Below are 112,030 nucleotides of genomic sequence, written 5' to 3' on the forward strand. Positions count from 1 at the left end.
GGCGCCGAGTGGCGCGACTACGCGTCGCGGCTGGCGGAGAACTTCCGCAGCCGGTTTTGGTGCGCCGACGACGCCGGCCCGTACCCAGCGATGGCACTCGACGAACGGAAGCAGCGGGTGGACGGGGTCGGGTCCGGCATGGGACACCTGCTGGGCACGGGACTGCTGAACCCCGAGGAGACCCGGACGGTGGCCGCGCGGCTGATGGACCGGACCTTGTTCTCCGGCTACGGCGTCCGGACCCTGTCGACGGCGAACCCCGGGTTTTGGCCCACCCGCCGCCGCGCAGGGGCGGTCTGGACGCAGGAGACCGCGTGGACTGTGATGGGGCTGCTGCGCACCGGCTTCCAGGAACAGGCCGCACAGCTGGCGGCAGGACTGCTCGACGCGGCCGAGGGATTCGGCTACCGGTTGCCTGAGCTCTTCAGCGGGCAGGCCGCGGTGGAGGTCCGGCCGGCGCTGCCGTATCCGTCCGCCTGCCGGCCGTACGCCGGGGCAGCCGCCGCCTCGGTGCCCGTGGCGCTGGCACTGGGCGGATTCAGCGCCTCGGCCGTCTAGCCATTCGGCCGCCGATGAGGCGTTAGCCGCCCGGCACGTCGGGGCCGGTGGGCCAGCGCAGCAGCGCCGCTATGCTTTTGCCTCCCGGCAGGGCTCCCTCGGGGACCATGGTCACCCGCGCGTCGGTCAGCGCCGCGGCGCGGACCAGCGCCGCCGGGGCAGGTACCTTGGCCAGCAGGTCGCCGTTGACGGCCTGCTCGCCGGCCGTAGCGATCCACGGTTCGGCCGTCAGGGCATGCACGTGGTGATCGGCGAGGGCGTCGTCGTTCAAGAGCAGCGTGCCGACCTGCGCCTGCTGCAGGGCCCGGACGCACTCGCCCAGGCCCGCCGTCCACTCCGGATGGGCCTGCCCGGTCTGGTTGGCCAGGCGGTCCAGGATGGCTTTGCGCTGTTCCGTCCACACATGGGCCACCCGGGCGGCTATTTCGGCCCGGAGCGCGTCCTTGTCCGCGCCGCCTGTGCGTGTGTGCGACTCGATGGTGACTTCGATCGCCCGGCTGGCCTCGGAGAGCTGGTCGACCACCAGTTCCCGGGCCCGGATATCGCCGGCCACAATCAGCAGCCGCGCCCTGCTGGCCTGCACCACGCGGTCGATCTCGGCGGCGATCTCATCGGCGTTCTTGCGCCAGATTTCCTCGGTGCGGTGCTGATAGCGGCCCTGGGACCAGCCGCCGCCGGGAACCTTCGTGAGGTTCTCCCGCTCGCCCTCGACCGTCCTCGTTTCCACCACGCCGTTGCGGCGGGCGTACTGCAGGTGGACCTCGCCGCCGTCCCGGCCCACTTCGGCCACCACGTACGGGAAGTCGTCGCCGCGGGCCTTCAACAGGGGCACCAGGTCCGGAATCGGGCCGGTGTGAACCACCTCCGTACCGGACATTTCGCCCGGGAGCACCTCGTTGATTTCGGCCTCACCGCCGCGCACCAGCACAAAGCGGGAGACCGGAGACGGAACGCCGGTGGCCGGGGAAACGGCCTCGATCACGGCCGCTATGTCCGCCTTCGCGGCGCCCTGCTTCTCGAGCGATTCCCGCAGCCTGTCCGGCAGCACATCCCCTGCCCGCAGGGAATCCACGGTGCCCGTGCTGGCGTCCACGTAGACCGTGATCCAAGGCCCCGGCTTCTTGTACAGTTCGGCGTACCTCTTGTTCGCCGCGTGGGTCGTATTGACCTGCTCGGTCATCGTGATCACCTTCCCTGCTATTGGAACTGCGGGTTTTCTTGATCAGTAGAACCTCACGGTAGCACCGGACGTTTTGCCCTTGAAGGGGGCCCGATCCCGTCCCGACCGGCCCCGGCGAATCCGTCCGCCGGGCCGGTTTTCCGACGTTGTCCGCCGGAGGCGCTTGGGCGCTGGAACGGCGCTCCGGGCCCGCCGGCGGCCCGGGCGGGACGTCCTTTGGGGGTCCCGGATTCCCGGGGGCCGGCCGGCCCGAAGCGGCCTAGCTCCGCTGGTATTCCGCGTGCTGGCGGTGGGCCTCGGCCACCTGTTCGCGGATGATGTCCACGTCCTTGGCCTTGTTGCGGTACTTCGGTTCCATTTGCACGATCTGGCGCTCTTCTTCCACCAGCAGCCGGTAAATGCGTTCACGTTCTGCCGGGTCAGCGGTGTAGGAGAGATCCATGTAATTGATTGCGTGCCGGCGTGCGTTGTTGATGGCGTTCTGTGCCTTGCCGGCCTTGCTCAGCAGCGAGGCGACGACGGTGATTATCAGGATGCCGATGATGACGGTGAGCGAGAGTCCGGTGCTGATCTCGACCACGGGGACCGGGTTGCCGTCGTTGACGAAGGGCAGGTTGTTCTCGTGCAGTGCGTGCAGGATCAGCTTCACGCCGATGAAGGCCAGGATCGCTGCCAGGCCGTAGGACAGGTAGATTAACCGGTCCAGCAGGCCGTCGATCAGGAAGTACAGCTGGCGCAGGCCCATCAGCGAGAAGGCGGTGGCCGTGAAGACGATGTAGACGTTCTGCGTCAGGCCGAAGATCGCGGGAATCGAGTCGAGGGCGAACAGGATGTCCGTGCCGCCGATGGCCACCATGACGAGCAGCATCGGCGTCATCGCCTTCTTGCCGTCCTTGACGGTGAACAGTTTGTCGCCGTCGTAGTAATCCGTGGTGTGGAAGAAGCGCTTGGCCAGCCGGATGATGAAGTTGTCCGCCTCGCCGCCGTCGTGTCCGGGCTTGAGCAGGTTGCCCGCCGTGATGATCAGGATCAGGCCGAAGGCGTAGAACACCCAGGCGAAGGTGTTGATCAGCGCCGCGCCCAGGAAGATGAACCCGGTGCGCGCGATCAGCGAGAACACGATGCCGAACAGCAGCACTTTCTGCTGGTCTTCGCGCGGCACCTTGAAACTGGCGATGATGATGAGGAAGACAAACAGGTTGTCCACCGAGAGCGCCTTCTCGGTGATGTAGCCAGCGAAGTACTCGGAGCCCATGTCCACGCCGCCGTAGATCAGCACCAGGATCCCGAAGACGATGGCGATGCCCACGTACAAGGCCGACCAGATGGAGGCTTCCTTCAGCGAGGGCACGTGCGCCTTGCGGATGTGGAAGAAATAGTCGAAGGCCAGCAAGGCGAGGATCACGGCGATGGTGATGCCCCAGATCAGGGGAGAAACGCTCATGTGTTTCCTTTCGTAAGCGGGTAGCGGTGAGCCCGCAAGTCTCTCCTCCGGCGCGGCCGGCCACTGCAACCGGCCGGGCGTCGGCGCCCTACGTGTTGACGGCTGCAGCGCATCTGGATACTCCCTTACGCACCTGCCAGTCTAACGACGACGACGGTGCACGGCTAACTCGCCGCAAACCAATCGGGGCGGCCGGGGCGGGATTGCCCCGCCGGATGGGCCCGGACGCTTGCAACCTATGCACCGGATTTCGGCTGTGACAGGCTGGGCCTGGGCCGCCGCCCGGGACGGACCCACCGGCGGCCGACCAGCCCGAAAGGAGCACCGCCATGTCCTATTACCTGGAGTACACCATCCCGGCAGCGCCGGACGGGGAAAGCTTCGAGTTCCCGGTCAGCGACGAGCACCGCGGCTATACGGTTCCGCTGAGCGAAACCGATGCGGAGATGGTCCGCACCGACCAGTTGCCTGCCCGCAGCGAGGTGTTCGGGGCGTCACTGGCGGAGGCCAAGGAGGCGGCGGAGTCCATCCTGTCCAACAGCAAGGGGGACGCGGCGCAGCTCTACGACGATCCCGACGACTCGATGCAGCCCGGTGCGGGCACGCTGGTCGCCAGCTACACGGTCGGCGGCGGGTGGCAGGACGCGGGGTAGGTTGCCGCCCGGGGACTAGTCCCGCAGCACCACGTCCGCGGCTTCCGTGGAGCGATCGGTGACCGTGGTGGGCGATTCCAGGTGGACGGCGCCGGATGGCAGGATGCCGGCACCGCCGTAGCGTTCCATGACCCTCAGCTGCGCCACCACGTCCTCCCCGGCGTGGGCCGGCGGCAGTTCCTGCCAGAACCCGAACCCGCCGCACTCCAGCAGCGCACGCCTCCGGTACAGCACGCAGCCGCCGGCCCACGCAATCTTGTACAGCCGCCAGCCGCCGTCCGGGATGCCCAGCTCGGCGGCGATGTGCGTCAGGTTTGCCGCGTTATGCAGCTGCCAGCGGCCGAACCGGTGGTCCTCGCGGCGGATGCGCTCGGGCCGGACCGGGCCGTCCCACAGCTCGAAGGGTTCCTGCTCCCCCGGCCGCACGTCGTCCAGGTAGGACATGCCCTGCACAGCGGCACCGATAAATCCGCAGCCCGCCTCCCGGATGGCCGCCGTCATCCGGACCAGCATGCCCGGTTCCAGCCACACGTCGTTGTCCAGGAACAGCACCAGTTCAGCGGTGGCAAGCCGGAGCAGGAAGTCGCGCTGCTCGGCCAGCCCGCGCCGGGGCAGATTCCGCTCCAGCCGGACCGGGCGCCCCTGGGCTTCCAGCACCCGGATCATCGCCCCGACGGCCGGGTGCTCCCAGGCGGGGGCGCCGTCGGTCTGGTCGCTGACGATGACGGAGAACGCCGGGCCGTCCTGCGCCGCCAACCCGGCGAGCGTCACCGCCAGCTCCGCTTCCCGGCCATAGCTGGGCACCAACACCTCCAGCTCCGGCCCTGTTTCCGGTGCCGCCAGGGCCCAGCTGGCTGAACTCCTGCGGCTCACGCCGAATCGACTCCCGCGGGCGGGGTCGGATTCGCTCCCGAGGCCGGGGCCGGACCCGTCTCCGCCGGGGGCGCCGAGCCGCGGATCCTGCGGACCACCGCCGTGGTGGAGTGGTCGGACACATAGTCCAGGATGCACACCTCGCCGCCGCAGGCTTCCACCACCGCCGTCTCCTCGAGCATCTCCGGGGAGTAGTCCCCGCCCTTGGCGTAGATGTCGGGCCGGATCGCTTCGATCAGCGGGATGGGCGTGTCCGTGTCGAACACGGTCACGTAGTCCACGCAGCTGAGCGCGGCGATGATGCCGGCCCGGTCGGCGGCCGGGTTGATCGGCCGGTCCGGTCCCTTCAGCCGCCGGGCAGATGCGTCGCTGTTCAGCGCCACGACCAACACGTCGCCCAGTTGCTTGGCTTGGTTCAGGTAGCGGGTGTGGCCGCGGTGCAACACGTCGAAACACCCGTTCGTGAGCACAATGCGCTTGCCCGAAGCCCGCTCCGCGGCGACCGCCTGCCCGAGCGCCTCCGCATCCAGGGCGGCATCGGAGAAGGTGCCCAGGTGCGAGGCGAGGTCGGTGGTGCTGCAGACCGACGTGCCGCGCCGGCGCACCACGACGTCCGCGGCGGCCTGGGCCAGGTCCAGGCTGGTGCTCAGCTGCAGTCCCGCGGCCCGCGCCAGGGTCAGGCAGGCCACGTAGGTGTCGCCGGCGCCGGAAGCCTGCTTCTCGGTGACCGGGGTGGCCCAGGTGCGGTGGGTCCCGCCGTCGGGCGTGAGCAGGAAGGAGCCGTCCTTGTCCAGGGTGACGACGGCGGCGCCCGCCCCGGTCGCGTCCAGCAGTTCCCCGGCGTGGCCTGCCAGGGAGGCGGCCCGGTCCGTGTCGGGATCCAGCGTCACGCCCAGGAGCGCGGCTGCTTCGGCGGCATTGGGCGTGACCAGGTCGGGCGCAACCTCGGACCAGGGCCGCGGGTCGTGGGCATCGACGACCAGCAGCCTGCCGCCGCGGTGACGGGCCAGCACGCTGCGCACGGGACCGCCCAACGCGCCGGAACCGTAGTCGCAGACCACCACGGCGTCGCTGCCGGCGAGCGCGTCCGGCACTGCTGCGGCCAGCTGCTCCTGCGCCGCTTCCGGCACCCGCTCCGTGCGCTCGTCCAGCCGCAGCATGATCTGGTCGCCGCCGATGATGCGGTACTTGGTGGTGGTCAGGACGTCTTCGTGTTCGACCAGCCCCGAGATGTCCACCCCCGCACCCTGCAGGAGGGCAGCCAGCCGCCGTCCGGCGTCGTCCCCGCCGATCAGGCCGAGAATGCGCACGCGGGCGCCGAGGGCGGCGAGGTTCATGGCCGTGTTGGCGGCGCCGCCCGGGGCGTACTCCCGCCTGGTCATGTCCACAACCGGGGCCGGGGCTTCCCGGCAGAACCGTTCGATCCGGCCGCTGAACCAGCCGTCCAGCATCACGTCACCGACCACGGTGACCCGCGGTGCGGCCTCCGCCAGCCGGGACGGCAGCCAGCCGGCCAGCCCGGAGACGTCCGACAGGGGCGTGCTCATGGCCGCACCCCGCCGGGCAGGCCCACGTGGACCACCTTCACGGCGCTGAACTCGTCCAGCAGTTCGGGGCCGTAGCCGAACCCGTCGCCGCTGTCCCGGCGGGGCTGGGCGGAGCCGCCCGGGGCGCCGCCGAAGACGGCATTGATCTTGACCGTGCCCACCTGGAGCCCGGCAACGGCCCGGTGCGCATGTTCCAGGTCCGCGGTCAGCACCGTGGCCGCCAGGCCGTACCGACCCTCCGCCGCCAGCTGAAGCCCGTCCTCGAAGCTGTCCACCACCCGGACCGGGGCCACCGGGCCGAAGGTCTCCTCCTGCATCACGGTCATGCGGTCCGTGCAGTCCAGCAGCACCGTGGCCGGATAGTGGGCGCCCGGCCCCTCTGGCACCGAGCCGCCCTCAGCGGCCGTCGCCCCGAGCGAGAGCGCCTCGGCCACCTGGGCGTTGACGCTGTCCCGGAGCCTGCGGTCCACCAGCGGCGCCATCGCCCCGCCGTCGTTGCGTTTGCGGGCCTCGGCGGCGAGCGCCTCGCAGAACGGGCCGGCGACGTCGCGGTGCACGTAGATGCGCTCCACCGACGTGCAGATCTGGCCGCTGTTGGCGAACGCCCCGATGGCCGCCTGCTCCGCCGCCCACGCCGGATCCACGCCGGCGTCGACGATCAGCGGATCGTTTCCGCCGTTCTCGCGGATGACATGGGCGCCGGTGAGCGCCGCGGCCCGGGCAATCCTGGCGCCGGTGAGGCTCGATCCGACGTGCGCGATCACATCGACGTCCGGGTGGCCGGCCAGCGCCGCCCCGACCGCGGGGCCGCCGGTCAGCGTCGTCATGACCTGCGGCGGCAGCACCTCCGAGAGAATCCGGCCGAGCAGCTCACCCAGATGCGGGCAGCGTTCGCTTGGCTTGTGCAGGACCGTGTTTCCCGTCGCCAGCGCGGCGCCCAGCAGCCCGGCGGCCACCGCCACCGGATCGTTCCAAGGCGTGAGCACAACGGCCACGCCCCGCGGTTCGTTCACGGTGTAGTCGGCGGCAAGCGAACCGCCGCGCAGGCTGCGGCCGCGGTGCACCGGGCCCAGCTGGGCGTACTGGCGCAGGGTCCCGGCCCCGGCCAGCACGCCTTCCAGCGCTTCGTGTTCCGGCCGACCGGTCTCCCGCGCGTTCATCGCGGCCAGCTCCTGCGAGTGCTCCTGCAAGGCCGCGGCGGCCGCTTCCAGCAGTTCGCCGCGGGCGGCGGCGTCGGTGGCTGCCCAGCCGGGCTGGGCCGCCTTGGCGGCGGCGACGGCGGCCCGCACCTCGTCGGAGCTGGTTTCCTCCAGCACTCCCACCAGGCTGCCGTCCCGCGGGTCGTGCACCTCCAGAATGGCAAGGTCCCGGGCGGTATCGGAATCGGTGGTCATATTGCTACTCCCCTCCAAGGCGGCCTGGGCCTGCCCGTTGGTGTCTGGCCAAAGTCCACGGTCACGCGGCCGCACAGTGCAGTGCCCGCGGGCGCGCAACACCGGCAACAACGCGTGGTACTGGTTCCCTACCCCCCATCGCCCGGTTTCAGACACGCCGCCGGTTTAAGACACACCGCGCGGTGTCAGACACGCCCGGTGCGGGCGGTTCCTGCGGGCCGGTCCCTGCCTCGGGTCCCGATTCCGGCTCTGGCCAGCGGCTCGAATGCCCCTTAGGGTGAAGTTCACGAGGGGGCCCGCGGGGGCGGGTCGCAGGGGGTTGCGGCAGGCACGGCACCCGAGCGCCGGGTGGATGCGCCGCAGCGCGGAACGTTAATCCAGGAGGTGGAGATGGCTGGTTCTCCCACAGGCGGCGCCGCTTTCGGTGACCAGAGGCTCAGTACCGAGGCCCGGCATGGCCGGGGCATCGGGCCGGTGTTGGAGCCCTTCGAGGGGGTGCGGAAGATCGCGGTGCTCCGGGGTGGAGGACTGGGCGACGTCCTTTTTTCGGTTCCGGCACTCGAGTCGCTGGCAGCCGCCTATCCCGAGGCCAGCCTGACCCTGCTGGGCACGGAGGCCCATGCCGCCCTGTTCCGCGGCAGGCCGGGCCCGGTGCACCGGGTGGAACCGCTGCCGTTCGCGCACGGGGTTCGCCCGGGACCGGAGGACCCGCAGGCCATCGGCCGGTTCCACCAGCGGATGCGCGGCGAGCAGTTCGACCTGGCCGTGCAGCTGCACGGCGGCGGCCGGAACTCGAACCCGTTCCTGCTGGAACTGGGCGCACGGCACACGGTGGGCACCCGGACCCCGGACGCGGCCGCGCTCGAGCGGACCATCCCCTACGTGTACTACCAGCACGAGGTGTTGCGCGCGCTGGAGGTGGTGGGCCTGGCCGGCGCGTCTCCGGCCTCGCTGCAGCCGGAACTGCAGCCCCTGGCCGATGAAGAGGCCTTGCTGGCCGGGCTCCTGGAGGAAGGCCGGCCGTCGCTGGTGACCATCCACCCCGGCGCCACGGACCCGCGGCGGCGGTGGCCGGCGTCGGAGTTTGCCCAGGTGGCCGCGTGGGCGGCCGACGACGGATGCCAGGTCCTGGTGGTCGGCGACCAGTCCGACGCGGCGCTGGCCGAGGAGGTAGTGGGGCTGGCCCGCGGGGCCGCCGGTGCCGGCGGCGGGGGCAGCATCGACTCCGTGGCCGGCCGGCTGGAACTGGATGAGCTGTCCGCCGTGCTGCGCGCCAGTGACGTGATGGTCGGCAACGACAGCGGGCCGCGGCACCTGGCGCAGGCGGTGGGAACACCCACGGTGGGTATCTACTGGGCCGGCAACATGATCATGGCCGGGGCGCTGGGCCGGACCCTGCACCGGGTCCACATGTCCTGGATGACGCAGTGCCCGGCCTGCGGCTCCGACCTGACCCAGGTGGGCTGGACCGCCGAACGCTGCAGCCACGAATTCTCCCTGACGGACCAGGTCCGCGCAGAGGATGTCTACGCGGACCTGCGCGGGCTTAGGGCCACGAGTCTTCTACTTCGTGGCAAATGACCATCTCGCGCACCTCGCAGCCCTTCGGCTGTGACAGCGCGAAGATGATGGCATCGGCCACCCGTTCGGGATCGTTGAGCCGGGAATCGTCCTGCGGCTTGTACTGCTCGGTCCGGTCGTCAAAGAACCTGGTCTTCATGCCGGCGGGAATCATGGTGGTCACTCCGACCTGACCGCGGGTTTCGGCCGCCAGCGCCCGGCTGAAGCCGACCACGCCGAACTTGGAGGCGCAGTAGGCGGTGGCGTCGGAGACCGCCTTGATCCCCAGCGACGAGGCGACCGTGATCACGCGCCCGTGGGTGGACATCAAGTGCGGCAGTGCCGCGCGCACCACGGAGACGGTGCCCATCAGGTTGACCCCGATGACCTTCTCCCATTCCTCGGCCGGCACGTCTTCCAGGCGCCCGCAGCGGTCGATCCCGGCAGCCGTCACGACGGCGTCCAGCCCGCCGAGGGTGTCGGCGGCCTGCTGCACGGCCGCCTCGACGGCGGCACGGTCGGCGACGTCCACCTCGATGCTCTTGGCCCGGCCCACCCGGCTGACGTCACGGTCCAGCACGACCGGCGTGCCGCCGGCGGCAAGGACCGCCTCCACGACGGCGGCTCCCAGGCCGGAGCCTCCGCCGGTGACCAGGACGCGTCCGGGGTTCGTTGGGGCAATGCTCATGTTTTCCTCCTCAGGTTCGGGATTCTTCAGTTCGGGGCGCGCCGGATCGGCGGAGCCGTCCGCCGGGTCAGCCGACCTTCGCCAGGGCGGCGGCCAGGCCGGTGGTGGAACGCGCCGGGTAGTAGGGCACGGTGACGGTTTGCCCGCCCCAGGATTGCAGCAGGCGCGCCTCGGGCAGCTGGTCCGCGGTGTAGTCGCCGCCCTTGACCCAGATGTCCGGCCGCAGCCTTTCCAGCGCCGCTTCGGGGGTGGCTTCGTCGAAGACCAGCACCGCATCCACGCATTCCAGCGCCAGCAGCAGCTCGGTGCGGTCCTCCTGGTTCATGATCGGACGCTCTTCGCCTTTGAGGCGGCGGACCGAATCGTCCGAGTTGAGGCAGACGATCAGGCAGTCACCCAGCTTCCGGGCGGCGGCCAGAGTCCTGGCGTGGCCGGCGTGCAGCAAGTCGAAGCAGCCTCCGGTGGCTACCACCGTGCCGCCGGCTTCGCGGGTCTGCGCGGCGACCTGCATGGCGTCCACCCCCGGACCGCGCAGCTGGACCGGGGCCGTTTCCTGCCGAAGCGATGCCACCCCGCCTGCGGCGAGGAAGGCCGCCGCCTGCCCGACGGCCTCTTCCACCGCCTCGGCCAGCGGCCGCCCGGAGGCCAGCGCCACCGCCAGGGAGGCGGCAAGCCGGTCCCCCGCGCCGCAGGTGTCGGCCGGGTCCAGCGTCGGGGCGGGAATGGCCTGCGGCAGGCCGCCGTCGGCCTGGATCAGGGCCCCTTCCGCGCCCAGCGTGACGACGACGGCGCGGCTGTTCCAGCGTTCCCGCAGGTCCGCCGCGGCCAGCGCAGCCTCCCGGGTCCCGCTGTCCCGCAGTCCGGCGATCCGCAGGGCTTCGGGCAGGTTGGGCGTCGCCGCGGCCACGCCCTCGACCGGGGCCGGGCCTGCCGGGTGCGGATCCCACACCACGGGGATCCGGTGCACCAGCGAGGCCAGGGCGTCGCGCAGCCCGGGTGCGGCCGCCAAGCCGCGGCCGTAGTCCGCCACGATGATGGCGTCGGCCGTTTCGAGCGCCTCGAGCATGTCCGGTGTCGGTACCGGCACCGGTGCCGGGGCGCAGCCTTCGTCGACCCTGACCACCGACTGCCCGCCGGCACGGATGCGGGTTTTCACCGGCGTGGGGGCGCCGGATGGTCCGGCGACCACGCGGATGCCGTCCAGGGCGTCGCGCAGCCGGGAGGAAGCGCCGTCGTCGGACAGTGCCGTGACCAGGAGGACGTCCCGGCCGTCGCGGGCGAGCATCCGTGCCACCAGCCCGGCTCCCCCGGCGCGGTAGGTCGTTTCGGCCGCATCAACGACCGGCACCGGTCCGTCCGGGCTCAGCCGGGTTGCCGCACCCTCCACGTCCGCATCCAGCAGAACGTCACCCACCACCACGATCCTCATGACCGGCCTCCCTGCCCGCGCGCGCCCGGCGCGCCTCCCTCGAGCCGCGCCACCTCGGCGTCGAACGCCCGGCAGAGGGCATGCAGCGCCATGAGGTGCCCCTCCTGCACATTGGCCGGCAGCGCCTCCACTGCCACATAGTCGTCGCACAACCTGGTCAGCGGATTCGGCGCCTGGCCGGTCAGCGCCCAGCAGGTCACGCCGATGCTGCGGGCAGCTTCGGCCGCGCGCAGCAAGTTCCCGCTCTTGCCGCTGGTGGTCAGCAGGAGCAGCACGTCGCCGGCACGCCCGTGGCCCAGCACCTGCCGGGCGAACAGCTGGTCGAAGCCGTAGTCATTGGAGATGGCCGTGACCGCCGAGGTTTCCGCGTGCAGCGAGATGGCGGAGAACGCCCGGCGTTCGCCGTCGAAGCGGCCCACCAGTTCGGCGGTGAGGTGCTGGGCTTCCGCGGCGGAGCCGCCGTTGCCGGCCGCCAGCAGGCGCGCGCCGCCCATCAGCCGCCGGGCCAACTCCGTCCCCCAACCGGCCAGCTGGCCGGCCTGGGCGCGCAGCGACTCCACCGCCGGTGCCACGGCCTGCAGGTGCGCCAGGACCGCGTCCACCGCTTCGGTCCCGGCCGGATCCTGGCCGTTCGCCGGCACCGGGACCAGGGCGGGCCCCGGTGCGGGCGGCCGCAGGTAAGCCTCCGTGTCGGCCGGGCCGGCGGGGGCGGCCGGGGCGGCCGGGGCCGCGGCGGTGGCCAGTGCCGTGGTCCGTGCTGCTGTCTTGGCCATGGCGGCTGGGCGCTTCACAGTGCCTCCCCTTCCAGCTGCCGGACGCCGGCGGCGACGGCGCCCGCGCTCCGGCTGACCGCCAGGTGATAGGCCTTTTCGGTGTCGGCGGCCACCCGGTCCCAGGAGTAGCGGTTCCGCACGCGCTGCTGGCCGGCGCGGCCGAGGTCGCGGCGCAGCTGGGGATTCGCCAGCAGCTCGGCCACGGCTTCGGCCACTGCCTCCGGGTCGCGCGGCGGCACGTGCAGGCCGGTCTTGCGGTCCACCACGGTATCGATCAGCCCGCCGACCGAGGCCGCGACCACCGGAACGCCGCACGCCATCGCTTCCAGCGGGACGATTCCGAACGGTTCGTACCACGGCGCGCAGACGACGACGTCGGCGCTGCGCAGCACCGCCGGGATTTCTTCCCGGGGCAACTGGCCGCGCAGCACCAGCTGGTCTTCCACGCCGAGCTCACGGGCGAGGCCGCGCAGCCGCTGGGCCTCGGGGTCGGCCGCCAGTCCGGTGGCACCGGAGGCTCCGCCGACCACGATCAGTTCGACGTCGTCCAGTCCCTGGTCCTTGAGCAACCGCAGGGCCTGGACGGCCAGGTCGATGCCCTTGCGCGGAACCAGGCGGCCCAGCGTGACGATGCGGTGGGTGCGGCCGCGCGGTTCGACCTCCCCGTCGGCCTTGAAAAGTCCCAGGTCCACGCCGCAGGGGGCAATGGAAATGTTGCCGCGCGGGATGTCCATGGCGGCCAGTTCGAACACTTCGTCCGAGCACGTCGCGATGATCCGGTCCACGCTGCGGCCGACGGATGGTTCCAGCCAGTCCCGTTCGGCCGGGCTGGTGTCCTGCGCGCCCTGGTGCCGCCGTTTCACGGTGCCGAGCGCGTGGAAGGTCTGCAGCACCGGCACCGGGCGGCTTCCCGGGCGGCGGGCTGCGTCGAGGGCCGCCACACCCGACATCCAAAAGTGCGCGTGCACGAGATCCGGCGGGCTGTCCGCCCAGTCGGCGCTGATCCCGTCGGCCAGCTGGCCCATGTAGGGCAGCAGCTCATCCTTGGCGACCGGCTCGGGTGGTCCGGCGTTGACGTGGACCACTTCCACTCCCGGCCGCATCGTGACGCGGGCGGGCAGCATCGGATCGTCGCGGCGGGTGTAGACGCTCACGCTGTGCCCCCGCCGGGCGAGGGCGGCGGAGAGGGCCGCCACATGCACGTTCTGGCCGCCGGCATCCACACCACCCAGCGCCGCCAGCGGGCTGGCATGTTCGGAAACCATCGATATCCTCACGGCTCTCTCCTCTCGTTGGCGGCAATGATCCGTCCGGCACGCGTGGTGGTCTCTGCCAGCAGGCTGTCCCACTTGTCCAGAAAGGCCTGCAGCCCGTAGTTCCGCAGGGCTGCCTCGCGCGCGACTGCTCCGCGCGCAGCGGCCTCGTCCGGGTCCTTCAGCAGCCGGGCCGCTTCGCGGCGCAGCTGGTCCACATCGGCTGAGATAACGCCGGCCTCCGGCGGCACGGCCCGGGCGGCCTCCGTGCTGTCCAGCACCACCACCGGCATGCCCAGATGCATGGCATCCAGCAGCGCCAGGCCGAGCGAGGTCCAGCGCAGCGGGTGCAGGTAGAGGCGGCAGCGGGCCAGTTCGGCGTGCAGCTGCGGGCCGGGCAGGTCGCCTCGCACGTGCAGCTTGTCCGCGCCCAGCCCGGTGGCCGCGCCCAGCTGGTCGGTGCCCATGCCGAACACTTCCAGCGGTCCTGCCTCGGCGAAGGCCGGCAGCAGATCCGTTCCGGTCACGCGCCAGCGGCGGACCGGCTCGTTGACCACCACGCCCTGGCGTTCTTTCTCCCCGGTGTAGAGCCGGCCGGGATCGACAATGCCGTGCTCGATCACCGTGGTCCGCGCGGTTCCGCAGTCCCAGAACAGGCGGTTGAAGTGGGTGACATGCACGACGGTCATGTCCTGCTGGTCGGCCAGCGGGTGCAGCGAGTTGGGCACGTCCCCCTTGGGGGTGTTGTGCTCCAGGAACACCGCCGGGATGTCCCGTCCCGGCCGGCGGCCCAGCAGCCGCTCGCATTCCTCGATTTCCTCGGGCCGCTGCAGCACCACGACGTCGGGGTCCTCGTCACGCAGCCGGTCCGGGTGCACGTCCCGGACCGACGACGGCCAGTCGCGGCCGGCGCGGCCCAGGCCCCACGGACCGCCCTCGGCGGTGGCGGGCAGCAGGTATTCGTGGCGGCCGCGCACAAAAGCGTCGGTCCAGCCGCCGTGGACATGCCAGAGCAGAATCTTCATGCGTTCCTCGTCTTTCTCCGGGCGGACAAGTACGTCACGCCGCGGGTCAGCCGCTGTACAGCCTCGAGCACTTCCTCGGGCGCCACCTGGGACAGGCAGGGATGCCCGGGAACCGGGCAATTGCGTGCCCGGCTGAGCCGGCAGGGCGCCTGCTGGTCCCCGAGCAGCTCCAGCGGAACCTTGTACGGTGCCCAACGGACCGCCGGAACCACCGGCGCGAACAGGGACACCACCGGGGTGCCCACGGCCGCGGCCAGGTGGGCCGGCCCGGTGTTTCCGGTGACGACGGCGGACGCGCCGGCCAGGACCCCGGCCAGGCTCCGCAGGTCGGTCTTCCCGCCCAGGTCCAGTGCGCCGGGGACGGCGACCGTGGCCGTCAGTTCCTGCTCCTGCGGCCCGCCGGTGACCACCACGCGGTAGCCGGCGCCGATCAGCAGTTCGACGGCGGCGGCGTGGTGCAGGGGCGGCCAGGCCCGCGCCGGAACCGAGGCGCCGGGGTGCACGGCGATGTACGGCCCGCCGCCGGTCAGGTCAGTGGTGTCCGGGATGCCTTGCACCTGCAGCCGGCCGTCGTCGTCGGGCGGAAGCCGGTACCCGGCGGCCGCGGCGATCTGCAGCGCCCGTTCGGCCTCCGGCTGATCCTCCGGGAAGTCCTCGCCGGGCCGGAGCCGCTGATCCAGCAGCGACCCGGCGTAATCGACGGAAGCGCCGGTGATGCGCCCGACGCCGGCCAGCCGCAGCAGCAGCGCCAAGGGCAGCGGCGACTGGTGGAAGGACGTGAGGATGACGGCCTCGGAGATCTCCGAGGCCCGGACCCAGTCCGCCAACGCGCCCACGTGTTCCCGGGTTGCCGGCGGGGCGGGGTCGACGATCCACGGGCTGGCCCAGCTGAACACGCCCGCGACGCCGGGCAAGAGTTCCGCGGCAGCTTTGCCCTGCGGCCCGCACAGCATCATGACCTCGCGGGTATCGCCGCCGCGGCCTGCCGCGATGGCCCGCACCGCCGGGCCGGCCAGCAGTACGTCTCCGACGCTGTCCAGCCGCGCCACCAGTACGCGGCTCACGGGCGGCCCTCCAGCAGCAGCGACACGGCGGCGGTGAGGTCTTCGGCGACCAGCGGCGCCGCCGCGACCTCTTCGCGCCGGGTCACCGGGGTCGGTACGAGGACGCCGGTCGCGCCGGCTGCGGCAGCGGCCTCGACGTCGGCCCCGATGTCGCCGACGTAGGCGACCTCCGCGGGATCGAGTCCGAGCCGGCGGCAGGCCGCCAGGATCATGCCGGGCTGCGGCTTCCGGCAGGGGCATCCGTCGTCCGGGTTGTGCGGGCAGATCTCCCACACGTCGAAGGGTCCCAGCAGTTCCTCCACCCGCAGGTTGACGGCGTCGACCTGTTCCCGGCTCAGCAGGCCGCGGCCGATGCCTGATTGGTTGGTGAGCACCCCGCACGGCAATCCGGCGGCCCGGACCGCGTCGACCGCCGCGCGGGCGCCGGCTACCGGCCGGACCTTCGCGGGATCGGGGTTGTAGGGCACGTCCGTGACCAGCGTGCCGTCCCGGTCGAACAGAATGGCCCGCGGGGGGTATGCGGCGATTGTGCTCATACCAGCACTGTTCCCAGCACGGCTGCGACCTAAACACTTCTCCTGTTACTACTTTTGTGTCGCCCGCTCCCGCCGCGGCAGCGGCTGCCGCCGGAAGCGCCGCGTGCGGGCATCTGGAAGGATGGGCACAGCCGGAAGGAAGGACGGGTGCAGTGGCAGAACCTGAAGGACTCGAACGGGACGGACGCCCGGAACTGTTGGTGCTCCGGGCGCTTAAGCTGGGCGATCTTTTGGTCGCGGTTCCGGCGTTGCGGGCTCTGCGCGCGGCGTACCCCGAACACCGGATCATCTACGCCGCGCAGGCCTGGCTGCGGCCTATCCTGGAACTGACCGGCGCGGTGGACGACCTGCTGGCCACGCATGGACTCGATGTCCCGCTGGCACTGGCGCCCGGCCGGGTGGAGATCGCCGTAAACCTGCACGGCAACGGGCCGGAGAGCCGAGGCCGGCTGGAAGCCCTACGGCCCGCCAGGCGCGTCGGCCACCGGGCGCCCGGCTGGGACGGCCCCGAATGGCCGGACGGCGTGCACGAACGCGAGCGCTGGGCCCGGCTGCTGCAGTGGCACGGGATCGATGCTGACCCGCTCGACTACCGGCTGGGCAAACCCGCCGTCCCGAGCCCCTGCCCGGGCGCGGCGGTACTCCATGTGGGTGCCGCCTACGGCAGCCGGCTGTGGCCGGCCGAGCGCTTTGCCGCGGTCGCCCGTGAACTGGCAGCCCAGGGACACTGCGTCCTGTTCACCGGCAGCACGGCGGAACGGCCGCGGGCACAGGCCGTGGCCGAATTGGCCGGGCTCGGCCAGGACACCGTCGTCGCCGGGACCCTGCCACTGGCGGAGTTTGCCGCGACGATCGCCGAGGCCGCGGTCGTCATTTCCGCCGATACCGGCGCCGCCCACCTGGCGTCGGCCTATGCCCGGCCGTCGGTGGTCATTTTCGGGCCGGCACCGGTCAGCGACTGGGGCCCGCCGCCCGGCCCCCATATAGTCCTGACCGACGAGAGCCTGCGGCTGGGCGACACGTTTTCCGCGGACCCCGACCCTGCCCTGCTGGCCGTCAGCCCGGAGGACGTCCTGGCCGCGGTCGCGCAACTGCCGGTCGCTACGCCGTCCGCATCCGCTGCCGGGCCGGGGCCTGCGGTTCCCCCAACACGCGGTGCTGGAGTTTGACCAGGATCCTGGCCAGCGCGCGGGACACCTGCATCTGGGTCATGCCGATGCGTTCGCCGATGCGGCGCTGGGATTCCTCCTCGAAGTACCGGTAGAAGAGCAGTTGCCGCTCCTGCGGCTCCAGTTCGCGGATGGCGCCCCGAAGCATCAACAGTTCGTCGGTCCGGTCGGTCCCGCCGTCGGAGACAGCCAGCGTCTCGGCCAACCCCTGCCCCTCGGGGGTCCCGTCCAGTGATTCCGGACGCAGGCTGCCGTGGCAGTTGAGGGCTTCGGCGACCAGTTCCGGGCTTTCGGCGAGCGCGTCGGCCAGCTCCTGAAGCCCAGGTTCGCGGCCCAGCCGCTGGGCGAGTTCGGACGTCATTTTGATCGCCGCCGTCCGCAGGTCCTGGAGGTGGCGCGGCGGGCGGATCATCCACGAACTGTCGCGAAGGTAGCGCTTCAGTTCGCCGTGGACCGTGGGGGCGGCGTAGGCGCGGAAGTCCGCGCCGTGCTCGGGGTCAAAACCGCGGACCGCCTTGAGCAGCCCCAGCCGCGCCACCTGGTTCAGGTCATCGAGCTCCCTGCCCGGGCCCGAATAGTTGCGGGCGATCCCCTCGGCAATGCCCAGGTGCCCCAGCACCAGCTCCTCTTCCAAGGCGGCGCGGAGGGACCCCCTGGCGCGTCTCGCCTTGCGGAACAGAACCTGAATGTCTTTCTCGTTGTGTTGCATCAGAAGCCCACCATCTTCTCGGGAAGTGCGCGACCCAAACCGCTTCTCCCCCAAGAGAACATAAGCATGCTGATTATGCAACAGCCCGCCGCCGGAAAAATGCGCAAAAGTCTTTTCTTTTCCCGGGAGAAGAAGGTATAAGCAGCAGAAGTTCCGACCGCAGCCCGGGCCACCGGGAGGGCGGAGGAGAGCGGCAGCAGCCAAAATTATCCAGAGCGGCCGAGCCGTGCGGGAACGGCCGTCCCTGACGTGCCCGCGTCGGGTATCAGCCGCTCTCGATGGCAGCGCAGGCCCGGAGCGAAACGGGGACGGAAATCACGACCAGGGCGTGTCCGGCTTTTCCTGCGCCTGGCCGTCGACGACCAGGTCCACCTTCTCGTTGTAGAAGCAGAAGAGATCGCGGATCTTGGGATTTTCCGGGATCGGATCCGGGTAGCTCCACACCACATCGTGAACGACCGCCTGGCCGACGCGGACCGACCAGTAGCGGGCCTGCCCCTTGTACGGGCAGCTGGTCACCGCGTCGCTGGCTTCCAAGAGATCCGTGCGCACGTCGTCGGCGGGCAGGTAGTAGCGGACGGGAAGATGTGTTTCGAAGAGCATCAGCGGTCGGATGCTGTCGGCGATCTTCTCGCCCTCCAGGTAGACCTGGACCCGGCGCGAGCTGCGCAGCGTGTCTACCCGTTTGTATGGATCGCGGGCATGTACCTGCGCGCGTTCGTCTTCCTCGTACCATTCCAGCTGGCGCCACGAGAACGTCACATGCCCGGCCAGGGCGGCGAGTCCGCCCGACGGGTCGGGATGCTCCCAGGCCCCGGCTTCGGCCCTCTTGTTGCCAACGGCCACGTCCCACACCTGCTGCCCCGCCCGCCCGGTGTGCGGATTGGACAGCACTCCGTGCGCTACGTCCTCGCGCGGCACGTAGTAGGTGGGCAGGCTTCCGGTGTCGTACTGGACCAGCAGCTTGGCCCTGGTGCTGTCAGCCACCAGGCTCCCGCCCAGCCGCACGCGGATGCGCCGGGCGGTCGGTTCCGTGAAGGGCCTTTCGAATTCCATGTGGCACACGCTACTCCGATCGTGCCGCCGCGGGCAGTGCTGTCAGAATGGGCATCACAACACCAACCAGGAGGCTTTGAGTGGGCACCGAGGAACGTACGGCCAGGTTTTACATCGACAAGCAGACACCGGCGGCTTACCGCGCCCTGAACGGGGTGGCGCTCAAGGTAGCCGACGCCGCCGAGGAAGCCGGGCTGGACCGGAAACTGGTGGAGTTGCTGAACCTGCGCATCTCGCAGATCAACGGCTGTGCGTACTGCCTGAACATGCACACCCGGCTGGCCCTGGGCGAGGGCGAGACGGCGCAACGCCTCTCCGTGCTTCCGTCCTGGCGGGACACCGAGGTCTTCACGGACAAGGAGCGCGCCGCGCTGGCCCTGGCCGAGGCGCTGACCGAACTGACGGACCACCACAGCCAGGAGCGCGCCTATTCCGCCGCCCGAGAGGAACTCACCGACGACGAGTTCTCCGCGGTCAGTTGGATCACCGTCGCGATGAACGCTTTCAACCGCGTGTCCATCGTCAGCAAGCATCCGGTCCGGCCGCAGTAACCAACCCGGGCCGGGCAGGCCGGCACGGGGCCCGGCCGGGGTACGACGGCGGTGCGCTGCGGTTTCCGTTCAGCGGCTACTCAGGCCGCGGCTACTCGGGCTGCGGCGGGACCTGGGCGAGCGCGTCGATCTCCACCAGCACGCCTGGCCGCGCGGAGCCCACCTGCAGGACGGTGATCGCCGTCGGCACCGGCCCCCACACCTCCGCGGCCGCGGCGTACCCCGCGTTCGCGTCCTGCCCGGCGGCGAGGTAGATGTTCAGCTTGGCCACGTCCTGCTGCGTGGCACCGGCCTCCTCGAGGACGGCCAGCACGTTGCGCATCGCCTGCTTGGTCTGGCCGGCAAGATCGTCACTGACCATCTCGCCGTCCGCGTTGATCCCGTTCTGGCCGCCGACGATCAGCAGCCGGCCGGGTCCGTCCACGAGCACGCCCTGGGAAAAGGCCGGACTGCGGAACATGCCCGCTGGATTTATGTGCGTGAGAGCCATGGCTTTCCTCCATTTTTCCGGTTAGGGGCGCACAGGCACCGGCACCGCGTGCCGGTGCCCCTGCGGGAGCGTAACCACGGTAGGCCGATGCGGCACCGGGCACCAGACCCGCGCAGTGGTGAAGCCCACATGAACGTCCGATGCACTCTGTGAAAAAATAGGGCATGCGTCCCATGCAACATTCCAGCAAACTCCAGAACGTCCGGTACGAACTTCGCGGCCCGATTTTGCACGCGGCCAAGAAGATGGAGGCGGAGGGCCACCGCATCCTGCGGATGAACCTCGGCGACCCGGCGCCGTTCGGGCTGGAGGCGCCGGAGTCGATCGTGGTGGACATGATCCACCACCTGCGCGGCGCCCAGGGCTACAGCGATTCGAAGGGCATCTTCTCCGCCCGCACGGCCATCTCGCAGTACTACCAGACCAAGGGCCTAATGCAGATCGGCGTGGAGGACATCTTCATCGGCAACGGGGTGTCCGAGCTGATCTCCATGACGCTGCTGGCGTTTTTGGAAAACGGCGACGAGGTGCTGATCCCTGCTCCCGACTACCCCCTGTGGACCGCGTCCGTCACGCTCTCCGGCGGCAAGGCCGTGCACTACCTCTGCGATGAGGACAATCACTGGTGGCCGGACATGGCGGACGTCGAAGCCAAGATCACCGACCGGACACGGGCGATCGTGCTGATCAACCCGAACAACCCCACCGGCGCCGTCTACCCGCGGCACGTGCTGGAACAGTTCGCGGCCCTGGCGCGCAAGCACGATCTCGTGCTGTTCTCGGACGAGATCTACGAGAAGATCACCTACGACGGCGCCGTCCACGTCCACACCGCCTCGGTCGCGCCGGACCTGCCGGTACTGACGTTCAGCGGGCTGTCCAAGGCGTACCGGATGCCCGGCTATCGCGCCGGCTGGGTAGCCATCAGCGGGCCGCGCGCGGAGACCGCGGCCTACCGCGAATCACTGGAGCTGCTGGCCTCGCTCCGGCTGTGCTCGAACGTGCCGGCACAGCACGCCATCCAGACGTCGCTGGGCGGCTACCAGTCCATCGGCGACCTGGTGAAGCCCGGGGGCCGGCTGCACGAACAACGCGACCTGGCCTGCCGGCTGCTCAACCAGATCCCGGGCGTCAGCTGCGTCCCCGCGGCCGGGGCGATGTACCTGTTCCCCAAGCTGGATCCTGCCGTGTATCCGTTCGAGGACGACGAGAAGTTTGTCCTGGACCTGCTCGAGGAGGAGAAAATCCTGGTTTCGCACGGCAGCGCCTTCCACTGGCCCACGCCGGACCACTTCCGGTTCGTGATCCTGCCGTCGGTGGAGGATATCGAAGAGGCCGTCCGCAGGATTTCTTCCTTCCTTGCCATCCACCGGAAGAAGACGGCCGACGCCGCTGCTGCCGCCGTCTAAAGGCTGCCGGCCCGCCAGGCTAGGCGGGAACGCCGGCGCCACCCCAGCCGTGCTACCGATCAGTCGGCTAAAGCACACCTTCGCCGAGGGGCAGGGCGTGCCGTGGCCGGGCGGGACAGCGTGCCGTGGGCGGGCGGGACAGCCTGCTAGGCTGCTGAGGATTCCAGCCGCCGGTCGGGCGGCTGTGGTGCCGGGCATCGGGGGAACATGCGGACCAGGCCGACGGCCGCCCTGATGGCGGTGTGCGCGTTGCTGCTCGCGGGCTGCACGGAACCGGAGGCGGAAGCAGGAGCGGCATCCCCGGCCACGGCGAGTGCCACTCCGGCAGCCTCCGGCGGCGGGTCCGCCACCGGTCCTGCCGCCGGCACATCCCATGGCCCCATCCGGCTGGCCTCTCCCCCGCCCGGTCGCCCGACCATGGCGCCCGCGGAGACCGTGGGAGCAGCGGATCCCGAGAGCACGGATGCCTACATCGACGACTTCCTCGCGACGCAATGGTCTTCCGGCGTGGAGCCCTCGGCTCTGGATGAGGCGTCCGTCGGCGACTGTGTGTTCTTCGATTGGGAGTATTCCTCCGGCCCAACGACCTCCGCGTTGTTCCAGGTACCCTGCCAGGAGCCGCATGAAGGCGAGATATTCGGCTCCATCACGCACACCGGCGAGCCGTATCCGGGTCAGTCAGCGCTGCAACGCGATGCCGAACCCCTCTGCGGCGAGGTGATTTCCCAGTTTCTCGAAGCCCGGTTGATTCCGGACGGCACGCACCGGCTCTTGTTCCCTACGCGAGCGGACTGGGATTCGGGTGAACGCACCTCCGTTTGCCTGTACCATCCCGGCTCCCTGTTGGAGCGCGGCTATTTCGGGGAATAGCCGGCAGCGCCGGCCGGCAGGTGCGTGAATTCATTGTGAACATGCGGCCGGATCCCTTGTGGCCGCCCTCGCCCGCCCGGATGGTAGAGGAGAGATGCGACGCCGTAACCCGATCCGAGGAGCACCACCATGCCTGAGACCCCGCTCGAAAACTGGGACCTCGTTCCCGGCACCTTGGTGGAGGTGTACAGGGACGGAACGCTGCTGCGCACCGGAAGAGTCGATGCGGTAACACTTGATGCGGACATCGTCTGGCTGGCCAACAGTGGCTCCCACCCACGCCGTCTGTTCGAAAAGTCCGAGGGGTACCGGCTCCATCTGGTTGCGGACGGGGCCTGACCGCAGTCCCGCGCCGGACCCTACCGCCGGGGGCCCTCCCGGCGCTAGCGTGTCCGGCATGGAGATGAAACTCGAACTGGTGGCCGTGCCGGTCACCGACGTCGACCGGGCCAAACATTTCTACGTTGAGCAGGTCGGCTTCCACGCAGACCACGACCACCGGGTCAACGACGGCCTGCGGTTCGTGCAGCTCACGCCGCCCGGCTCAACGTGTTCCATCGTGATCGGCGAGGGCATCACGGAGATGGCGCCCGGCTCGCAGCAGGGGCTCCAGATGGTCGTTGCCGATGCCGAAGCGGCCCGGGAAGAACTGCTCGGCCGCGGCGTCGCGGCGAGCGACGTGGACGCGCAGCCGTGGGGTAAGTTCGTCTACTTCAGCGACCCGGACGGCAACACCTGGGCGCTGCAGCAGCTGCCGCCCAGGGACTGAACCTACCGCTGGCGCGCTGGCCCTGAGGCTTCCGGGCTGGCCCGGTGGCCGGCGCAGCGCCGCATGGATAGCCCGCATCTGCCATGGCCGAAGCTTGGCTCCGTCTGGGGCCACCGCCGGGAGAAGCCCCAAAAACTTTTCTTGGTCCGGCGGAATAATTCGGCCCTCCGGGGGTGTTCCCTAAACTGAGAATGCCAACGGACAGCTGAGGGACCACCAAGTTTGCAGCAGGGATCAGCGGAGAAGCTCCTTCCCGCGCCCTGCCGCCTCGCAGCCCCTACCGTCAGCGCTCACCGGCACCCGGCAGGAGCCGGCGCTTCACGCCTGACGAGCAGTCCCCGAACGATGCCGCGGCAGGGTCGGCCCCACAGCCGATCCGCCTGGCACAGCACGCCCTTACCGCCACAACACAGGAGGTCACGTATGACACTATCCGCACCCGGTCAGTCCCCGCTGGTCAATTCCACCCCCACCAGGATCCGCAATCTCGGACATTTGCGCCGCGGCGATTCGGTCGAGGCCCGCATGGACAATGCCGTCCAGTACCGGGGCCGAGTCGACCGTACCGCACCCGGCGTCGGCCTGGTGTGGATCCGTGATGAGGCGGACGGCTCGCGCCGCGCCATCAGCACGCAGGACTGCACGGTCTGGCGGTTGCCGCAGAAGGGCTAACATCAGCACGGGGCGGCACAGCCCCTCCCACGGAGCGGACGGCTTCGGCGACCACCACGGCGCCGGCGTCGTCCGTTGCTTCGTTAAACCGGCCCTTCCGGGGTCGGCGCTTGTCCCGGCGGGCCTGGCCGGAGTTGAATGGAGCCAGCGTTGGGGCCGGCGCGGGTCCCCGCCACCGCCTTCGGAGCATGCCATGGCCGTCTCGTTCAACCACACCATCGTCTACGCCGCCGACAAAAAGGCGTCGGCGGAATTCTTTGCGGAGATCTTCGGCCTCGATCCGCCGCAGCCGATGTTCGGACACTTCATGACGGTCCTGCTCGAGGGCGGCGTGGCACTCGACTACGCGGACACCGGCGGGAACGTGCAGCCCCAGCATTACGCCTTCCTGGTCACCGAGGACGACTTCGACGGGATCCTCACCCGCATCCGGTCGGCCGGAATCGACTACTGGGCAGACCCGGGCCGCAGCCGGCCCCAACAAATCAACCGCAACGACGGCGGCCGCGGCGTCTACTTCACGGACCCGAACGGCCACTTTCTGGAGGCCATCACGCGCCCCTACGGCTCCGGCGCTGCCTGAGGCGAGGCGCCGTCGTACGCTGGACCGACGTTCGAACAGGAGCGAAGCATGCAAGAGGAAGCCATCGGGAACGTCCGCCTGAGCGCGACGGTGAGCGGCCGGGTCCAGGGAGTGGGCTTCCGGTACTGGGCACGGGAACGCGCCGAACGACTGGGGCTGGTGGGCTCGGCCGTGAACCAGGAGGACGGCACCGTGGGCGTGGTGGCGGAGGGGCCGCACGATGCAGTGCGGCAGTTCGCGGCCGCGTTCGAGTCCGGCACGGCGCCGGGGCGGGTGGATGCGGTCGAAGCGACGTACGGCCCGCCCACCGGCGGGTTCAAAACCTTCGAAGTGGGCTGAAGAAGGGGGCCGAAGGAGGCCTGATAGGGGCCCAGGCGCCGGGTGGTGTGACGTTTAAATCGAGCCGGCCCCGCGGCGTGTTCACGCGGGACCGGCTCTTTGGGGGATCGCCGGCCCGGCAAAAACGTGGGGGTCCGTAACCGGCTAACGCTGAAATTATGCCACTCGTCGCGCCCAAATTTCAGGACTGTGATTTATGTTACGAAATGACGTAACACTTCTCCGTCGCCGGGTTTGGTTACGGGCAGAGTGCGTTTCCGATTACCGAAGGATCAAGAAAAGCGTGCCCGGGCCGCGTGCCGTAACGGTTGCGGCGTTATCGCAAACGTGCCGGGTCCCGTCGCGGAAAACGCCCCTATCCTGAGTGCATCTGTCACCCCCATGAAAGGCGGTGTGCCATGCGCAAGCTCCCCACATGGCTGTCCGTGATCCTGCTGGTTCTCGGCCTGGGATTGGTGGCGCCCGGCCCCGCCACCGCGGCGCCCTACTGCGGCATCACCTGGGGCTCGACGGCGGAGTCCGCGCCGGGGACCACGACCGCCCCCATCACCAACGTGCGCACCGGCCGGCACGCCTGCTTCGACCGCATGGTCGTAGACCTGCGCGGCGACGTGGCCGGCTACTCGGTGAGGTACGGGACGGTGCGGGCCCAGGGATCCGGCCATGCGATCCCCTTGCGCGGCGGCGCCGACCTGGCCGTGGTCGTGAAGGCTCCTGCGTATGACTCCAACGGGCGCGGCACCTACCGGCCGGCCAACCCGAAGGAGCTGGTGAACGTCACCGGCTACACCACCTTCCGCCAGCTCTCCTGGGGCGGCAGTTTCGAGGGGTACACCACCATCGGCCTCGGCGTGCGCGCCCGCCTGCCGTTCCGGGTCTTCACCCTGGACGGCCCGGGCACCATGTCCCGCCTGGTGATCGACGTGGCCCACCGCTGGTAGGCCTGCAACTCTGCAGGCAGGCCGGGCGCCTGGCGGCCTCTGCCCCGGCCGGCCGCTGACTACGGCGATGCCCGCCTTCGGTGCCTTCACGCACCCGGGGCGGGCACCGCCGTCGTCGTCTAACGCCTAGCCGGCGGCGGCTTCCAGAAACGCCTCGGCCAGCGGGCCGGCGGTTTCGGAGCCCAGCTCGCCGTCCTCCACGAACACCGCGATGGCAAGGTCCCCGTGGCCGGCGATCACCCAGGAGTGGGTCTGCGGCGGGTCCTGCGAGCCGTACTCTGCGGTGCCGGTCTTGCCGATGGCGGGCTTCCCGGGCAGGTCGGTCAGGTTGGCCAGATAGCCGTCCACCACTGCCGACCGCATCATGCTGCGCAACTGTTTGGCTTCCCCGGCGGTCAGTTCGGGCGCGTCCGGGAGCTCGGCCTTGGGGTCGTGCCCGTCCACCAGCGTCGGCACCACCGAACCGCCTTCCACCACGGCCGCCATCAACGTGGCCAGCGCCAGCGGCGACGCCTGCACCCGTGACTGGCCGATCAGCGAGGCCGCGTGCGCGGTCCCCTTGGTGTCCTCGCGCGGCACCTCGCCCATGAAGGCCTCGATGCCGGGGTCCGCGGTCATGCCGATGCCCAGGGCGCCGGCGGCATTAGCCAGCTGGTCCTGGGAGAGTTCCCGGTGCTCGGCGATGAACGCCGTGTTGCAGGAATGGGCGATGGCCTCGGTCAAGGTGATCCGGCCGGTGAATTCGGCGGGATAGCTGTCCGCGTTCTCGAAGCTTCGGCCGTCCACGACCAGTTCCGGGTCGCAGGTGACGGCGGAGTCGGGGGTCGCGCCGTTGCGCAGCATGCCCAGCGCGGTGGCGATCTTGAAGGCGGAACCGGGGGCGTACCGGCCCAGGAACGCGGTGTTGTAGCCTTCGCTGTCCGGACCGTTCGCGGCCGCCAGGACGGCACCGGTCGACGGGCGCAGCGCGACGATCGAACTCGGCGAGTCAATGTCGGCCAGGATGTCCTCGGCCGCCGACTGCAACTTCGGCACGAGCGTGGTTTTCACGTTTTCGCCGTCCACCGGGTCTTGGCGGAACAGCTGGCGGGACGGCGCTTCGCCGCCCTCTTCGGCCGGCTGCCCGACGGCGGAGACGGTGGCTCCCGGCGTGCCGGAGAGCTCGGTGTTGAAGGCTGCCTGCAAGCCGGACGAGCCAACGGTCTCGCCTGCCACCACCGTGCCCTTGGACTTCTCGATGTCCTCGGCCGTGGCCTCCCGGACCGATCCCAACACCGGCGCGGCGAACGTGCGGTTGGGCGCCAACGGAATCTGGTCACCCAGCGCCAGGAAGCCCTCGATGCCCTTCAGCTTCTTCTGGTCCAGCTCGTCGAAGGCGTCCTCGCGCAGCGTGATGGCGTCCACGAAAGCCTTGGGCCCGTAGGCTTCAACCTTGTCCAGGTAAGCGGCGGCGTCGATGTCCACCAACTTGGCCAGCGCGCGCGCGGAGTCCTCGGCGGTCGCTGTGTCCAGGCCTGTCTTGTCGATGCCGACTATCCTGACCGGGCGGTTCTTGACGATCGCCTCTCCCTCGGCGTCAAGGATCCGGCCGCGCCGCGGTTCCTCGGTGGAGAGCACCAGCCGTTCGCCCTCGGCAAGCGAGGGCTCCAGGATCTCGGGCTTCCACCGGACGTGCCAGGCGTTTTCGGCGTAGTGCAGGTCGGCCCTGGTGGTGTAGCTCCAGCCCTGCTCCGCATCGGCCACCGGCCAGTCATAGGAAAGGGTGGCCCGGAAGAGGTTGGATTCGACCTCTTCGACGCCTTCCACTGTGACTTCGGGCTTTAAGGGGTCCATCCCCTCGGTCAGCGCGGCCAGCTGTTCCTGCACCTGGGCGCCGGTGGCATCGGCGAAGGGCACGTCCGACACGTCGTTGGCGGCCAGCGCTTCCGCCAGTGCCCTGGCGGTCGGTTCCGGCGATTCCCGCTCCGGAGCGCAGGCAGCCACCGCTACCGTCACCAGCAGGGCGGTGATGAGTGCAAGTGCGCGCCGAAGCAATTCTTCTCCCGGATCCGATGGTGTCCTGTTAGAACCTATAAGCGGCCAGCAGCGATGTCGAGCCGGACGGCACCGGCGGGATGGTGCTTGAATGGGTTCGTCGGGACGCCGGCCTCGGCCCGGCAAACAGGACAGTAAGGACACCATGACCGAATCCGCTCCCCCAGCTTCCCGCCGTGCCGCGGTGGTCTGGAACCCGTCCAAGAAGTTCAACTTCGACCTGGTGGCGCTGGTCGAGGGCCTGTGCGCCGAGACCGGCTGGCAGCCACCGCTCTGGCTCGAGACCACGCTCGAGGATCCGGGCGCCGGCCAGGCGCACCAGGCGCTGGAAGCGGGCGTCGACCTGGTCATCGCCGCCGGCGGTGACGGAACGGTGCGACGCGTGGCCGGCCGGCTGGCGGCGACCGACATGCCGCTGGGCGTGATCCCGCTTGGCACCGGCAACCTGCTGGCACGCAACCTGGACCTGCCGGTCGATGACCCGGAGACCGCGGCAGGCATCGCGTTGGCCGGCCGCGACCGCCGGATCGACGTGGTCCGGGCCACCGTGGACAGGTCGGGCGGCGACTCCGTGTTCCTGGTCATGGCCGGTCTCGGCTTCGACGCTGCCGTGATCGGCGGCACCGACGACGGCCTCAAGGACCGCATCGGGTGGCTGGCCTACGTGGAAGCCGGCCTGCGAAACCTTCCGGGCAAGCCGGTCCGCGCCACGGTCACCATAGACGGCGGCAAGCCCATGACCGTGCGGATGCGCAGCGTGATGGGCGGCAACTGCGGCAAGATCCAGGGCGGCTTCGAAATGTTTCCCGGCGCGCGGCTCGACGACGGCCTGCTGGACGTCATGACCATCTCCCCCCGCGGCCGGCTGGGCTGGCTCGGCGTGCTGGCCGGGCTCGCCAAACGCGGCCGCAGCGTGGACCCCTCGGTTGACTACTACCAGGGCAAGCACGTGGAGATCCACGCCGGCCGGCCCCAGGAGATGCAACTGGACGGCGACCATATCGGCATGGGTTCCCGCCTGCTGATGCGCGTCGACCCGGGCGCACTCGTGGTGCGGGTGGCACCGGAATAGAACAACAACGACGCCGGTGCGCGCCGTCGGGAGTGCAGCTGCTCACATTGCCGACACAGTTCGGAACATATCTTGAGGTACCCGTTGTTGTACGTGCTAGCTTCAGCGTTTGCCGGTCACCCGCCGGTTGGCTCGTCGTCCCACATCACAAGGGGTTTTCCACCATGATTCGTCGTCGTTTGTCCGTCCTCGGTGCCGCCGCAGCCGCCGCGCTGGTGCTGGCCGGCTGCAGCACGTCCTCGCCGTCGGGGTCGGAGCCGGCGACCTCCGCCGCCGCGACCACGCTGCAGGAGATCCAGGAGGCCGGCGTGATCACCGTGGGGACCGAGGGGACCTACCGCCCGTTCTCCTTCCACGAAAACGGCACCGGTGACCTGACCGGTTACGACGTCGAGATCGTCACCGCGGTGGCGGACAAGCTCGGCGTCGACGTGCGGTTTGAAGAGACCCAGTGGGATGCCATCTTCGCGGGGCTGGAGGCGGGGCGTTTCGACGTGATCGCCAACCAGGTTTCGATCAATGAAGACCGCCTGGCCAAGTACGACTTCTCGGACCCGTACACGGTCAGCACCGGCGTCGTCGTCGTGAAGTCGGACAACAACGACATTTCTTCCCTGGCGGATCTGGAGGGCAAAACCTCCGCCCAGTCGCTGACCAGCAACTTCTACAAACTGGCCAAGGGCGCCGGAGCCAATGTCGAGGCCGTGGAGGGCTGGGCGCAGGCGGTTTCGCTGCTGGAGCAGGGCCGGGTGGACGCCACGGTCAACGACAAGCTGACCTACCTGGACTACCAGTCCACCAACGACAACAAAGACATCAAGGTAGCCGCCGAAACAGACGAGGAGACGCAGAGCGCCTTCGCCTTCCAGAAGGGCAGCGACGACCTGGTGGAGGCCTTCAACACGGCGCTGGAGGAGCTGCGCGCCGACGGCACGCTGGAGGAGATCTCGGAGAAGTACTTCGGCGCGGACGTCAGCAAGTAATCCGGCCGGCTTTCAGGGAGACGCTAACGTAACCGTATGGACATCGACTGGGAGCTCGTCGGCAGTTCGCTGTGGCCTATAGTCCAGGGCGGATTGACCGGCACCATCCCCCTCACGCTGGCCAGTTTCGCCATCGGCCTGCTGCTGGCGCTCGTCGTGGCCCTGATGCGGCTGGGCCGAAACCGGGTCCTGGCCGGCATCGCCCGCGCCTATGTTTCGGTGATCCGCGGCACGCCCCTGCTGGTCCAGCTGTTCGTGATCTTCTACGGCCTGCCGTCGATCGGCGTGGTGCTCGACCCCTGGCCGAGCGCGGTCATCGCGTTCTCCCTGAACGTGGGTGGATATGCGGCCGAGATCATCCGGGCCGCGATCCTCTCCGTCCCCAAGGGCCAGTGGGAAGCCGGCCACACCATCGGCATGGCCGGCACCACCACCCTGCGCCGCATCATCCTGCCCCAGGCCGCGCGCGTGTCGGTGCCGCCGCTGTCCAATACCTTCATCTCGCTGGTCAAGGACACCTCCCTCGCCTCCCTGATCCTGGTCACCGAGGCGTTCCGGGCCGCCCAGGAAATCGCGGCGTTCAGCCAGGAGTTCATGCTGCTCTACATTGAGGCCGCGGCGGTCTACTGGGTGTTCTGCCTGGTGCTCTCCGCCGGGCAGTCCCGACTGGAGAAGAGGCTGGACCGCTATGTCGCCCACTGACGTCCCTTCCGCCGCCGCTTCGCAGCGCGGCTCCGCAGCCGGACCGGTGCTGACCGTGGAGGGCCTGCGAAAGTCCTTCGGCAGCAACCAGGTGCTCAAGTCCATCGATCTGTCCGTCCAGACGGGTGGCGTCCTGGCCCTGATCGGACCCTCCGGGTCGGGCAAAACCACCGTGCTGCGTTGCCTGAACGGCCTGGAAACCCCCGACGGCGGACGGGTCGCCTTTTCGGGCGGGCCGGCCGTGGACTTCGGTTCGCCGGTGAACCGGAAACAGATCGCCGCCCTGCGCGACCGCAGCGCCATGGTGTTCCAGCACTACAACCTGTTTCCGCACATGACTGTGCTGCAGAACATCATCGAGGGCCCGGTCCAGGTGCAGAAGCGGCCCAAGGCCGAAGCGGTGCGCGAGGCCAGGTCGCTGCTGGACCGCGTCGGGCTCTCCGGCAAGGAAGACCAGTATCCGCATCAGCTCTCCGGCGGACAGCAGCAGCGGGTCGGCATTGTCCGGGCCCTGGCGCTCAAACCCTCGCTGCTGCTGTTCGACGAGCCCACGTCCGCACTGGATCCCGAACTGGTGGGCGACGTGCTGCACGTGATCAAGGAACTGGCTGACGAGGGCTGGACCATGGCCCTGGTCACCCACGAGCTGGCCTTCGCCCGTGAAGTGGCCAGCGAAGTGGTGTTCATGGACGGCGGCGTGGTGGTGGAACGCGGACACCCCGAACAGGTGCTGCGCGAACCGCGGGAGGAGCGCACCCGGCAGTTCGTCCATCGGCTGCTGAACCCGTTCTAGGACCGGGTCCGCCCCCGGGTGCCCCCGCCCTCCCCGCTGCAGGCTCCCTGCACCCGCGGCGGTCCCGCCGGCACCGGCGTTCGCCGCACCCCCGCCATGGCAGGAGTGGCGCACGCCACGCCGGTGGAAAATTCATCTGATGTCATCTGGGATGGCAGAATGTAAAGTTCCATGCACCGTTCCGCATGGCAGGCTCGTTCCGGCCGGAAGCTTCCATCCCGCGTTTCTCCTGCGCGGAAACCTCCGGCCACGAAAGGCAGAACCATGGCCACTTCCCTGGCTACCAAGTCGTTGACCGCACAGACGGCTTCCGAAGCGCACGATCTCCTGAATGCTGCGGTCGAAGAGCTGCAAAAGCTCGCCGCCATCGACGGCGATTGCGGCATCCTGGTCACGCGCACCGGCCCCGGGCAGTTTACGGTGGAGCTGAGCGACGACGTGCCCTACGGCATCACCCAGGAATCGCATCTGTACTAAGCGGTTGGCGGGCCGGTCAGGTTATGTGACGCCGGCCGGTTGCCCGGAATGAAGCGCGGGCCCGCCCCGGTGGGATAATTTCGCCCATGGCTGCTGCAATTGCGTACCAAGGTGAACCCGGCTCGAACTCCCACATGGCTTGCCTGGAAGTGCGCCCCGGTTGGGACGCGGTGCCGTGTGCCAGCTTCGAGGATGCGTTCGCTGCCGTCACCGGCGGCGAGGCCGAACTGGCCATGATCCCCATCGACAACTCGATCGCCGGCCGGGTGGCGGACATCCACGCGCTGCTGCCGAAGACCACCCTGCAGATTGTGGAGGAATTCTTCCTGCCCATCCGGTTCAGCCTGCTGGGCGTACGCGGGGCCACCGTGGAGCAGGCCCGGGAGGTGCACAGCCACATCCACGCCTTGGGCCAGTGCCGCAAGCTGATCCGCAGGCTCGGGCTCACTCCGGTCATCGCCGGCGACACCGCGGGTTCGGCCCGGGAGGTGGCCGAATGGAACGACCCGACCAAGGTCTCCCTGGCACCGCCGATGGCCGCCGAACTCTACGGTCTGGAGGTTTTCGCGGAAAAGGTCGAAGACGATCCGACGAACACCACACGGTTCGTGGTGCTGGCCGACCGCCGGCCGGTCCCGTCCCGCGAGGAACTTCCCGGTCCGGCGGTGACCAGCTTCGTGTTCCGCGTGCGGAACGTGCCGTCGGCGCTCTACAAGGCGCTGGGCGGTTTCGCCACCAACGGCATCAACATGACCAGGCTGGAGAGCTACATGGTCGGCGGCGAGTTTGCCGCCACCATGTTCATGGTGGACGTCGAAGGCCACCCGGACGATCCTGCCATGGTCCACGCCTTCGAGGAACTGGACTTCTTCACCACCGAGATCCGCCTCCTGGGCGTTTACCCGGCGCATCCGTTCCGGCGGCAGACCGTGCGCGCCGGCGCCGCCGCACAGTAGCCGTGGCGGCGGCCGCCCGTGGGCCGCAGCCGTAGCGCCGCAACCGTCGCGGCAGCCGTCGCGCGGCTGCCGCCGGTAAAACGCTGCATTTGACGAACTGTTACCGGCGTTTGACCCAGGCCCTTCCCCGCTCTTAGCGTGGAGGCGAATCAAGAGCGCCAACTTCACAGCCCTGGCTGGTTGGCCGGCAACCCTCTACCGTAGCGGGGTGCTCCAGGTGATGATTCGGCCCGCCGGGTATGTCGGCAGGCAAGTACGCGTATCCACCCGCAGCAGCTCGGCCGCAGCGGATGCGCCCAAGCCCCAAGGACGCCATGTCGCTACACCATGACCTGACCCCCAACACGTTGCGCTCAGCCTTCGGCCGCTTCCCCTCGGGCATCGCGGCGCTGTGCGCGATCATCGACGGCGAGCCGCAGGGCATCGTCGCCTCCTCGTTCACCGTGGGCGTCTCCCTCGAGCCGCCGCTGGTGATGTTCGCCGTGCAAAACACCTCACGGACCTGGCCGCTGGTCCGCCGGGCCGACCGGATCGGCGTCTCGGTCCTCGGCACCGGGCACGACGGCGTCTGCCGCCAGATCGCGTCCAAGAACGGGGACCGCTTTGCCGGCCTGAGCCTGCACGGCACGGACGACGGCGCGCTTTTCCTCAACGACGCGGCGCTCTGGCTGGACTGCTCGGTGCACCAGGAAGTCCCGGCCGGGGACCACCACGTCGTGCTGCTGCAGGTGCACGGCCTGTCCACGCACGACGGCACGCACGAGCCGCTCGTCTTCCACGATTCCGCATTCCGCCGGTTGGAACAGCCGGCCTTCGTCTAGGACGCTTGGTCCCGGCCCAGCCGGCAGCGGGCTGGGCGAGCCGCGGGCAGCTACGGCAGCGGCCTGCCGCGGGCCGCCACCCACAGGGAGTACCACTCCTCGCGGGTCATCGATGCTCCAACCGCCTCCGCCTCGGCACAGGCCCGGATCCGGTCCGGGCTGCTGGTGCCGACGACCGGCCGGATGCCTGCCGGATGCCGCAGCAGCCAGCCCAGCACCACGGCTTCGGGCGGGCAGCCCTTGTCCCGGGCAAGTTCCGTGACCAGGGCTGCCGTTGCATGGTCGGCCGGGGGTGTGGCATCCGCGGGCGCGGAAGCATCCGGTGTCGCGGCCTCCGCTGCCGCGCGCCCGCTGTACCGGCCCTGGGCCAGTGCGCCCCAGGCCTGCAGCTCCACTCCGTGGGCGGCGCAGTATTCCAGGGTGCCGTGCGGGAAGCTGATCCCCGTTCCCTCCGGGTGGTTCACCAGCACCCCCGACTCCAGCCAGTCGCGTCGGTACAGGCTCATTTCCAGCTGGTTCACCGCCAGCGGTTCATCCAGCGCCGCCTGCAGCCAGCGCATCTGTTCGCCGGACATGTTCGAGACACCAAGGCGGCGGACCTTCCCGGCCATCCGAAGCTCGTTGAAGGCCGCGGCGATCTCTTCGGCCGGCGCCAGCGGATCCGGCCGGTGGATCAGCAGCGTATCCAGGTGATCGGTGTGCAGCCGGCGCAGGCTCTCGTCGGTGCGGGCCAGGATCGCTTCCCGCGAGGAGTCGTAGTGCCCGACCAGGCCGGGGACCGGCAGCCGGATGCCGCATTTGCCCTGCAGCCGGATCGAGTCGCGCAGCTCGGGACTTTCCGCCAGCACCCGCCCGAATGCGGCCTCGGCCTTGCCGTGGGCGTAGATGTCGGCGTGGTCGAACGTCGTGATCCCGGCCTCCAGCGCCGCCGCCACGGCCGCATGCGCGGCCGACACATCGGCCGCTTCCAGCGGCCCGCTCCCCCAGCCACCGCCCAACCCCATGCAGCCGAAAATGAGGCGCGATCCGGCGTCGTCCATTGGTAGTTCCCCCTTCGCTGGGCAGGTTTCCAGCGTACGACGGCGGCGCCCGGGGAGGCATCGGCGCCGGCCTGAGGTGATGCAGCCACCGAAGAACACACCGCGCAGCGGGGCGCCGGTTCAACTCCGGCCGCATCAGCCGGTGTGGCGGCGGAGGAACGCCACGCTGCGCTCCAGCACCTGCCACGCCGCTTCCAACTCCAGGTTGAACTGGAACTGGTGCCCCAGGCCGGCCTCGGTTTGGGGGAAGGACTCCTCCACGGCCGCGCCCTTGATCCGCAGCGCTTCGACCAGCCCGAGCGAGTGCGGCAGCAACGGGTCGGTGTTGCCCGCGGAAACGAAAGCCGGCGGGTAGTCGGCGCCCACATGCCGGGCCACGGAGGCCAGCGCGACGTACGGACGCTCCAGATAGTCCTTGGCCCCGGTGTAGGACCACAGCACCGTGCGCAGGTAGTTCTGGTTCCCGGCCTGGTCCGCCCCGGCGAGCGAGAGGTCGTACGCCCCGCAGTGCAGCAGCACCGCGCGCAGCCGTTCCGGCTTCATGGGCGAGGCGATGCCCAGCCTTTTGGCATAGTCCGGGTCGGCGATGACCAGCGCCAGTTGCGCAGCAATTTGCGCGCCCGCCGAGTCCCCGGCCAGCACGATCCGCTCGGTATCGATGTGCAGCCGATCGGCATTGTGTTCCAGATAGCGCAGCGCGGCGGCCGTCTGGCGCACCGGCGCCGGGTAGCGGCGCACGTGCGCCAGCGAATAGTCCACGCCCACGGAGGTGAAGCCGTAGGAGGCGAGGATCCGAAGGTAATTGGCGACGTCGTTCTTGGTGCCGGAGATCCAGGCCCCGCCGTGGATCCAGACAATTGTCGGAAGGCGCAGCGAATCCTGGGCCGCCTTGTCCGGGAAGAACACGTCCAGGCGGGTATGGCCGTGGTTGCTGAGGTATTCCTGATCCAATACTTCGCTGATGCCGTCCGGCACGTGCCGGGCCATCGCGCGGGCCGTGCGCCGCCCGTCCCGTTCGGACAGCACCCGCAGCAGCACCGCCAGCGGCCGGGGGCTGAAGCGCAGCCACAGGACCAGGCCGCCGGCAAGGGCCGCCGGGACGGTGACGAGCACGGCAACGGCTGTCAGTGCGCGGCGGATGCGGACCTGCATGGCTTCCTCCCGATCGGCCTGTGGTGAACCAATCGTGAGCCCGCCCCGCCCGCGGGGCAAGCCCCTCCGATGCCGGCCCGTCAACCGCCGGAAAGCCCCGCCCGCGAAGGGCCGTGAGGCTCGCAAACGGCTGGACGGCCCGCCGACGAAAAGTCTTGCGGCTCGCCCGCCAAGGGCCGGGAAACCACGTCAGCCGAGGGCAACCACCAGGCTCAGCGCGGCCAAGACCAGGGCGACCGGCGTCATGGTCCACCGCTCGGGCTTGCTGCGCGAGATGGCGTTCAAAAGGACGCCGACGAACAGGTACGCGGTCAGGACCCAGCTGAGGACGAGCGACGCGGTCTCCGGCAACGCGTCGAGAAGCTGCGCCCGGTCCATGATGACGAACACGAAAAACGCATACAGGAGCACCGAGACCGCGCTCCCGATGCGCAGCTTCGTCGGCAGGATGCGGTGGCTTCCTCCCCAGGCGAACCGTCCCAGCGGCAGGCCCGCGGCCAGCAGTATCTGGAAGACCGCCAACAGCGCGAAGACAAGGCACGCGGCGATGGCCGCAACGGTGATCATGGCGAGCAGTGTAGCGGTGCAGCCTTCAGCCGCGGTCAGGCGTTCAGCGGCTGGCGGTCAGCCGGCCACGCGTGCCAAGCGGTCAGCGGCTCGTGACCTTGCCCGTGAGCGAGGCGATCGGGCGCAGGAAGATCGGACGGGCCAGGAACCAAGCCGCCACGGTCACCGCGACGGAGGCGGCGAAGATCCAGAAGCCGGTCCACCCGCCGTCGTCCGTGGCCGCATACATGTGGTTGAGGTTGCGCAGCGCGCCGGTGGCCAGCACCAGCGTCACGTGCACGATGATGAACAGCACGAAGTACACCATCACCGGGAAGTGTATGGCCCGGGCCGCCTCAATCGGGAAGTATTTGTTGACCGCGGCCCGCTTGGGCCAGGCAGCCGAGGTGCGCAGGCCGGAGACGATGGCCAGCGGGGCGGCGATGAAGACGGTCGCGAAGTAGGTCAGCAGCTGCAGCGCGTTGTAGTTCACCCACCCGTTCTCCAGCGGCCAGTCCAGCGAGGCGTACTGCAGCACCGCGGACAGCGCGTTCGGGAAAATGTCCCAGCTGGTGGGCACAATCCGCATCCAGTGCCCGGTCGCGAAGATCAGCACCATGAACACGATGCCGTTCAGCACCCACAACGCATCCAGGGTCAGGTGGAACCACAGGTTCAGGGTGATCTTGGTGGGCGCGTTCCTGGTCTTCACCAGGCCCTTGTTGTTGCGCGTCCAGTACGCCGGCGAGCGCGTGCCGGCACGCACCTGCAATCCGGTGCGGATGATCAACACGATCAGGAAGAAGTTGAGGAAGTGCTGCCAGCCCAGCCAGGCGGGCAGCCCGACCGGCGCGGACTCGGGAAGTTCGGAGCGGCCCGGGTACGCGGCCAGGAAGTCCTGGACGCCCGGCATCGTGCGAAGCCATTTGGCCAGCAACACCAACAGCAGAAGCACGACGACGGCGCCGGCCACCGCCGCGGTAATCTTCAGCCACGTCTTCCGGGTACTCCCGGACGGTTTCGTCGAAGTGGACATCGCCAGCTTTCCTCGTTCCCTGCGTCCCGACAATCCGGGCTTCGTGATTCAAGGTACCCCGGCCGGGCGGCATCATGCCACACGCGCGGCCGCGGCGGCCAGAGCCCGCCGCGGCACGGGGCGAGCGGGGCGCTATTGGCCTCCCTGCGGCATCCATTTCAGGCAGTAGCGCAGGTTGGCGGTCACGGTCCGCACGGCGGCTTCTTCGTCTCCGGCAGCGATGGCGTCCGCCAGGTCCTCGTGTCCGGCGCGCAGGCATCCATCGAAGCCGTCCCGCAACCGCTGGGCCATCTTGGTCCCGTGGAACACGTCGCCGAAGCTGCCGTACAGCTCGTGCAGCAACTGGTTGCCGGAGGCCTCGGCCACGGCCAGGTGGAAGTCCCAGTCCGCGGCGATCCACCCTTCCAGGTCCTGCTCCGCCCACGCTTGCCGGCGCCGGGCCAGCATCTCCCGCAGCGCCTCCACGGCGCCGCCGGTAGCTGCCGGTTCCGACCCCGCCGACTGCGCCGACTGCGCCGCGAGCCGCGCCGCCTGGGTGTCCAGCGCGAAGCGCACCTGCAGCACGTCCTCGTCGTCGTACTCGCGGTAGGCGCGGCGGGCGGTGCCGCTGATCTCGCTGGTGGCCCGCACGTACGTGCCGTCGCCGCGGCGCACCTCGAGCATCCCGGCGTGGGCCAGCGCCTTGACCGCCTCTCGCAGCGTGCCGCGGGAGACGCCCAGGCGTGCCATCAGTTCCGGCTCCGGAGGGATCCGGGTCCCCAGCTGCCACCGCCCCGCCGCGATGGACTCCCGCAGCCTCGACGTAACTTCCTCCGCCAGCGGCGGCCGCTGCAGCGGGCCGGACCTCATGCCCGCGCCTCCCGCGCCAGGCCGCTGACCGCGTGGGCCAGCAGCAGTTGCAGCGCCGCGCCGGCCACCAGCAGCACCAGCGGCACGGTCCAGTCGGCGAGTGCCTCGTGCAGCAGGCCGAGCCCGAACGGGCCCAGCGCGGCGAAGAGGTAGCCCACCGATTGGGCCAGCGTGGACAGCGCGGTGGTCTCGGCCGCGTCCGAACCGCTGCGGCTGATCACCAGCATCAGCAGCGGGAAGACCCCGAAACCTAGGCCGATCAAGACCGCGGGGAGCACGGCGAGCTCGGCAGGCAGCACGAGCAAGGCGAGATAGCCTGCCAGCGACGCCGCGCAGGTGATCATGAAGGCCGGCCGCAGCAGGCCCGGGCGCGCCGCCATGGACAACAGCAGGACGACGGCGGGGATGGACACCAGCTGGACCAGCGCGAGCAGCTGCCCGGCCGCCGCGGAATCCACCCCGCGCGAGATCAGGATGTAGGGCAGCCAGCCCATCACGGAATAGACGAGCAGCGCCTGGATGGTGAACAGGCCGGTGAGCAGCGCGCCCTTGCGGGTGAGCAGCAGCGGCCACGGCGACGATTGGCCCCGGGTCCGAGGGCCCGGCCCGCGCCTGCCGGCCACGGCCATGGGAAGGAACACCGCGAGCCCGACGACGGCCAGCAGCGCCCAGGCGGCCAGCGCGAGTGACGGCGAGTCCAACTGCGCGGCCAGCGGGACGCTGACGGCCGCGGCCAAGGTGGCGCCGATGGACATGGAGATGGTGTAGGCCCCGGTCATCGTCGAGGGCCGGTGCGCGAAGTATTTGCGGATGAACGCCGGCAGCGCCACGTTGCAGACGGCAAGGCCGGACATGGACACCACCGTGCCGGCCAGCAGCATCCCGACGGATTCGATCCCGCGCAGGCTTAAGCCGGCGATCAGCAGCGTCAGCGCGAGTGCGATGGCGCGTTCCAGTCCCATGCGGCTGCTCAACCAGGCGGTCGCGGCGCCGGCCACGGCGAAGCACAGCACGGGAACGGTGGGCAGCAGTGCGGCGACCAGCGGCCCGTACCCCAGCAGCTGCTGCAGGTCGTGGAAGAGCGCGGCCGCGCTGGCAATACCCGCCCGGAGGTTCAGCCCGATGAGGATCACGGCGGCGACGGCCGCGGCGATGAACCAGCGGCGATGCGCGGCGGCGGGGGCCGGGGCAATCTCCTGCACGTCCAGCTCCGGCACCAGGGCCTCGGCGAACTCCACGGGAGCCTCGTCGCCGGCGGGCGCTTGGCCGCCGCCCGGCGCTTGGTCGCTGCCCGGCGCCTGGTCACCGCCCGGCGCTTGGTCGCTGCTGCTGCCGCCGCTGGGCCGTCGCTCCAAAATCATTCTCTAAACGTTAGACGTTTGATGTCTGACCACCAAAAGGGTTGGTCCGCGGGCCGTTCGGGCGGACGCGGCAGCCGGCGCGAGCACCGCCGTCGCAACTTTGGGGGACGGCGTGCCGCGCCCCCACCGCGGGGCGCGGAGGGAGCTTCGCCCTCGTATGTTTCGGGAACGCGTTGGGGGACGCGATCAACTGCGCCGGCACCTCGGGCGGCGGAAGGCTGCCCGGGGTGCCGGCGTCGGCGGTGCAGAACCTGCCGCTTAGTTGGCGAAGACGTCCTGCAGCGTGCCCTGCGGGGTCCACAGCGCTATGGAGTCGCCGCCGTTGTTCAGCACTGACGCGGTGCCGTTGTTGTAGTAGGCGTCGGCACTGTTGGTGCCCGGACCGGTGTAGACCCGCAGCTCCGCGCCGGGGGCGAGCACATAGCCCGCGCCGACCGTCAGGATATTGTTTGCCGCGTCGCGGATGATGTAGCCGCTGGCGTCGATGCTGTGGTTCGCCGTGTTGCGCAGTACCACGTGCTCGCCGGTTTCCGGCTGGACGTCGCTGCCGGCCGGGTCGTTCACCGCGCCTTCGATTTCCAGGCCGGTGCCCGCGGGGAAGGGCTTCCGCCCGTCCAGGTAGCGCATCGTCTGGATCGGGAAGTCACCGGTGACGGCGTCGACGCCGAGGTCGATGGAGTGCTGGACCGCCTCGGGCGAGTTGGCGGTGTAGACGCCGACGACCAGCCCGGCGGCCTTCGCGTCGGCAACCTTCTGCGCCGTCAGCGTGCGGTAGTTGGTGCCGATCGAGTCGGCAAAGGTCGCCCAGGATTCCAACGTGGCCGGGCCCGGGACGGTGCTTGAGAGCTGCTGCAGCGCGATCTCGGGGGCCAGTTCTGCGAAGGTGCGGTTGGAGGCCTCGTCGAAGCCGAGGACCTGGACCTTGTCGGCGGCAACAAGCTTCTTCCACGCGGCATCGGTGCGGAGCTCGTCGGCGACGAGCTGCTCGATTCCCGGGGAGTTCTTCGGCGACTTGATCTCGATGTACACGCCGGTGTTCACCGTGGCAATCTTCGCGGCGTCGTCCAGGTGCGGGATCCGTTCCCCGTGGTACTGGTCGCCGAAGTAGGATCCGGCGTCGAGCTGCTGCAGTTCGTCCCAGGTGAAGGACGTGATGGGGTCGCCGGCACGCCCGGGGAAGACCTCCTCCACGTTGGTGGTCCGGGCCGGAGTGTCGTCGTGGAACAGGAACGGCACGCCGTCGGCGCTGAGCTGGACATCGATCTCGAAGAAGTCGGCGCCGGAGGCGCGCCCGTCCTTGAAGGCCGCGACCGTGTTTTCGGGGGCGGTGCCGGCGGCCCCGCGGTGGCCGATCAGCAGCGGGGCTTCATCCTGCCCGCCCGGGTTGTTCTGCGCGCCGGCCGCCGGGGCGGCCACGAGGGTAGCGCCGACGGCGACGGCCGCGGCGGAGGTGGTCAATGTTCTGAGCAGGCGAGATGCCATGGGATATGACGCCCTTCGTAGTGGTTGTCCGGGTTTCCCCGCCATCGAGCTTCACAGCGCCAGTGAACCTGCGGGCCAACTGGCTGTGAACTCGCGGTGAAAGGAGACACCGCCCAGGGGCGGGGCCTGGCGACGGCGCGGCCGGACCCCCAGGGGATGCCGCCGCGGCGGCGCTAGACTCGGAGGGGCATGAACACTTCCGCCAATACCCCGAGCTCGGTGCGCGTCGATGCGTGGCTGTGGGCCATCCGCGCCTACAAGACCCGCTCCGCGGCCACCGCCGCCTGCCGTGCCGGACACGTCCGGCTCAACGGCAACCCGGTCAAGGCCTCCCAACCGGTGGTCCCGGGCGACACCCTGCGGGTGCGGCAGCCCGGGTTCGAACGGATCCTGGAAGTGCGCCGGCTGATCGCCAAGCGGGTGGGGGCCGAGGCGGCCTCGCACTGCTTCACGGACCACACGCCGCCGCGCCCGGCGATGCCGTCGCTCGGGATTCCGCAGCGCGACCGGGGTACCGGCAGGCCGACGAAGAAGGACCGGCGGGAGATGGACAGGCTGCGCGGCCCGCGCTAGGAGCGGGAGCCCGGCGGCGCTTCGGCGGCCGCTGGGAACGGGAACCCGGCGGCGCTTCGGCGGCCGCTGGGAACGGGAACCCGGAAGCTATTCGGTGGCCACCCCGGGCGTCCGGTCGGGCCGGTGCCGCACCGCCCCGCCTGCGCCCCCGGTCGACCCAGACCGGGCCGGGCTTCTTAGTTCCATGCCGTGAGCGTAACTCACTTCACATAACCGGCCGGACGGTACAAGATGGGAAGCGGAGACGGCCGCGCCGCCGTCCCGCTGCTATGTCATTATCTGAAGGAGATCAGGGCTGTGACCACCACTTCCCACGCCGCTTCATCCACCCAGCCGGGCTACCGGGTCCAAAACCCGTCCACCGGCGAGGTGGTCGAGGAATTCCCCACCGCCACCGACGCCGAGGTCAAGGACGCCCTCGCCAGGTCCCAGGCCGCCTACACAGCGTGGAAGGCCACGCCGATCACGGACCGCGCCAAGGTGGTGTCCCGCATTGCGGAACTGTTCACCGAGCGGGCCGACGAGCTCGCCGCGATCATCACCGAGGAAATGGGCAAGCCCCTGTCCGAATCCAAGGGCGAGGCCGAGTTCTGCACTGACATCTTCAGCTACTTCGCCACCGAAGGCCCCGACCTGGTGGCTGACCAGGAAATCAAGGCCATCGGCGGCGGCCGCGCCATGATCCAGAAGCTGCCGGTCGGCCCGCTGCTGGGCATCATGCCGTGGAACTACCCCTACTACCAGGTGGCCCGCTTCGCCGCGCCGAACCTGATGCTGGGCAACACCATCATCCTCAAGCACGCCGAGACCTGCCCCCGCTCCGCCCTGGCCATCCAGAAAATCATGGACGACGCCGGCGTGCCCGAGGGCGTCTACATCAACCTCTTCGCCAGCCACGAGCAGATCGCGGACATCATTGCCGATCCGCGCGTGCAGGGTGTCTCGCTGACCGGCTCCGAGCGGGCCGGCGCCATCATCGGCGAGCTCGCCGGCAAGAACCTGAAGAAGGCTGTCCTGGAACTGGGCGGCTCCGACCCCTACGTGCTGCTCGACACCGACGACGTCAAGGCGGCCGCCGAGCAGGCGTGGGCCACCCGCATCGAGAACACGGGGCAGGCCTGCAACTCCAACAAGCGCATGATCGTCATGGAGGACATCTACGACGACTTCGTGGCCGAGCTGACCAACCTGGCGAAGGACCTCAAGCCCGGCGACCCGGCAGAAGAGGCCGAGGGCACCTTCGCTCCGCTCTCCTCCCGGGCGGCGGCCGAAGGTTTGGCGGAGCAGCTCAAGGACGCCGTCAACAAGGGCGCGACCCTGCACGCCGGCGGCACCCTCCACGAGGGCCCCGGCGCGTACCTGGCCCCGGCCGTTCTGACCGGCGTCACTCCGGAAATGCGCGCCTACCGCGAAGAGCTCTTCGGCCCGGTGGCCGTGGTCTACAAGGTCAGCAGCGACGAAGAGGCCCTGGAACTGGCCAACGACACCGACTACGGCCTGGGCGGCGTCGTCTTCTCCACGGACGAGGAGCGCGCCCGCAAGATCGCCCAGCAGCTGGAGGTGGGCATGGCCAACGTCAACGGAGTCGGAGAAGGCGCCGACATCCCGTTCGGCGGCGTGAAGCGCTCCGGCTTCGGACGCGAGCTTGGCCCTCTGGGCATGGACGAGTTCGTCAACAAGCGCCTGTTCTACATCGCCGACTAACCGGTCCGGCATCGACTGATCGGCAGGCCCCCTTTCCGCCCGCGGGAAGGGGGCCTGCTGATCTTTGCTTTCTGGATACAGCCAGGTTTTGGAACGGCGGCGCACCAGCGCCTTCAAGGTGCCGCCTCCGTCCGCCCGCGACAGTCCCTTGCCCCCTCACATCATTCGAATTCGGTCCGGATGATGGCCGGGGCGCCTCCTACCGGTGACAACCTGGCGCAGCGGCGGTAAGTTCACAAGACTGGTGCTGAAGCTTGACGGCCGGCTGCACCGACTGTATTCACCCCGCCGGACGCAAGGCATGTCATGGACTTTCAGCCCGAGCCCCAGATCTATACGGCTCCCAAGCCTAATTCCGCTCGCGAACCGGCTCGCCCGTCCCCGGTACCGAACAGTATCGCGGCCGGATACCTGGCACTCATGGCCCGCATGAAGTCCGCCGGCCTGCTGACCCGCCGCAGGGGCTACTACATCACCCTCTTCTCAGTGCTCACGTTGCTGCTGGCCGCGGCCTGGACGGGATTCTCGTTGCTCGGGAGCAGCTGGTTCCAGCTTCTGATCGCGGCCGGCATGGGAATACTGTTCACGCAGTTCGCCTTTATTGCCCATGAAGCGGCCCATTGGCAGGTCTTCAAGACCAAGCGGGTCAACGAATGGACTGCCCGGCTGGTGGGCACCTGTCTGGTGGGCATTAGCTACGCCATGTGGATGCGCAAACACACCAAGCACCATGGATTTCCCAACACCGTGGACAAGGACCCGGACATCAGGACGGGGTCTATCGCCTTCCATCCGGATGCCGCGGCCGGCCGCCGCGGCGCCATGGTGCGTGTCACGCGGCTCCAGGGCTACCTGTTGTTCCCGCTGCTGCCGTTCCTGGGCTTCAGCCTCTATGCGGATTCCTTCAAGTACCTGATCCGGCAGGGCAAGGTGGAGCACCGCTGGCTGGAACTGGGCATCCTCGTGGCCCGTGCCGCGGTGCTGCTCACGGTTGTCTTCTGGCTGCTCCCCTTGGGGCAGGCCTTCGCGTTCATCGGCGTGCAGATGGCGGTGTTCGGCTTCTACATGGGCGCGTCGTTTGCGCCGAACCACAAGGGCATGCCGATCTATTCCAAATCCAGCCGGCCGGACTTCGTCACCCGCCAAGTGACGGCCTCCCGCAACATCCGCGGCGGCTGGATCATGGATCTGCTGATGGGCGGCCTGAACCGTCAGGTCGAACACCACCTATTCCCCGACATGCCCCGTCCCTGCTTGAGCAAGGCGGCGCCGATGGTTCGCCAATACTGCCGCGAGCACTCCATCCCATACACGGAGACCAGCCTGCTCGCTTCCTATGCGGCCATCGTCCGCTATCTGGGCGCGGTAGGCATAGCCGCTTCCGATCCCTTCCAGTGTCCTGTGGCGGACATCTACCGCCGGGCTTAAGCGCCTCCACAGGTACGTCTCCCGCCGGGTTTGCAGCCGTCAGGACATCCATCGTCGGCCAGCGGCCTGCAGGCGGGTGAAGCAGCCCAAGTTGCGCATGCCGGCGGGGATCCGTTCCCGTTTCCGCGTTCTCCTTGTCCGCGAGGTCATGGACACTGGCTGGGACAGCACCGAGAATGGGCGCATGGACCTGCCCGTAATGCCGCCCGTTCCCCCAATGCTGGCCAAAAGCGTGGCCAAGATCCCCGACGGCGGAATGACGTACGAGCCGAAGTGGGACGGCTTCCGTTCGATCATCTTCCGTGATGGCGACGAAGTTGAGATCGGCAGCCGAAACGAGAAGCCCATGACGCGTTACTTCCCCGAACTGGTGGACGCGTTCCGCGAGCAGTTGCCGGAGCGTTGCGTGGTGGACGGCGAAATCATCCTGGTGGGCGAAGGCGGGGACCGGCTGGACTTCGAGATGCTGCAGCAGCGCATCCATCCGGCGGCCAGCCGGGTCAAGCTCCTCGCGGCGGAGACACCGGCCCGGTTCGTGGCTTTCGACCTGCTGGCCCTCGGCGACGACGATCTGACCTCCCGTCCCTTCGAGGAAAGGCGGGCCGCGCTGGAGAAGGCCCTCTCCGCCGTCGTCAATCCCATCCACCTGACCCGGGCCACCACCGACCCGGCGGTGGCCGAGCGGTGGTTCGGAGAGTTCGAGGGGGCCGGGCTGGACGGCGTGGTGGCCAAGCCCCTGGACGGAAAGTACCAGCCGGACAAGCGGAGCATGTTCAAGATCAAGCACGAGCGCACCGCCGACTGCGTGGTCGCGGGCTACCGCGTCCACAAGAGCGGGCCGGGCCTGGTGGGCTCACTGCTGCTGGGCCTGTACAACGACGGCGGAACCCTGGTGCACGTGGGCGTGGCCGGGGCGTTCAGCATGAAACGCCGCGAGGAGCTGTTCGAGGAGCTGCAGCCGCTGATTGCCGATTCGGACGACCACCCTTGGAACCGGGAGCAGCACGAAGCCGGCAAGCGCACACCCCTGACGACCGAAGGCAGCCGCTGGAGCGGCGGCAAGGACCTGTCCTTCGTGCCCCTCCGGCCGGAGAGGGTGCTGGAGGTCAAGTACGACCACATGGAGGGCGAGCGCTTCCGGCACACCGCGCAGTTTGTCCGCTGGCGGCCGGACCGCGATCCGGAGTCGTGCACCTACGAGCAACTGGACGAGCCGGTCTCCTATGACCTGAACGACGTGCTGCTGTAGCGCGCCGGGCCTGACTCAGCGGCAGCGACGAGCCGACGGCGGCCAGGTGCCCCAGCGACGAGCCGACGGCGGCCTGGTATCTCAGCGCCAGCCGGCGGCCGGCGCCACGTGCTGCACGATGTTGCCCAGCATCTTGACGTTGTACTCCACGCCCAAGTAGTTCGGCACCGTCAGCAGCACCGTATCCGCCGCCTGCACCGCCTGGTCCCGGGCCAGCTCGACGCCGATCTTGTCCGGCTCGCCGATGTAGCTCCTGCCGAACCGCGAGCGCGTACCGTCGAGCATGCCGACCTGGTCGTGCTGGTCGGCCTGGCCGCGCAGCCCGAAGTAGCGCTGGTCTTCGTCGTCGACAATCGGCATCACGCTGCGGCTGACCGACACCCGCGGAGCATGCGCGTGGCCGGCCTTCTGCCACGCCTCGCGGAACAGGTGGATCTGCTCGGCCTGCAGTTGGTCGAAGGGCACGCCGGTGTCCTCGATCAGCAGGGTGGAGCTCATCAGGTTCATGCCCTGCTCCGCGGTCCACACGGCGGTGGCGCGGGAGCCCGCACCCCACCAGATCCGCTCCGGCAGCCCCGGGGACGTGGGCTCCACGGGAAGCATGCCGGCATGCCTGCCCTGGAGGTGGTACGGGTCGGCGGGAACCATGCCCGCACCGGTGATGGCCCTGCGGAACACCGCGGTGTGGCGCCGGGCCATGTCCGCATCGGTCTCGCCCTCGGCCGGCCGGTACCCGAAGGCCGCCGCGCCGTTCAGCGCCGGCTCGGGTGACCCGCGGCTGATCCCCAGCTGCAGCCGGCCGCCGCTGATCAGGTCCGTGGCCGCCGCCTCCTCGGCCATGTAGAGCGGGTTTTCATAGCGCATGTCGATGACGCCGGTGCCGATCTCGATCCGGCTGGTCCTCGCGGCGATGGCCGCCAGCAGCGGAAACGGCGAGGACTGCTGCCGCGCGAAGTGGTGCACGCGGAAATACGCGCCGTCCACGCCAACGTCCTCGGCCGCAACGGCAAGATCGATGCTCTGCAGCAGCCCTTCACTGGCGGTGGGAACCGGCGAGCCGACGGCGGGGCTCCAGTGGCCGAAGGACAGGAAACCGATGCGCTTCATATCCGCCACAACCCCGCCGCCGGTACTTCAATTCCCTAGCTCCCGTGCGGAACCACCACGGCCCGGCCGCTGAGCTCGCCGGCCTGCAGCTTGCGGTAGGCCTCCAGCGCATCGTCCATGCTGTAACGCTCAATCTCCGGAACAATCTGCCCGGCCTTGTACATGTCCACCACTTCGTGCAGGTCCTCGATGGTGCCCCAGTAAGTGTTCGTGGTGACGGACTCGTACGGGTTGGTGAAGAAGCTCCACTCCAGCGTGCCGCCGGCGATCCCCACCACCGTCAGCCTGGACAGCCGGGCCATGGACGCGGCGGCGGTCTTGACGGTCGGGCCCACGCCCACGAAGTCGAACGCGGCATCGACGCCGCGGCCGCCGGTGATTTCACGGATCCGCTCGGCCTGCCCCTCGCCGCCGGGAACGGTCACGGCGCCGGCCCCTTCGGCCTTGCGCATCGCCTCTTCCTTCATGTCGGTGGCGATGACGGTGGCGCCGGTCAACGCCTTGAGGATCTGCACGGCGATCTGGCCCAGGCCGCCCAGCCCGATGACCAACGCGAACTTGCCGCCGCCGGCCAGATGCGGCAACGACTGCTTGATGGCGTGGTACGGGGTCAGCGCCGCGTCGGCCAGCGGCGCCGCGGCCACCGGATCGGCGTCGCCGAGCGGCACCAGGTTCCGCGCCGGGACGGAGACGTACTCGGCCATCCCGCCGTCGCGCCCCAACCCCACGCCGAGGTAGGGCATCTTGGCCGCGTTTTCACAGTACGTGTCCTGGCCGCGGGAACAGGCCTTGCAGTGCCCGCAGCCGATCGGCCCGTAGACCAGATAGGCATCACCGACGTTGAAGCCTTCCACGCCCTCCCCAAGCTCTTCGACCCACCCGGAGTTTTCGTGGCCGAGCGTAAAAGGCGGCGGCACGGCTCCCGGGCCCCCGGCCTCGAAGTCGTTGTAAATGGCGACATCGGAGTGGCAGGCTCCGGCGCCGGCGACCTTCAGCAGCACCTCCCCGGCCCGCGGCTTCGGCCGCTCCACGTCCTTGATGGTGGGAAAAGTCTTGAAGTCCTCGAACACTACAGCGCGCATGATTCACTCCTGCCGGTTGACTCTGCGGTTGCTACACACGCCACCCTACGCACTGCAGAAAATGCTCAGCAAGCTGTTTATCCAGTTGTCACCTTTCACCAGCGTGTGTAGCGTAGGCAACGAGGCCACCTCAAGGGGCGCACCAGCGGCCCTGGCCCAATTCCAAAGGAGGCAACTGATGCAAACCGTGGAAGAAACCATTGATGTAGCCGTTCCGGTCCGCACAGCGTACGACCAGTGGACGCAGTTCGAATCCTTTCCGAACTTCATGTCCGGCGTTGAGTCCGTGACCCAGCTGACAGACACCACCAACCATTGGAAGACCAAGGTCGGCGGCGTGGAGCGCGAGTTCGACACCGAGATCGTGGAGCAGCAGCCGGACGAGCGCATCGCCTGGCGCAGCGTCGACGGCAAGTCCCATGCCGGCGTCGTCACCTTCAGCCGGCTGGGTGCCGACAGCACCAAGGTGTCGGTGCGTTTCGAGTGGGATCCGGAAACCTTCACCGAGAAGGTCGGCGCCACGTTGAACCTGGACGACAAGCAAGTGAAGTCGGACATGCGCAAGTTCAAGGAGTTCATCGAAACCCGCGGCACCGAGACCGGTGCCTGGCGCGGAGAAGTGAACGACAGCGGCGCCACCGGCGCGCAGCTCTAACTCCCCAATCCCAGAACAACGACGGCGGTGGGCCGGCTCCCGGAGCCGGCCCACCGCCGTGCTCAGCGCCCACCTGCCCCGCCTGTCTCCCCGTCCCGTGTAGGGTGCCCGTGAAGCCATATGCCGCGGAACCGAGGAACGGGACACATGAAGAGGATGATCGGCGCACTCGTGCTGGTGCTGGCCGGGCTGCTGGGGGCGGCCCCGGCCGCCCACGCTGAGACCCCCACTGCGGTGGTCGTGGAGGACAACGCCGGTGTCCTTGACCAAAACACGCTGCTGCCCGCCGTGGCGGCCATCGACTTCTATGAGCCCACCAGTGTTGCCATCTACACCTACAACGGCTCTGCCTCCGCCAACCTGAATGAAGAGGTGCTGCGTTTTGCCCGCGCGGAGCGCCCGGATTGGCTCAGCCCCGACGGCCAGAAGTGGGCGGACGGACTCTTCATCTTCGCGCTGGATCCGGTGGGCCGGTGGGTCGGAACCTACATGGGCGAGGACCGCAAGATCCCGCTCGAACAGCGCGAGGACATCCAGGAAGCCACCAAGCAGCTGTTCCGGGATGCCCAGTGGACGGACGGGACAATCGCCGGCATCGAGCGCGCCGCGGAGTTAATCAACCGCCCGTGGTACCGCTCCGGGGCCTTCATCGGCGGCCTCTGGGCGGCGGGCATCGCCCTCGTCGGGTTTTTTGGGGTCCGTTACGGTGTGCGTCGGCAGAATCTACTCAGAGGGCGCCGCGAGATCGAACGCGGGGACCGCAGCTACTCCAGCGTGTCCATGGACCTCGACGCCACGGAGGTCAACGCCAACACCATTCCCACGGGGTCGGAATACGGCTCGCGGGTGCTGGAAAAATACCGCGGCTTCATGACCGGCTACACGGAAGCCAGCAAGCTCAACGACAGGGTGCACGCCCTGAGCGAGAAGGAGTTGAAATCGGGCAAGAACGTCAAGATTGCCGCCGAGTACGCGCGTATCGCATCGGAGTTGGACGCGCTGGATGATGTCATCGCCGATACAAACACGTTCCTGAACCTTGCCTCGGGATGGGAGCGCGCCTGGGACCGGCAAGTGGCGCCCTTGCGCGAGGACGTGGACGGCATCGATTCGCTGCTGCAGGAGGGGCCCGAGACCGCACGGTCTTCCGCGACGGCTGCCGCGCTGCGCTCCTTCCGGGACCGGACGCAGGCTGACCTGGAGGACTGGGGCTCGGGGCTCGCCGACGGGCGGACCACGCCGGACGCCGCGCTGCGTTTGGTACATCAGAGCCGGAGCGAATTCACCGAACTGCTCAAAGCACACGCGGACACGGTGATTGACGCGTATGCCAAGACGTCCTCGGAGAAGGACAAGATGCGCGAGGAGATGGACGAAGAACTCAGCAGCGGCGAGCGGGAGTCCTCCCCCACGATCCTGGACACCGTGTACCCGCCGCACATGTTCTATTCGGCATACTCCTTCAACGCCGGCTACGGCTATGCACAGAGCAGCGTCGATTCTTCCCGCAGCAGCGGCAGCACCACCGGCTATGGCAGCAGCGGCGGGAGCTTCAGCGGCTCGGGCAGTTCGTCGCGATTCTAGGACCGGGCAAACAACCTGGGGGCGGTTGCCGTTCCCCCGCTTCCGGAGGGCGGAGCCGGGCTCGCGGCCTCCGCGAGCGCATGCTTTTGCTCTTGACGCGTCCGCGTACCGGCGTAGAGTTAAGGCATCGCTTACATAAGGAGTTGCTTACATGGCAGGTGCTTCGGACGAACTCAGCCTCGTCTTCGCCGCGCTGGCCGACCCCACCCGCCGGGCCATCCTGTCCCGGCTGCGGCAGGGTTCGGCCACGGTCGGGGAACTGGCAGAGCCGTTCCGGATCAGCCGGCCCGCGATCTCGCAGCATCTGCGGGTGCTGCAGAATGCCGGGCTGATCGAGCGCACAGCCACCGCACAGTGGCGCACCTGCACTCTGCGCACCGAGCCCCTGGACGACGTTTCGGCCTGGATCGACCACCACAGAGGTCTCTGGAACGAGCGCTTTGACCTATTGGACGAGCGGCTCCGCCAACTCAAGGAAGAAGCCGGAAATGACTGAGCAAACCACCACCCGGGACAAGCAGTTCACCATCACCCGCGTCTTCGACGCCCCGCGCGAAACCATCTGGCGGGCGTGGACAGAGCCGGACGAAGCCGCCCGCTGGTGGCATCCGCGCGAGGTGGACAGCCCGCGCGAGTTCGTCAGGATCGACGCCCGCGTCGGCGGCACCTACGAGTACAAGATGATCGCGCCGGACGCCAGCGAGTACCCCACCGCCGGCGAGTACCTGGAGGTTGTCGAACCGGAGCGGCTGGTCTTCACCTGGGCCTCCCCCGGCGACCGGCGCGAAGACTCCCCGGTGATCACGGTGGAGCTGGCCGAGCTGGAGGACGGCCGCACCGAGATGACCTTCCACCTGCGCGGTATCGACGGCTTCGCCGGCGACAACAACGTACACGATGGCTGGAGCGAAGCCTTCGACATCCTCACAGAGCAGCTCGGCTAGCCGGCAGAGCTACTTCCCCATCACGACGGCGGGGCGCGGCTTTCGGGCCGCTCCCCGCCGTCGTCGCTTGTCCGGCGTCGCTCCAGATCGGTCGCACCGCTGACGCAGTCGGCCCTCTTGACACTCCCCGGCAGGACAGCATGATTGGAGACCATCAGCACCCGCGTCCAGCGAAGGAGCCCGCCATGGCCCGTCCCGTGCACTTTGAGATCCAGGCAGAAGACCTGGAACGAGCCAAAAACTTCTACGCCACCGTGTTCGGCTGGACGTTCGAGGACTATTCACAGGTCACCGGCACTCCCTACTACGGAGTCGTGACCGGCCCCGAGGACCAGCCCGGCATCAACGGGGGCCTGATGCAGCGACCCGCCCCCGCCCCGGACACCGGCCAGGGCACCAACGCCTGGGTGGTCACCATGGAGGTGGATGACTACGACGCAACCGAACGGAAAATTTTGGAGGCGGGCGGCCAAACGGCCCTGCCGAAGTACGCGCTGCCGGGAATGGCGTGGCAGGGCTACTACCTGGACACGGAAAACAACACCATCGGCATCCATCAGCCCGATGAACAGGCCGGGCTCTAGCCCTCCATCGAGCAGGCGAATGCGTCAGGCCGTCGTCGCCACCCGCGTACCCACTCATGTGTCGCAGGCCGCAATTCACAACTGGCACAACTGGCCCCAGCCTGACACATGGCCCCCGGGGCTACGACGATCAGACTTGAGAGGCGAAGAATGCCGTGCGCCCGCTAGCGCGAGGGTTCCTACGCGTCGGCGCGTCGGCAAGTCTTACCGCTACGAAGTGCTGCTAATTTAAGTCGAGTGGGGTAGCCGCAGGGCACAATTGCGCGTCGCTACTGGGCGTTCATCGCGCCAACTTTCATGTCTAGCTCACGTCATCCCGGGGGAATACTGATGCGCCGTCTTACTGTCATGCTGGCCGCCTTCGTCGTCACTTTGCTACTCACAGGGTGCTCTGGCGCCAGTACTGTCACCATGCCCGACGTCGTCGGTCAGCCTCTCGATGTTGCTCTCAGCGACGTGGAGCGGGCCGGAATCGACAACGAAGTTGAGATCTTGGGCGGCGGCATGTTCGGCGTGATTGACGAGTCCAACTGGACGGTGTGCAGCCAGGAGCCTAAGAACGGGGCCGAGGTTTCAACTGCCCCTCGGCTCACCGTAGACCGCACGTGCGATAGCGGCAACGCTGCGTCCGAGGACTCGACCCACGCGCAGGAAGAGTCTGAGTCCGATGCAGAAGCATATGACTACCAGGGACCGCAATACGAGATCATCACGGTTGACGAAAATCAAACCCCGGCCGAACTGAACCAATATTGGGTACTGACGAGCAAGTCCGACTACTCGACGGAAGCGTACAAAGATCAGCTCAAAATGATCATCGCGGATATTGCGCACACCGAGGGTACTGACAAGCTCCTAGTTGAAGTAGTCACGGACAAGGAGATAGCCCAAGCGGAGTCCCCTTCTACGTACGAAAGTTTCGTCGATGAGCATGGGATCGACTACGCCCAAAAGGTTATTCCCGAAAAGGAAAAAACAGGTTGGGTGGCATCGTATACGGGTGGTTTTGACCGCAATACCGGAGAACCAAGCGAATCCGCCGACGCCTATGAAGTTACTTGGTTCATCGCTGCGGACGCTGAAATCGAGAAATGGAAGCCTGAAACTGCAAGCTGATCCCACGACCAGGGACTTAACCATCTGGCCCGCTCATCCTCACTTACTGTAGGGCTTTATCCCACTAGGCAGTTGAGTCGGCGTGCCGGCGGCTGAGTAGGGGGCCACGGCCTTCCGGTCCTGGACGATTGGTTCATACACCGTTCCCACTGTTCCCTCATTCCAGCTTGGCCGGGATGGCTACGACCAAGCCGAGCTTTGGAAAGCTGCTCTGTTTGCCGCCACCGGATTGAGAACCCTTTTCAACCGTCTCGACGCTACGGAGCTCCTAGACAAGCTCTATTCGGACGAGGATCTTGACTACTGGGAGAAGGTCCTGCGCTATTGCCAGGACGGCAACCTGCAGGCAGTTTTGGACGAGTACGTCTTCCAGCTCCGGAGCCAGCTGCCCCCGGGCGAAATTGATAACGCGCAACTCTGGTCCGTCGCGGACGATATCCGCAGGGCCCTGTCGCTGAAACCTGCGCAGATGCTCGCTAAGTATCCGGACAGGTCACAGGATGACCTTCGGATGGGTGTCCGTTTTGCTGTCCGTTACAGCAATGCAAAAACTGACGACGGCGACACCAGCCGCATGCCCGATGTACGGAAGGCGTTCAACAGCCCTTTCTGGCCCTTCGTCCTTGCCTCCACTTCTGTGGGTCAGGAAGGCATCGACTTTCATTGGTGGGCACACTCCGTCATCCACTGGAACGTACCCAACAGCCCGGTGGACTTCGAACAGCGTGAAGGTCGAGTCCATCGGTACCTCGGCCACGCGGTCAGGAAGAACGTTGCTGCCCAGCATGGAAACGCTGTTTTTAAACCTGGAGTGACGAATCCATGAGAGTCGCTCTTCGAGGCTGCTGCTGACTACGTCGATGCCCTGCCAGACAGCCGCACCAAGGAATTCTCGCCTCATTGGATTCACCGTGGCCCGCACAAGATCGAGCGACGGCTCTTGGACCATCCATTGAGTCGGGACGTTCCTCGGACCAACCACATGCTCTCCGGGCTCGCCAAATACAGGCTGACGTTGGGACAAGCGCGACAGGATGACTTGCTCGGACTAATCAAAGACGGTGCGACTATTAAGCCGCTGGATCTGAGGCCCTAACCAGAATTCGCTTTGTCTTCGAAAACTTTTAGAATGGGAGATGCCGGAGCCGAGCTCTGAAGGAAACTCGAATTCGTGCTAGGCCTTGTATTGGAAGTCTCGTTGGGGAGCAGGAATTGCTGGACTCGGAACAAGTGCGACTGTTGGAGCAGCTAAGGGACAACTTGTCTGGGTCGCCCAAAAGCGTTCGTCCTCTAGTAACTTCGTCGGCGACCGCCGGTCGCGAATCCCAGCCCAAGCGCAGGCAACAGCCCACATCTAAGACTCCACGGCGTCCGCAAACGAAACTCACTACGACGACCATTGGGCGGCTTGCCAGTCAGCTAGTCGTACCAACCAGCGATGTCATCGAGCAGGTACAAATAAAACGGGGAGGCATCCAAGGCAGCGTATCTTCAGCGACCCGCCTAACGTCAAGTGAGGTTTATCAGCTTTCGCAATTCTTTCCCGCTCGCAGTTTGCAGCGCTCCCAGAGACCCATAAAGTATTGGCCCGATGATAGAGGACAAATTTCGTTCGAGAAGTACGAGCGAATTCCTGTGGCGACCCGGCGAAGTCTCCGGCAAAAGATGCTCTTGCCTTCACGCAGCCAAGTAGCAGAACAGCCGTTCGAGCATTCGTGGCCCGAAATCGGCCGCCATGCAGCCCTACTGAGAAGGACTCGGAAGAAGAGCAAGACTGAGTTTCAGCTTTTTGGAGTACCAAGTGCAGCCAACTCGGGGCAGAGGCAGATCACCAAGGCGACCCTTTTGGGGAAGGCTCTTGTGCCTCCAAAGCCAATTGAGGTTGCGCTTCATACTCACCAGGTTGTGAGCTCATCAGTGAACCGTGAATTGGAAGGCGGTCGATTCACGGGGGCTACTGGGTCTCAGCAGTTGACAGAAGCCGCGTTCACAACCCCCATCGCCGCCGATTCCCGCGAAATTGCCGAACTCAAGAAGACACTAGCCAACTTCAAACCGACGAGTTACGGTAATTTCTTTATTCAGTTTCGAGCAGCGCTGCGTCTAGACCGAGAAATTCAAAAGAGCATGGGGAACGGAGGCCGCTCCGTGCTTCCGCGAACCGACAGGCGCCACGCGAACATTATTGAAGAAGTCTGCAATTACCGCTACGGCGTTTTTGCATACACGAACGTGAGCAACAGATTGGGTGCGCGCTCCCGAAGAAAGGGCACAAACCGTAACGTCGCGCAACTCACAATGGAATTGCGGAAGTTCCGTCCCATGCACAAGGGCCTCTTCACCGACATGAGCCGGGGTCGATTTATTCTTTGGCGCGTTGGCCAGGGTACACCGGACCTGTTGGTCATCCGCTTTCGCGACCTTCATGCCTGGTTGGACGGGATGGACAGTGGGCGCTACGTCCCCTTGCTAACGCAGTTGGTGGAGGTCAGAGGAAACATGAGTCCTCATGATCAATCCCTTGCTAGTTTCATGGCTGAGGCTGCATTGAACCTTCGCTCTGGTGTCAGGGGCGTTCCCGCACGGGGACCGCGGCCGGAACTGTCCGGAAGGAATTACTTGAGTGGCACGCGCACGGCTCAAGCGGAGAAATCACTTGACTACAAGCCGGAAACGGAATGGCTCGTTCCAATTACAGTGAGCGGCAGAAGGGTAGAGACAGGCCTCGCGGAGGATTTCTTCCATGAAATCGGCGGCAAACGGCCACACGAGGTCCGTTCGTTCTATCGTCGTGAACCTGGTGCTCCTCTCAATGCCCCTAAAACGGTCTTTGTCCAAGGTCACTTAAGGGGTGCCGTACGGTTCTTTGAAAACGCGTCGATCCTCCCAGCCGTCACCATCAGCCGGGACTAGGAACGATGTGACTTCTAGTCAGGACAGCACGTCCTTGGTGCTGAAGCGGCCGTAGGCGAGGGCGCAGGATACGGCGATGTAGGCGCCCTGCAGGAGGGCGTTGGCGCCGAAGGCGTCCCAGGAGATGGGCTGGCGCAGCAGATCCGCGAAGCTGAGCCAGTGGTGGGTGAACAGCCACGGGTGCAGCCATTCCAGCTGCGGCAGGGCGCCCACAATCTGGGTGACGACGGCGAGCACCGCCGTCGCCGCCATGGCGCCGACGGGGACCTCGGTGAGCGTGGAGATGAAGAGCCCGATGGCCGCCAGCCCGGCCAGCGACACGGCCACATAGGCCGCCACCAGCAGCAGGCGAGCCAAGGACTCGCCGACGCCGATCGTGTCGCCGGACAGCAGCGTCACCGGTCCGATGCCAAAGAGCAGGCCGCCGATCAACGCGCCGGTGACCGCGATGGCGAGCGCGGCCGCCATGCAGAAGGCCACCGCCGCACCGTACTTCACGGCCAGCAGCCGCAGCCGGCCGGCCGGGGCGGTGAGCAGGTACCGCAGGGTGCCGTGGCCGGCCTCGCCGGCGATCGTGTCCCCGGATACGACGCTGACGGTCAGCGGCAGGAACAACGGGATGGACACCACCAGCCCGGTGAGCGCCACGAACAATCCGTTGTCCGTGATCCGGTTGAGGAACGGTGGACCGCCGCCGGGCCCTCCCTCGTCCGCAGCGAACCGGACCACCACCGCGATGAGCGTCGGGACGGCGGCCAAGGCCAGCAGCATGGCCCACGTCCGGCCGCGTCGGAACAGCACGCTGAGCTCGGAACCGAAGAAGGCCCATCCGGCGGACTTCCTGCCCTCTCGCCCCTGGGCCCCCGGAGGTGCCGCCGAAGCGCCGGGGGTTTCCTCGTCGGCGGCCTCGACTTCCACGATTTCGGGTCCCAGCCGGCGGTCGCCACCCGGGCTCGGCTGCTGCTCACTGGACAACGTCGAATCCCTCCCCCGTCAGCTCCACGTACCGGTCCTCGAGGCTGCTTGCCTCCACGGCGAACCCCCGGATCCGCACGCCGTCCGCCACTAGGGCGGCGGCGATGTGCTCGGGCAGCAGACCGCCTTGGTTCATCGGGGCGTTCACGTGTCCGTCGAGCGCGGCGTCCGGGACCTCGGGTTCCAGGCCTAGCCCGCGCAGCACGCCGCGCGCGGCTTCGATGTCGGGGGTCTGGATGCTCACGTGGGTGAGGCCTGCCCGGCGCACCTCGTCCAGGACCCCCTGGGCAACCAGCCGGCCGGCGCGCATGACGGCCGCGTGCGTGCAGATCTGCTCCACCTCGGAGAGGAGGTGGCTGGAGACGAATACCGTGGTGCCCTCCCCCGCCAGCGAACGGACCAGGCTGCGGACTTCGCGGGTGCCCTGCGGGTCGAGCCCGTTGGTGGGTTCGTCCAGCACCAGGAGCTGGCGCGGCATCATTAGGGCGTTGGCGATGCCCAGCCGCTGCTTCATGCCCAGCGAGTAGGCGCGCACCTTCTTGTCCGCGGCGTGGGTCAGGCCGACGCGCTCCAACGCCCTGCCGATCCTCGCCCGACGGGTCTCGGACGGGGCATGGCGGTCCGCGGTGTCCAGCCTGTGCAGGTTCGCGGCACCGGACAGGAAGGGGTAGAACGCCGGGCCTTCGATGAGGGCTCCGACCCGCGGAAGCACGTCCCGCAAAGAGCCTGGCATGTCCTGCCCGAAGATCCGGACGCTCCCGCTGGTGGCGGCGGCCAGCCCGAGCATCACGCGGATGGTGGTGGTTTTCCCCGAGCCGTTCGGCCCCAGGAAGCCGAAGACGGAGCCGTGCGGGACGGCCAGGTCAAGGGAGTCGACGGCGGTTTGCCGGCCGAAGCGTTTGGTCAGTCCGGAGGTCTCGATGACCAGCGCGGCAGGGTTGCCGCTGCCGTTCACCGGGCCTCCGCGGCTGCCTGCAACGACTCGAATGGGACCGACCCGGCCAGGACGCGGCCGTCGTCGGTCAGGTACACGGTGACCAGGGCGGTGGAGATCAGCCGGCCGCCGTCCACCGCTTCGGTCGCTTGGGCGAGCAAGGGCGAGTCTTCCCAGCCCTCCGGCAGGGCCCCGGCGCGGACTTCCGCCACCGTTTCCCAGCCGGAGCCATGGAGGGTGACGTCATCCCTCGGCGCGGCGGCGCCGTCGTCGTGCCGGCCATGGCGTCCGGACGGTGGCTGCTCTCCGTGCCGCGGCACGGCCTTTTCGGTGACGCTCGCACCGGGCGGCGGGGTGAACTCGAACAGGCTCTGATCCGGGGCCTCGAGGCTCAGCTTGCTGAAGCCCAGCTGGAACGCCGGGTCCTGCTGTCCCCGGGCAGCGACCCGGAGGCTGAGCGGCAGGCCGGTCTCGGCGTCAACGGCGACGGTCACGGATCCCACCAGCGTGGCCGTGCTGTTCGGCTCCACCAGCAGCTGATAGGCGCTGCGCCCGGCGACCTCGGTATCGGCGCCGACGGACACCTTCGTTTCCGGGCCGATCTTGGCCAGCAGGTGATCGGCGAGTTGTTCGGGAGTGTAGGCGCCACCCGGGCCGGATGCGCCGTCGTCGTGATTCTTTCCCCCGTCCGCGCAGGCGGGCAGCGTCAGGTGGACCGCCTCGTTTTCCTTGGAGCTGTAGACCCAGGCCTCGGCCCCGTTGCGGATCACGTCGCGCTCCGCAAAGCGGTCGAAGAGCTGCAGCCGGGCCTGGTCCGGCCCGTCCAGGTAGACGCGCGCGGTGCGGGAACCTGTCAGCAGTTCCAGCGCCTCGGCCACCTGTCCGCCCTCGTCCGCGGGCAGGTCCTCGGGAAGTTCCGGCAGCCCCAGCGCGGAGTCCTGTTCCAGCGTGCCGGAGAGCTCTCGGACGTCGCTGTCCGCCACGAATTCCAGCAGCTGCTGCGGGGTCCTGTCCGGCAAGTCGGTTGCGGCGTTGGCCTGCAGGGAACCGGTGAGCACCCCGCCGGCAATGACTGCGGGCACGACGGCGGCTGGCAACCAGCGCTTCCACGTCCGGTCCATGGCACATCACCTTTTTTCTGCTGCTGCAGGACTCGCTTCCCAGCCTACGCTTCCCGCCTCGCCGGGTCACCAGTCACGGCGAAGCCGGTCCGGATGCCGGTCTGCGCCGGCCCCCGCGCCGGCGCGAGGCTTCAGAGCGGCCGACGCAGGGTGCTGGCATTCCGCGCGAGGCTCCAGAGCGGCCGAAAGTCGACACAACCCCGTCGCTGAAGGCCGCTCTCGCACAGCTCGGCCGCCCTGGGTGATCGCGGCCGTCACCGGTGTCCAGTGGCTGCTCCTGTTGCTCGGCAGCGCGGCTCGACCGGCCGGGACACCGGCCCACACCGGCCGGGACACACGCCAGACATCGGCTCGCACACACGCCGGGGATCATGCTTGTCAGGCCCCTGTTGCCGTGTTGTAGTTGACTCACGCAATGACATGGACGCAGCGCAGCGGCCCGGCAAACCCGGTCTGGCTGCGGCAATCCAGGAGCCGGTCCGCACCCAGGCCGGTAGCCGGAGGGGTGAGTGGCGATGGTTGTGCAACGGTTGTTGCCGACGGAGGAAGCACAGGACCTGATCGAACTGGTCCGCGACATCGCGGACCGCGAGCTGCTGCCGCAGGCGGCCGCGGCCGAGGCCGCCGAGCGGTTCCCGCGCGGGATCTTCCGAATGCTGGGGGAAGCCGGGCTGCTCAGCCTGCCCTACCCCGAGGAGTTCGGCGGAGGCGGCCAGCCGGCCGAGGTCTACCTGCAGGTCCTGGAGGAACTCGGCGCCGCGTGGGGCAGCGTTGCGGTGGGCGTCAGCGTCCATGCCCTCTCGTGCTTCCCGCTGGTGCATTTCGGCAGCGACACGCAGCGCAAGACCTGGCTGCCGGAGATGCTCTCGGGCGACACCCTGGGTGCCTACTGCCTCTCCGAATCGCACGCCGGCTCCAACCCGGCGGCGATGCGCACCCGCGCCGTCCGGAAGGGCGAGGGCTACCTGATCCGCGGCGCGAAGGCCTGGACCACGCACGCCGGCGAGGCCGATTTCTACACGGTCATGGCCAGGACGTCCGACGATCCCCGGCACGGGATCTCCTGCTTCCTGGTTCCGGCCGACGCCGAGGGACTGAGTGCGGCGCCGCCCGAGCACAAGATGGGGCTGACGGCCTCCACCACGGCGACGATGAACTTCGACGACGTGTATGTCCCGGCCAACCGCCTGATCGGCGAGGAAGGCCAGGGCCTGGCGATCGCCTTCGCGGCGCTGGACTCGGGCCGGCTGGGCATTGCGGCGGTGGCCGCCGGGCTGGGCCAGGCTGCGCTGGACCTGGCCGCCTCCTACGCCAACGAGCGCGAGGCCTTCGGCAAACGGCTGATCGAGCACGAGGGGCTGGCCTTCCTGATCGCCGACATGGCGGTGGAGGTGGAAACCGCGCGCGCCATGTACCTGGCGGCGGCCCGGCTGAAGGACGCCGGCCTTCCCTATGGCCGGGAGGCCTCGATCGCCAAGCTGGTGGCCACCGACAACGCGATGAGCGTGACGACCAACGCCGTGCAGGTGCTGGGCGGGGCCGGCTACACCCGGGACCTTCCGGCCGAGCGGTACATGCGCGAGGCCAAGGTCATGCAGATCTTCGAGGGGACCAACCAGATCCAGCGGCTGCTCATCTCCCGACACTTCATCCGCTGAGGGACAGCACGCCCGGCCGGGCGCCGGCCGGTTTGAATCCCGCACGCCGGGCGGGCGGCGCGCGCCCAGACGCCCAGGCCCGGGCGGCAGGCCCGCCCCTTACCTCCGGTGCTTGGTCCGCGCGGTGGCCGGGGCGGTCCACGGGTCCTCCGGCCACGGGTGCTTCGGGTAGCGGCCGCGCATCTCGGCGCGGACCTGCGCGTAGGGACCGGACCAGAAAGACGCCAGGTCGTCGGTGACGGCCAGCGGCCTGCCCGCGGGCGAGAGCAGGTGAAACAGCACGGGGACGCGACCGCCCACCAGCCGGGGCGTATCCGACCAGCCGAAGCACTCCTGCAGTTTGACAGCCACCACCGGCCGCTCATGGCCGTCACGGTCCGGGTAGTCGATCCGCACCCGCGAACCGCTGGGAACCTCCAGCCGCTCCGGCACGAGCTCATCGAACCTGGCCGCTTCCGGCCAGGGCAACAGCCGGCGCAGGGGCTCGGCCAGGTCCACTGCGGCGGCCGGCTTCCCGCCGGCGAGCGCCTCCAGTTCAGGTGCCAGCCAATCGGACAGCCGTCCCAGCAGCGCCTCGTCGGCGACGTCCGGCCAGGGCGTTCCCAGTTCGCGGTGCAGCAGGGCCAGCCGGCGGCGCAGCCCCCTCGCTGCCTCCGACCTGCCAAGGATGCCCAGCCCGCGCTCTTCCAGGGCCCGGGCTACTGCCTCCCGGCCCTCGTCCCGCGACGGCAGGACCGGTGCCGAGGAGAGCACGATGGCGCCAAGCCTGCGTTCGCGGCGGGCCGCGAGTTTGCCCGACTCGAAGCGAGCCTCCACCCGGTCGGTCGTCAGGTGCCGCGCAGCCGCTGCCGCCGTAACCTCCGCCAACGGGGCGGCGGCGCGGATCACCGCCCCGGTGCCTGCCGCGTCGCGGCCCTGCGCCCGGGACACCTCGGCCACAGCCAGCCACTCCTGCCCGGCCAGCGGACTGCCCGACGGCAGCCCCGCACGGGTCCCGGATGCCAGCAGGTAGATCTGCCCGGGACCGGGGACGCGGCGGGCGACCCGTTCGGGGAAGGCCAGCGCCACCACGAAGCCGGCATGCTCCGCCGCGCCCACCTCGCCCATGGGAGGCACGACGGCGGTGGCCTCCTGCCGTGCGATGCCCTCCAGCCGCTGCGCCTCCTCCCGCCAGCGCCGCGCGGCCGGGTCGCCGCGGCCTGCCGAACGCAGCCGGGACAGCAGCACCGTGAGGTCGGCCCCGGGCGCCCGCTCCTCACCGGAGACCATGGCGACCACTTCGGCGGCCACCTGCCGGCCTACCACCGCTGCACCATCCAGCAGGGCCCGGCCCAGCCGGGGATCGGCCGGGACCCGGGCGAGGACACGCCCCACATCGGTGGCCCGGCCGCCGTCGTCAATAGCGCCCAGCTCATGCAGCGTGCGGACGGCGTCCGCCATGGCCGGCGCCGGCGGCGCGTCCGGAAGCTGCAGCCCCTCGCCGCCCGGGGCGCCCCAGCAGGCCAGCACCAGCGCGGCACCGGTGAGGTCGGCGACGGCGATCTCCGGGGTGGGGTGGGCGGGCGCGGCGCCAAAGGTTTTCGGTTCGTAGCAGCGCACCACGGTGCCCGGCCCCTGGCGGGCTGCGCGGCCGGCGCGCTGGTCGGCGGAAGCGCGCGAGGCCGACACCGTCACCAACCCGGACATGCCGCGGGCGGCGTCCCGGCGGGGTTCACGCGACAGCCCGGAGTCGACGACCAACCGCACGCCCGGCACGGTGAGCGAGGACTCGGCCAGCGAGGTGGAGACGATGATGCGCGGCGGCCCGCCGGGTTCCCGGCCGGAAACGGCGCGGTCCTGCGTGGCCGGATCCGCCTGCCCGTGCAGCTCCAGTACGTCCGTGCCGGTGCCGGCGCCGCCCGTGCCGCCGCGGACCCTGTCCCGGATCGCCGCGGCCACCTGCTGCACTTCCCAGGCGCCCGGCACGAACACCAGGGCATCCACCGAGGGGTCGTCCGCGAGCGCCTCGGCGTGCGCGGCCGCTGCCGTGAACGCGACGTGGTCCAGAAAACCGCGGGCCACTCCCCGCCCGTCCAACCGCGGCAGCGAGGCCGGAGCCCACCTCACCTCCAGGGGATGCAGCGCCGAAGGACACTCGACCACCGGGGCCGGGCCGGCGCCGTCGTCCGCGCCGATCAAGGCCGCGAAGCGCGGCGCGTCCAGGGTGGCCGACATCGCCACCCACATGAGGTCCCCGCGCAGCTGGCGGACCTCGCCGAGCATGCCGACCAGCAGGTCGGTCTCCAAGCCGCGCTCATGCACTTCGTCCAGGATCACCGCGTCCGTCCCGTCCAGGCCGGGATCGGTGAGCAGCCTTCGCAGCAGGATTCCCGGCGTGACGAATTCGATAAGCGTCTGCGGGCCCGCCCGGCGTTCCCCGCGCACCGTATAGCCGACCCGTTCGCCCAACCGGCTGCCATCCAGCGCCGCCAGGCGCCTGGCGGCGGAACGGGCGGCGACCCGGCGGGGCTGGGTGACCACGATGCGCGGCCGGCCGCCCGCCGCGGCAGCGGCCACCAGGTTGGCGACCAGCGGCGGAACCAGGGTCGTCTTGCCCGTGCCCGGCGGGGCCTGCACGACGGCGGTGCCCGTCCGGGTGCCGGCGGGTGCGGGTTCTTCGGCGACGGGGCCGCCCGTCAGGGCGGCGGCCAGGTCGTCCAAAGACTCGGCGAAGACCAGGCCTTCGCCCAGCGCGGCCAGGTCGAACAGGACCTGACGGCGCGCGGGTTCCTGCGGGGTTGACTGGCTCACCCTTCCATTGTGCCGGTGCCTCTGGCGCCCTACGGCATCGCGGCCGCTCCCCGGCGGCAGGCCGCTGTCCCGCCGTCGTTGTTCGCGCTTCCACACCCCGGCACATCTCCCTTGGCAGCGCCGGCGAACTGTGCCACGTTGGAGGTGGAATGGCGAACAATCCTTTCTGAAGGGACGTGGTCCAGGTGCCGAAGACGACGAAGAGCGGCAAGCCGAAGCAGAGCGAATTGCCCAGCACGCTCCAGCGGTCCGGTAAGAAGGCCCAGGAGACCTTCGCGGAAGCCCATGATTCCGCCGCCGAAACGTACGGCGACGAGGAGCGCGCCCACCGCGTGGCCTACAGCGCGCTCAAGCACACGCACGAGAAGGTGGGCGACCACTGGGAGCCGAAGGAAAAGAAGGGCCCCTCCGACCCGCAGGCCGAGGGCGGCGCCGGCACGTCTCGGGAAACCAAGGGCGGGGTGGACGCCAACGCCTCCAAGCAGCACCTCTACGATCTGGCCAAGAAGCTCGACGTCCCCGGCCGGTCGAAGATGGATAAGTCAGAACTGGTCGATGCGCTGCGCAAGGCCAACGACCGCGAGACCAGAAAGTCCCGCTAGCCGCTGAGCGCCCCGCTTCTGCCGCCGGCATGCCGGCCAAGGTGGTTACACCGCCGCCGGACTGGGTCACGGGTGCGGGCGCCCCGTCCCGGGCCGGGCCTGCTGCACCACCGGCTTGGCCGGAAACAACAGGGCCCAGTCGCTCCTATTAGGCTGGGCACATGGACCTGGAGAGCGCGGCACGAGAGCTATACGCGCTGCTGCCCGGGGAATTCACCGCAGCCCGCAACGCCAGGGCCAAGGAGGCAGCCCAGGACGGCCACAAGGAGCTCGCCCGGCAGATCAAAGCGCTGGCCAAACCGTCCGCCGCGGCCTGGCTGGTCAATCTCCTGAGCCGGCAGCGGAGCGCTGACATCACGGGCATCGTGGAACTGGGCCACGCCATGAGCGAAGCCCAGGAGCAGCTCGATCCGCAACAACTGCGCCGACTGGGTGACCAGCGCCGGGAACTGCTGGCCGCCGTAGCGGCGGAGGGCCGGAAGCTGGCCGATGAGCTCGGGCAGAAGGTGAGTGCCGCGGCGGTCGCCGAGGCGGAGCAGACGCTGCACGCGGCGATGGCGGATGCCGATGCGGCGGCGGCCGTAACCAGCGGCCTGCTGACCGAGTCGCTGTCGTCAAACGGGATCGACCCGGTGGACCTGGACGGCCGGGTGGCCCTGCCCGGGGCGGGCGCTCCCCCGGATGCTGGTGCCGAGCCGGCGCCACGCCTCCAGCCGAAACGGTCCTCGCGGGACGAACTCGCCGAGCGCCGGGCCGCCAAGGCCGAACGGGCCGCCAAGCAGGAAGCCGAAGAGGCCGAGCGGCGGCGCCGGCAGGCGAGGGCTGCGCTGGACAAGGCGGAGCAGCGCAAGGAAGACGCCGAAGCATCGGAACAGAAGGTGCTGGACAAGCTTGACCAACTGCAGAACCGGCGGGACGAACTCGTGGACGAGCTCGCCGAACTCAAGCGGCGCATCGAGGACCTGGAACGCGAGGTCGCCTCGACCGACCGCAAGATGGAGGCTGCCGAGGAAGACCTGGTATCCGCCGCCAAGACCGCCGATCGGACGCGCAAGGCCGCCGCAGCAGCACGGCAGGAGTTGGCAGAGCAGGAATAGGCTTCTTCCGGCATCCTTTGCAGGGCAGCAGGTCAGCGGGGGCAGCGAGACGCGAGGGAACATGTAGCCTAGGTCCCAGATCCGGCGGGCAGAATGCCCGGACCGGCCAGAGCCGACAGGGGGCCCAACATGTGGCGCATCGATGCGGCCAGGACCGCACTGCTGATGATCGACATGCAGAACGATTTCGTGCTGGAAGGCGCGCCGATGGAAGTGCCCATGGCACGCCACCGGCTGCCGGAAATGGTGACCGCGGCCGCGGCCTGCCGGCAGGCAGGCATCCCGGTCGTCTACACCCGCCACGTGCTGCTGGATACATTCGACGTTTCGCCGTTGGAGACCACCTACAACCAGCGGCTGCGGGCGGCCGGCATGCGCCGCGGAACCAGCGGAGTTGAAATCGTCGAGGAACTCAAACCCGAAGCCGCCGATTATGTGCTGGACAAGCACCGCTACGACGCGTTCCACAACACGCCACTGAAGAGCGTTCTGTCGACCATCCGCGGCTTGAACACGGTAGACACGGTGATCATCGCCGGCACGCTGACCGAGGTGTGCTGCGAATCGACCGCGCGCAGTGCCTACATGAATGACTACAAGGTGGCGTTCCTCTCGGACGCCACCGGCGGCCGGTCGGAGGCTGCCCAGGCCGCTACCCTGGACGCCATCGGCACCTTCTTCGGCCGGGTGATGAGCACCGCCGACATGGAAGCGGAAATCGGAACGACGGCGTAGCTGGCCGTCACCGCGGCAGCCGCTGGCGCCGGACTGTATCGCTCGGGCGACTGGGAGTGATCTGGCTCCGCCGCGGGGCACCGTGCCACACGGCGCCCGGGGCCATTCGGCTCCGGGCCACCCGGCACCCGGGGCCATTCGGCTCTTCCCCGTCGGCTGCGGCTCCATCTTCATGGACGTTGCCGCCGAGCCTGCGATAGACCGGGAGGGTGTCCAGTCGACGGCGGCGGCCGAGCGGGATCGGTCCAGGTGCCCCTTGGGACTTTTCCTTCGTTGTGAAACGTTGAATGAGTGACACGTCAACATAGCCGGCAAGACCGTAAGGAGCATGGCAATGAAGATCAATGCGCTGGTAGTCGAAGAAAAGGATGCCCCGTTCGTCCCCGAGCAGCTGGAGCTGGACGAGCCCGGTCCGGGCGAAGTACTGGTCAAGGTGGCCGCCGTCGGCCTCTGCCATACCGACCTGATCACCCAGGCCGGCGACATGCCGCTGCCGCTGCCCGGCGTGCTGGGCCATGAAGGCTCCGGCGTCGTGGAGGCCGTCGGGGACGGCGTGACGAATGTTGCCGTGGGCGACCACGTCATCATGGGCTGGGCGTACTGCGGCGAATGCAAGAACTGCCTGCGCGGCGAGCACCGGTACTGCCTGCGCCTGGGCGAAGCGCTGGTGAGCGGCGCCCGGTTCAAGGGTCACGACGCCGGCAAGTCCGCCTACACCCGGGCCGACGGAGGCAAGGTCTCCGGCCACTTCTTTGGCCAGTCGTCCTTCGCCGACTACTCGCTCGCCCTGGCGTCGTCGCTGGTGAAGGTGGACAAGGACATCCCGCTGGAACTGCTCGGGCCGCTGGCCTGCGGCATCACGACGGGTGCCGGCGCGGTGTTCAACACGGCCAGGCCCGAACCCGGCCAGTCGCTGGTGGTGTACGGAGCCGGCGCCGTGGGCCTGGCCGCCATCATGGCCGCGAAGAACACGCCCGCGGCCACGATCATCGCCATCGACCTGCACGATTCGCGGCTGGAACTGGCGCGCGAACTCGGTGCCACCCACACCATCAATTCCGGCAACACCAACGCCCTCGAGGAGATCCAGCGCATCTGCGGCGGCCAGGCCGACTACGTGCTGGAGTGCACCGGCAACATCAAGGTGGTTGAAGAAGCCGCGGACGCCGTGGGCATGCTGGGCACGCTGATCCTGATCGGCGGCGCGCCGGCGCAGGCGCGGTTCTCTGTGGACCACCTGCGCACGCTCTGGGGCAAGCGCATCATCGGCACCCTCGGCGGTTCCAGCACCTCCGCCCAGCTGATCCCCGGACTCATCGCCCTGTACAAGGCCGGACGGTTCCCCTTCGACAGGCTGGTCAAGTACTACGGGTTCGACCAGATCGACACGGCCATCGCCGATTCCGCCGCCGGCGGGACCATCAAGGCCGTCTTGAAGGCCGCCGGCTGAAACCCCGCCCGGCCGCGCCGTGCGGCCTGCACAACCATGCAATCAACCTGAAAGGACGGGATATGTCCCTGCTTAATGCCTCCCTGTGGGAGGGCAAGATCCATGTCAACGGCTGGCGCGACGGCGGTGCCGGCACCGCCGTTTCGGTGGAGCCGGCCACCGGCGAGACCCTGGGCCGCTACGGGCTGGCCTCGGTCGAGGACGTGCAGGAAGCGGCAGCAGTGGCTGCCGCGGCGCAGAAGGACTGGGCCGCCCGCAAGCCGGAAGAACGCGCCGCGGTGCTGCGCCGCGCCGGCGCGCTCTGGGAGGAACACGCCGAGGAAATCCAGTCCTGGATCGTGCGCGAATCCGGCGGCATCGGCCCCAAGGCCGGCCTGGAAACCCACATCGCCGCCAACGAATGCTACGAAGCCGCCGCGCTGCCCTCCCTGCCGGCCGGCGACGTGCTGACCTCCAACGAGGACCGCTGGTCCTTCGCCCGCCGCCGCCCCGTCGGCGTGGTCTCGGTCATCGCGCCGTTCAACTTCCCGCTGATCCTCTCCATCCGCTCCGTCGCCCCCGCCCTCGCCCTGGGCAACGCGGTGCTGCTCAAACCCGACCCCCGCACCGCCGTCTGCGGCGGCGTGAGCCTGATGCGCGTCTTCGAAGAAGCGGGCCTGCCCGCCGGGCTGCTCTCCCTGCTGCCCGGCGGCGCCGACATCGGCGCGGCAGTGGTCGAAGCCCCCGAAGTCCGGGTCATCTCCTTCACCGGCTCCACCGCGGCCGGCCGGAAGATCGGCGAATCCGCCGCCCGGAACCTCAAACGCGCGCACCTGGAACTCGGCGGCAACAACGCCATGATCGTGCTGCCCGGCGCGGACCTGGCCAAGGCCGCCTCCGCCGCCGCGTTCGGATCGTTCATGCACCAGGGCCAGATCTGCATGACCACCGGCCGGCACATCGTCCACGAGGACATCTACGAGGACTACGTCGCCGCCCTCGCCGAGAAGGCCAGGAGCCTGCCGGTCGGCGACCCCAAGACCGGCACCGTCGCGCTCGGCCCGATCATCGACGAGCACCAGCTCAAGCGCATCGACTCGATCGTGCAGGACGCGGTCGCCGGCGGCGCCCGGCTGGCCGCCGGCGGCACCAACGACGGCCCGTTCTACTCCCCCACCGTGCTGGCCGACCTCGACCCGGCCAACACCGCATGGAAGGACGAAATCTTCGGCCCCGTCGCCCCGGTGATGAAGTTCTCCACCATCGACGAGGCCGTGGAACTGGCCAACGCCAACGAGTACGGGCTCTCGCTCTCCATCCTCGGCGACGTGGGCCTGGCCATGCAGATCGCCGACCGCGTCGATTCGGGCAAGGTCCACATCAACGAACAAACCGTCTCCGACGAAGCGAACTCCCCGTTCGGCGGCACTAAGAACTCCGGCAACGGCTCCCGCATCGGCGGCCACCAGGCCAACATGGAATCCTTCACCGAAACCCAATGGCTCACCGTCCGCCCCGACATCGCGCAGTACCCGTTCTGATTTCATCCTGAGTACCGCGACGGCGGGCGGCCGGCAACCAGCCGACCGCCCGCCGTCGCGTGGTTAACTCCCGGTTCACTGAAGGCGTAGCGGCAGCCGGATTAAACCGGGCCATTCTGCGGTTCCATGGAGAGCAAGCAAAGCTCCCGGAGGTGGGCCGTGAACACAATCCCGGAACCGCATGCCGACCCGCAGGCGGCACACGCTGCCCAGGACCCGCTGGACTCGTATTCGGCGTCCGTGGTGCGCATAGCGGAGACCGTCACGCCGCACGTGGCGGGCATTCAGATGGACGTGCGACGCCGGGACAGGACCTTCCCGTCCGGCGGCTCGGCCGTGGTGTTCACCGAGGACGGCTACCTGCTCACCAACGCGCACGTGGTGGCGAACTCCGACGGCGGTCACGCGGCCTTCGCGGACGGGTCACGCACGGACGTTGACGTGGTCGGCGCGGATCCGCTCTCCGACCTCGCAGTACTGCGCGGCCGGCTCACGGTGCCGCGCCCGGTCGAGCTGGGCGATGCGTCCAAGCTGCGCGTAGGCCAACTCGTCGTCGCCGTCGGCAGCCCGCTGGGCCTCTCCGGCTCGGTGACGGCCGGGGTGGTGAGCGCGCTGGGCCGCTCCATCCCCGTCGCCGCGGGCCGGAACCGGAGGGTGATTGAGGACGTCATACAGACGGACGCCGCCCTGAACCCGGGCAGTTCCGGCGGCGCCCTGGCCGACGCCTCCGGACGGGTGGTCGGGATCAACACGGCCGTCGCCGGGATCGGACTCGGCCTGGCCGTGCCGATTAACGCCACGACCCGCCGGATCATCTCGGCGCTGCTGGCCGACGGGCGCGTGAGGCGCGCCTACCTCGGCCTGGTGAGTACGCCGCTGCCGCTGTCCCCGCGGGACATCATGCGGACCGGCGAGCGGAACGCGCTGCGGGTGGTCGAGGTGCTGCCCGGCTCCCCCGCCGAGCAGGCCGGACTGCGACCGGGCGACCTGGTGATCCGGGCCGCCGGGCAGCCGGTGGCCAGCGCGCAAAGCCTGCAGCGGCTGCTCTTCGCGGATGCCATCGGCGTCGAGTTCCCGCTGGCCGTGCTGCGCGGCGGGTCCGTGGTGGAGCTGACCGCCTGGCCGGTGGAAATGTCAGCCGGTTAGGTGAGGTGCCGCCGCCCTTGCCCCGCCGTGCCCGGCACCCGCGCCCGGATGAGGAATCGCGAGTGGCCGGGACACCGCCGTCGTCGTTGTGTCTGAACGGCCCGAGTCCTACCGTTGGAGAAAGCGCGCCTAACCAGCCGGCCCCCACTTCGGCCGGCGGACCAGGAGGGCAAACATGGCGATCACGGACGGCCTCACCGGCTCACTGGAGCGAGAGCTGGGCTGGCAACGGGACCTGTACAAGGACCTGCACCGAAACCCCGAGCTCAGCATGGAAGAACACAACACCGCCGACCTGATCGCGCGGGAGCTGACCGGCTTCGGCTACGAGGTCCAGCGGATCGGCGGGACGGGCGTCGTCGGGGTCCTGGCCAACGGTTCCGGCAGCACGGTGCTGGCACGGGCGGACATCGATGCGCTGCCGGTCGCCGAGGCCACCGGCCTGGACTACGCCGCGGAGACCACCGCGAAGCTTCCCGGGGGCGGGACCACCGGAGTCATGCACGCCTGCGGCCATGACATGCACATCGTGTCCCTGCTGGGCGCGGCAAAGCTGATGGCCGGGCACAGGGACGGCTGGGCGGGCACCTACGTGGCGCTCTTCCAGCCGGGAGAGGAGACGGCCGCCGGAGCCCGGGCAATGGTCGACGACGGCCTGGCCGCCAGGATACCCACACCCGACGTCGCCTTCGCCCAGCATGTGATGCCCACCGAGGCCGGAAAGATCGGCACCACGGCCGGCCCCATCCTCTCGGCCGGCGACTCCCTGAAAATTACGGTCTACGGGCGCGGTGCCCACGGCTCCATGCCGCACAACGCTGTGGACCCGGTGGTGCTGGCCGCATCGATCGTGCTGCGGCTGCAGACCATCGTGTCCCGCGAGACCAAGCCGGGCGAATTCGCGGTGGTGACCGTCGGCGCCTCCAACGCGGGCACCAAGTCCAACATCATCCCGGACCGCGCCGAGCTGCTGCTGAACCTGCGCACGTACGACCTGGTGCTGCGGGAACGGATCATGGCATCGATCGAACGGATCGTCCGCGGCGAGTGTGCGGCCGCCGGATCGCCCCGCGACCCGGAGTTCGAGTACTACGACCAGTTCCCGCTGACCAGCAACGACGCCGAAACGACCGAGCGCATCACGGCCGCCTTCACGCGGCACTTTGGGGGCGATCAGGTCTACCATGCCGAACCCGTCACGGCTTCCGAGGACTTCAGCCGGATTCCGGATGCCCTCGGGGTGCCCTACACCTATTGGACGGTCGGCTCCGTTCCGGCCGACGTCTACCGGAAAGCCGTGGAGAACGGCACCGTCTCCGAAGACATTCCGGCCAACCACTCACCGTTCTTCGCTCCCGCCATCGACCCGACGCTCTCGGTCGCCACCCAGGCTCAGGTCGTTGCAGCTCTGGAGTACCTGGCACAGTAAGGGGTTTGCCATGACCGAATCCACCACGGCCACCGTCCGCACGGACTGGAAACCCACCGACAAGTGGCTGCTGGGCATCGTCCTGGCCGTCATCAATTTCTGGCTCTTCGCCCAGACCCTGCTCAACGTCATCCCGGGGATCCAGGACCAGCTTGGGGTCGAACAGACGCTGGCCAACCTGGCCGTCTCCATCACGTCGCTGTTTTCCGGCATCTTCATCGTCGTCGCCGGCGGACTCGCCGACCGGATCGGCCGGGCCAAGATCATGTACGCCGGGATCTACCTCAGCATTCTCGGCTCCCTGCTGATCGCGCTGACACCGGAAAACCTCGGCGGCCTCACCGACTTTATGCTGCTGGGCGGCCGCGCGATCCAAGGCCTGTCCGCCGCGTGCATCATGCCCTCGACCATGGCGCTGATCAAGAGCTACTACGAGGGCAAGGACCGGCAGCGGGCGCTCTCGTATTGGTCCATCGGGTCCTGGGGTGGCTCGGGCTTCTGCGCCCTGTTCGGCGGCCTGATGGCTACCTCCTTCCTGGGCTGGCGGTCCATCTTCTGGATCTCGATCGTGCTGTCCGTGCTGGCGCTCTTCCTGCTTCGCGGCACGCCCGAGTCGCGGGCCGCCGCCGATCCCGAGGCCGCCGGGCACCGCTTCGACTGGGGCGGGCTGGCCTGCTTCATCGTCATGCTGGTGGCCATCAACGTGTACATCTCCCAGGGACCGGCCATCGGCTGGTTCAGTTGGCCGGGCGTCGCGCTGGTGGCCGCTTTCGTGGTGTTCGGCCTGCTGTTCCTGCAGATCGAAAGCCACCGCCACTTCGCGTTCGTGGACCTGAAGCTCTTCAGAAACGGCACCTTCACCGGCGCGACGCTGTCCAACTTCCTGCTCAACGGCGCCGCGGGCACGCTGATCGTTTCGCTGGGACTGGTGCAGGTGGCCGCCGGGTTGAGCTCGCTGCAATCGGGCCTGCTGACGCTCGGCTACCTGATCGCCATCCTCGCCACCATCCGGGTGGGCGAGAAGCTGCTGCAGCGCTTCGGCCCGAAGAAGCCGATGCTGTGGGGCAGCATGATCACCGGCGTCGGCATCCTGCTGTGCTCCGCCACGTTCCTGCAGATCGAGGAGTACATAGTGCTCACCGTCATCGGGTTCACCCTGTTCGGCGTCGGCCTGGGGCTTTACGCCACCCCGTCCACCGACGCCGCCCTGTCCAACGTCCCGGACGCCCAGGTGGGTGCCGCGTCCGGCATCTACAAGATGGCGTCCTCGCTGGGCAATGCCATCGGCGTGGCCATCTCCGCGGCACTGTATGTGGCCGCGCAGGCGGTGAACCCGGAACTCATCCAGTCCTGGGGCCTGTTTATCGGCCGCCAGGACAACGTGGCACTGCGCTTCGGCGGGGCGGTCGGGCTGTTGTTCAACGTATTCATGGTGGTGGTCGCCATCGCCTCGATTATCGTCACGGTCCCCGCCACCAGGAGCAAGGAGGAGGAAGAGGCCCGGCCGGACGTGGTCCCGCCGCCGGCCTTCGGCAACTAGGCATCGTTGACCCCACCGGCGTCGCGGAGTATAAATGGCCGTTCAAGGCGCCGGTCCCAATCCTTCCAGCGGAGGCACTGCCATGTCGGTCCATGCATCCAGCGGTTCAAACATCCCGGGCTACGAGTACGGCACGGTGGCCCATTCACCGGTCACGCTGGCCGAACTCGAGGAGCTCAAGGCCAGCGCCATGTTTGGCGACGATGACGCCGCCCTGCTGCACCGGGCCGGCGAGATCCTTGACGGCCAGGTTGAGGACGTGCTCGACGTCTGGTACGGATTCGTCGGCGGCCAACCCCACCTGGTCGCGCACTTCTCCCGGCCCGACGGCCCGCCCATCGAGGACTACCTGAACGCGGTCCGTCTTCGGTTTGGCCAGTGGATCAGGGATACCTGTACCAAGCCCTACGACCAGGAGTGGCTGGACTACCAAAACGAGATCGCCCTGCGGCACACCCCCGAACACAAGAACGAAACCGACCACGTGGGGTCCACCCAGGTCGTCCCGCTGCGCCACCTCATCGCGCTGATCGGGCCGGTGGTCACCACGATGCGGCCGTTCCTGGCCGGCGGCGGTGATCCCGTCGAAAACGTGGACGCCATGCAGCAGGCATGGCTGAAGGCAGTGGTCCTGCAGATCGCGCTCTGGTCCCGGCCCTATGCCCTGCCGGGCGAGTGGTGACGGCGCCCGGTCGAAGGATCAGCGCCGACGTTCCCTAAGTCCGGCCTCAGTCGCCGGCAGCCAGCGGCGTGCCGCGGCAACGAGCAACAGGACCAGCAGGATGATCAGGATGCCGTCGGCGGCGATGTAGAGGTAGTGCAAGGCCGACCCGCCGTCATCGGTGCCGGCCAGCACCATGTCGGTCCGGCGGTTGAGCAGCGGCCGGATCGCCATCACTTTGGCCAGCAGTACGACGACGGCGCCGCCGACCAGCGCCCAGAACCTGCGGTCCACGCGCTGGCCCACCAGAGACAGCACCAGCAGCGCGGCCAGGACCAGCTCCACGATGTTCATCGCGGTAAAGACCAGTCGGCCGATCCCCAGTCCCAGCGGGATGGTAATGCCGGGCGCCTGGAACTTCAGCGGCGCTTCGATCAGCGAAATGCCGACGATCAGGCCCAACCAGAGGGCCGGCAGCACCAGCCGCGCCGCCAAACGTACGCGAACCATGATGAACCTCCCGGTCAATTCCCCATCCTACGTTTCCGCGTGAGCGGAACGGCTGACCACGCACCTTCCTCAAGGTTTGCTCAAGGATGCGCGCCCGCGAGGGATTGCTATCGACAGGGCGCCGCGGTGCCCATACACTCCAAACTCTATTGACTTACTAGAGTTTCGAGGAAGGGCACGCACGATGCGCAATCTACTCCTCCTGGCCATCGTCGGCCTCCTCGCCCAGACCGTCGACGGCTCGCTCGGCATGGGCTACGGCGTGACCTCCTCCAGCCTGATGATCGCCGTGGGCATCGCTCCCGCTGCGGCCAGCGCAGCAGTCCACCTCGCCGAGGTCGGCACGGCGCTGATCTCCGGTTTCGCCCACCACAGGTTCGGCAACGTCGACTGGCGCATCGTCGGAATCATGGCGGTCCCCGGGGGCATCGGCGCCTTCATCGGAGCCAACTTTCTGGTCAGCCTGCCGGCCGACGTCGCCAAGCCGTGGGTTGCCCTGCTGCTCTTCCTGCTCGGTGCCTACGTCCTGTTCCGGTTTCTGATCCTGTCCGGCCGCCGCCCGCAGTTCAAGGGTCAGGTCAAGGCCGCCTTCCTGATGCCGCTTGGCCTCGTCGCCGGCACGATGGACGCCATCGGCGGCGGCGGCTGGGGGCCCATCGGCACCACTTCGCTGCTGTCCACCGGCAAGATGGAACCCCGCAAGGTCATCGGCTCGATCTCCGCCACCGAGTTCATCGTTGCGCTCAGTGCGTCCTTTGGCTTCCTGCTCGCGCTCGGACGGGAGGGCATCAACTTCGCCTGGGTTCTGGCCCTGCTGGCCGGCGGCGTCATCGCGGCCCCCGTCTCGGCGTGGCTGGTACGGCACCTGGCCGCGGCGGTCCTCGGCGTGGCAGCCGGAAGCCTCATCATCCTGACCAACGCCAAGACCATGATGGAGACGTGGGGCGGGGCGGAAAGGAACTCCGGACCGGTCTGGCTCACGCTGGCCGTCCTGGCGGTCGCGGCCGGCCTGGTGATCACCCAGGCCGTCCGCAAGGAGGTGCGCCGCCGCCACGAGGAGGACCCCGCGCGGGAGCTCGCCGGTGCCTGAGACAATGGGCGGGTGCACATCTCCGCCAAATCCGACTACGCCCTGCGCGCCCTGATCGTCATCGCCCGGTCATCCGAGGCGCAGACGGGGACGCTGGCGGCCGAGGCCGTAGCGGCCGCCCAGGACATCCCGCACAACTACTTGCTGTCGATCCTCGCCGACCTGCGGCGCAGCGGCATCGTGCGCAGCCGCCGCGGCCAGGGCGGCGGCTGGCACCTGGCCCGCACGGCGGCCGAGATCAGCGTCGCCGACATCATCCGCGCGGTCGACGGGCCGCTGGTGAGCGTGCACGGGGTGCGGCCCGAAGCGGTTCACTACGAGGACCCGGCAGCGGTTCTCCAGCCGGTCTGGATTGCCGCGCGCAGCAGCCTGCGCGAAGTTCTGGAGTCGGTTAGCCTGGACCAGCTTGCCTCCGGTCAGCTGCCCGCTGAAGTCACCGAGCGCAGTGCGCGCGACGACGCGTGGGAGCCCAGGTAGCCATGCCTCGGCTCCTTCCCTCCCCGCCGGGACGACGATCAAGGCGCTGATCAAAAGGCCGCGGCTTGAGCCGGGCCTGGCGAAGGCGGCCGCCCTCTAGCCCGCCCGCGCTGTTCCCGCGGTGCCGGCTGACGCGGTCTTCGACATCACTGTGCCGTCCATTCGGGAGCGCGGGTTCCTGCGCCGGCCCCCGGCCGCGGGCGGGTCTTCGATGTTCCTGGGTGCGTTGATCATCACGGCGCCGACCAGCATCACCACGATGCAGGCGCCCAGCATCGCAAAGGAAGCGGTCCAGGAGCCGGTGGCCTCGTGCACCACGCCGAACAGCAGCGGGGCAAGGCCCGCGCCGGCGTAGCCGATGCCCTGGCTGAAGCCGGACAGCACCGCCGAGCCGTGCGTGGTGCGCGAGCGCAGGTTCACCATCAGCAGCGCGGTGGCGAAGGTGCCCTGGCCCAGCCCGGAGAGGGTCATCCACCACCAGGTGCCGCTCTCCGGCGAGAGCAACAGGCCCAGATGGCCGCCGACCCAGCAGGCGGTGAACACCAGGATGGCGGCGATGGGGTGCCTCAGCCGGGGCACGATCAGTGGCACCAGCAGGCTGGCGGGCAGCCCGAGGATGGCGAAGTACGCCAGGGCCGACCCCGCCGTCGCGGCGTCGATGCCGTGTTCGGTCAGGTACGGCGGCAGCCACGCGAAGTACACATACGTCTGCGCGGAGTTGCCGGCCAGGAAGATGGCCAGACCCCAGGCGACCGGCGAACGCCACGGGTTCAGCTTCGCCGGCCCCGCCGCGGCGTCGCGGGCTCGAACGGCAGGCCCGTCGCCGCGGGCCGGTCCGGGCGGACCCTCGCCCGCACGGGGTTCGGGCGAGGCGGCCGACGCAGCCCGCCCTGCGGCGTCGTCCGCGCGGCGCTTGCGGCGGTCCCGTCCCGCCTGCACCGCCCACGGGATGAGCACCACCGCACTGACCGATGCCCAGAGCGCGATCGATGTCCGCCAGCCCGCGGCGTCCGCCACCGGGACGGCCAGCTGCGGGCTCATCGCGGTGCTGACCGCCAGCAGGGTCACATAGCCCGCAGTCACCACGCCCACCCGGTCCGGGAAGTATTTCCGGACCAGCGGCGGCAGCACGACGTTGCCGATTCCGTACCCCGCCATCACCACCGCGCTCAGGGCAAGGAACAGCCACACGCCGTCGACGGCGGCGCGGCCCAACTGGCCGGCGACCGCCAGCAGCACGGCGGCCACCAGCACCTTTTCCAGCCCGAGCCAGCGGATCAGCGCCGGGGTGCCCAGGCCGGCGGCGGCGAACACCAGCGGCGGCAGCATCGCCAACACGCCGATGGTGGTGGCGTCGAAGCCAAGTTCGGGGCCAAGCCGGCCCAGCAGCGGACCGACGGCGGAGACCGCGGCGCGCAGGCTCAGCGCCATCAGCAGGATGCCCAGCAGCGCGCCGATCCGCCCGGTCCACGGCCTGCGGAGGAAGTAGTTCACCCGCCTACCCTAGCCGCGGCCCGCCCGCCTACCCGGCCGGATACGGTTCGCGGCGCAGCAGCCGGGCCAGATGAACGGCGTTGCGCGCCGCCGTCGCCGTCGTCGCCACGGTCACGTCCGGGGTTTCCGGCAGATCCTGGAAGTCGGTACCGTGCATCGCCTCCCCCACCCAATACGTGGACCCCTGCGCCGGCAGGCTGAACCCGATATCGCCCAGGCCCTGGTACAGCTCCGCGGTCACGTGATGGGCGCCGTCCTCATTGCCGACGACGGCCACCAGCGCGACCTTGTTGAACATGCTGGGCCGGCCCTGCTCATCGGTTTCGGACAGCTCCGCGTCCAGGCGTTCGAGCACGAGTTGCGCCTGGCTCGCGGCGTGGCCGAGCCAAATCGGCGTCGCCAGCACCAGGATGTCGGCGGCCAGGACTTTGGCGCGGATGGATGGCCAGGCGTCGCCGTTGCCCATGTCGGTCTGCACTCCGGGTTTGACGTCGTGGTCCACGACCCGCAAGAGGTCACACGTGACGCCGTGTGCCGATAATTGCGTGATCACCTGCCGGGCCAGCAGTTCGCTGCTCGACGGCTTAGGCGACGGTGTCAGGGTGCAGACCAGTGCCAGTGCGTTAAGTTTTGTATCCTCCATGGCGCCATTCTGCGGCTTCGGGCAGTTAATGGACAGTCCGCCGGCCACGCCACCGGCCGTCGACGATCTTCCAAAACCCGATCCAGGCCGCCGCCGTTCGCTCCCCTTGTAACCAACTTCCGGGCGGTGACAGGCGCCGCCGTAAGATGGTGCTGGCGCCCTTCCCGTGCGGCGCCGCGGACCGCCGAACGCCCGCCCCGGGCGGCTGCGGCCTGCGAAGAACTAGGAAGTGGTGCCAAGGATGCTTGACCCGTCAACGATCGAGTCCATCGCCGACGAGCTGGTGGAGGCCGGCCGGACCCGGACGCCGGTGAAACGGCTGACCGCCCGCTACCCGGAGATGACCATTGAAGACTCCTACAAGGTGCAGAACCTGTGGCGCGAGCGCAGCGAGGCCGCCGGCCGTACGCTGGCGGGCCGGAAGATCGGCCTGACGTCCAAGGCGATGCAGTACGCCACCGGCATCAGCGAACCGGACTACGGGATCATCTTCGACGACATGATCCTGGAGAACGGCTGCACGGTGAAGTGGGACCAGTACACCCACCCGCGCATCGAAGTCGAACTGGCCTTCGTGCTCAACCGCGATGTCAAGGGCCCCAACGCCACCATTTTTGACGTTTTGAACGCCACCGAGTACGTGGTTCCCGCGCTCGAGATCCTGGACTCGCGGATCGAGATGGAGGGCCGCACTATCGTGGACACCATCTCCGACAACGCCGCCATGGGCGCCATGGTGATCGGCGGCAACCCGGTCCGCCCGCAGGACGTCGACCTGCGCTGGATCTCCGCCATCCTGTACAAGAACCAGACCGTGGAGGAGACCGGCGTAGCCGCGGGCGTGCTCAACCACCCGGCCGCCGGCGTCTACTGGCTGGCCAACAAGATTGCCCCGCACGGCGACCACCTGAAGGCCGGTGAAACCATCCTCGCCGGCTCGTTCACCCGCCCCATGTGGGTCCACAAGGGGGACACCGTCTTCGCCGACTACGGGCAGTTGGGAACCATCACATGCCGTTTCGAGTAGAACCCGACCCGTCCTTCAAGGACGCCCTCTCCGCCGCCGACCGGCCGCTGGCCGGCATCTGGGTCTGCTCCGGCTCGCCCCTGGTGGCGGAGCTCTGCGCCGGGGCCGGATTCGACTGGATCTTCATCGACGCCGAGCACTCCCCCAACGGGCTGGAGTCCGTGCTGGCCCAGTTGCAGGCAGTGCGCGGCTACCCCGGCATTCCCGTGGTCCGCCCGCCGGTCAACGACACCGTGCTGATCAAGCAGTACCTGGACCTGGGCGCGCAGTCACTGATCATTCCGATGGTGCACACGGCCGAACAGGCCCGCGCGGCCGTAGCTGCCACCCGCTACCCGCCGGCCGGCGTGCGCGGCGTCGGTTCCGCGCTGGCCCGTTCGGCCCGCTGGAACCGGATCCCCGATTACCTCGCCCGCGCGGAGGAAACGCTGACGCTGATCGTGCAGATCGAGTCCGCCGAGGCGGTGGAAAACGCCGCCGAGATCGCCGCGGTCGACGGCGTGGACGGCGTGTTCATCGGACCGTCCGACCTCGCTGCCTCGATGGGCGTGATTGGCCAGCAGGAGCACCCGGACGTCGTCGCCGGCGTGGAGAAGGCACTGAAGGCGGCCCAGGCGGCCGGCAAGTTCGTCGGGGTGAACGCCTTCGCCGAAGCCTCCGCCCGCCGCTACATGGAGTGGGGTGCCGACTTTGTCGGCGTCGGGGCAGACGTGGCGCTGCTGGCCCGCGGCTCCGAAGCCCTGGCGGCCAAGTACATCCCCTCGGACGGGGCCGGCGAGGCCGGAAGCCCCGCCAGTTACTGATCCTCCGTAGAACGACGGCGGTGCTTGGGTGGGTTCGCAGCCCACCCGAAGCGCCGCCGTCCTACGCGGCGAGGTGGAGCAACTGCTGGTTGGGGAAGCGTCCTTCGGCTATAAATGCTAAGACTTGACCATGGCTGATTCTTTCAAGGTTGGCGATAGAGTGCGCTGGAATTCAGAGGCCGGCGAAATCCACGGCAGGGTCACCAAGGTCCACACCAAGGACTTCGAATTCCTGGGCCGCACGAGGCGCTGCTCCGAGGATGAGCCCCAGTACGAAGTCCAGAGCGACAAGACGGACAATTTGGCTGTCCACAAGGGCTCGGCGCTGCGCAAAGCGGGCTAACCGGCGACGCCGCCGAAGGCTCTAGGGCCTGGACTCCACCGACGTTTGAGACTCCACAGAAGTTCGAGGAAACGAGACGTGGCAACTGTCTCCAGCAATCTCTCCGGCCGGCAACCGACCGTCCGGGCGCTGGCGCGGATTTCCCACACGCCCGGGGGTGTCGGGCTGATCGACCACCTGCTGCGGGCGCCGACAGCGGACGAGGTGGAACTGCGGGTCAGCCTCTGCGGGCTGTGCGGCTCGGACGTTATTGTCTACCGTGCCGACAAGGCAGCAGCGCCGGTTCCGCTGGGCATGGTGCTCGGACACGAGTCGGTCGGCACGGTGGTCCGCACGGGGCTGCTGGTTCCCGAATGGCTCGCGCCGGACACCCGGGTAGTACCCATTTCCACCGTGGGCTGCGGCCACTGCGAGGCGTGCCGGGCGGACCAGCCGCATCTTTGCGCCGAGCGCTCCGGCCTGGGGCTAACCCAGCACGGCCAAGCCACTTCACGGGCGCTCGTTCCGTGGCGCAACCTGGTGCCCGTGCCGGAGTCGGTTCCGGACACCACCGCGGTTCTAGCAGAGCCCGCGTCCATCGCCTGGCGCGCGGTCTCCACTGTCGCCCGCATCCAGCCCGGCGAGCGCGTGGCAGTCTCGACCACCCGCAGCATCGGCCTGCTCGCCGGACTGATGGCACAGCGCGACGGCGCTGAGGTGACGATGATCGGCCGCGAAGGCCCCGGCCACGCGGCTCGGGTTGAGTTGGCCCAAGGCCTTGGCTTGGGCAGCACCACCGAGCAGCAACCCAACACCTACGATGTGTGGATCGAAGCGACCGGTGCTGGTACCAATCTGGCACGTGCCGTTCAGGAACTGCGGCCCTTGGGCCGCCTGGTCATGGTGGCGATGTATGCCACCGGGACCGCCCCGGCGCCCGTGGTCCGGACCAGCAAGAACCTTGCCGTCCTGCACAGCTTCATCTCCACCCGGCCGGATTTGGAGCAGGCACTGGCCTTCCTCGCCACCCTTCCGAATTTGGGCGAGCGCCTCATCACGACCTACCCGATGGGCCGGGCCGTGGAAGCACTGCGGCTCACGGCGGAAGGCCACCTTGACGCAGCTGGACGGCCACTGGTCAAAGCCGTGCTCGATCCAGCCAGGTGAACAAAAGCCTCGACATGTGACCGAATGGTCACCTATTATGGGTGCATGGATGCCGTGTTCAAGGCCTTGGCGGATCCCACCCGGCGCGGCCTGCTGGACGAACTGTTCCGCGAGGACGGGCAGACGCTCACCGCACTCGAAGCGCGCTTCGGCATCACGCGCTTCGGCGTCATGAAGCACCTGAAGCAACTGGAAGAGGCCGGCCTGGTAGTCACCCGCCGCCGCGGCCGCGAAAAACTGCACTTCCTGAATCCGGTGCCCATTCGGCTCATCCACGACCGCTGGGTGAGCAAGTATGCACAACCATGGGCCGCTGCCCTCAGCGACCTCAAATCCCGATTGGAAAGTCCCATGGAAAAAATCTTCGAGATCTACATCCGCACCACCCCGGAACAACTCTGGGAAGCCATCACGGACAGCGAGATCAGAAGCAAGTACCAGTTCGGCAACCGGATCGAGACCGACTGGACGCCGGGTTCCGGGTACGCGGTGACCAACCCACGGGCCGGTGCGCCGCTGAGCGAAGGCGAGAACCTGGAAGTCGATCCGCCCCGCCGGCTGGTCCAGACCATGCGCGCGCTGTGGGGCGAGGACGTCGTGGCCGAAGGCACGTCCCGGGTGACGTGGGAGATCGAACAGGTGGAGGATTCCTGCCGCCTCACCGTGACGCACGATCAGCTGCGCGAGGGGGCCAACGAGCAGGTGTACGGCGGCTGGCCGATGGTCCTGTCCGGCCTCAAGACGTGGCTGGAGACCGGCGAGAAACTCACTACGCCCGGCTCGCTGATGTACACCTGAGCACGTCTCCGGCGAAACCCTGGCGCTGCCGCGCGGGGCGAGGCCAGGCGCGGCACACCCCGGAAACGGCACAGCAGGCGCCCTTGTGCGAGGGCGCCTGCAGGCGTCGGTGGACGGCGGGTCCTGGACCTGCGGACTCAGGAGAGCTTGGAGGCCACCAGGGAGGTCAGATCCACCAGGCGGTTGGAGTAGCCCCATTCGTTGTCGTACCAGCCCACGACCTTGACCTGGTTGCCCATAACCTTGGTGAGGCCGGAGTCGAAGATGGCCGAGGCCGGGTCGGTGACGATGTCCGAGGAGACGATGGGGTCCTCGGTGTAGGTCAGGATGCCGGCCAGACGGGGATCCGCGGCGGCCGTCTTGAATGCCTCGTTGACTTCCTCGACCGTCACCTCGCGGCCGACCGTGACGGTGAGGTCCGTGGCCGAACCGGTGGGCACCGGCACGCGGATGGCGAAGCCGTCCAGCCGGCCCTTGAGCTCGGGCAGCACCTGCCCGATCGCCTTGGCGGCCCCGGTCGAGGTGGGAACCATGTTGATCGCGGCGGCCCGGGCCCGGCGCAGGTCGCGGTGCGGCCCGTCCTGCAGGTTCTGGTCCGCGGTGTAGGCGTGGATGGTGGTCATCAGGCCCTGCTCGATCCCGAAGTTCTCGTGCAGCACCTTCGCCAGCGGTGCCAGGCAGTTGGTGGTGCAGGAGGCGTTGGAGATGAGGTGGTGTGCGCCGTCGTCGTACTCGCCGTCGTTGACGCCCATCACCACGCTGAGCACATCGCCCTTCGCGGGAGCGGAAATCAGGACCTTCCGGGCGCCGGCGACCAGATGCTTCTCCGCGTCCGCGGAGCTGGTGAAGCGACCGGTGGACTCGATCACGATGTCGACGCCGAGCTCGCGCCAGGGGAGGTTTCCGGGGTCGCGTTCCGCGAGCACCTTGATGGTCCGGCCGTCGACTACCAGGTCGCCGTTGGCGACCGTGACGTCGGCGCCCAGCCGGCCGACCACGGAGTCGTACTTGAGCAGGTGCGCCAGGGTTTCCGGCGAGCCGAGGTCGTTGATCGCCACGATCTCCAGGTCTGCACCGATCTTGCCCTGCGCCATGGCCGCCCGGAAGTAGTTGCGGCCGATGCGCCCGAAACCGTTGATGCCAATCCGTACTGCCATGGGAACTCCTTTTTATTTAGCCTCTAAATTTATGTTCTATTATTATTATCCTGATACTGCCGGACAAGGTCAAGGGGATCGATGTGAGCACCACCGCCACCACTCCGCAGGTCCTGCGGCTGACCAATCTGAAAGCCGTCCTGTCGGTGATGCGCGAGAACGGCGCGGTGACCGGAAGCGACCTGATCGAGGCCACCGGGCTGACACGTGCCACGGTCATCGCGGTCTGCGACGACCTGGTGGCCCGGGGCTGGGCCCGCGAGGTGGCTGGCGAACGCGTGGTCGGCACAGCGAAGGGCAGGCCGGCGCGGCGGTTCCAGTTCAACCCCGGGGCGGGCTGTGTGCTGGGACTGGACGTCGGCATGGCCACCGCCACCGTGCTGGTGGCGGACCTGAACGGCCTGATGCTGGCCCGTATCTCCGAGCGGTTCGAGAAGCCGCCGGCGCCGGCGGAGTCGCGCCGCTCCACCATCAAGCGGGCAGTGGCCGCCGCCCTGGCCGAGGCCGGGCTGCCGCCGGAATCGGTGCTGGCCACGGCCATCGGGGTGTCCACCGTCGTCGATCGCCACGGCAACGTGGCACCCGGACACGAACTCTCCGAGCACTTCGACATTGGCCTGCAGACCGAGGTCTTTGCCCGCTACGGCTGGCCGGTGCTGCTGGAGAACGATGCGAACCTGGCGGCTCTGGCGGAGCGCTGGAGCGGCGCCGGCAAAGGCGTCGACGACTTGGCCGTCATGCTGGCCGGCGAACGGCTGGGTACCGGCCTGATCGAATCGGGCCGGCTGCTGCACGGCTGCAACGGTGGCGCCGGCGAAGTGGGCACCCTGGAACTGGTGGACGGGGTGGGCAGCCAGGACGGCATCGCGCGGCTGGCCCGCTACTGGGGCAACGAGGCCCTGGCGTCCGGCAGGCCTACCTTGATCCGCGAGCTGGTGGGACCGGGCACTACCCGCGTGTCGGCCCGCTTCGTCTTCGAGGCCGCTGCTCGGGGAGACGGGGTGGCGCAGGAAATCCTGGAGCGGATCGGCCGGCGGATGGCCCGCGTGGTCGCGATACTGGGCACCTTCCTCAACCCGGAGCTCGTGGTGATCGGCGGCGCGGTGGCCGCCTCGGCGTCGGCTCTGCTGCCCACCATCACCCGGGAACTCCCCCGGCTGACCGCGACCCCGCCGCGGGTGGCGGTCTCCGGGTTCGGCGACGCGATAGTGGCCACGGGCGCCGTGCGGCTGGCGCTGGACTACGTGGAGGAGCATGCCATGGAACTCGTCCCGGCCGGGATGCCGGCACGGTAGGCGCCATCCCGTCGGAAACGCACCGGACGCCCGGCGGAAACGGCGACCTCCCGCGTTCCGCTGCCGGTCAGGTGAGGACGTTAACCGGCTCCCCGCGAAGGTAAGCCAGGATGTCCTCGAGCATCTGCGTGTACCCCAGCCTGTGGGCTTCCTCGGTGACGAAGCCGACGTGCGGGCTGAGGATCAGGTTGGGCACGCCGCGCAACGGGCTGTCCTGTGGCAGCGGCTCCACGTCGTAGACGTCGAGGGCGGCGCCGGCGATCCGCCGTCCGGCGAGCGCAGCCACCAAGGCGTCCTCATCCACGAGCGGTCCGCGCGAGGTGTTGACCAGCCGGCCGCCGGAACCGAGGAGGTCCAGCTCGGCGGCGCCGACGATCCCGCGGGTGGACTCCGCCAGCCTCAGGTGGACGCTGACGATGTCCGAGCGCCGGAACAGGTCCTGCTTGGACACCCACTCCGCCCCGTGGCCGGCGGCGCGTTCCCGGGTCAGGTGCGGGCTCCACGCCAGCACGTCCATCCCGAACGCCTGCGCGTAGCGGGCCATCAGCTGCCCCAGCCTGCCCAGGCCCAGCAGCCCGAGGGTGGACCCGGCCAGGTCGATCCCCATCCGGGCCTGCCAGATCCCGGCCCGCACGTCCCGGTCGTTCTGCGGGATTTCCCGGGCCACGGCCATCACCAGCGCCCAGGCCAGCTCGGCCGGAGCCTGCGTCGCACGCTGCGTTCCGCACACGGTCACCCCGAGGGCGCGCGCGGCGTCAAGGTCGATCGAGGCGTTGTGCATGCCGGTAGTGGTCACCAGCTCCAGGCCGGGCAGCAGGTCCATCAGCTCGGCGGTGATGGGCGTCCGCTCGCGCATGGTGACCACCACCTGCGCCCCTCTCAAGCGTTCGGCGAGTGCGCCGACGTCGTCACAATGGTCCGTGAAGCGCTCGACGGCGATGCCCGCCGGCAGCTGCTCCCACGGGGCACTGCCCAGTGCCACGTCCTGGTAGTCATCGAGGATGGCGATCTTCACGATGCCAGCGTATCCGCCCTCGACCCGGGGAAACCGCGGCGCCCCCGGAGTGGCGGGCGGGGCTGCCGCCGGAAACCATGGCGTGCCGCTACCTGGACAGGGTGGCAGCACCGGGGCCGGTCAGCTCCTCCTTGCCTACGGGCCGCCCGGACACCGCCAGCAGCAGGGCGATGGCGGTTCCGCGCACTTCGCCTCCGGTCCCCAGGCTGACACCGGCGTCTGACGCCACGAGCCGCAGCCCCCGCGCCCGTTCCTTGCCGCCGCCGAACTTTATGCTGGTGGCCAGCTGGTGGCGCAGCGCGGTGACGACAGGAGCGGCCGGATAGCCGTGGCGGATACCCAGCGGGCGCCGGATGTCCTCCCCGTGCACGAAGGACTCTACGAGCCGGGTAGGCAGCGGCGCCGGGGCACCGCTGGTGCGCCCGCTCACCTCGCGGAACCGCTGCAGCGTATTTTCAGGTTCCGTTGCGCGCTCCGCTGCAACCCCGCGGGCGTTCAGACGGTCGAAATCGAAACCCGCGGCCAGGAAGTCGCGAAAGAACGTCAGCCGGGTCGTCTTCGCATCATTGACCAGGTGGGCCAGCACGTCGTGCACGTCCCAGCCGCGGCACAGTGACGGCGTGCGCCACTGCTCCCGCGACAGCGCTTCCAGGTGCCGAATCAGCATCGCACGCTCGGCGTGGACCACGGGCCAGATTTGGGTCATCGGACTCCTTGCTCACCGTGGGCGTCTGGCTGCCCTCTTCGCTCCTTGATGCAGAAGCGCGTTCAACCCCGTCCGCCGAGTCGATCGTAGCCGCCCGCGGGCCCGCTGTCTGTTTGAATGGGGGCATGCAGCCAAAGAGCGCGAACGACCTGTGGGCCGTTATCCATGCCGAACGCGCGGCCCTCGCTGACGACCTGAGCGGGTTGAAGGACGACCAATGGGCCAAGCAGTCATTGTGCGGTCGCTGGGTCATCGAAGAGGTCCTCGCGCACCTGACGGCGGGCGCGAGTATTGCCCGGCTTCGCTGGCTTGGCAGCGTACTGGGTGCACGCCTCGATTTTGATCTCCACAACCAGCGCCGGTTGAACGAACACCGAGGTGCTACTCCGGCCGAAACACTCAACCGGTTCCGGGCAGTGATCGGGAACACGAAGGCACCGTCGAAGCACACCGTCGCATGGCTCGGAGAGATTATTGTCCACGGCCAGGACATCCGCCGCCCGCTCGGGCTGCAGCGTACCCCGGCTGTCGACGTCGTGACCCCGGTCGCGGAGTTCTTTTCCGGTCGGGACTTTACCGTGCCCAGCAGAAGCACCGCCAAGGGCTTGCGCTTCCAGGCGGTCGACGGCCCCTTCCGGTTCGGCTCCGGCCCCCTGGTCAGCGGGACCACGCTGGCACTGACCATGGCGATGGCCGGACGCCCAACGTACTGCGATGACCTGGCGGGAGAGGGAGTCGCCACGCTGAGGTCCCGCTGCGCGCCTGCCCAAGACGGGCGTTGACGCAGCAGGCAGGGCCCGGAACGGATCCGGACCCTGCCTGTGTGTGTCGCGTGAATTAGTTGGCCGGCAGCACGAAGGCCGAGTCAACCGTGATGGTGACCTTGTCGCCCACCAGCACGCCGCCGGCTTCCAGTGCGGCGTTCCAGGTGATGCCGAATTCCTTGCGGGAGATCTGCGTGGTCGCAGAGAAGCCGGCACGGGTGGCGCCGAAGGGGTCAACCGCCATGCCGCCGAATTCGACGTCGAAGACCACGGGCTTGGTGGTGTCCTTGATGGTCAGCTCGCCGGCCAGCTGGAACTCTTCCGGAGTGCCTTCCACGCTGGTGGCCTTGAAGGTCATCTCCGGGTACTGCTCTACGTTGAAGAAGTCTTCGCCCTTGACGTGGGCGTCGCGGTTGTCATCGTTGGAGTCGAACGAGGCGGTCTTCACGACGGCCTCGACGGAGGAAGCGGCCAGGCTGTCGCCGACCACGAGCGTTGCATCCGCGTCGGTGAACTGGCCGCGCACCTTGCTGATGCCGGCGTGGCGGACGACGAAGCCGACCTCGGTGTGGGACTGGTCGAGGTTCCAAGTTCCTGGGGTGAGCTGAACGGCCATTAAGTGCCTCCTGGTTGAAGTTAGGATGTGAAGCCCGGGTGAACTCCATGCTTATGCATTTACCGTAACACCTGATAGTTGAAGAGTCAACCAATGGCCGGTGAACGGCAGGCAACGATGCTTCGCCCCGCGCGGGACGCCGCCCTGCCAACAGCCATGGTGGTTGTCCTGCGCCCTGCTTCGGGTAGATGATCGGAGCAGGGCACGAAGCCATCCCTTCGGAGACATCCAACCCGTCATCGAGCGAAGGACACGGCATGGCAGCACCGCCAGCCACTAAGGCCACGCTGACCGGGTGGACGCCGGCCATGCTGGCGGGCATCGCGTCGGCGGCCGCGCTCTTTGCCACAGCGGAACTGGCGGCAGCTTTTTTCGGCCCGGCCGCCTCCCCCTTCGGCTCTGTGGGCGCCGCCGTCGTGGAACTCTCCCCGTTCTGGCTGACCGAATTCGCCATTTCCACTTTCGGGACGGCGGACAAACTGGTGCTGTTCATCGCCATGGCGATCGTTGCGGTGCTGATCGCCGCCGCGGCCGGCCTGCTCGCGGCCCGGCGCTGGACCGCCGGCGCGCTGGCGGTGGTGTTGCTCGCGGCGGGCATGGCGGCCTGCGTGCTCACCCGCGCCGGGGCCGTGCCGGCCGATGCCATTCCGACGGCGCTGGGAACCGCGGCGGGCCTGCTCTGCCTGCGCCGGCTGATCAGTCTCCTGCCCCGGCCCACGGCCTTGTCCGTGGGCGACGCGGCCGTCATGCCGGAAGTTCCGGACCGCCGCCGCTTCCTGGCGAACGCCGCGGCGGTGGCGGGTGTCGCCGTCGTCATGGGGATCGCGGCCGGCGCCGCTTCGGCGGCGCGGAACACCGCACGGCAGGTGCGCCAGGCACTGGGGCTGCCGGCCCCCGCGCGGCCGGCCGGGCCATTGCCGGAGGACGTGCAGTCGCCGGTGGACGGAGTGGTTCCCTTCGTGACCCCCAACGAGGAGTTCTATCGCATCGACACTGCGCTGATCGTCCCGTCGGTAGATCCGGGGCAATGGCAGCTGCGCGTCCACGGACTCGTTGAGGAAGAGTTCAGCATCAACTTCCAGGAGTTGCTGGAGGCCAAACTCGTGGAGAGCTACACCACGCTGACGTGCGTTTCGAATCAGGTGGGCGGGGACCTGGCCGGCAACGCCCGCTGGCTGGGGTATCCGCTGCGCGACTTGCTGGCGCGTGCACGCCCGCTGCCGGAGGCGGACATGGTCCTGTCCACCAGCGTCGACGGCTTCACCGCTTCGACCCCCTTGGAAGTGCTGACCGACGGGAGGGACGCGCTGCTCGCGATCGGCATGAACGGGGAGCCCCTGCCGCTGCAGCACGGTTTCCCCGTGCGGATGGTGGTGCCGGGGCTTTACGGCTACGTGTCCGCGACCAAGTGGGTGGTCGACCTGGAGCTCACGCGGTTTGCGGACAAGGCCGCCTACTGGACCACGCGCGGCTGGTCGGACCGCGGTCCGATCAAGACGGCCTCGAGAATCGAGGTGCCTCGGCCCGGAGCCCGACTGGCGGCCGGCCGCCCCCTGGCCGTTGGGGGAACGGCCTGGGCCCAGCACCGGGGTCTGTCAAAAGTACAGGTGCAGTTGGACGACGGCGACTGGGTGGACGCCCAACTGGCGGCGGAGGCTTCCGTGGACACCTGGCGCCAGTGGTACTTTGTGCAGGACGACGTGCCGGCCGGCCCGCACCGGCTCCGGGTGCGCGCCTGGGAGGCGGACGGAACGCTGCAGACGGAGGCCGCGGCGCCGCCTGCTCCGGATGGCGCCACCGGCTGGCACAGCGTTGAATTCACCGTTGATTAACCGCCGGGTCATCTTCGTCACAGGGCTCGCGCCTGAAGCCCGGGATTCCGCCACCGGTCTGCAGGAGGCGCCCAGCTTCGGTTGCTATGCTCAATACCCCGCCTCCCGTTGCCGCAGGCGGCTGCCCGTTCCCAAGGCGGCACCGCCGTCGTTCCCGGCGCACCGATTTCCTACCGTTCACCTTCCCTTCCCTCCAGGAGACCCGCACCCCGATGACCAGCCCGGCAGTATCCGATCAGCACAAGGACCTCATGGACCGCAGGTACGACTCAGGCGTCGCCGACATTAATCGTCTCTGCGACGAACTGCGGGACCTGAAGCCGGGTACCGAGGTCTCTTACGTGGATCCAATCCACGACGCCGATGAATGCCGGATCGTGTCGCTCTACTCGAACATCGGGCACGCCTCTGACACGGGTTTCATCTGGCCGGGGGACCAGGAGGCAACGACGCGGATGCTCGGGCTGCAGTGGCAGCTCGGCCTGCGGCCCCAATATGTGATGCCGTGGAACGTGCATCCGTGGTTCACCCCGGGCGAGGCCAACGGCAAGCTCACCCCCGACCAGATCAACGCCGGCCTCAAGCCGCTGCTGAAGATGCTGACGCTGGTGCCGCGGGCCTCCGTGCTCGTGGCACACGGAACCGAAGCCCAGCGGCTGGCCGGCCTGCTGCTGAAGACCGAGAACCCGCTGCTTTGGCGGCGCGGCTTCAAGACGTACAAGGTTCGGGCGCTCAGCGGCCGGGCGTTCGCGGGTTCGCCGACCCGCCAGCAGGAATGGCTGGACGCGATGCACGAAGCCTATGCCGACGCCATGGCGCGCACCGGGCTGGGCCGGCCCGCCAAGTAGCACTGCGACCCGGCTGGCCGGCACCGCCGGTCCGGGCATCCAGCCCTCCCGTCTGGCGAAACAACCCCTCTCCCGCCATGGCGGCTGCGCCTCACCACGGCTAGCCTGAGCCTGGACGGGAGGAACAGCCATGCCGTTGTGGATGACCGCGTTTTCCGTAGGGGCGATGGGCGGTGCCGCGCTGGTGCTCGGATGTGCCGTCGCTTGGAAATGGGCCATTCCAGTCAAGGTTGTCTCGACTGTCATGGCCTTCGGCGCCGGCGTCCTTATTTCGGCACTTGCCTTCGAACTGGTCGACGAAGCGGTAACGACCGGCGGGATCGGCGCGACCATCGGGGGTTTCCTCGTCGGCGCCTGCCTCTTCGTGGCGACGAACGCCGTGCTGGCCGGAAAAGGGGCCAAGCACCGCAAACGGTCCGGCAATCAGCAGCCCGCCGAGGGAGATACCCCGGGCAGCGGCCTGGCGATCGCCGCCGGGGCCCTGCTGGACGGTATTCCTGAATCCCTCGTGCTGGGCCTCGGCCTCGTCGCCGGGGGAACAGTCAGCCCCGCAATGTTGGGAGCTGTGTTTATTTCCAACATCCCCGAAGGGCTCTCCAGCAGCGCCGGCATGAAGAAGGCCGGGCGGGGCGCGGGCTATGTTTTCGGCGTGTGGGGCACCATCGCCGTGCTCTCCGGAGCCAGCGCCTTGGTCGGTTACCTTGCGCTGCAAGACGCACCGGAGGAGCTCGTGGCGTTCATCAACGCGCTGGCGGCGGGCGCCATCCTGGCCATGGTCGCCGACACCATGATCCCTGAGGCCTTCGAAGAGCATCACATCCTCACCGGCCTCACGGCAGCGCTCGGGTTCGTGACGGCCCTGAGCCTCGACGCGCTTTAACCCGTCCACTGCGGCGATCCCCCGGCCACGCTACAACCCGGCCCAATGACGGTGATCATCAGCAGGCCGGTCATTGCGGGGAACCGGATGCGGAATCGACAAAATTCGCTCGTTCCCGATCAATGACGGATCTATACTGTGGAAGCGCCCCACGACAGGGCCCCGGGCAACGGGGCCCGCCCGGCCGGGGCGACAGGAGAAAATCGGTGCGCTGGTCGCTCGAACATACGGTCCCGGCTGTTGTCCCGAGGCCGGCTCCCCCGCCGCCGCTCCGCCGCGCGCTTAGCCGCTGGCTGTTGATGGACAAAGTTCCGCCGGTGGGCCGCGAAAGCGCAGCGCGCGGGACGCCCCATCCCTGGTGGAAAGTCGTGTGCCTGACAGGCGTTGACTACTTCTCCACGCTTTCCTATCTGCCCGGAATTGCCCTGATCGCTGCGGGACCGCTGTCGCCGCTGGCAACGCTGCTCATTGTGGGGCTCACCTTGCTGGGCATGCTCCCGCTCTACCGGCGCGTGGCGGCGGAGAGCCCACACGGCGAAGGCTCGGTGGCCATGCTCAACCGGCTCCTGCCGTTTTGGAAGGGGAAGGTTGTCATCCTCGTCCTGCTCGGTTTCGTTGCCACATCGTGGATTATCACCATCACACTCTCGGCCGCCGATGCAACAGTGCATTTGCTCGAGAATCCTTACGTTCCCGGCTTCTTGCAGGGCCACCCGGTCCCCGTCACCGTCGTGCTGCTGTTGGTCCTCGGGGGCATTTTCCTGATCGGATTCGGCGAAGCTGTAGCCATTGCCGTGCCCCTGGTGACCGCGTTTTTGATACTGAATTCGGCCGTCATCATGGCCGGCCTGTCGCTCATCGCGCAGGACCCCGGCCGCATCAGCGACTGGGCGCAGGCCATGGCCGCTGCCAGCCCCGGCCCGGGCAACCTGGCCTTGTCCCTGCTGCTGGCATTTCCTCTGCTGATCCTGGGCCTGTCTGGGTTCGAGACGGGCGTGAGCATGATGCCGCTCGTGGCGTCCGAGGGGCACACTCCCGCACAACGCCTCGCCTCGCGGGTCCGCAATACCCGGAAGATGCTGACGTGTGCTGCGGCTGTCATGAGCGGTTTCCTGATGGGCAGCAGCTTCGTGACGGCCGTCCTCATCCCGCCCGAGGCCTACGTCGCGGGCGGCCCCGCGGATGGCCGGGCCCTCTCCTATCTCGCGCACGCACTGTTCGGCGAGGGGTTCGGCACGATCTATGACGCGGCAACGGTCCTGATCCTGTGGTTCGCGGGAGCCTCGGCGATGGCCGGTCTGATCAACATCGTCCCGCGCTACCTGCCGCGCTTCGGGATGGCCCCCGAATGGACCAGCGCGATCCGGCCCGTCGTCCTGGTCTACACCGGGGTCAGCATCCTGCTCACCGTGGGTTTCGGGGCGGATGTCAATGCCCAGGCCGGAGCCTACGCCACAGGCATCCTGGCCATGATGGTGTCAGCGGCCGTCGCTGTCGCCTTCACGACTGCACGCCGCCACAAACGTCGCACCGCTGCCGGGTACAGCGCCCTCAGCCTGGTGCTGCTCTACGCACTGCTGGCCAACGTCCTGGAAAAACCCGACGGCATCGGCATCTGTGGGCTGTTCATCCTCGGCATGGTCGGCGTCTCGCTCGTCTCCCGCGTCGCCCGCACCATAGAACTCCGCGCCGAGCGTATCGAATTCGACCACGCTGCCCGGCGGTTCATCAGCGATTCCTTGGACAACGACGGCTCGCTGAACATCATCGCCAAGCGCCGCCCCGGCAATCACGACGATTACAGTGCCAAGGAAGACGCGCAGCGGCACATGAATCCGGTCCCGGGGACAGCCGACGTCCTGTTCCTCGAAGTCGACATCGTGGACCCCTCAGCCTTCGCCAAGGTGCTTCGCGTCCGTGGCATCGACGTCGGCGGCTACCGGGTGCTTCGTGCGGAAAGCCCCGCGGCCCCTAATGCTATTGCCGCCATCCTCCTGGCCGTGCGGGACGCAACGGGTGTGCGTCCCCATGCCTATTTCGAATGGTCTGAAGGCAATCCGCTCGGCCACCTGTTCCGCTATCTGCTCCTGGGAGAGGGAGACACGGCTCCCGTAGTGCGCGAAATCATCAGGCAGAATGAGCCTGACCCTGCCCGCCGGCCCGGGATTCATGTAGGCGGATAGCGGCGGCGGAAGCAACCTCTCATCGACGCGACGCAGCACGCCGCCGTCGTTGGGCGCACGGCGGCCGGAGGGCGGTCACGCCCGGGCACGAGCATTGCGGTCGCTTTGGGTGGCGGCTAGATTACTTGCATGTCTCAGGAACCAGGGATGGGAGTGCCTGGAGCTCAGGGAACCGGGGGAATGTCCGGCGAACCGGAACGTCCAGCGCCGCCGCGTCCGCAGATGTCCGACCTCACGCCGCCTCCGATCATCGGGACCTTGGTGCCGCCGCCTGCTGTCAAGAGGGTCCGCGTCTTGTGGATCCTCAGTTTTGTTTCGGGACTGATTGCGGGGATCTTTGCGTACTTTGCCCAGGACGAGATCCTCAAGCACCTGCGCGGGCTCATCAACGGCTTGGAGCAGGGCGCGGACGAGGAGACCGTGGAAGCCCTCGCGGTGGTGGTTTTCTGGGGAACCCTGGGCCTGCTGGCGCTCGTCATTCTGATCGAGGCCGTGCTGCTGCGGGCCCTCCTGCGCCGGCACGGCAAGGTGCGCTTCGTGCTGCTCGCCATGCTGTTCGTCCACGGGGCGGTGACCCTGTTGGCCGACGAATTCCTGGCCGCACCCGGCGATCAGGAATTAGGCATCAGGATCATGCTCGTTCTGCAGCTGGTGCTAGCCGGCGCGGCGGTAATCGCCAGCGTCCTGCGCGCGGCCAACCAATGGTTCCGTGCCGAGCACCAGGGGCGACGAGGCAGGCCTCCCGCCTGAAGCAGGCTGCATACCTGCCAACAGCTCCTCGCAGCTGCGAATGACGGTCTGGCAAACCTCGGCGACGGCCCGGCCACGCAGCGGATCGCCGGCTACGGCGTGCCAGCGTCTCAGGCACGCCACGGCGTGCTCCCGCAGGACCTCGCCCGGTGCGTCACGAGGCAGTCCCAGGCGTTCGGGTGCCGAAACGCCTTCGCCGCCGATCAGCCGTTCAGCTTCGGCGGCCAACTCCGACTCCAGCGGCAGCCCGGTGGTGCGGGCGGCCGCCAGCAGACGCAGTTCACGGAAGGCGTGGGCGCTGGCGAGCAGCCGTTCCAAGCCGGCCGCGACTCCGGCGGCGCCCGGGCGGGGATGGTCGTTCAGCAGCTTTTCGACGCCGATCAGGGCCGTCCGGGCCTTCAGCTGTCCGGCCCGGGCTTGGAACTGCCCGGTCATCACGGCCAGCAATTCGTCCAGCCCGCTGCGGCGGGCCAGTTCGTGGGCCAGCGCGGTCGGCTCCGAGATGCCTCCACGGAGCAGCGCGGCTGCCAGCCGGAGCCCGAAGAGCCCGAACCTGTCCAGCAACTTGGCCCGCGCTTCCGGCGTGGCGGACAGCGGACCTCCCGGGCGGACGAAGCGGTCGGCGGACAGCAGGAGCATCTCCCGTTCCCGCCTGTCCAAGGCAGCCAGCTCGGCGAGGACGGCGTATTCCGCCTGCCGCAGGCTGCGCGCCGACTGGGCCAGCAGGCCGGCGATCGGCACTACCCCGAGGGCCAGTGAACGCAGCGCGCCGTCACGGCGGTACCGTGCCGCGATGTCCCGGGCGGAGAGCATGGCGTCGATCCGGCCGGACCCAACCTCGTCCGCACGGGACAGTACCGCCAGCGCGTTGACGGTGCCGCTCTGGCCGGCCGCGGTATCACGGAAGGACTCCAAAAAACCCAGGTCGGACGCGTGCAGGTGCCGCAGCAGGTAGATGATCGCGTCGGCCTCCGAGGGTGCGTCGGCCGGCGTCAGGAAATCGGTGGAGCGGGCCGACACGTCCCGGGAGAGCGAGGCAATGCCAGGCGTGTCGATCAAAGTCAGGTCCCGCAAGGTTCGGGACGGCCAGTCCACCACGAGCCTGTCGACGTCCTCTGCCTGGATCCCGCCTAGCTCGAACACCAACCGGCCGTCGGCGCGCTTGGTCGGTAAGTCCCGAGGCGCTCCAGAACGCGGGTGCAGGGTGATCCGTGGAGTGTCGCCAAAGCGATACCAGGTGACCACCCGGGTGCACTCTCCCGTGTCGGTCGGCGCAATCTCTTCACCGATAATGGCGTTGAGCAGTGTCGACTTGCCCGCTTTGACCATGCCCGCGATGGCGATCCGCAGCGGCTCGTCGAGCCGGCGCGCATACTCCTCCAACACCCGACGCACGGCCGGTTCGTCGCGGTAGGCTTCAATCGCTTCCCGGACCAGCCCGCGCGCCGCTTCGACATCAGCTCCGGCTGCCGCGGTATTCATGCCTGTCCAGCCAAGTGCGGGGCAGCGTCCAGCGCCAATGCCTGCTTTCGCAGCGACTCCACGAGTGCGAGGGACGCCTTGAGCTCCCTGATCCGCAGGTCGCGTTCCTGGTGGAACCGGCTTGCCGCCTTCTGTGCCGCCAGTACCGAATCCGCCAGCGAGCGGTGGTGCTCTTCGGCCAGTTCGGTGAAGTGGTCGCGGGTGGCCCGCTGGACGATCCTGAGCCGGTCCTTGAGCTGCTTGCCCACTTGGAACACGACCTCATCGACTTGTTTCCGGACCAAGGCCTTGGCCTCCGATTGGCGGCGCTTCAACCGGGCCTCCTTGTCTTCGCGGTAGGCCTTGCCCCCCAGCAGCAGTCCGGCACCGACCGAGATCGGGTTGATCAGCGCCATGCCCACGATCCCGGTGAGGAGGCCGAACATCAACACACCGCCGTACGAACCGCGCATGCCGATCAGTATTTTCTGGACCGGTCCCAGGCGGCCGGCATCCAGGTCCGGGATCCCCTCGACCGGGTCGAGCACGTTTTCCGTGGAATCGACCTGCAGCAACGGCAGGGTCACGTCGTCCTGGTTGAAGTGCTCGGCGACCTTTTCCGCCAGCCACAGCGACCGTTCGTTCGTCCACACGAAGGTGTCGGACACGGCCGCGGCCACCCGCTGTTCCAGCCAGTGCACAAACTGCTCCCACTGCGGACCGGGATCCCCGGCATCGATGGATTGCTCGGCGTCCCGCAAGATGCTGCGCAGCCGGTCTCGCAAGTCGTATTCCATATCGGCGATGAGATCGCTCATGCCGTCATTGAGCGTGACCTGCCAGCGGGAAGAACGACGGCGGAGCTCGTCGGCGCGTTCCTTGGCCGTTTCCAGCCCGGCCAGCATCTGCGGGGTGCCGTCCGGATTCTCCAGCGCGCTCAGTTCCGCCTTCAGCGACAGCCGCAGATGGTCCATGGCGGACACCAGGTCCTGCGCCACGGACCGCCTCTGGAGCCGCTCGGTCTGGCCCAGGATCTTCTGCCGGAGGTAGGCTACCAGCTCCGGAAATCCCGATTCGGCGTTCAGTTCGCCGTCGCGCGTTTCGGCCGCCCGGAGGCGCAGTTCCGAGGAGATCGGAATCAGCGGCATGTCTGCGCCGATCCGCTTCAAATGGCCCCTGTCCAGTTCGGCCACGCGGCGCCATTGCGGGTACATATCTGTCTTGGACAGGACGCCGGCGACGTTGGGGCAAATCCGTTGCGCCTGCCGCAGGAACCGGATCTCCGGTTCGGTGAACTCCTGGGATGCGTCCGAGACCAACAGCACCGCGTCCGCCGTCGGCAATGCTGTCAGCGTGGTGAGGGTATGGGCCGAGTCCAATCCCCCGACGCCCGGCGAGTCCACCAGGGCGAGTCCGCCGTGCAGGACCTTCCGGGGCAGAGAGACTTCCGCGGCTGCCAGCCGGCGCTCGTTGCCCGGATTCCCCCGTTCCGAGACGTGCTCGGCGAGCTCGTCCAAGGCGACCGGTCGACGCTCCAGTTCAACATCCCCGTCGCTGGAACCGGTGCGTTCCTTCGGCACCAGGATCACGGCCGAGGCAGGCTCCCCGTGCTTTACCACCGTCGGCACCGAGGTGGCGACGTCGTCGTCGATGGGACAAACCGGAGCATTGACCAGCGCGTTGATGAGCTGGCTTTTGCCCTGCTTGAATTCGCCGACGACGATCACCCGGGTGGTCGGATCCTGCAATCGCTTGCGGGTCTGCTCCAGGCGCCGCTGCAAGTCTGCGCGCTCACCTTTCTTGGCCAATTCCAGGCCTTGATCCACCAGCTTGACGAGCTCGACCACCGTATCCCCTTTTGATTTCCGGCCGCGCGGCCGGACCGTGACACTGTCCAGCAGGAGGTCCCCCGGCCTCCTGCTGGACAGCTGAACTGTCGTGATTCAGTTATCGGATCGGTTAGAAGTCCACCTCTTCGGCAACAACGCTGTCTTCGATTTCCACTTCGTTGTCCGCGACGATGACGGAATCGTTGACGGAGTTGTCTGTGAACTCGGCGTCGATGTCCGCATCCACCTGCACGTCCGTGTTCGTGGAGTTGTCGTTGAACGAATCCTCGACCTCGACCTCGTTGTACGAGTCCTCGATCTCGACCTCCTTGTTGAAGGAGTCCTCCACGTTGATGTCGGTGTTGGTGGAGTTGTCCTCGTTGAAGGAATCCTCGACCTCGATCTCAGTGGTGTTGCCGTTGTACGAGTCCTCGATTTCCACGTTAGTGGAGTTGTCGGTCGAGTTATCCGTCGAGTTGTCGGAGTTGTCGTTGAACGAGTCTTCCACCTCGACGTCCACATCAACATCCGTGTTGTAGGAGTCCTCATTGTAGGAGTCCTCGTTGTAGGAGTCCTCGTTGAAGGAATCCTCAACGTTGAAGGAGTCCTCGACGGAGATGTCGGTATCCCCGACGGTCACGTCGCCCTCGATGTCACCGGTGGTCACCGTGGTTGAGTTATCTGTCGAGTGATCCTCGGAGTTATCCGTCGAGTTATCCAGGGTGGCGTCGCCGCCGGCCGCAACAGAGTCGTCGCCCGAGGCGATCACGGCGTCGTTGTCGAACCACTGGTTGACGTCGCCGTCGGCCCAGATGTTCTGGTTGACGGACTGGTCCGTGATGGTGTCCCGATCGTCGATCGTAGAGGTGTACGAGTAGTTGTTCACGATGTGCGTCAGTTGCTGCACAGCGTGGGCGTGGTCATCATGATCGTTGCCCCTGCCGCCGCCGTGACCGTGGTCATCGTCGTCATGGCCGCCGCCCCCGTGGCCGCCGTCGTGACCGTGGCCGCCTCCGCCGTGGCCCCCGCCACCGTGGCCGCCGCCCCAGCCACCGCCATTGTTGCCGGAGTTGTCGCTGGACCAGTCGCCGGTGTCGCCGCCGGAGTGGTTGCCGCCGGTGTTGTACTCGCGGTCGAAGGACGAGCTGGCATCCACGGGAGCGTAGTCGAGGATGACCGGCATGATGGCGTCCACATCATCGGAGCACACGTCGCCCAAACCGGCCTCGGCGAGGGCGGCATCCGGGTCTGCCTGGAATTCGGCGGCTGCCCGCGGATCACGGAGCAGATTCATGATGAATTCGAGAAGAGAGCTTGCGAGCGTAGGCATTATGTGAATCCCCATTCTTATTCCTACTGGATCTGGCCAAAAACTATGGATGGTGGCCCGCCGAGCTGAATTGCTTGGCTTGATTCAAAGCTACGGCCGGGCTGCTGTCGCCCGCATCGGGGCTTCCTCCCCCGCCGCCCGCCCCCTCCAGGGGGATCGCGGTAGCCGGGGACTAGGTAGGGAGGGGTCCCAAGCCCGGAAGTCCGCGGAACTACTGCGGGGAACCGTCTTCGCCGAGCGCAAGCCGCAACTGGGTCAGCAGCTCGGCGCGGTTCGAAGCCCCCAGCCTCCGGCGGATACGCGCTATGTGGTGCTCGGCGGTACGCGGCGAAATAAAAATCGCGGCCCCGATCTCCCGGTACGTCTTGCCCTCCAGCACCAACCGGGCGACTTCGCGCTCCCGCTCGCTCAAGACGGCGCTTTCTTGTCCCTGTGCTGCTCCGGTGGGGACCGCTGCCTGCCCGCCGTGCTCGGCGCCAGTGACCTCGGACGGCGCGTCCATGGTCCCGCGCGTGCCGGGATGAAGGTCCCTGGCGCAAGCCAGGAGGCGGCTCATGTCCTTGCGCTCGTCCGCGTGCGCTGCCGCATGCCCCGCGAGGCGCGCCCCGTCCCAGGTGAGGCCGACGGATGCGAGCGCGCGGGCGGACTCCTCCACCAGCTTCGGATCGATCCTGCCGGCCAGCACCGTCACCCACGCCCGGCCGGCCGCCGCGAGCACGCCCGCCAGTCGGTACGTCCCCGAGGCCCGCACCAGCGCCGAGGCATGCGGGGCGAGCTCGCTGGGGCTGTCCGCCAAAAGCGCTGCCTGGACCGCATACCAATGCAGCGAGGTAGACCACAGCGCCGGTTCGCCCAACCTCCCCAGCAGCGCCCACGCCTCCGTCAAATGCGGCTGCAGCCTCGCGGAATCACGCAGGCGGGCAGCGGCTACCGCCAGTTCGCCCAGCGGCAAAAGGCTGTAGAGATCGACGGCGACGTGCAGCAGCCGGCCCCTCGCCCGGTCCCAGGCGCGTACCAAGGCGGCGGTGTCATCGGTTCGCCGCGCCAGCCCGACTTGCAGGGCGTCCAGCAACAATTCGTCGCGCGGGGTGGGACGGATTCCGCTGGCGGTCGCCTCTGCGATGGCAGCCCCGGCGCTGTCCGGGTGGTCCTGCAGCATGGAGACCCAGGCCCGCAGGAGCAGCAGCCTCAACCGGGCCGCCGGGCCTCCCTGGCGTCCGCGCAGTGCGTCGTCGAGGACGGCTGCCGCTACGGGGAGCTCACCGCTGTGCAGGGCCACCAAGGCCGCGAGGGCGGCCGGGCTGTCCGGCAGCGGAATGGCGGCGCCGGAGGCCGTGAGCATGTCGGAAGCCCGCACCAGGGCCGGCAGCGCCTGCTCGGGGTGCTCGCCGATGGACGCGGCGATGCCTTGTCCCATCAACGAGACGGCCACGTTTGTCAGGGTTGGCGAGTTGTCGGCATGGTTGCCGGCAAGCAGGCTTCGAGCCTCGTCGGGGTCACCCGTACCGATCATGACGACGGCGGCCAGAGCCCTGGATGCCTCCGTTGCGGGTGATCCGAGCCACCGGTAGACCTGGGCGCTGCGCGCCAGCATGCCACGCTGCGCCCACAGCGACGCCGCCACGTCCGCTCCGCGGAGCCTGTCCGGTGCCTCCGGCCGGGCCAGGAGCCGGTCAAGGATGCGGCCGGCTGTTTCGAGGTCTCCGGAGGCCAGGGCCGCCTGGGCCCGGCGCGCCGCCGTTGCCGCTTCGTCGGCGCCGGCTGCCGCCGCTTCGTCGTACAGTGTCGCGGCCACCCGGGGCTCGGAAGCCAGGACGCCGTCGCCGGCGTCTTCGAGGACGCGGACCACGCGTGGATCCTGGAGTCCGCCCCGAACCAGTCCACGGGCCACGTCAACGGGCGCCGGTGCGGTGTTGTTGGCTAAACAGTCGGCCAGGGCCCGCTGGGTGGCCCGGACGTGGTGCTGCGGGGTGACGTGAAGCAGGACGTTGCGCATGAGGGGAGCAAGGTTTCCCTCGGGCAGCACCAACCCTGCGGCCGTTGCCTGCGACATCAGGGGCCCGATGCCGCCAGGCAGCTCCCGCAGTCCGGAAGGCAGCGGCCCGGCTGGATCGAAACCGACGGCCAGGGCCAGCAGCAGCTCCCGAAGGTTGGGTTCCAGCCGTTCGAGCTCGTGGCCCACATGGTTGACCAACCCGCCGAACTTCACCGGATCTGATGGTATGGGGCGGGCGTCGTCGATTGCTTCCAACACATGCTGAACCAGCCAGGGCAGGCCGCTTGTCAGCCGGAAGACCTGGTCAATGACGGGAGCAGGAAGCCGGTCCGGGCGGGCAGCCGCTGCATGGCGGGCGATGTCCTGACGCGTCCAAGTCCCCAACAAGACCGGCCGCCGGTGCGCCTCCAACACCGCCGTCAGCCGCTGCAGCGCCGGCAACTTCGGCCACGACCGGTACGCGACCACAAGATTCACGTTCTGCTCGTCGGCCAACCGATGGACGCGCTCAAGTTCGGCGTCGTCCAGCTGGTGGGCGTCGTCGATCAGTACCGTGGTGCCTTCGTCCACAGGGTCTTGCCCCAGCGCTTGCCTGCCCGAGCTGACGGGGACTCCTGCTTCCTCATAGGCCGCCGCCAGGTTTTCCAGCAGCAGGCTCTTGCCCGATCCTCCCGGGCCGGACACGGTAGCCAGTAAGCGCGACGTGGGTTCCGCCGCGGCTTCCGTCAGCAGTTGCGCGGCATCCCGGTTCACCAAACGGCGTGCCGCCGGCTGCGCCGGTGTCGCACCTGTCATGCCGGCCCCGGAGCGGGCGCATCGGTGGGGTCACCCGACGGTGCCGGCGGCTGCGTCGGGTCCACCCAGGCCGGCGCGGTCGGCGGAGGATCGACGACCACCGTCTCTGACGGTGTTGATGAGGGCTCGGGCGCGGGCTCCGGGGCAGGTTCCGGCGCGGGGTCGGGGGCCGGAGACGGCACCGGATCCGGCTCCGGTGCCGTTGTCGGCACAGTTGGAACACTCGGTTCCGGCTCGGGGGCGGGAGGTTGGGGAGTCGTGCCTGGCTGTGGTGTCGCGGGCGGCCCGGGGGTTCCCGTGGGTCCCGGAGCAGGAGTGTTGGTGCCGTTGTCCGGGTTCGATCCCGGCCGCTGCCCGGAATCGCCGGCCGGCGTAGACACGCCGCCTGGGCGCGTCGATGGTTGGCCGTTCGGCGTCGTCGTCGCCTTGTCCTGCGCGTAGGTCGCCTGGTCCTGCGCGAAGCCGGCGGTGCCGCCATAGCCCGGTGAGCCTCCCGGGCTCGGAGCCGCTGCGCCGGAGGACGTTGCGGCTGGGTTTTCCCAGAAAACCACGGGGCTCATGCCAGGCTGTGCCGGTTCAGCCGCCATCACGGAATTGGCCGGCCCGGCCCCTGCGCTTCCCTCCGGAGCTCCCCCGGGTACGTAGCCGTTCCGTTCCGCGGTGCTGCCTTGGGCAACGCCCGGTTGGGAGCCGAACAGGCCGAATTCGTGAGGGCTTTGGGCGGCGGTTGCCGTCAACGCCGTGAGGGCCGCGACCGCCACTGTTACGGCAGCGGCGCGCATCGCCAGCACGGGTTTCCGCGAGGTGCCGGCGGCTTCCACCGCGGACGCGGCGTGGGCGTGGAAGTGTGGTTGCGGAAAGGCGCGGCCTTCGGCGGCGACGGCTTCCGGCACCGGCTGGGGCTCCGGCTCCGCAGCGTGTTCGGGGGGCAGCGCGAGCCTGTTTCGGGCCGCGAAGTACGCGGCCCCCAGGCTGATGGCGGCCTTCGGGTCCGCATCCACGGCGAGGGGACGGTTCAGTTCGGCGGACAGCAATTGGGCCACCAAGGGGATGCGGGACGAGCCGCCGGTTAAGAGGACCGCGGTGAGGTCCTCGGCGTCCACTTGCGCTGCGTCGAGGGCCCGGCGCAGGGAGCGGAGCGTGTCCCGCACCAGCTCCTCGATCATGCCCTCAAACTCGGACCGCACCAGGCGGACGCCTGTCTGCAGCTCCGGCAGCAACACAGGGATTGTTGCCTCGGAATCGGCCGAAAGTGCTTCTTTGGCTTCGACGCATTCCCGCCGGATACGGTCCAGCGCCACGCGTGCTTGTGTCGAGGCGGGGTCCACCGCGCTCAGTCCGCCGTCCAGGCTGGCGACGACGTGCGCGAAGACGATGTCGTCGACGTCAGCTCCGCCCACCCGCTCCAGGCCTTCCGGTTTGCCCAGCAGCGTGAATGAGGCTGCGTCACCCTTGTGCAGGACTGCCGCGTCGAAGGTACCGCCGCCGAAGTCATAGACGGCGACCAGGCTCCCCGTGCCCACGCGGTTCTGGGAGGCGTAATGGAGCGCGGCTGCTTCCGGCTCGCTCAACAACATGACGTCGGTGAGCCCGACGCCGGCCAGGGCGTCGCGGATCAGTCCGGTCTTGTAGTCACCCCAGCTGGCCGGATGCGACACCAATACGGCTTCCGGAGCTTCGCCTTCACGTTCCCGGGCGCGGTCTACCACCCACCGGACGACGGCGGCGAAAATGTCCTCAGGTGCGACGAACAGGTCTCCGACCATCATCGGCACCGGGTCGCCGATCCGCCGCTTGAATTCTCGAACCACCCGGTCAGGGGACGTCGTGCCCCGCCGTTCGGCCGCCTCGCCGACCAGGACTGCGCCGTCTTCACCTACATAGATCACCGACGGCACGGCCGCCGCACGTGAACCCAAGTGGACAGCCTGCGGCTGCTGAGGCTTTCGGTCTCCGCTCCCGTATCGCGCTGTCGCTGCTGCCGTGAAACTTGTGCCGACATCGACACTCAGTACATAAGCCATGAATCCCCTCAGGTACGTCCAGCAAGGAACGTCCCCCACCGCTTCTTTATACTGTCTCCAGAGTCATGCTCTGCTTCCCCCTAGGCGGGCGGTATCCATCCGCCCGTGTCCCCATGAAGCCGCCGCGAATGACGCCCTCAGCCGCCGCCAACCGCAGTTCCCCATACTTGGATCCGGCGTCCTTCAGAAAGCCGTTCCGGTACATTCAGCCTAGGAGGGGTGAGGGGCTTAGACAAGGGAATGGCTCCCCCGTTTCGGAGGCGTGAGCAACACGAAATTTTGGTTAATGGTTTAGTCCTTGGTCCGCCTACTTCCTTGGTCTCGCAACCCTCCAGTGATACATATGCGAAGTCGCGTACCTTGCGTCGCCTAGTCGCTGAAGGGTCAGGATCATCAAGCGATCACGGCGGGTGCATACAATGATTTTCCGTCCATCCGACCCCGGAGCACCATGAAAAATAAATGCGGCGAATCCGGTTCCTTACGGACTTATGGCGTGTTTTTGCGCGGCATTAACGTGGGAGGCATCCGGATTGCCATGAAGGACTTGCAGCGGGTCCTCACCGAAGCCGGCTTCAGGCAGGTGGAGACCGTCCTCGCCTCAGGCAACGTCGTGCTCTGCGCGGAGACCGACGACCCCGGTGTGGTCAAGAAAAGAGTCGAAGCGAGCTTGCGGACGGCTTTCGGCTACGACGCCTGGGTCATCGTCAAGACCCCCAGCGAGCTGGCGGCCATCGTCGAGGGCTACCCGTTCACCCCGGCCGACGACGGGGTTCCCCGGCACGCTTACGCGGTGCTCACCACGGGTGAGGATGTTGTGGAACAACTGCTCGAGGACTGCCCGGACCTTTCGCCCGAAGAACGCGCGTCGCCGGGGGGCGACGTCCTGTACTGGGAGGTGCCCAAAGGCAACACCCTGGAGTCCAAGCTGTCCCAGCAAATGGCCAAAACCATGTACAAGCCGGTGACGACCACCAGGAACCTCAACACGTTGCACAAGGTGCTGGCCAGGTTCCGCAGAGAGGGCTGAGGCGGCCCCTGCTACCGAGGGAGGACTGGAACCCTTTGAACTCATCCTCCCGGGGGATAGCCGCGGCGCCGGTGCGATTCTAGACTCGACATTGTTGCGGCCTTCGCGGCGGCCGGCGGCCGGGCACGGCCAAGGAAGGGGGATCCTATGCTGTTCGACTCGGTCACATGGATAGCGGCTGCCGTCTGTGCCGGGCCATTTGCCCTCTTCCTGGCAGTCGGAGCGCTGGTCAGCGTCTGGCGGAGCAAGCGGCAGCGGCCGGCGAAAGCAGGGTGGTCCCTGCTGGTACTGGCGTTGCCCATCCTTGGTCCTCTGGCGTGGTTCCGGACGGCATCCCGTCGGGCAGCCGCTCAGGCGCCCCAGCCGGACACCGGGCCGGTGAAGCAGGCGACGGAGACCTCTGTTCCCTAAAGGCCCGCACCCGAAAACGGCCAGCGGTTCCGCGGAACGGATGGAACATGTCCCGCCGGGTATCGGTCCATGCAGTATCCGTGTTGGACGCGCTTCCGCGAAGGTCCTTACGCTTCTGGCATGACCACCCGTACGGCCGTGCCCGCCGATGCCCCCACACCCGCCGACGGCCGGCAGGTTCTTCAGGTTGGACCGGTGAACCCCGTTGTCGCCGCCGCTTTGGCGGATGAGTTCGACGCACTGTTGCTCCCGGACGGCCCGGAACGCGGCGAATTCCTGCTGCGGCACGCCGCCGGCATCCGTGTGGCGGTGTGTTCGGGCCGCCAGGGCGTCGGCGCCGACCTGATGCGCCGGTTGCCAAACCTCGAAGCCATCGTGAACTTCGGCGCCGGCTACGACGCCACCGACGTCGACCAGGCAAAGGAACGCGGCATCCGCATCAGCAACACCCCGGATGTGCTCACCGATTGCGTGGCCGACACTGCGCTGGCCCTCTATCTGGATGTGCTGCGCCGAACCAGCGCCGCCGACCGGTTCGTCCGCCGCGGCGAGTGGGCCTCGACCGCGTCCTACCCGCTGACCACGCGGGCCTCCGGCAGGAAGGTCGGCATCCTCGGCCTGGGCCGGATCGGCCGGGCCATCGCCAAGCGGCTGGAAGCGTTCGACTGCGAGATCCACTACCACAGCCGCCGCGCCGTCGAAGACTCCGGCTACGCGTTCCACTCCTCCCCCGCCGAACTCGCCGAGGCCGTCGAGGTGCTCGTCATCGCCGCTGCCGGAGGCCCGGCAACGGTCAACCTGGTCGACGCCGGGGTGCTGGCCAAGCTCGGCCCGGGAGGCTACCTGATCAACATCGCCCGCGGCGCCATGGTGGACGAACACGCCTTGGTCTCCGCCTTGGCCGGAGGACGTCTGGCGGGCGCAGGGCTGGACGTCTTCGCCGCCGAACCGCAAGTTCCGGCCGCATTGATGGAGCTGGAGAACGTGGTCCTGTTACCGCACATCGGCAGCGGCACCCGTGAAACCCGCGCCGACATGGCCGCCTTGACATTGGAGAACCTGCGCAGCTACCTGCGCGAAGGCTCGCTGGTAACCCCGATCGACTGATTTCGTGCCGCGGCCCGCCGTCGGGCATGCCGGGCCCGACGGCGGAAACCGGGTTGGCTCTGGCAAGGGTCGCTTGGTCGATACTTGTATAACAAGTACTGGACCTGTACTATCAGCGCAGTAGTCATCCCCGTAAGGACCGTCATGCCCTACAGCCCCGATGCCATCCGGCACGTCAAGCTCTCCACTGCCACGCTGCCGCTGGCCACGCCCATCTCCGACGCCAAGGTCTTTACCGGGCGCCAGAAGCCCATGACGGAAGTCGTCTTCCTCTTTGCGGAAATCACCACCGCGCAGGGACACGAGGGCCTGGGCTTCAGCTATTCGAAACGGGCCGGCGGCCCGGCGCAATACGCCCATGCCAAGGAAGTCGCCGAGGCAATGCTCGGCGAGGACCCCAACGACATCGCCAAGCTCTACAACAAGCTGCTCTGGGCCGGCGCGTCGGTGGGCCGGTCCGGCGTCGCCACCCAGGCCCTGGCCGCGCTCGACATAGCGCTCTACGACCTCAAGGCCAAGCGGGCAGGGCTCCCGCTGGCCAAGTTCCTCGGCGCCCACCGGGACTCGGTCCGGACCTACAACACCTCCGGCGGCTTCCTCAACGCCTCCATCGACGAGGTGAAGGACCGCGCCAGCCGTTCCCTTGCCGACGGCATCGGCGGCATCAAGATCAAGGTCGGCCTGCCGGACTCGGCCGAGGACCTGCGCCGTGTCGCCGCGGTCCGCGACCACATCGGCGACGGCGTGCCGCTGATGGTGGACGCGAACCAGCAGTGGGACCGGGCCACCGCACTCCGGATGGGCCGCCGACTGGAGCAGTTCGACCTGGTCTGGATCGAGGAACCGCTGGATGCCTACGACGCCGAAGGCCACGCCGCACTGGCCGCCGCCCTGGACACCCCAATTGCCACCGGCGAAATGCTGGCCTCGGTGGCCGAGCACGAACGCCTGATCGCCGCCCGTGCGTGCGACATCATCCAGCCCGACGCTCCCCGGGTCGGCGGCATCACGCAGTTCCTGCGCCTGGCCACGCTGGCGGACCAGGCCGGGCTGGACCTGGCGCCCCACTTCGCGATGGAGATCCACCTCCACCTGGCCGCCGCCTACCCGCGCGAGCCGTGGGTAGAGCATTTCGACTGGCTGGACCCGCTGTTCAACGAGCGACTCGAGACCCGCGACGGCCACATGCTCGTGCCTGACCGTCCAGGACTTGGTTTCACGTTCAGCGACCAGGCCCGCGCCTGGACGACGGACAGCGTCAAGTTCGGCCTCGCCTAACCGCGCCGCGCGCATGCCCCATCACGACGGCGGTGCCCCGCACCGCCGTCGTTGCCCCACCTGCCCCAAAGGAAACCGGAGCGATGAAACCGAACCTGACGGCCACCTTGGTTGCCGACCTGCGCAGGCGCATTGTCGACGGCGATATCGCTCCCGGCGACAAGCTGCCCAGCGAGAACACGCTGATCGCAGAGCACGGCGTGAGCCGCACCGTGGTGCGTGAGGCCATCACCCGGCTGCAGGCGGAGGGACTGGTGCACACCCGGCGCGGCAGCGGGAGTTTCGCGCTGACACCGCCGGCGGAAGCGGAGGGACCCCGGGGCCTCCGGCCCGTGCGGACCCTGGAGGACCGGAGGGCGCTGGTGGAGTTCCGCACCGGCGTCGAAAGTGAAGCCGCGGGCCTGGCCGCCGTGCGCCGGACCGACCGGCAGTTGACCGCCCTGCGTACCGCACTTGAGGATTTCTCCCGCTCCGATGCCAACCCTGCGGCCGCCCTGGCCCACGACTTCGAGTTCCACCGCACCATGGCCGAAGCCAGCGGCAACCCGTTCCTGCTGGATGTGATCGCGGCCCTCGGCCCGGCCATGATCGCCATGCCGCGCTACCGGCTGGAGGCCAGCGGATCCGAAGCCGAAACCTCCCGCCTCTCGGCCGTGGCGTCCGAACATGCGGCGGTGCTGGCCGCGGTGGAAGCCGGCGATGCCCTGGCCGCGGCTGCCGCCATGCGCACTCATCTGGTCAATTCGCGGCATCGGCTGGACCGCGAGTCCGGCCACTGATCCCCTTACCGCCCCGCACCTACCCCTCTGGCATCACCCTCGTTCGCCGCTGAAAGGCCGCCATGGCAGCATCCACCGATGGTCCCGTTGAAGAGTTCGACGTTGTGTTGATCGGTGCCGGCATCATGGGCACCACGATCGGCACCCTGCTGAATGAACTGGAACCTTCGTGGAGCATCGCCCTGATCGAAGGATTGGATGAGGCCGGACTGGAGAGTTCCCACGCGTGGAACAATGCCGGCACGGGGCATGCCGGTCTGTGCGAATTCAATTACACGCCGCGCCGTCCGGACGGCAGCGTGGATGAAGGCGGCGCCATCGCCATCAACCAGCAGTTCCAGGCGTCGCTGCAGTACTGGGCCCACCTGGTGGAAGCCGGACGGCTCAACGAACCGGCCGGCTTCATCCGGCCCGTGCCGCACTTCGGCTTCGCCCGCGGCACGGAGGGAGTGGACTACCTGCGCGCCCGGCACCGGGCCCTGTCCCCGCACCCGTTGTTCGGCGACACCGTCTACAGCGAGGACCCGGAGCAGTTGGCGCGGTGGCTTCCCCTGATGTTCGCCGGACGCCCGGCAGGCGCCCCCGTCGCGGTCACCCGGAATTCCGGCGGCACCGATGTGGACTACGGTGCCATCGCCGGCCAGCTGGCCTCGGCGCTCACCGCCCGCGGTGCCACGGTGGCCTTCCGGCACCGGGTAACCCGCCTGCGCCTGGCCGGGAACCGCTGGATAATCGACGCCGCAACCCCCTCCGGTCACCGCCGTTTCCGGGCGAAGCAAGTGTTCGTCGGCGCGGGCGGCGGGACCCTGCCGCTGCTTCAAGACGCCCGCATCCCGGAGGTTCGACGCTACGCAGCTTTTCCCATCAGCGGCCAGTTCCTGCGCACCTCAAACCCGCACTTGGTGTCCCGGCACCGTGCCAAGGTGTACGGCCACGCAGCACCCGGCACGCCGCCGGTGTCCGTGCCGCATCTGGACCTGAGGATCGTCGACGGCCGGGAGTACCTGCTGTTCGGCCCGTTCGCGGCATTCTCGCCGCGCTTCCTCAAGACCGGGTCGTTCGGCGACCTGCCGCGTTCCATCACACGGGGAAACCTGGGGACCCTGCTGTCGGCTGCCGGGAACAATGCGGCGCTGGTCCGGTATCTGGTCCGGCAAATCCTGCAGTCCGCTGACGCCCGGCTGGACGCGCTGCGGGCCTTCGTACCGCAGGCGGACGGCGCCGATTGGGAGTTGTCGACGGCCGGGCAGCGCGTGCAGACCGTTAAGCGCGTGGACGGCCGCGGTTCGATTGCCGGCTTCGGCACGGAGGTGGTTGTCAGCGCCGGCGGCACCCTGGCCGGGTTGTTGGGCGCCTCACCCGGAGCGTCGGCATCGGTTTCCATTGCGCTCGATGTCCTGCGTTCCTGCTTCCCCGAACGTTTCGGTGGCTGGCGGCCACGGTTGCGGGAGTTCCTGCCCGCCCTGGGCAGTCAGGGTTCCCCGCGGCCGCCATCGGCCGCGGGCGGACGGGCCCGCGCCGTGCTGGGGCTGAATGCCGCGGATGGGGGCTGATTCCGGAACCTGATGCGCCGCCGTGACCGGCCGAGGGTGCGGGGTCGCAGCTGGCTCCCTGCCGGAGCTTCGGCACGCGGCGGTGCCGCAGTGCAACGGAAGCGGCAGCAGATCGGGTCTGCTGCCGCTTCCGTTGCTGCGCGGTCCGATCTGCCGTGGTTGGCGGTCTCTACTCCGCTGCCTTGACGGCCAGTACGGGCCGGTCCGCCTGCAACAGGATGCGCTGGGCGTGCGAACCCATGATGAACTTGCCCACCTGCGTGCGCTGGCGTAGGCCGATGACAATGAGCGAGACCTCGCGTTCGCTGGCGAGCTCAAGGATCTCGTCGGCCAGGTCGTCGCGGTGGGTGGGGCGCAGCACTTCCGCGGCCACGCCTGCCTCATCGGCCGCCGACTTCAGGCGCAGGAGGTCGTTCTCCGACGCCACGGTTTTATCCACCAGCGCCCCTTCACGGGTGGAGTTGACGATCAGCAGGTCTTCACCGCGGAGCTTGGCTTCCGCGATGGCGGCGGACACGGCCGCCTCTCCCACGGGGGTGGGTACATAGCCGACGAGGATGCTCATGCGTTCTCCTTGGTTTCGGTGCGGGCTTCGGTACGGGAGTTTTTCCGGCGATCCATCGCCGACTTGACCATCGGCCAGACGGCGACCACCACGAAGACCACCAGCAACGTGGCGGAGATCGGTCGGGTCATGAATCCCGCGACGTCTCCTTGGAGCACCAGCAGCGAGCGGCGCAGGCTGGATTCAAGCAGTGAACCCAGCACGAAGGCCAGCACCAGGGGTCCCGGCTCGAACCCGGACTTCTTCATCAGGTAACCGACCGCGCCGAAGAGGACCACCAGCAGCACATCGAACATCGAGTTGCGGATGGTGTATGCGCCCAACAAGGTGATCAGCGCGGTGATGGGAGCCAGGATGGCGGCGCGTACCCGCAGGATGCGGACGAACAGGCCGACCAGCGGGATCGACATGATCAGCAGCAGGATGTTGCCGATGTACATGGAGTTGACCACGCCCCAGAACAGCTCGGGATCCTCGGTCATCAACTGCGGTCCCGGGGTCACGCCCTGGATGAGCAGGGCGCCGAAGATGATGGCCATCGTGGCGTTGGCGGGAATGCCCAGCGTCAGCAGCGGGATGAAGGAACTGGTGGCCGCCGCGTTGTTGGCTGTTTCCGGACCGGCGACGCCTTCGATGGCGCCCCTGCCGAAACGCTCCGGGTTCTTCGCGCGCTTCTTCTCCACGGCGTAGGCTGCCAGTGAGGAGATGGTAGCGCCGCCGCCGGGCAGAATGCCGAGGAAGAAGCCGAGCACGGAGCCGCGTCCGATGGCACCGGAGGACTGCTTAAGGTCCTTCCTGGACGGCCACACGTTGGCCACGGCCGCCGGCGCTTGCGCCGCGCGGTGGCGTTCTTCCAGGTTGTAGAGAATCTCGCCGACGCCGAACAGGCCCATGGCCACCGGGACAAAGTCGATGCCGTCGGCCAGGCTCAGGTTGCCGAAGGTAAACCGTTCGGCACCGGTGAAGATGTCCCGGCCCACGGTCGCGAGCAGCAGGCCGAACGCGGCCGCGATCAGGGCCTTGACCTTGGCGCCGTTGCTGATGGTGGCCACCAGCAGGATTCCTACCAGGGCGAGCGCCGTGTACTCCGGCGGGCCGAAGTCGAGGGCGAAGCCGGCCACCAGCGGCGCCAGGAAGGTCAGCCCGACGATGGCGACGGTGCCGCCGATGAACGAACCGATGGCCGCGATGCCCAGGGCGGTGCCGGCCTTGCCCTGCCTGGCGAGCTGGTAGCCGTCGAAGACGGTGACCACGGAACTGGCCTCGCCCGGCAGCCGCAGCAGCACCGAGGTGATGGTGCCGCCGTACTGCGCGCCGTAGAAGATGCCGGCCAGCATGATGATCGCGGTGACGGGCTCGATCCCATAGGTCAGCGGCAGCAGGATGGCGATGGTGGCTGCCGGGCCCAGGCCGGGCAGGACACCGATGAGCATGCCGATGACGACGCCCAGCAGGCAGTACAGCAAGTTGGAGGGGTCAAGGACAACGCCGAAGCCGTTGATGACCGGTTGCAGGAAATCCATGCGAGAACCTTTGGATCAGTGGGCAAGGGTGGGGCACGAGAATCCCAACGTGGCGGCGGGACCGTCACTGCGGGAGCGCCACCTGCCAGAGCAGGCGGCCGCTAGAACAGGTGGGGAATCGAGGTTCCCAGGGCCAGGATGAAGATGCCGTAGAAGGCGGCAACAATCAGCAACGAGTAGAGGATGGCGCCGCGCCAGGATTCACCGCCGAGGAACTTCATCCAGACCAGGCACAGGAGCAGCGCGGGAACCTCAAAGCCGATCTTCGGCATCAGCCACACCATGACCAGCAGCGTCGCGAAGCCGCCGGCGGCCAACCAGGACAGCTTGGAGAACTTCTCGCCGTCCTTGCCCCCGCGCCGCCCAACAACAAGCTGGGCGAGCGCGAGGACAGCGATGATCAAGCTGACCAGGAACGGCCACATTCCGGGCCGGGGCCGTGCGGGTGTACCCAGCCCCAGCCCGAGCGAGAGGACGATCCCGGCCACGCCCAGCACAAGCACCACGATGGAGGCTGCGAGGTTCGCTACGGGTCC

106 protein-coding genes and 1 riboswitch (2 of these 107 only partly in view) are annotated in these 112,030 nt (G+C 68.5%); of the genes, 62 read left to right on the top strand and 44 right to left on the bottom strand.

Annotation, left to right across the window (positions count from 1 at the left end):
- Positions 1-558 carry the 3' portion of a glycogen debranching N-terminal domain-containing protein gene (locus AC5RUP_RS00530; protein ID WP_494158198.1) on the top strand. 1,332 nt of this gene lie to the left of the window's left edge, so 558 of the gene's 1,890 nt are visible here — the last part of the coding sequence; its start codon lies beyond the left edge, outside the window; the stop codon is at positions 556-558.
- Positions 559-580: 22 nt separating this feature from the next.
- Here AC5RUP_RS00530 and AC5RUP_RS00535 read toward each other — a convergent pair whose 3' ends face one another.
- Both AC5RUP_RS00535 and AC5RUP_RS00540 read right to left on the bottom strand, forming a co-directional pair.
- Positions 581-1,738 (bottom strand): baeRF2 domain-containing protein, encoded by a 1,158-nt coding sequence (locus AC5RUP_RS00535; RefSeq protein ID WP_494065009.1) that lies wholly within the window; start codon positions 1,736-1,738, stop codon positions 581-583.
- Positions 1,739-1,997: 259 nt separating this feature from the next.
- Positions 1,998-3,182: a TerC family protein gene (locus AC5RUP_RS00540; protein ID WP_494154645.1), complete on the bottom strand. Its 1,185-nt coding sequence runs from the start codon at positions 3,180-3,182 to the stop codon at positions 1,998-2,000.
- Between the two features lie 329 nt (positions 3,183-3,511).
- Here AC5RUP_RS00540 and AC5RUP_RS00545 point away from each other — a divergent pair, with 329 nt between their 5' ends.
- Entirely contained in the window at positions 3,512-3,835 is a 324-nt protein-coding gene (locus AC5RUP_RS00545; RefSeq protein ID WP_494154646.1) for a hypothetical protein, read from the top strand.
- Between the two features lie 15 nt (positions 3,836-3,850).
- Here AC5RUP_RS00545 and AC5RUP_RS00550 read toward each other — a convergent pair whose 3' ends face one another.
- Genes AC5RUP_RS00550 through AC5RUP_RS00560 form a run of 3 tightly spaced genes read right to left on the bottom strand, consistent with a single transcriptional unit; the run spans position 3,851 to position 7,649 of the window.
- The gene (locus tag AC5RUP_RS00550; RefSeq protein ID WP_494065011.1) at positions 3,851-4,708 is read right to left on the bottom strand and encodes a glycosyltransferase family 2 protein; all 858 of its coding nucleotides are present in this window, start codon (positions 4,706-4,708) and stop codon (positions 3,851-3,853) included.
- The gene (gene rfaE2 / locus AC5RUP_RS00555; RefSeq protein ID WP_494158199.1) at positions 4,705-6,255 is read right to left on the bottom strand and encodes a D-glycero-beta-D-manno-heptose 1-phosphate adenylyltransferase; all 1,551 of its coding nucleotides are present in this window, start codon (positions 6,253-6,255) and stop codon (positions 4,705-4,707) included. Before rfaE2 ends, AC5RUP_RS00550 begins: the two co-directional genes overlap by 4 nt.
- Positions 6,252-7,649, bottom strand: a complete 1,398-nt coding sequence (locus AC5RUP_RS00560) for an aldehyde dehydrogenase family protein (protein ID WP_494158200.1) — start codon at positions 7,647-7,649, stop codon at positions 6,252-6,254. Before AC5RUP_RS00560 ends, rfaE2 begins: the two co-directional genes overlap by 4 nt.
- Positions 7,650-8,039: 390 nt before the next feature.
- Between AC5RUP_RS00560 and AC5RUP_RS00565 the strand changes: the two genes are divergently transcribed.
- Complete coding sequence (locus tag AC5RUP_RS00565) at positions 8,040-9,230, top strand: glycosyltransferase family 9 protein (protein WP_494158201.1); 1,191 nt, start codon at positions 8,040-8,042, stop codon at positions 9,228-9,230.
- On the opposite strand, the gene AC5RUP_RS00570 is transcribed toward AC5RUP_RS00565, so the two are convergent.
- From AC5RUP_RS00570 to AC5RUP_RS00600, 7 genes are all read right to left on the bottom strand, one after another.
- Positions 9,196-9,897 (bottom strand): SDR family oxidoreductase, encoded by a 702-nt coding sequence (locus tag AC5RUP_RS00570; RefSeq protein WP_494158202.1) that lies wholly within the window; start codon positions 9,895-9,897, stop codon positions 9,196-9,198. The genes AC5RUP_RS00565 and AC5RUP_RS00570 overlap by 35 nt on opposite strands.
- Positions 9,898-9,964: 67 nt before the next feature.
- Positions 9,965-11,326: a PfkB family carbohydrate kinase gene (locus AC5RUP_RS00575; RefSeq protein ID WP_494158203.1), complete on the bottom strand. Its 1,362-nt coding sequence runs from the start codon at positions 11,324-11,326 to the stop codon at positions 9,965-9,967.
- Positions 11,323-12,117, bottom strand: coding sequence for a D-sedoheptulose-7-phosphate isomerase (locus tag AC5RUP_RS00580; protein ID WP_494158204.1), 795 nt, complete (start codon positions 12,115-12,117; stop codon positions 11,323-11,325). Before AC5RUP_RS00580 ends, AC5RUP_RS00575 begins: the two co-directional genes overlap by 4 nt.
- Positions 12,114-13,376, bottom strand: a complete 1,263-nt coding sequence (locus tag AC5RUP_RS00585) for a glycosyltransferase (RefSeq protein ID WP_494158205.1) — start codon at positions 13,374-13,376, stop codon at positions 12,114-12,116. Before AC5RUP_RS00585 ends, AC5RUP_RS00580 begins: the two co-directional genes overlap by 4 nt.
- A complete protein-coding gene (locus AC5RUP_RS00590; RefSeq protein ID WP_494158206.1) occupies positions 13,373-14,377 on the bottom strand; it encodes a glycosyltransferase family 4 protein in 1,005 nt (334 codons plus the stop codon). The genes AC5RUP_RS00585 and AC5RUP_RS00590 overlap by 4 nt, the downstream gene beginning before the upstream one ends.
- Positions 14,374-15,441: a glycosyltransferase family 9 protein gene (locus AC5RUP_RS00595; RefSeq protein WP_494158207.1), complete on the bottom strand. Its 1,068-nt coding sequence runs from the start codon at positions 15,439-15,441 to the stop codon at positions 14,374-14,376. Before AC5RUP_RS00595 ends, AC5RUP_RS00590 begins: the two co-directional genes overlap by 4 nt.
- Positions 15,438-15,977 (bottom strand): D-glycero-alpha-D-manno-heptose-1,7-bisphosphate 7-phosphatase, encoded by a 540-nt coding sequence (locus AC5RUP_RS00600; RefSeq protein WP_494158208.1) that lies wholly within the window; start codon positions 15,975-15,977, stop codon positions 15,438-15,440. Before AC5RUP_RS00600 ends, AC5RUP_RS00595 begins: the two co-directional genes overlap by 4 nt.
- A gap of 152 nt (positions 15,978-16,129) precedes the next feature.
- On the opposite strand from AC5RUP_RS00600, the gene AC5RUP_RS00605 reads away from it, so the two are divergent.
- Entirely contained in the window at positions 16,130-17,146 is a 1,017-nt protein-coding gene (locus AC5RUP_RS00605; RefSeq protein ID WP_494158209.1) for a glycosyltransferase family 9 protein, read from the top strand.
- Here AC5RUP_RS00605 and AC5RUP_RS00610 read toward each other — a convergent pair.
- On the bottom strand, positions 17,079-17,855 hold the full coding sequence (locus AC5RUP_RS00610) for a sigma-70 family RNA polymerase sigma factor (RefSeq protein WP_494154878.1): 777 nt from the start codon (positions 17,853-17,855) through the stop codon (positions 17,079-17,081). The genes AC5RUP_RS00605 and AC5RUP_RS00610 overlap by 68 nt on opposite strands.
- Positions 17,856-18,170: 315 nt before the next feature.
- Positions 18,171-18,911 carry a DUF427 domain-containing protein gene (locus AC5RUP_RS00615; RefSeq protein WP_494132330.1) on the bottom strand — a complete coding sequence of 247 codons (741 nt, stop codon included), beginning with the start codon at positions 18,909-18,911 and terminating at the stop codon, positions 18,171-18,173.
- An 80-nt stretch (positions 18,912-18,991) separates the two neighbouring features.
- Between AC5RUP_RS00615 and AC5RUP_RS00620 the strand changes: the two genes are divergently transcribed.
- Positions 18,992-19,462, top strand: a complete 471-nt coding sequence (locus AC5RUP_RS00620; RefSeq protein ID WP_494092165.1) for a carboxymuconolactone decarboxylase family protein — start codon at positions 18,992-18,994, stop codon at positions 19,460-19,462.
- A gap of 91 nt (positions 19,463-19,553) precedes the next feature.
- Here AC5RUP_RS00620 and AC5RUP_RS00625 read toward each other — a convergent pair whose 3' ends face one another.
- Positions 19,554-19,952 carry a RidA family protein gene (locus tag AC5RUP_RS00625; RefSeq protein ID WP_494092166.1) on the bottom strand — a complete coding sequence of 133 codons (399 nt, stop codon included), beginning with the start codon at positions 19,950-19,952 and terminating at the stop codon, positions 19,554-19,556.
- 164 nt (positions 19,953-20,116) lie between these two features.
- Between AC5RUP_RS00625 and AC5RUP_RS00630 the strand changes: the two genes are divergently transcribed.
- From AC5RUP_RS00630 to AC5RUP_RS00665, 8 genes are all read left to right on the top strand, one after another.
- Positions 20,117-21,361, top strand: coding sequence for a pyridoxal phosphate-dependent aminotransferase (locus tag AC5RUP_RS00630; protein WP_494153827.1), 1,245 nt, complete (start codon positions 20,117-20,119; stop codon positions 21,359-21,361).
- A gap of 435 nt (positions 21,362-21,796) precedes the next feature.
- Positions 21,797-22,231: a septum formation family protein gene (locus AC5RUP_RS00635; RefSeq protein WP_494153828.1), complete on the top strand. Its 435-nt coding sequence runs from the start codon at positions 21,797-21,799 to the stop codon at positions 22,229-22,231.
- 129 nt (positions 22,232-22,360) lie between these two features.
- Complete coding sequence (locus AC5RUP_RS00640; RefSeq protein ID WP_494092169.1) at positions 22,361-22,570, top strand: hypothetical protein; 210 nt, start codon at positions 22,361-22,363, stop codon at positions 22,568-22,570.
- Positions 22,571-22,628: 58 nt separating this feature from the next.
- A complete protein-coding gene (locus AC5RUP_RS00645) occupies positions 22,629-23,000 on the top strand; it encodes a glyoxalase superfamily protein (RefSeq protein ID WP_494153829.1) in 372 nt (123 codons plus the stop codon).
- 423 nt (positions 23,001-23,423) lie between these two features.
- Positions 23,424-23,672: a hypothetical protein gene (locus AC5RUP_RS00650; protein ID WP_493978913.1), complete on the top strand. Its 249-nt coding sequence runs from the start codon at positions 23,424-23,426 to the stop codon at positions 23,670-23,672.
- A gap of 193 nt (positions 23,673-23,865) precedes the next feature.
- Entirely contained in the window at positions 23,866-24,255 is a 390-nt protein-coding gene (locus tag AC5RUP_RS00655) for a VOC family protein (RefSeq protein WP_494149855.1), read from the top strand.
- 48 nt (positions 24,256-24,303) lie between these two features.
- Positions 24,304-24,594: an acylphosphatase gene (locus tag AC5RUP_RS00660; RefSeq protein WP_494153830.1), complete on the top strand. Its 291-nt coding sequence runs from the start codon at positions 24,304-24,306 to the stop codon at positions 24,592-24,594.
- A gap of 398 nt (positions 24,595-24,992) precedes the next feature.
- Positions 24,993-25,535 carry an AMIN-like domain-containing (lipo)protein gene (locus AC5RUP_RS00665; RefSeq protein WP_494153831.1) on the top strand — a complete coding sequence of 181 codons (543 nt, stop codon included), beginning with the start codon at positions 24,993-24,995 and terminating at the stop codon, positions 25,533-25,535.
- Between the two features lie 126 nt (positions 25,536-25,661).
- Here the strand turns inward: AC5RUP_RS00665 and AC5RUP_RS00670 are convergent, their stop codons facing one another.
- On the bottom strand, positions 25,662-27,569 hold the full coding sequence (locus AC5RUP_RS00670) for a penicillin-binding transpeptidase domain-containing protein (RefSeq protein WP_494153832.1): 1,908 nt from the start codon (positions 27,567-27,569) through the stop codon (positions 25,662-25,664).
- Between the two features lie 145 nt (positions 27,570-27,714).
- On the opposite strand from AC5RUP_RS00670, the gene AC5RUP_RS00675 reads away from it, so the two are divergent.
- The 7 genes from AC5RUP_RS00675 to AC5RUP_RS00705 all read left to right on the top strand — a co-directional run bounded on the left by AC5RUP_RS00675 (position 27,715) and on the right by AC5RUP_RS00705 (position 33,373).
- On the top strand, positions 27,715-28,641 hold the full coding sequence (locus tag AC5RUP_RS00675) for a diacylglycerol/lipid kinase family protein (RefSeq protein WP_494149852.1): 927 nt from the start codon (positions 27,715-27,717) through the stop codon (positions 28,639-28,641).
- 164 nt (positions 28,642-28,805) lie between these two features.
- Complete coding sequence (locus tag AC5RUP_RS00680) at positions 28,806-29,624, top strand: amino acid ABC transporter substrate-binding protein (RefSeq protein ID WP_494153833.1); 819 nt, start codon at positions 28,806-28,808, stop codon at positions 29,622-29,624.
- A 42-nt stretch (positions 29,625-29,666) separates the two neighbouring features.
- Positions 29,667-30,326, top strand: a complete 660-nt coding sequence (locus tag AC5RUP_RS00685; protein ID WP_494065506.1) for an amino acid ABC transporter permease — start codon at positions 29,667-29,669, stop codon at positions 30,324-30,326.
- Positions 30,313-31,119 (top strand): amino acid ABC transporter ATP-binding protein, encoded by an 807-nt coding sequence (locus AC5RUP_RS00690; protein ID WP_494149851.1) that lies wholly within the window; start codon positions 30,313-30,315, stop codon positions 31,117-31,119. Before AC5RUP_RS00685 ends, AC5RUP_RS00690 begins: the two co-directional genes overlap by 14 nt.
- Positions 31,120-31,383: 264 nt before the next feature.
- Complete coding sequence (locus AC5RUP_RS00695; protein WP_494000808.1) at positions 31,384-31,596, top strand: hypothetical protein; 213 nt, start codon at positions 31,384-31,386, stop codon at positions 31,594-31,596.
- 86 nt (positions 31,597-31,682) lie between these two features.
- Entirely contained in the window at positions 31,683-32,552 is an 870-nt protein-coding gene (locus AC5RUP_RS00700; protein ID WP_494153834.1) for a prephenate dehydratase, read from the top strand.
- 147 nt (positions 32,553-32,699) lie between these two features.
- A riboswitch (SAM riboswitch) is annotated at positions 32,700-32,814 on the top strand.
- A 52-nt stretch (positions 32,815-32,866) separates the two neighbouring features.
- On the top strand, positions 32,867-33,373 hold the full coding sequence (locus tag AC5RUP_RS00705; RefSeq protein WP_494065041.1) for a flavin reductase family protein: 507 nt from the start codon (positions 32,867-32,869) through the stop codon (positions 33,371-33,373).
- Positions 33,374-33,423: 50 nt separating this feature from the next.
- Here the strand turns inward: AC5RUP_RS00705 and AC5RUP_RS00710 are convergent, their stop codons facing one another.
- The 7 genes from AC5RUP_RS00710 to AC5RUP_RS00740 form a co-directional block, all read right to left on the bottom strand.
- Complete coding sequence (locus AC5RUP_RS00710) at positions 33,424-34,413, bottom strand: aldo/keto reductase (protein WP_494154932.1); 990 nt, start codon at positions 34,411-34,413, stop codon at positions 33,424-33,426.
- Between the two features lie 135 nt (positions 34,414-34,548).
- Positions 34,549-35,565 carry an alpha/beta hydrolase gene (locus AC5RUP_RS00715; protein ID WP_494158210.1) on the bottom strand — a complete coding sequence of 339 codons (1,017 nt, stop codon included), beginning with the start codon at positions 35,563-35,565 and terminating at the stop codon, positions 34,549-34,551.
- A 189-nt stretch (positions 35,566-35,754) separates the two neighbouring features.
- Positions 35,755-36,132, bottom strand: a complete 378-nt coding sequence (locus AC5RUP_RS00720; protein ID WP_494093119.1) for a hypothetical protein — start codon at positions 36,130-36,132, stop codon at positions 35,755-35,757.
- Between the two features lie 82 nt (positions 36,133-36,214).
- Positions 36,215-37,147, bottom strand: a complete 933-nt coding sequence (locus AC5RUP_RS00725; protein WP_494024256.1) for a cytochrome b/b6 domain-containing protein — start codon at positions 37,145-37,147, stop codon at positions 36,215-36,217.
- 132 nt (positions 37,148-37,279) lie between these two features.
- On the bottom strand, positions 37,280-37,996 hold the full coding sequence (locus AC5RUP_RS00730) for a FadR/GntR family transcriptional regulator (RefSeq protein WP_494093118.1): 717 nt from the start codon (positions 37,994-37,996) through the stop codon (positions 37,280-37,282).
- Entirely contained in the window at positions 37,993-39,357 is a 1,365-nt protein-coding gene (locus tag AC5RUP_RS00735; RefSeq protein WP_494158211.1) for an MFS transporter, read from the bottom strand. Before AC5RUP_RS00735 ends, AC5RUP_RS00730 begins: the two co-directional genes overlap by 4 nt.
- A 258-nt stretch (positions 39,358-39,615) precedes the next feature.
- Positions 39,616-40,839 (bottom strand): glycerophosphodiester phosphodiesterase family protein, encoded by a 1,224-nt coding sequence (locus AC5RUP_RS00740; protein ID WP_494155053.1) that lies wholly within the window; start codon positions 40,837-40,839, stop codon positions 39,616-39,618.
- Positions 40,840-41,028: 189 nt separating this feature from the next.
- Here AC5RUP_RS00740 and AC5RUP_RS00745 point away from each other — a divergent pair, with 189 nt between their 5' ends.
- From AC5RUP_RS00745 to AC5RUP_RS00760, 4 genes are all read left to right on the top strand, one after another.
- A complete protein-coding gene (locus AC5RUP_RS00745) occupies positions 41,029-41,412 on the top strand; it encodes an RNA-binding S4 domain-containing protein (protein WP_494091447.1) in 384 nt (127 codons plus the stop codon).
- Between the two features lie 297 nt (positions 41,413-41,709).
- Positions 41,710-43,116, top strand: coding sequence for an NAD-dependent succinate-semialdehyde dehydrogenase (locus AC5RUP_RS00750; RefSeq protein ID WP_494132346.1), 1,407 nt, complete (start codon positions 41,710-41,712; stop codon positions 43,114-43,116).
- Between the two features lie 420 nt (positions 43,117-43,536).
- Complete coding sequence (locus tag AC5RUP_RS00755) at positions 43,537-44,544, top strand: fatty acid desaturase family protein (protein WP_494158212.1); 1,008 nt, start codon at positions 43,537-43,539, stop codon at positions 44,542-44,544.
- A 184-nt stretch (positions 44,545-44,728) separates the two neighbouring features.
- A complete protein-coding gene (locus AC5RUP_RS00760; protein ID WP_494121231.1) occupies positions 44,729-45,793 on the top strand; it encodes an ATP-dependent DNA ligase in 1,065 nt (354 codons plus the stop codon).
- Between the two features lie 81 nt (positions 45,794-45,874).
- Here the strand turns inward: AC5RUP_RS00760 and AC5RUP_RS00765 are convergent, their stop codons facing one another.
- Complete coding sequence (locus tag AC5RUP_RS00765) at positions 45,875-46,900, bottom strand: LLM class flavin-dependent oxidoreductase (protein ID WP_494153591.1); 1,026 nt, start codon at positions 46,898-46,900, stop codon at positions 45,875-45,877.
- 35 nt (positions 46,901-46,935) lie between these two features.
- Positions 46,936-47,982: an NAD(P)-dependent alcohol dehydrogenase gene (locus tag AC5RUP_RS00770; protein WP_494153590.1), complete on the bottom strand. Its 1,047-nt coding sequence runs from the start codon at positions 47,980-47,982 to the stop codon at positions 46,936-46,938.
- Positions 47,983-48,160: 178 nt separating this feature from the next.
- Here AC5RUP_RS00770 and AC5RUP_RS00775 point away from each other — a divergent pair, with 178 nt between their 5' ends.
- From AC5RUP_RS00775 to AC5RUP_RS00810, 8 genes are all read left to right on the top strand, one after another.
- Positions 48,161-48,637, top strand: coding sequence for an SRPBCC family protein (locus AC5RUP_RS00775; RefSeq protein ID WP_494065055.1), 477 nt, complete (start codon positions 48,161-48,163; stop codon positions 48,635-48,637).
- Between the two features lie 147 nt (positions 48,638-48,784).
- Entirely contained in the window at positions 48,785-50,221 is a 1,437-nt protein-coding gene (locus tag AC5RUP_RS00780; protein WP_494153589.1) for a DUF5129 domain-containing protein, read from the top strand.
- A gap of 151 nt (positions 50,222-50,372) precedes the next feature.
- Positions 50,373-50,717, top strand: coding sequence for an ArsR/SmtB family transcription factor (locus AC5RUP_RS00785; RefSeq protein WP_494153588.1), 345 nt, complete (start codon positions 50,373-50,375; stop codon positions 50,715-50,717).
- Entirely contained in the window at positions 50,710-51,165 is a 456-nt protein-coding gene (locus AC5RUP_RS00790; protein WP_494153587.1) for an SRPBCC family protein, read from the top strand. The genes AC5RUP_RS00785 and AC5RUP_RS00790 overlap by 8 nt, the downstream gene beginning before the upstream one ends.
- Positions 51,166-51,350: 185 nt before the next feature.
- Positions 51,351-51,749 (top strand): VOC family protein, encoded by a 399-nt coding sequence (locus AC5RUP_RS00795; protein WP_494153586.1) that lies wholly within the window; start codon positions 51,351-51,353, stop codon positions 51,747-51,749.
- Positions 51,750-52,079: 330 nt separating this feature from the next.
- Positions 52,080-52,865: a PASTA domain-containing protein gene (locus AC5RUP_RS00800; protein ID WP_494153585.1), complete on the top strand. Its 786-nt coding sequence runs from the start codon at positions 52,080-52,082 to the stop codon at positions 52,863-52,865.
- Between the two features lie 574 nt (positions 52,866-53,439).
- Positions 53,440-53,691: a helicase C-terminal domain-containing protein gene (locus tag AC5RUP_RS00805; protein WP_494158278.1), complete on the top strand. Its 252-nt coding sequence runs from the start codon at positions 53,440-53,442 to the stop codon at positions 53,689-53,691.
- Positions 53,692-54,770: 1,079 nt separating this feature from the next.
- A complete protein-coding gene (locus AC5RUP_RS00810; protein WP_494158213.1) occupies positions 54,771-55,778 on the top strand; it encodes a hypothetical protein in 1,008 nt (335 codons plus the stop codon).
- An 18-nt stretch (positions 55,779-55,796) separates the two neighbouring features.
- Here AC5RUP_RS00810 and AC5RUP_RS00815 read toward each other — a convergent pair whose 3' ends face one another.
- From AC5RUP_RS00815 to AC5RUP_RS00825, 3 genes are read right to left on the bottom strand one after another with little or no spacing between them, the layout of a single operon-like run.
- The gene (locus AC5RUP_RS00815; RefSeq protein WP_494153582.1) at positions 55,797-56,753 is read right to left on the bottom strand and encodes an ABC transporter permease; all 957 of its coding nucleotides are present in this window, start codon (positions 56,751-56,753) and stop codon (positions 55,797-55,799) included.
- Complete coding sequence (locus AC5RUP_RS00820) at positions 56,743-57,708, bottom strand: ABC transporter ATP-binding protein (RefSeq protein ID WP_494153581.1); 966 nt, start codon at positions 57,706-57,708, stop codon at positions 56,743-56,745. The genes AC5RUP_RS00815 and AC5RUP_RS00820 overlap by 11 nt, the downstream gene beginning before the upstream one ends.
- Complete coding sequence (locus AC5RUP_RS00825) at positions 57,705-58,808, bottom strand: LolA family protein (RefSeq protein ID WP_494153580.1); 1,104 nt, start codon at positions 58,806-58,808, stop codon at positions 57,705-57,707. Before AC5RUP_RS00825 ends, AC5RUP_RS00820 begins: the two co-directional genes overlap by 4 nt.
- 515 nt (positions 58,809-59,323) lie before the next feature.
- On the opposite strand from AC5RUP_RS00825, the gene AC5RUP_RS00830 reads away from it, so the two are divergent.
- Entirely contained in the window at positions 59,324-60,466 is a 1,143-nt protein-coding gene (locus AC5RUP_RS00830) for an acyl-CoA dehydrogenase family protein (RefSeq protein ID WP_494153593.1), read from the top strand.
- A gap of 99 nt (positions 60,467-60,565) precedes the next feature.
- Here AC5RUP_RS00830 and hrpB read toward each other — a convergent pair whose 3' ends face one another.
- Entirely contained in the window at positions 60,566-63,256 is a 2,691-nt protein-coding gene (gene hrpB / locus AC5RUP_RS00835) for an ATP-dependent helicase HrpB (protein WP_494158214.1), read from the bottom strand.
- Between the two features lie 185 nt (positions 63,257-63,441).
- On the opposite strand from hrpB, the gene AC5RUP_RS00840 reads away from it, so the two are divergent.
- The 9 genes from AC5RUP_RS00840 (at position 63,442) to AC5RUP_RS00880 (ending at position 73,457) form a co-directional block, all read left to right on the top strand.
- The gene (locus AC5RUP_RS00840; RefSeq protein ID WP_493978946.1) at positions 63,442-63,858 is read left to right on the top strand and encodes a ChaB family protein; all 417 of its coding nucleotides are present in this window, start codon (positions 63,442-63,444) and stop codon (positions 63,856-63,858) included.
- 161 nt (positions 63,859-64,019) lie between these two features.
- The gene (locus tag AC5RUP_RS00845; RefSeq protein WP_494154420.1) at positions 64,020-64,955 is read left to right on the top strand and encodes a transposase; all 936 of its coding nucleotides are present in this window, start codon (positions 64,020-64,022) and stop codon (positions 64,953-64,955) included.
- A gap of 129 nt (positions 64,956-65,084) precedes the next feature.
- Positions 65,085-65,690, top strand: a complete 606-nt coding sequence (locus AC5RUP_RS00850) for an isochorismatase family protein (protein WP_494154419.1) — start codon at positions 65,085-65,087, stop codon at positions 65,688-65,690.
- Positions 65,691-66,024: 334 nt separating this feature from the next.
- Positions 66,025-67,140 (top strand): NAD(P)-dependent alcohol dehydrogenase, encoded by a 1,116-nt coding sequence (locus tag AC5RUP_RS00855; RefSeq protein ID WP_494154418.1) that lies wholly within the window; start codon positions 66,025-66,027, stop codon positions 67,138-67,140.
- Positions 67,141-67,202: 62 nt separating this feature from the next.
- Positions 67,203-68,660 carry a benzaldehyde dehydrogenase gene (locus tag AC5RUP_RS00860; protein WP_494154417.1) on the top strand — a complete coding sequence of 486 codons (1,458 nt, stop codon included), beginning with the start codon at positions 67,203-67,205 and terminating at the stop codon, positions 68,658-68,660.
- A 159-nt stretch (positions 68,661-68,819) separates the two neighbouring features.
- A complete protein-coding gene (locus AC5RUP_RS00865) occupies positions 68,820-69,806 on the top strand; it encodes a S1C family serine protease (RefSeq protein WP_494149829.1) in 987 nt (328 codons plus the stop codon).
- Between the two features lie 175 nt (positions 69,807-69,981).
- Positions 69,982-71,235 carry an amidohydrolase gene (locus AC5RUP_RS00870; protein WP_494158215.1) on the top strand — a complete coding sequence of 418 codons (1,254 nt, stop codon included), beginning with the start codon at positions 69,982-69,984 and terminating at the stop codon, positions 71,233-71,235.
- Positions 71,236-71,245: 10 nt separating this feature from the next.
- Positions 71,246-72,775, top strand: coding sequence for an MFS transporter (locus AC5RUP_RS00875; RefSeq protein ID WP_494153316.1), 1,530 nt, complete (start codon positions 71,246-71,248; stop codon positions 72,773-72,775).
- Between the two features lie 82 nt (positions 72,776-72,857).
- The gene (locus AC5RUP_RS00880; RefSeq protein WP_494065072.1) at positions 72,858-73,457 is read left to right on the top strand and encodes a protoglobin domain-containing protein; all 600 of its coding nucleotides are present in this window, start codon (positions 72,858-72,860) and stop codon (positions 73,455-73,457) included.
- 18 nt (positions 73,458-73,475) lie between these two features.
- On the opposite strand, the gene AC5RUP_RS00885 is transcribed toward AC5RUP_RS00880, so the two are convergent.
- Positions 73,476-73,946, bottom strand: coding sequence for a hypothetical protein (locus AC5RUP_RS00885; protein WP_494153317.1), 471 nt, complete (start codon positions 73,944-73,946; stop codon positions 73,476-73,478).
- A 184-nt stretch (positions 73,947-74,130) separates the two neighbouring features.
- Here AC5RUP_RS00885 and AC5RUP_RS00890 point away from each other — a divergent pair, with 184 nt between their 5' ends.
- Together AC5RUP_RS00890 and AC5RUP_RS00895 are read left to right on the top strand one after the other, a co-directional pair.
- Positions 74,131-75,036, top strand: a complete 906-nt coding sequence (locus AC5RUP_RS00890) for a sulfite exporter TauE/SafE family protein (protein WP_494153318.1) — start codon at positions 74,131-74,133, stop codon at positions 75,034-75,036.
- A gap of 12 nt (positions 75,037-75,048) precedes the next feature.
- Positions 75,049-75,513 (top strand): RrF2 family transcriptional regulator, encoded by a 465-nt coding sequence (locus AC5RUP_RS00895; RefSeq protein ID WP_494157801.1) that lies wholly within the window; start codon positions 75,049-75,051, stop codon positions 75,511-75,513.
- A gap of 96 nt (positions 75,514-75,609) precedes the next feature.
- Here AC5RUP_RS00895 and AC5RUP_RS00900 read toward each other — a convergent pair whose 3' ends face one another.
- Both AC5RUP_RS00900 and AC5RUP_RS00905 read right to left on the bottom strand, forming a co-directional pair.
- Positions 75,610-77,007 carry an MFS transporter gene (locus tag AC5RUP_RS00900; protein ID WP_494158216.1) on the bottom strand — a complete coding sequence of 466 codons (1,398 nt, stop codon included), beginning with the start codon at positions 77,005-77,007 and terminating at the stop codon, positions 75,610-75,612.
- 28 nt (positions 77,008-77,035) lie between these two features.
- Positions 77,036-77,650, bottom strand: coding sequence for a flavodoxin family protein (locus AC5RUP_RS00905; RefSeq protein ID WP_494065077.1), 615 nt, complete (start codon positions 77,648-77,650; stop codon positions 77,036-77,038).
- Positions 77,651-77,891: 241 nt separating this feature from the next.
- Between AC5RUP_RS00905 and hpaH the strand changes: the two genes are divergently transcribed.
- The 5 genes from hpaH (at position 77,892) to AC5RUP_RS00930 (ending at position 81,767) form a co-directional block, all read left to right on the top strand.
- Positions 77,892-78,677: a 2-oxo-hept-4-ene-1,7-dioate hydratase gene (hpaH, locus tag AC5RUP_RS00910; RefSeq protein WP_494013742.1), complete on the top strand. Its 786-nt coding sequence runs from the start codon at positions 77,892-77,894 to the stop codon at positions 78,675-78,677.
- Positions 78,662-79,480, top strand: coding sequence for an HpcH/HpaI aldolase family protein (locus AC5RUP_RS00915; RefSeq protein ID WP_494153965.1), 819 nt, complete (start codon positions 78,662-78,664; stop codon positions 79,478-79,480). Before hpaH ends, AC5RUP_RS00915 begins: the two co-directional genes overlap by 16 nt.
- A 130-nt stretch (positions 79,481-79,610) precedes the next feature.
- Entirely contained in the window at positions 79,611-79,823 is a 213-nt protein-coding gene (locus AC5RUP_RS00920; protein ID WP_494092153.1) for a hypervirulence associated TUDOR domain-containing protein, read from the top strand.
- A 78-nt stretch (positions 79,824-79,901) separates the two neighbouring features.
- A complete protein-coding gene (locus AC5RUP_RS00925; RefSeq protein WP_494153964.1) occupies positions 79,902-80,969 on the top strand; it encodes an alcohol dehydrogenase catalytic domain-containing protein in 1,068 nt (355 codons plus the stop codon).
- A gap of 45 nt (positions 80,970-81,014) precedes the next feature.
- Positions 81,015-81,767 (top strand): ArsR/SmtB family transcription factor, encoded by a 753-nt coding sequence (locus tag AC5RUP_RS00930; protein WP_494153963.1) that lies wholly within the window; start codon positions 81,015-81,017, stop codon positions 81,765-81,767.
- A 137-nt stretch (positions 81,768-81,904) separates the two neighbouring features.
- Here AC5RUP_RS00930 and gap read toward each other — a convergent pair whose 3' ends face one another.
- On the bottom strand, positions 81,905-82,924 hold the full coding sequence (gene gap, locus AC5RUP_RS00935) for a type I glyceraldehyde-3-phosphate dehydrogenase (protein ID WP_494153962.1): 1,020 nt from the start codon (positions 82,922-82,924) through the stop codon (positions 81,905-81,907).
- Between the two features lie 83 nt (positions 82,925-83,007).
- Here gap and AC5RUP_RS00940 point away from each other — a divergent pair, with 83 nt between their 5' ends.
- On the top strand, positions 83,008-84,219 hold the full coding sequence (locus tag AC5RUP_RS00940) for an ROK family protein (RefSeq protein WP_494065083.1): 1,212 nt from the start codon (positions 83,008-83,010) through the stop codon (positions 84,217-84,219).
- 67 nt (positions 84,220-84,286) lie between these two features.
- Here the strand turns inward: AC5RUP_RS00940 and AC5RUP_RS00945 are convergent, their stop codons facing one another.
- The gene (locus AC5RUP_RS00945) at positions 84,287-85,234 is read right to left on the bottom strand and encodes a D-2-hydroxyacid dehydrogenase family protein (RefSeq protein ID WP_494153961.1); all 948 of its coding nucleotides are present in this window, start codon (positions 85,232-85,234) and stop codon (positions 84,287-84,289) included.
- An 88-nt stretch (positions 85,235-85,322) separates the two neighbouring features.
- The gene (locus AC5RUP_RS00950; RefSeq protein WP_494153960.1) at positions 85,323-85,940 is read right to left on the bottom strand and encodes a maleylpyruvate isomerase family mycothiol-dependent enzyme; all 618 of its coding nucleotides are present in this window, start codon (positions 85,938-85,940) and stop codon (positions 85,323-85,325) included.
- A 125-nt stretch (positions 85,941-86,065) separates the two neighbouring features.
- Between AC5RUP_RS00950 and AC5RUP_RS00955 the strand changes: the two genes are divergently transcribed.
- On the top strand, positions 86,066-86,722 hold the full coding sequence (locus AC5RUP_RS00955) for a maleylpyruvate isomerase family mycothiol-dependent enzyme (protein WP_494153959.1): 657 nt from the start codon (positions 86,066-86,068) through the stop codon (positions 86,720-86,722).
- A 55-nt stretch (positions 86,723-86,777) separates the two neighbouring features.
- Here the strand turns inward: AC5RUP_RS00955 and AC5RUP_RS00960 are convergent, their stop codons facing one another.
- A complete protein-coding gene (locus tag AC5RUP_RS00960; RefSeq protein WP_494065087.1) occupies positions 86,778-87,320 on the bottom strand; it encodes a YceI family protein in 543 nt (180 codons plus the stop codon).
- Positions 87,321-87,577: 257 nt separating this feature from the next.
- Between AC5RUP_RS00960 and AC5RUP_RS00965 the strand changes: the two genes are divergently transcribed.
- The 5 genes from AC5RUP_RS00965 to AC5RUP_RS00985 all read left to right on the top strand — a co-directional run bounded on the left by AC5RUP_RS00965 (position 87,578) and on the right by AC5RUP_RS00985 (position 93,813).
- On the top strand, positions 87,578-89,152 hold the full coding sequence (locus tag AC5RUP_RS00965) for a molybdopterin-dependent oxidoreductase (protein WP_494158217.1): 1,575 nt from the start codon (positions 87,578-87,580) through the stop codon (positions 89,150-89,152).
- A 212-nt stretch (positions 89,153-89,364) separates the two neighbouring features.
- Positions 89,365-90,000 carry a uracil-DNA glycosylase family protein gene (locus tag AC5RUP_RS00970; RefSeq protein WP_494065089.1) on the top strand — a complete coding sequence of 212 codons (636 nt, stop codon included), beginning with the start codon at positions 89,365-89,367 and terminating at the stop codon, positions 89,998-90,000.
- Positions 90,001-90,130: 130 nt separating this feature from the next.
- Entirely contained in the window at positions 90,131-90,880 is a 750-nt protein-coding gene (locus AC5RUP_RS00975; RefSeq protein ID WP_494065090.1) for a ZIP family metal transporter, read from the top strand.
- Between the two features lie 299 nt (positions 90,881-91,179).
- Entirely contained in the window at positions 91,180-93,063 is a 1,884-nt protein-coding gene (locus AC5RUP_RS00980) for an APC family permease (protein WP_494153967.1), read from the top strand.
- Positions 93,064-93,285: 222 nt separating this feature from the next.
- Positions 93,286-93,813 carry a hypothetical protein gene (locus tag AC5RUP_RS00985; protein ID WP_494158218.1) on the top strand — a complete coding sequence of 176 codons (528 nt, stop codon included), beginning with the start codon at positions 93,286-93,288 and terminating at the stop codon, positions 93,811-93,813.
- Here AC5RUP_RS00985 and AC5RUP_RS00990 read toward each other — a convergent pair.
- The 5 genes from AC5RUP_RS00990 to AC5RUP_RS01010 form a co-directional block, all read right to left on the bottom strand.
- On the bottom strand, positions 93,718-95,295 hold the full coding sequence (locus tag AC5RUP_RS00990) for a dynamin family protein (RefSeq protein WP_494153969.1): 1,578 nt from the start codon (positions 95,293-95,295) through the stop codon (positions 93,718-93,720). The two genes, AC5RUP_RS00985 and AC5RUP_RS00990, sit on opposite strands and share 96 nt — an antisense overlap.
- Positions 95,292-97,121: a dynamin family protein gene (locus AC5RUP_RS00995; RefSeq protein WP_494153970.1), complete on the bottom strand. Its 1,830-nt coding sequence runs from the start codon at positions 97,119-97,121 to the stop codon at positions 95,292-95,294. Before AC5RUP_RS00995 ends, AC5RUP_RS00990 begins: the two co-directional genes overlap by 4 nt.
- Positions 97,122-97,233: 112 nt before the next feature.
- The gene (locus AC5RUP_RS01000; RefSeq protein WP_494153971.1) at positions 97,234-98,433 is read right to left on the bottom strand and encodes an IniB N-terminal domain-containing protein; all 1,200 of its coding nucleotides are present in this window, start codon (positions 98,431-98,433) and stop codon (positions 97,234-97,236) included.
- A 211-nt stretch (positions 98,434-98,644) separates the two neighbouring features.
- Positions 98,645-101,224 carry a LuxR C-terminal-related transcriptional regulator gene (locus AC5RUP_RS01005; RefSeq protein ID WP_494158219.1) on the bottom strand — a complete coding sequence of 860 codons (2,580 nt, stop codon included), beginning with the start codon at positions 101,222-101,224 and terminating at the stop codon, positions 98,645-98,647.
- Positions 101,221-103,143, bottom strand: a complete 1,923-nt coding sequence (locus tag AC5RUP_RS01010; protein ID WP_494132383.1) for an Hsp70 family protein — start codon at positions 103,141-103,143, stop codon at positions 101,221-101,223. Before AC5RUP_RS01010 ends, AC5RUP_RS01005 begins: the two co-directional genes overlap by 4 nt.
- A 556-nt stretch (positions 103,144-103,699) precedes the next feature.
- Between AC5RUP_RS01010 and AC5RUP_RS01015 the strand changes: the two genes are divergently transcribed.
- The 6 genes from AC5RUP_RS01015 (at position 103,700) to mqo (ending at position 109,406) form a co-directional block, all read left to right on the top strand.
- A complete protein-coding gene (locus tag AC5RUP_RS01015; protein WP_494132384.1) occupies positions 103,700-104,278 on the top strand; it encodes a DUF1697 domain-containing protein in 579 nt (192 codons plus the stop codon).
- Between the two features lie 147 nt (positions 104,279-104,425).
- Complete coding sequence (locus tag AC5RUP_RS01020) at positions 104,426-104,689, top strand: PLD nuclease N-terminal domain-containing protein (RefSeq protein ID WP_494092707.1); 264 nt, start codon at positions 104,426-104,428, stop codon at positions 104,687-104,689.
- A 120-nt stretch (positions 104,690-104,809) separates the two neighbouring features.
- The gene (locus AC5RUP_RS01025) at positions 104,810-105,796 is read left to right on the top strand and encodes a 2-hydroxyacid dehydrogenase (RefSeq protein ID WP_494153736.1); all 987 of its coding nucleotides are present in this window, start codon (positions 104,810-104,812) and stop codon (positions 105,794-105,796) included.
- Positions 105,797-105,940: 144 nt separating this feature from the next.
- Entirely contained in the window at positions 105,941-107,074 is a 1,134-nt protein-coding gene (locus tag AC5RUP_RS01030; RefSeq protein ID WP_494132386.1) for an L-talarate/galactarate dehydratase, read from the top strand.
- An 83-nt stretch (positions 107,075-107,157) separates the two neighbouring features.
- Positions 107,158-107,853, top strand: a complete 696-nt coding sequence (locus tag AC5RUP_RS01035) for a FadR/GntR family transcriptional regulator (protein WP_494153737.1) — start codon at positions 107,158-107,160, stop codon at positions 107,851-107,853.
- 62 nt (positions 107,854-107,915) lie between these two features.
- A complete protein-coding gene (gene mqo / locus AC5RUP_RS01040; protein ID WP_494153738.1) occupies positions 107,916-109,406 on the top strand; it encodes a malate dehydrogenase (quinone) in 1,491 nt (496 codons plus the stop codon).
- Between the two features lie 169 nt (positions 109,407-109,575).
- Here the strand turns inward: mqo and AC5RUP_RS01045 are convergent, their stop codons facing one another.
- The 3 genes from AC5RUP_RS01045 to AC5RUP_RS01055 all read right to left on the bottom strand — a co-directional run.
- The gene (locus AC5RUP_RS01045) at positions 109,576-109,971 is read right to left on the bottom strand and encodes a universal stress protein (protein WP_494065103.1); all 396 of its coding nucleotides are present in this window, start codon (positions 109,969-109,971) and stop codon (positions 109,576-109,578) included.
- Complete coding sequence (locus tag AC5RUP_RS01050; protein WP_494149803.1) at positions 109,968-111,494, bottom strand: tripartite tricarboxylate transporter permease; 1,527 nt, start codon at positions 111,492-111,494, stop codon at positions 109,968-109,970. Before AC5RUP_RS01050 ends, AC5RUP_RS01045 begins: the two co-directional genes overlap by 4 nt.
- Positions 111,495-111,595: 101 nt before the next feature.
- A protein-coding gene (locus AC5RUP_RS01055; protein ID WP_494149802.1) for a tripartite tricarboxylate transporter TctB family protein crosses the window boundary here: on the bottom strand, positions 111,596-112,030 show its 3' portion. It continues 117 nt past the right edge of the window; 435 of the gene's 552 nt are visible here — the last part of the coding sequence; the start codon falls outside the window, past its right edge; the stop codon is at positions 111,596-111,598.

The sequence above is a fragment of the Arthrobacter sp. Y3223151 genome (assembly GCF_059091125.1).

Excerpts from the sequence above, each read along its gene's own strand:
- AC5RUP_RS00860 (WP_494154417.1), top strand. The coding sequence starts at position 67,203 with ATGTCCCTGCTTAATGCCTCCCTGTGGGAGGGCAAGATCCATGTCAAC.
- AC5RUP_RS01035 (WP_494153737.1), top strand. The coding sequence starts at position 107,158 with ATGAAACCGAACCTGACGGCCACCTTGGTTGCCGACCTGCGCAGGCGC.
- AC5RUP_RS00730 (WP_494093118.1), bottom strand. The coding sequence starts at position 37,996 with ATGAGGTCCGGCCCGCTGCAGCGGCCGCCGCTGGCGGAGGAAGTTACG.
- AC5RUP_RS00890 (WP_494153318.1), top strand. The coding sequence starts at position 74,131 with ATGCGCAATCTACTCCTCCTGGCCATCGTCGGCCTCCTCGCCCAGACC.
- AC5RUP_RS00545 (WP_494154646.1), top strand. The coding sequence starts at position 3,512 with ATGTCCTATTACCTGGAGTACACCATCCCGGCAGCGCCGGACGGGGAA.
- AC5RUP_RS00740 (WP_494155053.1), bottom strand. The coding sequence starts at position 40,839 with ATGGCATCTCGCCTGCTCAGAACATTGACCACCTCCGCCGCGGCCGTC.
- AC5RUP_RS00560 (WP_494158200.1), bottom strand. The coding sequence starts at position 7,649 with ATGACCACCGATTCCGATACCGCCCGGGACCTTGCCATTCTGGAGGTG.
- AC5RUP_RS01050 (WP_494149803.1), bottom strand. The coding sequence starts at position 111,494 with ATGGATTTCCTGCAACCGGTCATCAACGGCTTCGGCGTTGTCCTTGAC.
- AC5RUP_RS00710 (WP_494154932.1), bottom strand. The coding sequence starts at position 34,413 with ATGGACGACGCCGGATCGCGCCTCATTTTCGGCTGCATGGGGTTGGGC.
- AC5RUP_RS00735 (WP_494158211.1), bottom strand. The coding sequence starts at position 39,357 with ATGATTTTGGAGCGACGGCCCAGCGGCGGCAGCAGCAGCGACCAAGCG.
- AC5RUP_RS00955 (WP_494153959.1), top strand. The coding sequence starts at position 86,066 with ATGCAGCCAAAGAGCGCGAACGACCTGTGGGCCGTTATCCATGCCGAA.
- AC5RUP_RS00905 (WP_494065077.1), bottom strand. The coding sequence starts at position 77,650 with ATGGAGGATACAAAACTTAACGCACTGGCACTGGTCTGCACCCTGACA.
- AC5RUP_RS00695 (WP_494000808.1), top strand. The coding sequence starts at position 31,384 with ATGGCCACTTCCCTGGCTACCAAGTCGTTGACCGCACAGACGGCTTCC.
- AC5RUP_RS00960 (WP_494065087.1), bottom strand. The coding sequence starts at position 87,320 with ATGGCCGTTCAGCTCACCCCAGGAACTTGGAACCTCGACCAGTCCCAC.
- rfaE2 (WP_494158199.1), bottom strand. The coding sequence starts at position 6,255 with ATGAGCACGCCCCTGTCGGACGTCTCCGGGCTGGCCGGCTGGCTGCCG.
- AC5RUP_RS00575 (WP_494158203.1), bottom strand. The coding sequence starts at position 11,326 with ATGAGGATCGTGGTGGTGGGTGACGTTCTGCTGGATGCGGACGTGGAG.
- AC5RUP_RS00725 (WP_494024256.1), bottom strand. The coding sequence starts at position 37,147 with ATGTCCACTTCGACGAAACCGTCCGGGAGTACCCGGAAGACGTGGCTG.
- AC5RUP_RS00540 (WP_494154645.1), bottom strand. The coding sequence starts at position 3,182 with ATGAGCGTTTCTCCCCTGATCTGGGGCATCACCATCGCCGTGATCCTC.
- AC5RUP_RS01045 (WP_494065103.1), bottom strand. The coding sequence starts at position 109,971 with ATGAGCATCCTCGTCGGCTATGTACCCACCCCCGTGGGAGAGGCGGCC.
- AC5RUP_RS00745 (WP_494091447.1), top strand. The coding sequence starts at position 41,029 with ATGAACACTTCCGCCAATACCCCGAGCTCGGTGCGCGTCGATGCGTGG.
- AC5RUP_RS00655 (WP_494149855.1), top strand. The coding sequence starts at position 23,866 with ATGGCCGTCTCGTTCAACCACACCATCGTCTACGCCGCCGACAAAAAG.
- AC5RUP_RS00675 (WP_494149852.1), top strand. The coding sequence starts at position 27,715 with ATGACCGAATCCGCTCCCCCAGCTTCCCGCCGTGCCGCGGTGGTCTGG.
- AC5RUP_RS00965 (WP_494158217.1), top strand. The coding sequence starts at position 87,578 with ATGGCAGCACCGCCAGCCACTAAGGCCACGCTGACCGGGTGGACGCCG.
- AC5RUP_RS01000 (WP_494153971.1), bottom strand. The coding sequence starts at position 98,433 with ATGCCTACGCTCGCAAGCTCTCTTCTCGAATTCATCATGAATCTGCTC.
- AC5RUP_RS00755 (WP_494158212.1), top strand. The coding sequence starts at position 43,537 with ATGGCCCGCATGAAGTCCGCCGGCCTGCTGACCCGCCGCAGGGGCTAC.
- AC5RUP_RS00570 (WP_494158202.1), bottom strand. The coding sequence starts at position 9,897 with ATGAGCATTGCCCCAACGAACCCCGGACGCGTCCTGGTCACCGGCGGA.
- mqo (WP_494153738.1), top strand. The coding sequence starts at position 107,916 with ATGGCAGCATCCACCGATGGTCCCGTTGAAGAGTTCGACGTTGTGTTG.
- AC5RUP_RS00980 (WP_494153967.1), top strand. The coding sequence starts at position 91,180 with ATGGACAAAGTTCCGCCGGTGGGCCGCGAAAGCGCAGCGCGCGGGACG.
- AC5RUP_RS00985 (WP_494158218.1), top strand. The coding sequence starts at position 93,286 with ATGTCCGACCTCACGCCGCCTCCGATCATCGGGACCTTGGTGCCGCCG.
- AC5RUP_RS01015 (WP_494132384.1), top strand. The coding sequence starts at position 103,700 with ATGAAAAATAAATGCGGCGAATCCGGTTCCTTACGGACTTATGGCGTG.
- AC5RUP_RS00630 (WP_494153827.1), top strand. The coding sequence starts at position 20,117 with ATGCGTCCCATGCAACATTCCAGCAAACTCCAGAACGTCCGGTACGAA.
- AC5RUP_RS00565 (WP_494158201.1), top strand. The coding sequence starts at position 8,040 with ATGGCTGGTTCTCCCACAGGCGGCGCCGCTTTCGGTGACCAGAGGCTC.
- AC5RUP_RS00610 (WP_494154878.1), bottom strand. The coding sequence starts at position 17,855 with ATGCAACACAACGAGAAAGACATTCAGGTTCTGTTCCGCAAGGCGAGA.
- AC5RUP_RS00700 (WP_494153834.1), top strand. The coding sequence starts at position 31,683 with ATGGCTGCTGCAATTGCGTACCAAGGTGAACCCGGCTCGAACTCCCAC.
- AC5RUP_RS00950 (WP_494153960.1), bottom strand. The coding sequence starts at position 85,940 with ATGACCCAAATCTGGCCCGTGGTCCACGCCGAGCGTGCGATGCTGATT.
- AC5RUP_RS00855 (WP_494154418.1), top strand. The coding sequence starts at position 66,025 with ATGAAGATCAATGCGCTGGTAGTCGAAGAAAAGGATGCCCCGTTCGTC.
- AC5RUP_RS00805 (WP_494158278.1), top strand. The coding sequence starts at position 53,440 with ATGCCCGATGTACGGAAGGCGTTCAACAGCCCTTTCTGGCCCTTCGTC.
- AC5RUP_RS00770 (WP_494153590.1), bottom strand. The coding sequence starts at position 47,982 with ATGCGCGCTGTAGTGTTCGAGGACTTCAAGACTTTTCCCACCATCAAG.
- AC5RUP_RS00975 (WP_494065090.1), top strand. The coding sequence starts at position 90,131 with ATGCCGTTGTGGATGACCGCGTTTTCCGTAGGGGCGATGGGCGGTGCC.
- AC5RUP_RS00915 (WP_494153965.1), top strand. The coding sequence starts at position 78,662 with ATGCCGTTTCGAGTAGAACCCGACCCGTCCTTCAAGGACGCCCTCTCC.
- AC5RUP_RS00600 (WP_494158208.1), bottom strand. The coding sequence starts at position 15,977 with ATGAGCACAATCGCCGCATACCCCCCGCGGGCCATTCTGTTCGACCGG.
- AC5RUP_RS00760 (WP_494121231.1), top strand. The coding sequence starts at position 44,729 with ATGGACCTGCCCGTAATGCCGCCCGTTCCCCCAATGCTGGCCAAAAGC.
- AC5RUP_RS00775 (WP_494065055.1), top strand. The coding sequence starts at position 48,161 with ATGCAAACCGTGGAAGAAACCATTGATGTAGCCGTTCCGGTCCGCACA.
- AC5RUP_RS00680 (WP_494153833.1), top strand. The coding sequence starts at position 28,806 with ATGATTCGTCGTCGTTTGTCCGTCCTCGGTGCCGCCGCAGCCGCCGCG.
- AC5RUP_RS00640 (WP_494092169.1), top strand. The coding sequence starts at position 22,361 with ATGCCTGAGACCCCGCTCGAAAACTGGGACCTCGTTCCCGGCACCTTG.
- AC5RUP_RS00880 (WP_494065072.1), top strand. The coding sequence starts at position 72,858 with ATGTCGGTCCATGCATCCAGCGGTTCAAACATCCCGGGCTACGAGTAC.
- AC5RUP_RS00645 (WP_494153829.1), top strand. The coding sequence starts at position 22,629 with ATGGAGATGAAACTCGAACTGGTGGCCGTGCCGGTCACCGACGTCGAC.
- AC5RUP_RS00825 (WP_494153580.1), bottom strand. The coding sequence starts at position 58,808 with ATGGACCGGACGTGGAAGCGCTGGTTGCCAGCCGCCGTCGTGCCCGCA.
- AC5RUP_RS00535 (WP_494065009.1), bottom strand. The coding sequence starts at position 1,738 with ATGACCGAGCAGGTCAATACGACCCACGCGGCGAACAAGAGGTACGCC.
- AC5RUP_RS01030 (WP_494132386.1), top strand. The coding sequence starts at position 105,941 with ATGCCCTACAGCCCCGATGCCATCCGGCACGTCAAGCTCTCCACTGCC.
- AC5RUP_RS00720 (WP_494093119.1), bottom strand. The coding sequence starts at position 36,132 with ATGATCACCGTTGCGGCCATCGCCGCGTGCCTTGTCTTCGCGCTGTTG.
- AC5RUP_RS00875 (WP_494153316.1), top strand. The coding sequence starts at position 71,246 with ATGACCGAATCCACCACGGCCACCGTCCGCACGGACTGGAAACCCACC.
- AC5RUP_RS00970 (WP_494065089.1), top strand. The coding sequence starts at position 89,365 with ATGACCAGCCCGGCAGTATCCGATCAGCACAAGGACCTCATGGACCGC.
- AC5RUP_RS00930 (WP_494153963.1), top strand. The coding sequence starts at position 81,015 with ATGGATGCCGTGTTCAAGGCCTTGGCGGATCCCACCCGGCGCGGCCTG.
- AC5RUP_RS00615 (WP_494132330.1), bottom strand. The coding sequence starts at position 18,911 with ATGGAATTCGAAAGGCCCTTCACGGAACCGACCGCCCGGCGCATCCGC.
- hpaH (WP_494013742.1), top strand. The coding sequence starts at position 77,892 with ATGCTTGACCCGTCAACGATCGAGTCCATCGCCGACGAGCTGGTGGAG.
- gap (WP_494153962.1), bottom strand. The coding sequence starts at position 82,924 with ATGGCAGTACGGATTGGCATCAACGGTTTCGGGCGCATCGGCCGCAAC.
- AC5RUP_RS00690 (WP_494149851.1), top strand. The coding sequence starts at position 30,313 with ATGTCGCCCACTGACGTCCCTTCCGCCGCCGCTTCGCAGCGCGGCTCC.
- AC5RUP_RS00665 (WP_494153831.1), top strand. The coding sequence starts at position 24,993 with ATGCGCAAGCTCCCCACATGGCTGTCCGTGATCCTGCTGGTTCTCGGC.
- AC5RUP_RS00870 (WP_494158215.1), top strand. The coding sequence starts at position 69,982 with ATGGCGATCACGGACGGCCTCACCGGCTCACTGGAGCGAGAGCTGGGC.
- AC5RUP_RS01025 (WP_494153736.1), top strand. The coding sequence starts at position 104,810 with ATGACCACCCGTACGGCCGTGCCCGCCGATGCCCCCACACCCGCCGAC.
- AC5RUP_RS00780 (WP_494153589.1), top strand. The coding sequence starts at position 48,785 with ATGAAGAGGATGATCGGCGCACTCGTGCTGGTGCTGGCCGGGCTGCTG.
- AC5RUP_RS01020 (WP_494092707.1), top strand. The coding sequence starts at position 104,426 with ATGCTGTTCGACTCGGTCACATGGATAGCGGCTGCCGTCTGTGCCGGG.
- AC5RUP_RS00795 (WP_494153586.1), top strand. The coding sequence starts at position 51,351 with ATGGCCCGTCCCGTGCACTTTGAGATCCAGGCAGAAGACCTGGAACGA.
- AC5RUP_RS00625 (WP_494092166.1), bottom strand. The coding sequence starts at position 19,952 with ATGGCTCTCACGCACATAAATCCAGCGGGCATGTTCCGCAGTCCGGCC.
- AC5RUP_RS00785 (WP_494153588.1), top strand. The coding sequence starts at position 50,373 with ATGGCAGGTGCTTCGGACGAACTCAGCCTCGTCTTCGCCGCGCTGGCC.
- AC5RUP_RS00660 (WP_494153830.1), top strand. The coding sequence starts at position 24,304 with ATGCAAGAGGAAGCCATCGGGAACGTCCGCCTGAGCGCGACGGTGAGC.
- AC5RUP_RS00920 (WP_494092153.1), top strand. The coding sequence starts at position 79,611 with ATGGCTGATTCTTTCAAGGTTGGCGATAGAGTGCGCTGGAATTCAGAG.
- AC5RUP_RS01005 (WP_494158219.1), bottom strand. The coding sequence starts at position 101,224 with ATGACAGGTGCGACACCGGCGCAGCCGGCGGCACGCCGTTTGGTGAAC.
- AC5RUP_RS00715 (WP_494158210.1), bottom strand. The coding sequence starts at position 35,565 with ATGCAGGTCCGCATCCGCCGCGCACTGACAGCCGTTGCCGTGCTCGTC.
- AC5RUP_RS00990 (WP_494153969.1), bottom strand. The coding sequence starts at position 95,295 with ATGAATACCGCGGCAGCCGGAGCTGATGTCGAAGCGGCGCGCGGGCTG.
- AC5RUP_RS00590 (WP_494158206.1), bottom strand. The coding sequence starts at position 14,377 with ATGAAGATTCTGCTCTGGCATGTCCACGGCGGCTGGACCGACGCTTTT.
- AC5RUP_RS00850 (WP_494154419.1), top strand. The coding sequence starts at position 65,085 with ATGTGGCGCATCGATGCGGCCAGGACCGCACTGCTGATGATCGACATG.
- AC5RUP_RS00705 (WP_494065041.1), top strand. The coding sequence starts at position 32,867 with ATGTCGCTACACCATGACCTGACCCCCAACACGTTGCGCTCAGCCTTC.
- AC5RUP_RS00765 (WP_494153591.1), bottom strand. The coding sequence starts at position 46,900 with ATGAAGCGCATCGGTTTCCTGTCCTTCGGCCACTGGAGCCCCGCCGTC.
- AC5RUP_RS00885 (WP_494153317.1), bottom strand. The coding sequence starts at position 73,946 with ATGGTTCGCGTACGTTTGGCGGCGCGGCTGGTGCTGCCGGCCCTCTGG.
- AC5RUP_RS00800 (WP_494153585.1), top strand. The coding sequence starts at position 52,080 with ATGCGCCGTCTTACTGTCATGCTGGCCGCCTTCGTCGTCACTTTGCTA.
- AC5RUP_RS00790 (WP_494153587.1), top strand. The coding sequence starts at position 50,710 with ATGACTGAGCAAACCACCACCCGGGACAAGCAGTTCACCATCACCCGC.
- AC5RUP_RS00830 (WP_494153593.1), top strand. The coding sequence starts at position 59,324 with ATGGTTGTGCAACGGTTGTTGCCGACGGAGGAAGCACAGGACCTGATC.
- AC5RUP_RS00650 (WP_493978913.1), top strand. The coding sequence starts at position 23,424 with ATGACACTATCCGCACCCGGTCAGTCCCCGCTGGTCAATTCCACCCCC.
- AC5RUP_RS00845 (WP_494154420.1), top strand. The coding sequence starts at position 64,020 with ATGGACCTGGAGAGCGCGGCACGAGAGCTATACGCGCTGCTGCCCGGG.